This is a genomic window from Pseudomonas sp. P4_D7 (genome assembly GCF_056401755.1).
Map to the genome: position 1 here is coordinate 1 of NZ_JBFUIR010000015.1, position 85,302 is coordinate 85,302.

Consider the following 85,302-nt stretch of genomic DNA (forward strand, 5'->3'; position numbering starts at 1 on the left):
CTGAACTGAAATGCAAAAGGCCCCGGCGTTTGAACTCCGGGGCCTTTTTTTGCCTACAGGTTTTGCGATCGTTCCCACGCAGAGCGTGGGAACGATCAGTTACCTCAGGTGAACTCGAAGGTGTCGGCATCCAGATTCGCCGGAAAGCGCTCGCGATACGCCGCCAGTGACGCCGCCTCCAAAACCACCTTGAACACCCCGTCCGCCTCCCCCGCCGCCAGCAAGGTTTCCCCCTGGAAATCCAGCACCTGACTGTCACCGGTGTAGGCGAAGCCCTTGCCGTCCGTGCCGACGCGATTCACCGCCGCCACATAGCAAAGGTTTTCGATGGCTCGCGCCGGCAACAGGCGATTCCAGTGCAGACGCCGCGCGCCCGGCCAGTTGGCGGTGTACAGCAACAGATCAGTGTCCTGCGCATCGCGGCTCCACACCGGGAAGCGCAGGTCGTAACAAATCAGCGGACGGATGCGCCAGCCCTTGAGTTCGAACTGCACCTGACGTTCGCCGGGGGTGTAGTGATTGTGCTCACCGGCCATACGGAACAGGTGACGCTTGTCGTAATGCAGCACTTCGCCGTCCGGCCGCGCCCACAGCAGGCGATTGCGATGGCTGCCGTCGGCGGCCTGGATAATCACACTGCCGGTAATGACCGCATTGAGCTTCGCCGCCTGAACCCGCAGCCATTTGCTGGTCGGGCCATTCTCGGCTTCGGCAAGGGTTTCGGATTCCATGGAGAATCCGGTAGTGAACATCTCCGGCAGAACGATCAGATCCGCCCCCCGCGCCTGCTCCAGCAACACCGCGAAATGTTCAAGGTTGGCCTGGCGGTCATGCCAGGCCAGGCTGGTCTGGATCAGCGCCAGGTTCAGATCAGGTAACGCACTCAGATCACGCATAGTTTTGCCGCCGCTTCACGCAGCGTCTCCTCGCGTTTGGCAAAACACAGACGCACCAGGCGCTGGCCTTGCGGTGGGTTCTGGTAGAACACCGACACCGGGATACTCGCCACGCCGTGTTCGCGGGTCATCCATATGGCCATCTCGACGTCGTTGAGGTCGGGACGGATCTGCGAGTAATCGACCAGTTGGAAATAGGTGCCGGTGACTCGGGTGAAGGTGAAACGCGACGGCGCCAGCAGATCGCAGAACAGATCGCGCTTGGCTTGGTAGAAGCCCGGCAACTCTTCGACGTGTTCCGGGTGCTCGGCCATGTAATCGGCCAGCGCATATTGCAACGGCGTGACGCCGCAGAAACTGACGTACTGGTGGACCTTGCGCAGTTCGGTGGTCAGCGCTGGCGGCGCGACGACGTAACCGGTTTTCCAGCCAGTGACGTGATAGGTCTTGCCGAACGAGCTGACCACGAATGCGCGCTGATACAGCTCTTCATGGGCCAGCACGCTGACGTGCGGCACGCCGTCGAACACCAAGTGTTCGTAGACTTCATCGCTGATCAGGTAGATGTCGCGACCACGGATCAACTCTGCCAGTTGATCGAGTTCGGCACGACTGATCAGTGCGCCGCTCGGGTTGTGCGGGGTGTTGATGACGATCATTTTCGTGCGCGGACTCAGGGCAGCAGCGAGTTGATCGAAATCGATGGAGAAGTCGTTCGGATTCAGTTGTACATGTACGCAACGACCGCCCGCCAACTCCGTCGCCGGTTCGTAGCTGTCGTAGCACGGATCGAACACGATAACTTCGTCGCCGCTGTGGATAACCGCCTGAATCGCACAGAAGATCGCCTGGGTCGCGCCCGGCGTGACCGTCACTTCACTGTCGGCATTGACTTGCACGCCATAGCTGCGAGCGATTTTCGCCGCAATCTGCTCGCGCAGCGCCAGCAGGCCAGTCATCGGTGAATACTGGTTGTGGCCACTGGCGATGTGCCGACCGACCGCGTCACGCAGGGACTGCGGGCCGTCGAAGTCAGGAAAACCCTGGGACAGATTGATCGCTCCGGTCTGGGCCGCGAGCTGAGACATCTGCGTGAAAATAGTGATGCCGACATTCGGCAGCTTACTCGTGATCATCGGGGGTTCCCTGCTCAACACCCGGCTCTGACGACGGCGCGGGAGAGCCCGAGGATAGCCCATCCGGCGCCCATAAAAAAAGGGCGCCGGATGGCACCCTTCTCTCATGTTGATCGTTCCCGCGCTCTGCGTGGGAACGATCAACGAGCCGCGACCTTATTTCTTGTCGCGGCGCTTCTTGCTGGCTTTCTTGTTGTGCGACATCAAGCGACGCTTCTTGTTGACCTGGCGGTCGGTCAGCGTGTTCTTGTTGCCTTCGTACGGGTTCTCGCCGCCCTTGAACTCGATGCGGATCGGCGTACCGACCAGCTTCAGCACACGGCGGTAAGTGTTCTCCAGATAGCGCACGTACGACTTCGGCACTTTCTCGATCTGGTTACCGTGGATCACGATGATCGGCGGGTTCGCACCACCCAAGTGGGCGTAGCGCAGCTTGATCCGGCGGTTGTTGACCATCGGTGGCGCGTGCTCGCCCACCGCGTCTTCCAGAATCTGGGTCAGACGGTTGGTCGGCCAGCGGGTGACCGCCGACTTGAACGAGTTCTGTACCGACGCGTAGAGGTTACCCACGCCAGTGCCGTGCAGGGCCGAGATGAAGTGGATGTCGGCGTAGTCAACGAAGAACAGGCGACGTTGCAGCTCGACCTTGACGAAGTCGCGCTCGCTCGGCGTCATGCCGTCCCACTTGTTGATCGCGATCACCAGTGCACGACCGGATTCGATGGCGAAGCCCAGCAGGTTGAGGTCGTGATCGACCACGCCTTCGCGGGCGTCCATCACGAAGATCACCACGTTGGCGTCTTTGATCGCCTGCAGGGTTTTCACCACAGAGAATTTTTCGACTTCTTCGTGGATCTTGCCGCGCTTGCGCACGCCGGCGGTGTCGATCAGCGTGTACTTCTCTTCATTCCGTTCGAACGGGATGTAGATACTGTCGCGGGTGGTGCCCGGCTGGTCATAGACGATAACCCGGTCTTCACCGAGCATGCGGTTGACCAGGGTCGACTTGCCGACGTTCGGACGACCGATGATGGCGATCTTGATCCCGTCTTTTTCGCTCGGGCCAGGAATGCGCTTGGCTTCCTCGCCTTCGGCAACGATCTCTTCTTCGCCGTCTTCCGGCTCTTCTTCGTCTTTGGGGAAATCACCCAAGGCGATTTCCAGCATCTGCGTGATGCCACGGCCGTGAGCACCGGCGATCGGGATCGCGTGGCCCATGCCCAGAGGGGCGAATTCAGCGCGGGCCATTTCCGGGTCGATGTTGTCGACCTTGTTGGCGACCACGTAGGAACGCTTGTTACGTTTGCGCAGGTGTTCGGCGATCATCTGGTCGGCGGCGGTAAAACCGGCCTTGGCATCTACCAGGAACAGCACAACATCCGCTTCTTCAATGGCCAGCAGCGACTGCTCGGCCATTTTTTCGTCCATACCGTGCTCGTCACCGGAGATACCACCGGTGTCGACCAGAATGTAGGAACGCCCTTGCCACTTGGCCTCACCGTACTGGCGATCACGGGTCAGACCGGACAAGTCGCCGACGATGGCGTCGCGAGTCCTGGTCAGGCGGTTGAACAAGGTGGACTTGCCGACGTTCGGTCGGCCCACCAGGGCGATTACGGGAACCATGCGGCTCTCCACTTCGTTATTTCAGAAAATACAAAAGCCGCTGCGAGGCAGCGGCTGGTGCTCGGGGCAACGCCTGTTAGCGCTGCAAGCCCCATGAATCCGGGGCCGCCTGGGGGTTTAACCCCAAGCATAGTTGTTACTTGATGGTCAGGGCTTCCAGTTTGCCGCTGTTGCCATAGACATAAATCGTGTCACCCACCACCAGCGGACGGGCACGCAGGCCGTCGCTGTCGATGCGCTCACGGCCGACGAAACGACCGTCAACCTGGCTCAGCAGGTGCAGATAACCTTCCAGGTCACCGACTGCAACATAGCTGGAGAACACTTCCGGAGCCGACAGTTGACGACGAGCCAGCGAATCGTTGCTCCACAATGCTGTGGTGGAACGTTCGTCGACGCCTTCAACGGTGCCCGAGGACAGGCTCACGTAAACGCTGCCGAAACCCTGAGCGATACCGGCGTAGCTCGACGCATCGCGCTGCCAGAGTTGACGACCGCTTTCCAGGTCCAGTGCCGCCACGCGACCCTGATAGCTGGCAACGTACAGCGTACCGCCGGACAACAGCAGACCGCCGTCGATGTCGACCACGCGCTCCAGTTCCGAACGACCTTGTGGAATCGCGATCCGTTGTTCCCACACCGGCACGCCGTTGGAAATATCCAGAGCGACCACTTTACCGGTCGACAGGCCAGCCACCGCGAGACGGTTGGTGACCAGCGGTGCGCTGGTGCCACGCAGGGTCAACACGGCCGGGGTGCTGTCATACACCCAGCGCTGAGTACCGGTGGAAGCATCCAGACCGATCAGACGATCGTCCTGGGTCTGTACCACCACCACGTCGCCGTTGTTGGCCGGCGGCGCGAGGACTTCGCTGTTCACACGAGCGCGCCACTTCTCTTCACCGTTGCTGGTGTCCAGAGCAACGACTTCGCCGCGCAGCGTACCGATCAGAACCAGACCGTAACCCACGCCAACGGCGCCGGAGACAGGCAGGTCAAGATCCTGCTTCCATTTCACGTCGCCATTGCCGCGATCCATGGCCATCACCACGCCGGTTACATCGGCGGCGTAGATGGTGTCACCGTCGATCGCCGGCACCAGCATGTTGTAGGTTTCGCCCTGACCGTCACCGATCGAACGACTCCACTGCTTGTGCAGAACCACTTCTTCTTTGAAGTCGGTCAGTTCAGCCGGTGGCAATTCTTTTTTGCTGTTGCTGCTGCAACCCGCGGCCAGAAGGGCCAGAGCCAGCAATGCTGCATGCTTCCAACGGATCACGTCACGCATCCCCTTTGGCCAGGTCGTCGAGCTTGATTTGAAGGCCACCGACCGCCGCTTCATCCGACAGTGCCGCCTTGGCTTTTTGATACGCCTTGTTCGCGTCATCGGTACGGCCCAGCTGTACCAGCAGGTCGCCCTTGAGTTCTTCGCGAGTGGCCAGGAACGCTTTGTCGGCATCGCCGTCGAGCAGTTTCAGGGCATCTTCAGCCTTGTTCTGCGCGCCGAGTACCTGCGCCAGACGCTGACGGGCGATTTCGCCCAGCGCCGGGTTGGCCGGTTTGTCGACAATGGCTTTCAGTTCGGCCGCAGCGTCATCCAGCTTGCCGCTGTCGACCGCCACTTTGGCCACGAACAGGCTGCCGTACTGCGCGTAGGCGGAACCGCTGAATTCGCTGTTGAGCTTGCCGGCCAGATCCGCAACGCGGGCCGCATCAGGCTTGCCGTCAGGCGTCAGCGTGGTTTCCAGCAGTTGCTGATAGAGCACCGAGGCGCCTTGCGACTGGTTGCTCTGGTATTTGTGATATGCCTGCCAGCCGAACACGATGACCAGCGCCAACAGGCCGCCAGTGACCAGAGGTTTGCCGTTGCGTGTCCACCAGTCCTTCAAATCCGCCAACTGTTCGTCTTCGGTACTCGACACCCCAATACTCCTTAATCGCTAAATCGGCTGTTTGGACAGCTTCAACCCTGCACGACGCAGGTGGCCAGGTGAGCGGCGAGCGCATCCCAGGCAATGCTTTGTTGTTCGCCCTGGCCACGCAGGGGTTTGAAACCTACCACTTGCTGGGCCATTTCGTCGTCACCGAGGATCAGTGCGTACAGCGCACCGCTCTTGTCGGCCTTCTTGAACTGGCTTTTGAAGCTGCCGGCGCCGGCATTGACTTGCAGACGCAGGTTTGGAAGTTGATCACGAACACGTTCAGCCAGAGCCAGACCGGCCAGCTCGGCTTCTTCACCGAAGGCGCACAGATAGACATCGACCTGACGGGAGATTTCTTCCGGGATCTGCTCCAGGGTTTCCAGCATCAGCACCAGACGTTCGATGCCCATGGCGAAACCGACGCCGGTGGTCGGCTTGCCACCCATTTGCTCGACCAGACCGTCGTAACGACCGCCCGCGCAAACAGTGCCCTGGGCGCCGAGTTTGTCGGTGACCCATTCGAATACGGTTTTGCTGTAGTAATCGAGGCCGCGCACCAGTTTCGGGTTGAGCACGTAAGGAATGCCGACGGCATCCAGACGCGCTTTCAAACCTTCAAAGTGCGCACGGGATTCGTCGTCGAGGTAGTCGGCCATTTTCGGCGCATCGACCAGCACCGCTTGAGTGTCGGCATTTTTCGTGTCGAGCACGCGCAGCGGGTTGGTTTTCAGGCGACGCTGGCTGTCTTCGTCGAGTTTGTCGTGGTGCGCCGAGAGGTACTCGACCAGCGCTTCACGATAACGCCCACGGGACTCGCTGGTGCCGAGGCTGTTGAGTTCAAGCTTGACCGCATCACGAATGCCCAGCTCGCCCCACAGGCGCCAGGTCATGGTGATCAGCTCGGCGTCGATGTCCGGGCCGTCGAGGTTGAACACTTCCAGACCGATCTGGTGGAACTGGCGATAACGGCCTTTCTGCGGACGCTCGTGGCGGAACATCGGGCCGATGTACCAGAGTTTCTGCACCTGGCCACCGCCGGTAATGCCGTGCTCGAGTACGGCACGCACGCACGCCGCGGTACCTTCCGGACGCAAGGTCAGGGAGTCGCCGTTGCGGTCTTCGAAGGTGTACATCTCTTTTTCGACGATGTCAGTGACTTCACCAATCGAGCGTTTGAACAGCTCGGTGAATTCAACGATCGGCATGCGGATCTGCTTGTAACCGTAGTTATCCAGCAGACGCGCAACGGTGCCCTCGAAATAACGCCACAACGGGGTCTGCTCGGGCAGGATGTCATTCATGCCACGAATGGCTTGCAGAGACTTGCTCACTTTAAATCCTTAAATTCGTTCGGCGCTTCAATCAGGCTCAGCCGCGCGCAATAACCGCAGCGTCAGCTTCGACCTTTTCGGCCGCTTTCTGGCGGATCAGCTTTTCCAGCTCGTCCACCAGATTGTCATTCGTCAGTTTCTGCGACGGCTTGCCGTCGATGTAAATCAGGTTTGGCGTGCCGCCGGTCAAGCCGATATGGGCTTCCTTGGCTTCGCCGGGGCCGTTGACCACACAACCGATCACCGCGACATCCAGCGGCACCAGCAGGTCTTCAAGGCGCCCTTCCAGCTCGTTCATGGTTTTCACCACATCGAAGTTCTGCCGCGAGCAGCTCGGGCAGGCGATGAAGTTGATGCCACGGGAACGCAGATGCAAAGACTTGAGAATGTCGTAACCGACCTTCACTTCCTCGACCGGGTCGGCCGCCAGCGAGATGCGGATAGTATCGCCAATCCCCTCGGCGAGCAGCATACCTAGGCCCACGGCGGATTTCACTGTGCCCGAACGCAATCCACCGGCTTCGGTGATGCCCAGGTGCAGCGGCTGAACGATTTCTTTCGCCAGCAAGCGGTAGGCTTCGACGGCCATGAACACGTCAGAGGCCTTAACGCTGACTTTGAAGTCCTGAAAATTCAGGCGTTCGAGATGCTCAACGTGACGCAAAGCAGATTCGACCAGCGCAGCAGGGGTCGGCTCGCCGTATTTCTTTTGCAGGTCTTTTTCCAGTGATCCGGCGTTGACGCCGATGCGGATCGGAATGCCGCGATCACGCGCTGCATCGACCACCGCCCGAACACGGTCTTCACGACCGATGTTGCCCGGGTTGATACGCAGGCAGTCCACGCCCAGTTCGGCCACGCGCAGAGCGATCTTATAGTCGAAGTGGATGTCGGCAACCAGCGGCACCTTGACCAGTTGTTTGATCTTGCCGAACGCCTCGGCGGCGTCCATGTCCGGCACCGAGACGCGGACGATGTCGACGCCGGCGGCTTCCAGACGATTGATCTGTGCAACGGTGGCGGCAACGTCATTGGTGTCGCTGTTGGTCATGCTCTGCACCGCGATCGGCGCGTCGCCGCCCACCGGTACGTTGCCGACCCAGATCTTGCGCGAAACGCGACGTTTGATTGGAGATTCGCCGTGCATGACTTATTGACCCAACTTCAGGCGAGCAGTCTCGCCACTGGTGAACGGAGCGATATCGACCGGCTGGCCGTTGTAGCTGACCTGCGCGGCGCGGGCAACGCCCAGACGTACGTTAAGCGGCGGCTTGCCGGAAACGGTGACGCTATCGCCTTTATGCTTCAGACCACTGAAAATCACTTTGCCACGGCCATCGGTCACTTGTGCCCAGCAATCGGCACTGAACTGCAGTTGTACCTGACCATCGCCAGCCACCGGAGCGGTTGCTTCTGCGGTCGCTGCCGGTGTAGCAGGAACGACCGGAGCGGTGACGGTCGGCGCTGGAGTGGTTGGCGCGGGGCTAGCCGGGGTAGCGACAACCGGCGCCGGTGTATGAACCGGGGCGGTCGGCGTTGCAGCCGGTGCTGCTGGAGCAGTTGCCGGAGCAGCGCCTTCTGCACCAGTCGATTCAGCCGTGGTTTCCGACTGAGGCAGCGCCAACGCCGTTGAAGTATCGGCCTGGTTTTCCTCGACAGCCTGGTCCTCCGGCTCGTCGATCGGGTGAATCTGAGTCGTGCCGTCAGCACCTTCGACTTCAACGTGCTCAGGGGCCAGGGACGTCAGGTCCTTGGTGCGCTGGGATGTCTGATCCTGCCACCAGACGAAACCGCCGCCGATGACCGCGATCAGCAACAGCAGGCTGACAATACGCAAAATGGTGTGGGAAACCCGCACCGGCTCTTCGATACGGCCGAGGGCGTGAACATTGCTGCCCTGGGAATCGGTACCGGTGGACTGGTCGAACTGCTGAACCAGAACGGTCTGGTCCATGCCGAGCAATTTGGCATAAGCGCGAATGTAACCGCGAGCGAAGGTATGCCCCGGCAGCTTGTCGAAAGCGCCGGCTTCAAGATTGCTCAGGGAAGTCACGGTGAGGTTGAGCTTGAGGGCCACTTCGGCCAGCGACCAGCCATTGCTTTCGCGGGCCTGGCGCAGGGTCTCACCGGGGTTAACGCGATTCGCTGCTACAACTTCGGGATGCGCCGCTTTCATCATTGCTCCGACAGGTATTGCTGATATTCCGGCGTACCGGGATAGAGTCGTTTTAATTGCAGGCCATAACTGGCGGCCTTGTCGCGATCTTCAAACACTTTTGCCAGCCGAACGCCGAGCAATAGACTACGTGCATTTTGTTCGGTCAACTGGCTGAAACGGTCGTAATAGTCTCGCGCGGGCACATAATGCCTGTCTTCGAAGGACAACTCAGCCATTTCCAGCAACGCGCGTGGTTGTTGACGGTTCAAACGCAGTGCTTTCTCCAGCTGTTGCTGCGCCAGATCACGCTGACCGAGCTTCGCCGCCGTCATGCCGAGGTTCTCGAACACACGCGAACGCTCAGGATACAGGGTATCGGCGGCCGCCTGTTCAAAACGCTCGTAGGCTTCTTTATAACGCTGTTGTTCGTAGAGAAAACTGCCGTAATTGTTGAGGATGCGCGCATCGGCGGGACGGGAGGACAAAGCCTTGCGGAAGTGTTCGTCGGCCAGCTCAGGCTCCATTTCGGACTGAAACACCAACCCGAGGGCAGCGTTGGCGTCAGGATCGGAACCGTTGATTTCCAGCGCCTTCTTCAGCGGCACCTTGGCCCGCTCGGTCATGCCTTGCTGCAAGTATCCCAGCCCCAACTGCACGTAGGCAGCCCGCGCTTCATCGCGGCCCTTGCTGGTCTTCATCGGGTTGTAGTCACCCGACAGGACACAACCAGCACACAGGCTGGCCAACAGCAACAGCAGCGCAAAGCGCAGGGACATAGAGATCCTCTCTTAATTTGTGTTCGCGGCGTTCTGTGCCAGATCGCTGTCGGCGCTCAACTCGCGCACTGCGATGTAACGTTCGCTGCGACGGGTGCGATCCAGCACCTGCCCTACCAATTGACCACATGCAGCGTCGATGTCTTCACCACGAGTGGTGCGGACAGTGACGTTGAAACCGGCCTGATGCAACTGATCCTGGAAACGACGGATCGCGTTGTTGCTTGGCCGCTCGTACCCGGAGTGCGGGAACGGGTTGAACGGAATCAGGTTGATCTTGCACGGAATGTTCTTCAGCAGCTCGATCATCTCGACGGCGTGTTCAACCTTGTCGTTGATGTCCTTGAGCAAGGTGTACTCGATGGTCAGCACACGCTTCTCGCCAAGGGCGGACATGTAGCGCTGGCACGACTCGAGCAGCATCTTAAGCGGATATTTCTTGTTGATCGGCACCAATTGGTTACGCAATGCGTCATTCGGTGCGTGCAGGGACAACGCCAGGGAAACGTCGATGTGCTTGGCCAGCTCATCGATCATCGGCACCACACCCGAGGTGGACAGGGTCACGCGGCGCTTGGAGATCCCGTAGCCGAGGTCATCCATCATCAGATGCATGGCGGCAACGACGTTGTCGAAGTTCAGCAGCGGCTCACCCATGCCCATCATCACCACGTTGGTGATGGCACGGTCGACGGTTGCCGGGACACTGCCGAAAGATTTGTTGGCAATCCACACCTGACCGATGACTTCGGCGGCGGTGAGGTTGCTATTGAAGCCTTGCTTGCCGGTGGAGCAGAAACTGCAATCCAGGGCACAGCCCGCCTGGGACGAAACGCACAGAGTGCCGCGTTTGCCCTGGGGAATGTACACGGTCTCGACGCAGCTGCCGGACGCCACGCGCACCACCCACTTACGGGTGCCGTCGCTGGAGATGTCCTCGCTGACCACTTCCGGACCACGGACCTCAGCAATGGCCTTGAGCTTGTCGCGCAAGGCCTTGCTGACGTTCGTCATGGCGTCGAAATCATCGACGCCAAAGTGGTGAATCCATTTCATTACCTGACCGGCACGGAAACGCTTCTCCCCGATTGAGTCGAAGAATTTTTCCATTTCCTGTTGAGTCAGACCCAGCAGGTTGGTTTTTACAGTCGATGTAGTCATGGATTCACCTTCACTCTTAAGCCAATGCTTAGCGAGTGGTTACTTCAGTAGCTGCGAAGAAGTACGAGATTTCACGAGCAGCTGCGGCTTCGGAGTCCGAACCGTGAACAGCGTTGGCGTCGATGGAATCAGCGAAGTCAGCGCGGATGGTGCCGGCAGCAGCTTCTTTAGGGTTGGTAGCGCCCATCAGCTCACGGTTCAGAGCGATAGCGTTTTCGCCTTCCAGAACCTGAACAACAACAGGACCGGAGATCATGAAAGCAACCAGGTCGCCGAAGAAACCACGAGCGCTGTGCTCAGCGTAGAAGCCTTCAGCTTCAGCTTTGGACAGTTGCTTCAGTTTCGAAGCTACAACGCGCAGGCCGGCTTTTTCGAAACGAGTGGTGATTTCGCCGATGACGTTTTTTGCAACAGCGTCAGGCTTGATGATGGAGAAAGTGCGTTGAACAGCCATGGTGTAACTCCAGAAACGGTAATTTGCGAAAAATTAAACCCGCGAATTATACGCGGGTTCTTGGGTATTGCCTAACCTGCGAGGACGATCAGTCCAATTCTTCAGCCCAGAGCGTCTGAACCGCTTCCAACACCTTCTCGCCTACGCGACCAGAGGTATTGTCAAAATCCGGCAGTTCTTTGATCCATTGCTGCAAGTCGACGAAGTTGACAGAAAACGGATCTACACCCGGCTTGGCCTCGGCCAATTCTTCTGCAATACGTTGAACATCATTCCAACCGTAGCTCATGACAGTCTTACCAGTCAGTGCGGCGCTTCAGCCGCATGGTTAAGCGAATATTTCGGAATTTCGACGGTGATGTCTTCTTCACCGACGATCGCCTGGCAAGCCAGACGCGATTGCGCTTCCAGGCCCCAGGCGCGATCGAGGAAGTCTTCTTCCAGCTCGTCGGCCTCTTCCATCGAGTCGAAACCCTCGCGGATGATGCAGTGGCAGGTGGTGCAAGCACAGACGCCGCCGCAGGCGCTTTCCATCTCGATGTGGTGTTCGTGGGCCAGTTCGAGAATCGATGTGCCGGGCGCAGCCTCGACCACCATGCCTTCAGGGCAGAACTTCTCGTGTGGCAGAAAAATGACCTGCGGCATCAGATATCCTCGATTTCATTCAGATTGCGCCCCGACAGAGCGGCTTTCACCGTCAGATCCATGCGGCGGGCAGCAAAAGCATCGGTCACTTGCGACAGACGCTTGGTCTGCTGCTCGATGGCGTAACCATCCGTACCTTTCATCAGTTCGGCCAGTTCCTGCAACTGCAGATCGATGACCATGCGCTCTTCAGCGTCGAGCAAACGCTCGCCATCCGCCTCCAGAGCGCCCTGCACCGCTTCGATCAGGCGCTGGGCATCGACTTGCTGCTCACGCAGAACGCGGGCGACTTTGTCGTCATTGGCATGCTGGAACGAATCCTTGAGCATTTTGGCGATTTCGCCGTCGGTCAGACCGTAGGACGGTTTGACCTGAATGCTTGCCTCAACGCCTGAACCCAACTCACGGGCGGAAACGCTGAGCAGACCGTCGGCATCGACCTGGAAGGTCACGCGAATCTTCGCAGCGCCGGCGACCATCGCTGGAATGCCGCGCAATTCGAAGCGCGCCAGCGAGCGGCAGTCGCTGATCAGCTCGCGCTCGCCCTGCAATACGTGGATCGCCATGGCCGACTGGCCATCTTTATAAGTAGTGAAATCTTGTGCGCGAGCGACGGGGATGGTGGTGTTGCGCGGAATCACCTTCTCCATCAGACCGCCCATGGTTTCCAGACCCAGGGACAGCGGAATCACGTCGAGCAGCAGCAGTTCGCCACCATCGCGCTTGTTGCCTGCCAATGTATCGGCCTGGATCGCGGCACCGATGGCCACCACTTGATCCGGGTCAATTTCAGTCAGAGGCTGACGACCGAAGGCTTCGGCAACGGCTTCGCGAACGCGCGGCACGCGAGTCGAACCGCCGACCATGACCACAGCGTGCACGTCTTCCAGCTCGATACCGGAATCGCGAACGGCGCGACGGCAGGCTTTCAGGCTGCGAGCGACCATCGGCTCGATCAGCGCATCGAAGGCTTCACGGGTCAGCTGTGCTTTCCAGTCGCCATAGGCCACTTCAACGCTGGCCGCATCGGTCAGGGCTTCTTTGGCCGCGCAAGCGGTTTGCAGCAGATTGCGTTGTGCGCCCGGATCGAGATCGGCAGACAGGCCCGCGCTCTCGATGATCCAGCCGGCAATCGCGTGATCGAAGTCATCGCCACCCAGCGCGCTGTCGCCGCCAGTGGCCAGAACTTCAAAAACACCGCCTGTCAGACGCAGAATCGAAATATCGAAAGTACCGCCGCCCAGGTCATAAATCGCGACCAGGCCTTCAGCGTGTTGATCCAGACCGTACGCCACAGCGGCAGCGGTCGGCTCATTGAGCAGGCGCAACACGTTCAGACCGGCAAGTTTCGCCGCATCCTTGGTGGCTTGGCGCTGAGCATCATCGAAGTAAGCAGGAACGGTGATCACCGCGCCAACCAGTTCGCCACCCAACGTCGCTTCAGCACGCTGACGCAGCACCTTGAGGATATCGGCGGAGACTTCGACCGGGCTTTTCGGGCCTTGCACGGTATCGATGAACGGCATGTGCGATTCGCCACCGACAAAGCGGTATGGCAGTTGCTCGCCCAATTGCTTGACGTCGGACAGACCACGACCCATCAAGCGCTTGACCGACAGCACGGTGTTCAAAGGATCGGACGCAGCGGCCAGTTTGGCCGACTCGCCGACTTCGACGTGATCGGCGTGGTAACGCACAGCGGACGGCAGGATGACCTGCCCGTTTGCGTCGGCCAACGGCTCGGAAAGACCACTGCGCAACGCAGCGACCAGCGAATTGGTAGTGCCCAAGTCGATCCCCACAGCCAGACGACGCTGGTGCGGTTGAGGACTTTGGCCGGGTTCGGCGATCTGCAGTAGGGCCATCGTGATCAGGACTTATCTGTATATCAGGCGTGCGACCGGAGCGGCACTGGGTTAATCGTCGAGGCGCTCTTCTAACTGGCGCACTTCGTAGGTGAGCTTGTCGAGGAACTGCATGCGCCGCATCAGGCGTTCGGCCTGTTCGCGTTGCGCTGCATCATCCCAACAGGCTGCGAAGCTTTCATTGAGTTCTTCCTGAGCCACTTTCAGGCGCCGCTTGAACACCGCGACACCGTCGAGGTCGGCACTGTCCTGGAGGTCTTCGAGCTCTTCGCGCCATTGCATCTGCTGCAGAAGAAACTCGGGATCATGGACCGTGACTTCCATCGGCACTTCATGCCCGCTGATGGTCAGCAGGTAGCGTGCGCGCTGGGCCGGACTCTTGAGCGTCTGATAGGCGTCGTTGAGCCGTGCAGACTGCTCCAGAGCCGACCTTTGCTCACGCTCGGAAGCGTCGGCAAAACGGTCAGGATGAACGCCGCGCGCCAACTCACGATAGCGCGTGGCCAACTGTTCGAGATCCAGACGGAAACCCGGTTGCAGCTCGAATAAAGCGAAATGACAAGGAATACCCACGACAAGCCTCAGATGTTGAAGCTTTCGCCGCAGCCACATTCACCGCGTACGTTGGGGTTGTTGAACTTGAAGCCTTCGTTCAACCCTTCCTTGACGAAATCGAGCTCGGTGCCGTCCAGGTAGGCCAGGCTTTTCGGGTCGATGATCACTTTTTCGCCGTGACTCTCGAACACCTGATCCTCTGCAACCACCTCGTCGACAAACTCCAGCACGTAGGCAAGGCCGGAACAGCCTGTGGTGCGAACACCCAGACGAATCCCTTCACCTTTGCCGCGCCCGTCGAGGGAGCGCCGCACGTGTCGAGCAGCCGCTTCTGTCATGCTGATAGCCATCGGTGACTCCTTACTCGTCGCCAAATCCAGAAAGTCAGATCAAGCCTTTCTTCTGCTTGTAATCGCGAACAGCCGCTTTGATAGCGTCTTCAGCCAGTACCGAGCAGTGAATTTTCACTGGCGGCAGGGCCAGTTCTTCGGCCAGCTGGGTGTTCTTGATGGTTTCGGCTTCGTCCAGGGTCTTGCCCTTCATCCACTCGGTGGCGAGGGAGCTGGAAGCGATGGCCGAACCGCAGCCGTAGGTCTTGAACTTGGCATCTTCGATGATGCCAGCGTCGTTGACCTTGATTTGCAGGCGCATCACGTCGCCGCACGCCGGAGCGCCGACCATGCCGGTGCCGACATCAGGATCTTCCGCGTTCATCTTGCCGACGTTGCGCGGGTTTTCGTAGTGGTCGATGACCTTTTCGCTGTAAGCCATGATTCTCAATCCTCACTCATCAGGGCCGCTCTTGAGACCCTGCAACTGCGCTGCGTAAACCGCCGCGTCGCTACAGTATCTGTATCTGGCGGCTTCTATATTTAGTGTGCCGCCCACTCGATTTTCGAGATATCGACGCCGTCTTTGTACATGTCCCACAGCGGCGACAGAGCGCGCAGCTTGGTAACGGCCTCGCAGACTTTCTGCGCGGCGTAGTCGATTTCTTCTTCGGTGGTGAAACGGCCGAAGGTGAAGCGGATCGAGCTGTGTGCCAGTTCGTCGTTGCGGCCCAGGGCGCGCAGCACGTACGAAGGCTCCAGCGACGCCGAGGTGCAGGCCGAACCAGACGATACCGCCAGATCCTTGAGCGCCATGATCAGCGACTCGCCTTCAACGTAGTTGAAGCTCAGGTTCAGGTTGTGCGGAACGCGGGCGGTCAGGCTGCCGTTGACGTACAGCTCTTCCAGATGCTCGACCTGCTTGTAGAAGCGGTCGCTCAAGGCTTTGATACGGACGTTTTCAGCAGCCATGTCTTCTTTGGCTACGCGGAACGCTTCACCCATACCGACGATCTGGTGGGTCGCCAGGGTGCCGGAACGCATGCCGCGCTCGTGACCGCCGCCATGCATGGTCGCTTCAATGCGCACACGCGGCTTGCGGCTGACGTACAGCGCGCCGATGCCTTTAGGGCCGTAGGTTTTGTGGGCGGAGAACGACATCATGTCGACTTTCAGTTTCTGCAGGTCGATCTCGACTTTGCCAGTGGACTGAGCGGCGTCGACGTGGAACAGAACGCCCTTGGCGCGGAGCATTTCGCCGATCGCGGCGATGTCGTTAACGGTGCCGATTTCGTTATTCACGTGCATTACGGAGACCAAAATGGTGTCTTCGCGCAGTGCAGCTTCAATCATGGCCGGGGTGATCAGACCGTCTTCGGTCGGCTCGAGGTAAGTAACCTCGAAACCTTCACGCTCCAGTTGGCGCATGGTGTCCAGGACAGCCTTGTGCTCGATCTTGGAGGTGATCAGGTGCTTGCCCTTGGAGCCGTAGAAATGTGCCGCGCCCTTGATTGCCAGGTTGTCGGACTCGGTAGCACCGGAAGTCCAGACGATTTCGCGCGGATCAGCGTTGACCAGATCGGCCACCTGACGACGGGCGTTTTCAACGGACTCTTCAGCCTTCCAGCCGAACACATGGGAACGGGACGCCGGGTTACCGAAGTTTCCGTCGACCAGCAGGCATTCACTCATTTTTTGCGCAACACGCGGATCAACCGGGGTGGTCGCAGAGTAATCAAGGTAAATCGGCAATTTCATGGACTATCTCCTAAATCAGGGCTGGCGTGCCGCTAGCTCTCTGGCTGTCATTCGACGGCGGACGCTTCAATCTTGTCCAGGCGTGGCGCCTTGCTGTTGCAACGGCGCTGGTCCTGACGCTGGGCTACTTCTTGCACCTCACGGCGAGTCACAAGATCAGCCAAGCTGATACCACTTAGAAATTCGTGAATCTGCAGGCTCAAATCGCACCACAGATGATGGGTCAGGCAGGTGTCGCCGGAATGGCAATCGCCCTGGCCCTGGCATTTGGTGGCATCGACCGATTCGTTTACTGCATCGATCACCTGGGCGACCTGGATGCCCTGCATCTCGCGGGACAACTGATAGCCACCACCCGGGCCGCGAACACTGGAAACCAGGTTACTGCGGCGCAGCTTGGCGAACAGCTGTTCGAGGTAGGACAGGGAGATGCCTTGGCGCTCGGAGATATCGGCCAGGGACACGGGCCCGTGCTGCGCGTGCAACGCCAGGTCAAGCATGGCGGTCACGGCGTATCGGCCTTTTGTAGTCAGTCGCATGGACAGTTACCACGGAGTTCAGAATGGGGCGAGTATGCAATTCCCGAGTATTTAAGTCAACTTTAAGACCTAGTACTTTAGTCAGGATTACCCGCAAAAGAGCGCGCGCATCATAGCAAAGGCTGGCGGCTTGCAGCCAGCAGTACCGCGTTATCGTTCTTCGCGAGCAGGCTCGCTCCCACACTGGAACGCTATTCCCTGTGGGAGCGAGCCTGCTCGCGAAGGAATCGGCGCGGTTTAGCTGGCCTGACTCTGATCCTTACCCTTCACACAGGCAAAGTCTTCTTCACGCAGCTCAGGCAGATCTTTCGCACAGTAATTGCTACCCAGATCCTTCAGCGCGCCGCACATCCCCTCCAGCCGCCCGTCCACCGCTTGCAGGTGATCGAGCAACTGACCAATGGCACGCGCCACCGGGTCGGGCATGTCTTCGCTGACGCCGTAGGCATCGAAACCGATCTTCTCGGCCATGGCCTTGCGCTTGGCATCCTGCTCTTCATCGGACTTGACGATGATGCGCCCGGGAATACCGACAACCGTGGCGCCCGGCGGTACTTCTTTGGTCACCACGGCGTTGGAACCAACCTTGGCACCAGCGCCGACGGTGAACGGGCCGAGCACCTTGGCGCCCGCGCCCACGACCACACCATCACCCAGCGTCGGGTGGCGTTTGCCCTTATTCCAGCTAGTGCCGCCGAGGGTCACGCCCTGATAAATAGTCACGTCATCGCCAATCTCGGCGGTTTCACCAATGACGATACCCATGCCATGGTCGATAAAGAAACGACGACCGACCTTGGCCCCCGGGTGAATCTCGATCCCGGTCAGCCAGCGACCGAAGTTCGACACCAGCCGCGCCAGCCATTTCAGTTCGTTGCACCACAGCATGCCGGCCAATCGATGGATCCAGATCGCATGCATGCCGGGGTAGCAGGTCAGGACTTCAAAAGCGTTACGCGCCGCCGGGTCTCGATGGAATACGCTCTGGATATCTTCACGCAAACGCTCAAACATCATTTAGTCCTTCCGCTTAAGAAGCTCACCACGGGCCGCTTTCTGGGTTTCCGTGAGGATGCCACGCAAAATGTTCATTTCCGCCCGACTGACCGAGCTGCGTCCGTACAACCGGCGCAGGCGCGCCATCAAGTGCCGCGGCTTTTCCGGATCGAGGAATTCGATGGCGACCAGCGTCTGCTCCAGATGCTCATAAAAGCGCTCCAGCTCATCCATGGTCGCCAGCTCGGCGCTTTTCACCGAAGCCACTTCTTCCTTCTCGATCTTGCTCGGCTGACCTTGGGTGGCCAGCCAGGCCATGCGCACCTCATAGCTCAACACCTGCACCGCCGCGCCGAGGTTCAGCGAGCTGAACGCAGGGTCGGACGGGATGTGCACGTGAAAGTGACATCGCTGCAGCTCTTCGTTGGTCAGACCGGAATCTTCACGACCGAATACCAGAGCGATTTCGGCGCCCTGCCCGGCTTCTTCAACCACTTTGGTGCCGCACTCGCGCGGATCCAGCAGTGGCCAGGGAATCCGGCGGTCACGGGCGCTGGTGCCAAGCACCAGATTGCAGCCGACCAAGGCATCTTCCAAGGTGGCGACGACTTGCGCATTTTCAAGGATGTCACCGGCACCGGAAGCACGAGCATCGGCTTCGTGGTGCGGGAAGACCCGCGGTTCGACCAGCACCAATCGCGACAGACCCATGTTTTTCATGGCGCGCGCGGCCCCGCCGATGTTGCCGGGGTGGCTGGTATTGACCAGGACGACACGAATGTTCTGCAGCAAGGGAGGCGCTCTCGGACACAGGAAAGGGGTGCAAATCTTACAGAACAGCCTACCGTTAAGCTATGAAAGCGAACAGCGTCCTTCACCTGAAGAAAAGTTCTGATAGAATGCGCGGCTTTCTTTAACAACCTTAGGTGACACATCCATGCAGCCCATGCTGAATATCGCGCTGCGCGCCGCCCGCAGCGCCAGTGAACTGATCTTCCGCTCCATCGAGCGCCTGGATACCATCAAGGTCGACGAAAAAGACGCCAAGGATTATGTATCCGAGGTCGATCGCGCCGCTGAACAGAAAATCATCGACGCGCTGCGCAAGGCTTACCCGAATCACTCGATCCAGGGTGAAGAAACCGGCCTGCACGCCGGCACCGGCATCGAAGGCGAAGAGTACCTGTGGATCATCGATCCACTGGACGGCACCACCAACTTCCTGCGCGGCATTCCTCACTTCGCTGTCAGCATTGCCTGTAAGTACCGTGGTCGCCTGGAACACGCAGTGGTTCTGGACCCGGTTCGCCAGGAAGAATTCACCGCCAGCCGTGGTCGCGGCGCCCAACTGAACGGTCGTCGCCTGCGCGTCAGCGGTCGCACCAGCCTTGACGGCGCCCTGCTGGGTACCGGCTTCCCGTTCCGTGATGACCAGATGGATAATCTCGACAACTACCTGGGCATGTTCCGCGCCCTGGTTGGCCAGACTGCCGGCATCCGCCGCGCCGGCTCCGCCAGCCTGGACCTGGCCTATGTCGCCGCTGGTCGCTTCGACGCGTTCTGGGAGTCGGGCCTGTCCGAGTGGGACATGGCTGCAGGCGCCCTGCTGATTCAAGAAGCCGGCGGCCTGGTGAGCGACTTCACCGGCGGTCACGACTTCCTTGAAAAAGGCCACATCGTTGCCGGCAACACCAAATGCTTCAAGGCAGTACTGACGGCGATCCAGCCGCACCTGCCGGCTTCGCTGAAGCGCTAAGCTTCACGCGAAAGGAAAAAAGCACCCTTCGGGGTGCTTTTTTTATGCCTATATTCAGGCCGAAACAAATCCTTGTGGGAGCGAGCTTGCTCGCGAAAGCGGTGGAACAGCCTGCATAGATGCTGAATGCCAGACCGAAATCGCGAGCAAGCTCGCTCCCACAGGGGATCCGGGGCGCGCCAGAAATGGCGGGCACAAAAAAAGCACCCCGCAGGGTGCTTCTTTCTAAACGGTCGGCCTGTTACTGACCTGGCTCATTCTGCGACAGAATCAACTTGCCTTCCTTGTCGACCGGAATCTGGTTGCCCGGATCGCGATCCATCCGCACTTTACCTTCCTTGCCATCGAGCGAGTAACGCACGTCGTAACCGACGACCTTGTCGCTGATGTCGTTGACCGTGTTGCAGCGGGTTTGCGTGGTGGTGTAGGTATCACGCTCTTGCATGCCTTCCTGCACCTTGTTACCCGCATAACCGCCACCGACCGCACCGGCCACCGTGGCAATTTTCTTGCCGGTGCCGCCGCCAATCTGATTACCCAGCAAACCACCTGCCAGCGCACCCACAACGGTACCGGCAATCTGGTGCTGATCTTTTACCGGTGCCTGACGCGTCACTGTCACGTCCTTGCACACTTCACGTGGAGTCTTGATCTGTGTTTTAACCGGCTCGACGGCCAACACTTGCGCATACTCAGGGCCGCTTTTAACCAGGCTGTAGGTGGCAACAGCACCCCCGGCAGTTACACCGACAGCACCCAATACCGCACCAACCAGCAACGACTTGTTCACATGAACCTCCTGACCATCACATGCGGGACACGCCCGCGCTTCTCCCAGCCTTGGAGCATAAAAAAAGGCGCGAGTTCAACTCGCGCCTTTCTTGGGCTGACAGCCGGGAAAACGATGGCCGTTATGGACGGTCGTCGACTTCCTTCTCGGTGTTCGCCGGAGGAATCAGATCCTCAGTGCTCAGGTTCAGCCAGATCAGCACCACGTTAGCGATGTAGATCGACGAGTAAGTACCCGCCAGAACACCGATGAACAGGGCAATCGAGAAACCGAACAGATTGTCGCCACCGAAGAACAGCAGTGCCGCGATCGCCAGCAAGGTGGAGATCGACGTCGCCATGGTCCGCAGCAGGGTCTGGGTGGTCGAGATATTGATGTTCTCGATCAGCGAAGCCTTGCGCAGGACACGGAAGTTCTCACGAACCCGGTCGAATACCACGATGGTGTCGTTCAACGAGTAACCGATGATCGCCAGTACCGCCGCCAGCACCGTCAGGTCGAAGGTGATCTGGAAGAACGACAGGATACCGATGGTCACGATCACGTCGTGGATCAGCGAAACGATGGCGCCGACCGCGAATTTCCACTGAAAGCGGAAAGCCAGGTAGATCAGGATGCCGCCGAGCGCCAGCAGCATGCCGAGGCCGCCCTGGTCACGCAGCTCTTCACCGACCTGCGGGCCAACGAACTCGACGCGCTTGACCGTCGCCGGGTTATCACCGCCGAGCTTCTGCAGCGCTTCCGCGACCTGATGCCCCAACTGCGGATCTTCACCCGGCATACGCACCAGCAGATCGGTGGTTGCACCAAAGCTCTGCACGATGGCCTCGTGGTAACCCGAAGTCACCAGCTCTTCACGCACCTTGGTGACATCGGCCGGACGCTCGTAGGTCAGCTCGATGAGCGTACCGCCGGTGAAGTCCAGGCCCCAGTTCATGCCCTTGGTAGCGACGCTGAAAATAGCCAGCAACGTGAGAAACACTGTGACGCCGAACGCGAAGTTGCGAACGCCCATGAAGTTGATTGTACGTAACATGGCAGCCCCTTAAATCCACAACTTCTTGAAGTCACGTCCGCCAAAGATCAGGTTGACCATTGCGCGGGTCACCATGATGGCCGTGAACATCGAGGTAAAGATCCCGAGGGACATGGTCACTGCGAAACCTTTGACCGGGCCGGTGCCCATGGCAAAGAGAATCCCGCCGACCAGCAACGTGGTCAGGTTGGCGTCGAGAATCGCGGTGAATGCCCGGCCGAAGCCTTCGTTGATTGCACGCTGCACGGTCATGCCGGCGGCGATCTCTTCACGGATCCGCGAGAAGATCAGCACGTTGGCGTCGACCGCCATACCCATGGTCAGCACGATACCGGCGATACCCGGCAGGGTCAGCGTTGCACCCAGCAGCGACATCAAGGCCAGCAGCAGCACCATGTTCACCGCCAGTGCGACGGTGGCGATGATGCCGAAGAAGCGGTAGATGGCGATGATGAACAGCGACACGAACAGCATGCCCCACAGCGACGCATCGATACCTTTGGTGATGTTGTCCGCACCCAGGCTCGGGCCGATGGTGCGTTCTTCAGCGAAGTACATCGGTGCAGCCAGACCACCGGCACGCAGCAACAGCGCGAGTTCAGACGATTCGCCCTGACCGTTCAGGCCAGTGATGCGGAACTGAGCCCCCAGCGGCGACTGAATGGTCGCCAGGCTGATGATCTTCTTCTCTTCTTTAAACGTCTGAACGGCAACGTCTTTCTCGACGCCATCGACCACTTGCTTGGTGTAAGTGGTGACCGGACGCTGTTCGATGAAGATCACCGCCATGCTGCGACCAACGTTCGAACGGGTGGCGCGACTCATCAGCTCACCACCATGACCATCCAGACGGATGTTCACTTCTGGTGTGCCGTGCTCACCAAAACCAGCCTTGGCATCGGTAACCTGGTCACCGGTGATGATCAGACCACGTTCGATCTGTGCTGGCGGACGCTTGCCTTCGCGGAACTCGAAGGTTTCCGAAGTGGCTTTCGAAGCACCCGGCTCTGCAGCCAGACGGAACTCAAGGTTGGCCGTCTTGCCGAGAATACGCTTGGCTTCGGCAGTGTCCTGCACGCCCGGCAGCTCAACCACGATGCGGTTGGCGCCCTGGCGCTGAACGATTGGTTCGGCAACACCCAGCTCGTTGACGCGGTTACGTACCGTGGTCAAGTTCTGCTTGATGGAGTATTCACGGATTTCCGCCAGCTTGGCCGGGGTCATCGCCAGACGCAGCACCGGTTGACCGTTGAGGTCGGCCGGAACAATGTCGAAATCGTTGAAGTTCTTGCGGATCAGTGCACGGGCCTGTTCGCGGGAGTCTTCATCGCTGAAGCCCAACTGAATGGCACCGCCGAGTTGCGGCAGGCTGCGATAGCGCAGCTTCTCTTTGCGCAGCAGGCTCTTGACGTCGCCTTCGTAAACTTTCAGGCGTGCATCGAGGGCTTTATCCATGTCCACTTCCAGCAGGAAGTGCACACCACCGGACAAGTCCAGACCCAGTTTCATCGGGTGCGCGCCCAGGTTGCGCAGCCATTGCGGGGTGGTCTGTGCCAGGTTCAGCGCGACGACGTAGTCGTCACCCAATGCCTTGCGCACAACGTCTTTGGCCGGCAGCTGATCTTCAGCCTTGCTCAGACGGATCAGACCGCCCTTGCCGTTTGCCGCCAGCGTGGCTGCCTTGACGTTGATCCCGGATTCCTTGAGCGCAGTGCTCACACGGTCCAGATCAGCCTGATTGACTTGCAGCGCAGTGCTTGCACCGCTGACCTGAATGGCCGGGTCATCAGGATAAAGATTGGGAGCGGAATAAATCAGACCGACCGCCAGCACCGCCAGGATCAGAATGTATTTCCACAGAGGATATTTGTTCAGCATCACGCCGCCCGTTATGAACGCGGGGCGCCTTGCGCGCCCCGTCGATTGAGTAGAAGTTGTTGCTTCAGATCGCTTTCAGCGTGCCTTTTGGCAGCGTGGCGGCGATGGCGCCTTTCTGGAACTTCATTTCCACGGTGTCGGAAACTTCCAGAACCACGAAGTCATCGGCAACTTTAGTGATCTTGCCGGCGATGCCGCCAGTGGTCACAACTTCGTCACCTTTCTGCAGGCTGCTCAGCAGGTTCTTCTGCTCTTTGGCGCGCTTGGCCTGTGGACGCCAGATCATCAGGTAGAAGATGACCAGGAAGCCGACCAGGAAAATCCACTCGAAACCGCCGCCCATTGGGCCGGCAGCAGCCGGTGCAGCCGCGTCAGCCATGGCGTTAGAGATAAAAAAGCTCATTTAGCACTCCAGTTGCAAATGTTGAATCTTGGGGTCAGAAAACTCAGTCCAAAGGCGGAACGGGGAGCCCGCGTTTGGCGTAGAAGGCATCGACAAAGGCGGCCAATGTACCCTGTTGAATAGCCTCGCGCAAACCAGCCATCAGCACCTGATAATGGCGCAAGTTATGGATGGTATTGAGCATGCTTCCCAGCATTTCGCCGCACTTGTCCAGGTGATGCAGATAAGCGCGGGAGAAGTTCTGGCAGGTATAGCAATCGCAGGTCGGATCCAGCGGCGATTCATCATGGCGATGGAACGCGTTACGGATCTTCAGCACGCCGGTATCAATGAACAGATGCCCATTGCGGGCATTACGGGTTGGCATCACGCAATCGAACATGTCCACACCGCGGCGCACACCCTCAACCAGATCTTCCGGTTTGCCAACGCCCATAAGGTAACGAGGTTTGTCAGCCGGCATCATGCCCGGCAGATAATCCAGGACTTTGATCATCTCGTGCTTCGGCTCGCCCACCGACAGACCGCCGATGGCCAGACCATCGAAGCCGATCTTGTCGAGGCCTTCCAGCGAGCGCATGCGCAGATCCTGGTGCATGCCGCCCTGCACGATGCCGAACAGCGCCGCGGTGTTGTCACCGTGGGCATTTTTCGAACGCTGAGCCCAGCGCAGCGACAGTTCCATCGACACGCGCGCGACGTCTTCGTCAGCCGGGTACGGCGTGCATTCGTCGAAGATCATCACGATGTCGGAGCCGAGATCACGCTGCACCTGCATCGATTCTTCCGGGCCCATGAACACTTTGGCGCCGTCGACCGGGGAGGCGAAGGTCACGCCCTCCTCCTTGATCTTGCGCATCGCGCCGAGGCTGAACACCTGGAAGCCACCGGAGTCGGTGAGGATCGGGCCTTTCCACTGCATGAAATCGTGTAGGTCGCCGTGTTCCTTGATCACTTGGGTGCCAGGGCGCAGCCACAGGTGGAAGGTGTTGCCGAGAATGATTTCTGCGCCAGTGGCAACGATGTCACGCGGCAACATGCCCTTGACCGTGCCGTAGGTGCCCACCGGCATGAACGCTGGGGTCTCGACGGTGCCACGCGGGAAGGTCAGGCGACCACGCCGGGCCTTGCCATCGGTGGCCAGAAGTTCAAAGGACATGCGACATTCGCGACTCATTCTGTTTCCTCTGGGCCGGTTTCTTTAGGGGCAGTAGGTGCGGGATTACGGGTGATGAACATCGCATCACCGTAGCTGAAAAAGCGGTAACCGTTGTCGACGGCGGCCTTGTAGGCGGCCATGGTCTCGGGATAACCGGCAAATGCCGAAACCAGCATCAACAGCGTCGATTCCGGCAAATGGAAATTGGTCACCAAGGCGTCGACCACATGGAACGGCCGGCCCGGGAAGATAAAGATATCGGTGTCGCCACTGAACGGCTTGAGCACGCCATCGCGTGCGGCACTTTCCAGCGAACGCACGCTGGTGGTGCCGACCGCAATCACTCGACCACCGCGCGCACGGCACGCCACGACTGCATCGACCACGTCCTGGCCGACTTCCAGCCACTCGGTGTGCATGTGGTGATCTTCAAGCTTCTCGACGCGCACCGGCTGGAACGTCCCCGCGCCCACGTGCAGCGTGACGAATGCGGTCTCGACGCCCTTGGCGGCAATCGCTTCCATCAGCGACTGATCGAAATGCAGCCCCGCCGTCGGCGCCGCCACCGCACCGAGTTTCTCGGCGTACACGGTCTGATAACGCTCGCGATCCGAGCCTTCGTCCGGGCGGTCTATATAAGGAGGCAACGGCATGTGCCCGACACGATCGAGCAACGGCAACACTTCTTCAGCGAAGCCCAGCTCGAACAACGCATCGTGACGCGCGAGCATTTCGGCTTCGCCACCGCCATCGATAAGGATCTTCGAACCCGGCTTCGGCGACTTGCTGGAACGCACATGGGCCAGCACGCGGTGCGTATCGAGCACCCGCTCAACGAGAATTTCCAGCTTGCCGCCGGACGCTTTCTGCCCGAACAGCCGCGCCGGAATCACCCGGGTATTGTTGAACACCATCAAATCGCCCGGGCGCAAATGCTCAAGCAAATCAGTGAATTGACGGTGTGCGAGGGCGCCGCTAGGCCCGTCAAGGGTCAGCAGGCGACTACCGCGACGCTCGGCCAAAGGGTGGCGGGCGATCAGCGAATCAGGGAGCTCGAAAGTAAAGTCAGCAACGCGCATGATGGGGTTCGTCTAGCAGGGCCGGAAAGTCTAGCGGAAATATCGAAAATTCTCTATGTACCTGATTGACCGACGGTAATCTCATCTCTATACTTCGCCGCCATTGAGCCCTGATGGCGGAATTGGTAGACGCGGCGGATTCAAAATCCGTTTTCGAAAGGAGTGGGAGTTCGAGTCTCCCTCGGGGCACCAAAATTAAGAAAGGTCTTGCTTAGCAAGGCCTTTTTTTTCGTCTGCTCGAAAGTGGCTGCTGTTGTAGGAGCTGCCGCAGGCTGCGATCTTTTGATTCACCGCTACTTGGTTAACCGAAACCCCAAGGACCCACCCATGGAAACGTCACTGGAAACAGTCGCCCTTTTCTCTCTCAAACTCGCTTACGAGGAAGAAGGCCTGAGCCCGATCCTGCGGGACGACATGGTCATGGGTGATTACCAGAAAGACATTTTCGAACTATTGGTGCGGCGCGGGGATGTCGAGACCATTCAGTTCAAGATGAATGAATGCCTGGGGCTGGCGATGGATGCCTTGGGCGGTGTCGAAAAACCGCTGGGGCGCGAGTTGCACAAGTTATCCGCTGACTTCAGCGAGGCGCGTTCGCTGGAGCAGCTGGATCAGCCGCTCCTTGCGCTCAAGGGCTATTTGAAAGACATCTTGTAATGGGCTGAGCCGTTACAGCAGATGCTTCGAGATGTACTTGGAGATCTCCACCATCGAGGTCTTCCCGGTGAATTCGAACTTCACCTTCCCCAGTGACGAGAAGTAAATCTCCAGCTCCGAATCCAGATCGAAGGTGCCCGAGGTTTCCACCGAGTAGGCGACGATGTTCTTGTACGGCAAGGACGTGAAATCCTTCTTGCTGCCGGTAATCCCCTGAACGTTGACCGCGATGATGCGTTTGTTGGTAAACACCACGCCGTCACGCATGGCCTTGTAAGAGTCGATCACTTCTTCGCCATCCAGCAGCAGCGCGCTTACGCGTTCGGCGTACTCATCGTTCTGCTTGAGTTTGAAGAAGCCTTTGTTGTTGAAGTCGATCATCTGTCCATCCTCATCTTCAAGAAAACATCCCGGTATTTCTTTGGTTCAACGACGGACTTTCAGCACGCGGATATCCGTCGGGAAGCCATCGGCGCCGACAAGCTTTTTCCAGCCCAGATACTGAAATTCGCCCTTCTCATCAATGTAATCGCCCTTCTCCACCGATCGGCCGCCAACCACCGCTACGCGTTTCACCTCACCACAACCGCCGTCAGAAGGCCGGACCGTATAGATCACATACGGTTTCACGTATTGCGTGGCGCGGAAGTATTGGCCGCAGATTTCGTCGACGGTGATCAACATGGTTTTCAGGCGTGCTTCACCGTCTGTGTCTTCGTGCAGTTTCAGGAAGGAGATGTCGCCGACGTCGCTGTAGCCGAGGGCGCGGGCGCGTTGGTATTCGGGGGAGTTCTGGTGGGCGATGCGACCTTGCTCCGCAGCACCTTGCATTTTCGCGGCGAACTCGGCTTTGCCTTGGGCAATGATTGATTCAGCCTGGCCCGCAAAGTTTTCGCATTCGGCGAATTCTCGCGAGCCCAAGTGATTGGGCGTCAGGTTGGAGCGGTGTTCATTCATGATCTGCAGGTTGCTTTCCAGGGCAAACATCACATCGTAGGCCGTGGTCCGACCGCTTTGTACGTCGGCCATTTTTTCCAGCACGCGCTGGCAGTTGCCGGCGTAATACTTCCAGCTGTTTTCCGGATGTTCTTGCACAGCGGCGAATGCGGGGGTTATTGCGATGGCAATTGTGATTGCGCAGAACAGGTGCAAAAAATGAGTTCTGACAGGCATAGGTAGTCCATTACAGAGAAGAGCGATGGCGCGAAGCTACTATTTTGCTATCTTGCCGTCCACTGCCAGTAACGAGGTCGCCAGCGCCTCGATGGAGTCAATTTTCAGAGGGAGAAACACCTTGATGGCCGTGTTGTACTTTTTCGTCTGGGCAGCCGTTTGGGCTTGGGTCGTGCAGACTCGTGGTGCCTGGAACCTGATCCTCGCCAACCTGGCGGGTGCCGCCAGCGGCTTCATCGTAGCGATGATTTTTTCGGTGATCTGTTCGGGCCTTTTCCCGGCGCACGTGCCTCCCTCACCCGAAAACCTGGCCAGTAGCGTGCTGCAAGTGATCACAACGTTCGGCGTGTTGGCGGGCGTCTGGATGTGGCTGGTCAGGCGCCCTCGGCCAGAGCATCCGTTGGCTCGCCAACTTTTCGCTGGCATCTGCGGATTGGCTGCGGGTGTGACGACGCTGGCGTTTTTCGCGCTTAATTTTCACTGAGCAGCGCTATCGCCACTGGCATTACACGTCTGTTTTGTTATCTTGCCGCCCATCGTCAGCGTTCACCTTGGGCGTGCGTTGATTTCAGGTTTTGAAGGTTTAAGGAAAGGATCAAATGGAGTTTCTGCGTTTTCTGGCGTTTGTCGCGGTGTGGGGGTTCATGTGGCGCTGGGTGGTCAAGAACCGCGGTAGCTGGAATATTGTCTACGGCAACATCGTCGGCGCAGCGGGCGGCTTCATTGTGGCGATGGTGGTGCTGTCGATCACGTTGTCGTTGTTCCCTTCGTCGCATGACTACGAGCCGGCGCAGGCTGAAAACACGCAAGTCACCGAGCCGACCTCTCTATTGCCTGAAGCCGAGGCAGTCACACCCGCCGCCGAACTGAAAGATGCCCCGGCTTTTGCTGCCATCGAGCCGGACGACACGCCCTCTCCCGCCGACTCCGCATTGCTGCCGAACTACGCCAGCCGGGCGCCGAAATCTATCGGGTTACAGACCGTGCTGGATCAAAGCGACTATGACGGTCGCATGGCCCTGGCAGCGCTGAACAAGAAATTGCGCGGCGACGCCGAGGCCGACAAGTCGATGATCGCGTATGTCATGTGCAGCCCGTTTGTGACCAGTACGTTGCGCTTTCCCGCGTCGGCGCGTTTTGCTGACAGCAAAGCCTTGGTCAGCCACCGCTTCAAGGATCAGGTCTACACCTTCAACAACACCGTCACCGCGCGCAACATGAACGGCGACGATGTCACCTACCGTTTCGATTGCTCGGTGCAAGAGCAGCCGCGAGTTGACGCGCTGCCTGCTCAATGGCGTTTGTTGGCGCTGAAACTGCAAAAAGCCGACTCTTAAGGCTGATTTAAGGGTTCAAGGCGCCGGCTGCGCTATCATCGCCGGCCTGTGCGCCTTGAGTTTTGCCCTCCGATGTCTCCGACACCCGCTGACCTGATCCCGCTGCCTCCCGTCCTGGCCGGCCCGCTGCTGYGACGGCTGGAGCCAACGCGCGTGATCATGTGGCTGGTCGGCACGCGGCCACTGGCGCTGACCTTGCGCCTGCAAGGTGTAGGAGACATTCCTCTTGACGCGGAGAAATGCACGGTCATTCCCGTAGGTCGTCAGGCGTTTGTTCATCTCATTGATGTTTCTCTCGATAACACCCTGCCCTGCGATACGCATATCGCCTATGACCTGCTGATCGACAACGCTGAGGGCATCGCCGACTGGGCGCCGCATCTACTGTACGGCAATGCAACCAGTCCGAACTTCGTTCTGCGCTCACGGATCGATCAACTGCTACACGGCTCCTGCCGCAAACCGCATCACCCGGCGGCGGATGGTTTGCTGTGCGTCGACCAATTGCTGGCGACGGCAACCGACCCGCAACAACGTCCGGCCCTGTTGATGATGAGCGGCGACCAGGTCTACGCCGACGATGTGGCTGGTCCGATGCTGCGGGCGATTCATGCCCTGATCGAAAGGCTCGGCCTGTTCGACGAACACCTCGAAGGCGCGGTAGTCAGCGACAGCGCCAAGCTCTACGAACACCCGGCCAGTTACTACCACCGTGCGGATTTGTTACCGGCGCTGGAGAGCAACGAGACATTGCGCGAGCGATTTTTCGGCGGTGCGCGTAAGCCGATTTTCACCAGCAGCAGCGCTGACAATCACCTGGTGACCTTCGCCGAAGTCATGGCGATGTACTTGCTGGTGTGGTCGCCGACGGCCTGGTCGCTGATCGATCCGCAAGCGCCCGAACTGACGCCCGAACGCCTCAAGCGCTATGACCTCGAACAGACTCGCATCGATGCCTTCAAGGCTGGATTGGACAAGGTCGCCCGCGCGCTCGCGCATCTGCCGAGCCTGATGATTTTCGACGATCACGACATCACCGATGACTGGAACCTGTCCGCGCAATGGGAGGAAACGGCCTACGGCCATCCGTTCTCCAAACGCATCATCGGCAACGCGTTGATCGCCTATATGTTGTGTCAGGGCTGGGGCAACAATCCCGATGCCTTCAAGGATGTCTTGGAGAAAACACTGGGGCTGAGCGCCAGCGGTGATGATCAGTACCTCGACAGCCCGGTGCAGGATGCTCTGATCAATGATTTGTTGCGCTTTCAGCAATGGCATTTCGTCCTGCCGAGCAGTCCGGCGCTGGTAGTCATCGACACCCGTACCCGCCGCTGGCGCAGTGAGATGGCGCTCAAGCAGCCCTCGGGCCTGCTCGATTGGGAGGCGCTGAGCGAACTGCAACAGGAACTGCTCGATCACCCGTCAGCGATCATCGTTTCCCCGGCGCCGATCTTCGGCGTGAAGCTGATTGAAACCGTGCAAAAAGTCTTCAGTTGGTGCGGTTTTCCGCTGCTGGTCGACGCGGAAAACTGGATGGCCCATCGCGGTGCGGCGCAGGTGATCCTGAATATTTTCCGCCACTCGCGCACACCGGGTAACTACGTGGTGCTGTCGGGCGATGTGCATTATTCCTTCGTCTACGAAGTACTTATCCGACACCGCAAGGCCGGGCCGCGAATCTGGCAGATCACCAGCAGCGGGATCAAAAACGAGTTTCCGAAAACCCTGCTGGAATGGTTCGACCGCCTCAACCGCTGGCTCTACTCGCCACGCTCACCGCTGAACTGGCTCACCAAACGCCGACGCATGCGCATCGTGCCGTATACGCCGGAACATGCTGAGGCAGGTGAACGCTTATGGAATTCGGCGGGGATCGGTCAGGTGTTTTTCAATGAACAGGGGCAGCCGCGCGAGATCATTCAGCACAATTCGAATGGCAAGGCGAAGACGCGGATGCTGGCGCCGGATCTGGCGGATTATCCGGACTAGCCATAGTTTTTTCCTACACCGGGAATGCCGAATGCCGACAACGCGGCGGTTTCTCACTGCCCGAGACAGTGGACAAGGATTACAACCTTCTCAGAAACGTCTCCAGCGTTCTCAAGTGATACTGAAGGTGCTCGCAGTAAGCCTTTCTGCGAAACAGCCACTAGTAGGTGTCGCCTTGTCATCCTGTACTCACCTCCATACGTTCTTGGCATCCAGCGAGGATCGAGACCTAACTTCGCAATCCCGACAAGAATCTGAGCCTGTCGTGATGATGCCTCTTAGCGAAAACAGCACACTCGAAGAAACAGCCTACTTGATGAGCTCATCCGCAAACGCCGACCGGTTGATCAAATCGATCGGCGAAATGCGCGCAGGAAAAGCCAAAGTCAGACATTTGATCGAAGAGTGAAAATCGTCACGACTGAACGACACATCCCACACCTCGGACAATCATCTCCACCTCCCGCTCATCAATCGTCAACGGTGGCAGCAGCCGTATCGTTTTGCCCCGCGTGACGTTGATCAACAGCCCGTGATCCCGCGCCGCGATCAGCGTTAGATCACGCACCGGTTGTTTCAGCTCGATCCCGATCATCAAGCCCTGCCCGCGAATCGCCAGCACGTTGGGATTGTCCGCGAGCTCTGCGCGCAGGCGAGTTAATAGCCGTTCCCCCTGAATCCTGGCGTTTTCCAGCAGGCCCTGTTCTTCGATGATGTCCAGCACCGTGCAACCGACCCGGCACGCCAGCGGATTGCCGCCGAAAGTGCTTCCATGGCTCCCGGGCGTAAACAGATCCGCCGCCCAGCCCCGGGCCAGGCACGCGCCGATCGGCACACCGTTGCCCAGTCCTTTGGCCAATGTCATGACATCCGGGACGATGCCTTCATGTTGGAACGCAAACCAGCGGCCGGTGCGGCCGATGCCAGTCTGGATTTCATCAAGCATCAGTAGCCACGCATGGCGATTGCACAGCTCGCGTAACGCTTTCAAGTAACCCGGCGGCGCAAGCTGCACACCGCTTTCGCCCTGGATTGGCTCGACCAGAATCGCCACGATCCGCTCACCGTGTTTTTGCTGCACCTGTTCCAGCGCTGCGAGATCACCGAACGGCACTTTGACGAAATCCCCCGGCAATTCGTTGAAACCCAGGCGCACCGCCGGGCCATCGCTGGCCGACAAGGTGCCAAGTGTGCGGCCGTGGAACGCGTTGGTCATGACCACTACCAGCGGCTGCTCAATGCCTTTGCGCCAGCCGTATAAACGCGCCAGTTTCAGCGCCGTTTCATTAGCCTCGGCGCCAGAGTTATTGAAGAACGCACGCTCCATCCCCGACAGCTCGGTCAGCCGTTTGGCCAGTTGCTGCTGCCAGTCAATGCTGTACAGATTCGACGTGTGCAGCAGCAACCCGGCCTGCTCGCTGATCGCCGAAACGATCCGCGGGTGCGAGTGGCCGACGTTGGTCACCGCCACACCGGCAACCGCATCCAGATACTCGCGACCCGCCTGATCCCACAGGCGAGTGCCCAGGCCTTTAGTGAAACTCAGGGCCAGCGGTTGGTAGGTGTTCATCAGGGCGGCGGTCATGACTTCAAACTCCAGTGCAGGTCGGTGTGCTGGCAGTATGGTTAACCACCGAAACTGGATAAACTCGGCAAAACTTCATTCATTTAAAAGCTGAGCTTGATAATGGACCTGTTCCAGTCGATGAGCGTGTACGTCAAAGTCGTCGAAGCCGGGAGCATGACGGCGGCCGCGTTGCAGTGCGACATGTCGACGACCATGGTTGGCAATCACCTGCGCGCGCTGGAGCAGCGGCTCGGTGTGCAACTGTTGCAGCGCACGACTCGACGCCAGCGTCTTACCGAATTCGGCAGCGTTTACTACCAGCGTTGTCTGGATGTCTTGGGACTGGTGGCTGACTCCGAACGCCTGGCGGAACAAGCACTCGATGAGCCCCGTGGCCTGTTGCGCATTACCGCGCCACTGACCTTTGGCGTAGAACGCCTGGCACCGGCGCTCAGCGATTTTTCCCTGCAATATCCGCAGGTCAAAATGGATGTGGTGCTGACCAACAGTCGTCCAGACTTGCTGGAAAGCGGCCTCGACGTAGCCTTTCGGCTGGGCCATTTCGAAGAATCAAACCTGATCGCCCGTCCTCTGATCGATTACACACTGACTGTCTGTGCCTCCCCGCAATACGTGGCCCGGCGCGGCATGCCGCAAACCCCTGAAGATTTGCAACAACACGACTGCCTGTCGTTCGCCTACCCTGCCGGCGACGATTGGCAATCGGTGGAAAAACGCTGGCGCCTCAGCGGCCCGGAGGGAGAAATTCTCGTCGACGTCAGCGGGCCGATGCTGATGAACACTTCCGCCGGGTTGCACCAGGCCGCACGCACCGGCATGGGCATCGTGATGCTGCCCGATGCGCTGGTGGAACAGGATCTGCGCGACGGCAAACTGGTGACCGTCGTTCCCGACTATCAACCGCCCAGCCGTCCCCTGCATTTGCTTTATGCGCCGGATCGCTATCGCCTGCCAAAGCTGCGCCGCTTCGTCGAATTTGCGATGCAGACGTGGGGCAGATAATGATATCGAGCGACAACCGACAAGGAGTCGAACCGTAGATGAATAACAATCTGACCGTACGCGACCTGCGGCCTGACGAAGTGGAGCCGGTACGACTGTTCCTCGGCCAAAACGGCTGGGCTCACCGAACCGGTTCCAGCGAACATTTCGCGCAACTCATCCAGAACTCTCAACGCACGGTAATTGCCCTGCACGACACCCAGGTCGTCGGCTTCGCCCGAGGCATCAGCGATGGTTTGTGCAACGGCTATCTTTCGATGGTCGTGGTCGATGGCCAGCATCGGCGCGCAGGCATTGGCCGCAGACTGGTTAAACATGTCATGGGCGATAACCCCGACATCACCTGGGTACTGCGTGCCGGGCGAGAAGGAGCCGAGGCTTTTTTTGCCAGCCTGGGTTTCGAGACGTCAGTGATTGCCATGGAGCGACCGAGGCTCAAATAACGAGCCTTGATCAAGACCCGTCCTTCACCAACACCGGTTTTTCCTGATAGCGCTGCGCGAACACCTGCTTCAGATTCGCCACCTTCGGCATGTCGTTGATCACGATGTAGGGATAGCTCGGGTGCTCGGTCAGGAAATCCTGGTGGTAGTCCTCTGCCGGATAGAAACCGTTGAAGCTTTCAAGTTTGGTGACAATGGGTTTGCTGTAGGCGTGAGCTGCATCCAGTTGGGCGATGTAGGCCTGCGCGACCTTCTGCTGCTCGGCGTTGACCGGGAACAGTGCCGAACGATATTGCGTGCCGCTGTCCGGGCCTTGGCGATTGAGTTCTGTCGGGTTATGGGCCACCGAGAAGTAGATCTGCAACAGGCTGCCATAGCTCACCTGAGTCGGGTCGAAGGTGACCTGCACGGATTCTGCGTGGCCGGTATCGCCTTCGCTGACACGCTCATATTCCGCCGTGCCGGCCGCGCCGCCGGCGTAACCCGAGACGGCTTTCTGCACGCCTTTGACATGCTGGAAAACACCCTGCACACCCCAGAAGCAACCACCGGCGAACACTGCGGTTTCGCTGTGCGCCTGGGTCACTTCATCAAGAGTTGGTGGCGGAATCAGCACAGCATCCTCGCCCCCAAAGGAGAACGCCGAAACCTGGCCAATCACTCCGGCCACTGCAACTCCCAACAATACGCGACGCCATGTGATTTTCATTTCAAGGACTCCTGATCAACCGAAGGTAAAGGCGTAAGCCGATACGCCCGGGTCGAGAAATTCGATGGTGAAGGTTCGGTCCTGCACGCCGTCGTTTTGCCGCACCAGTTGATACAAGCGCTGTTCGGTCACATGGCCAGTGCCGTCAGGAGCGACATCGACGCCATGGGCCTTGCCCGGAATCTGGCCATCGATCATCACCTTGAAGCGCACAGGTTTGCCGTCCGCTGCCGGGCCGAGCACCAGATGCAAGTCGCGGGCATGGAAGCGATAAACGATGCGACTGGCCGGCGCACTGGCCGTGGCGCGCTCAGCACCCACCGACCATTGGCCGCCGAGGCTCCAGTCATTCAGGGTCAGTTTGGCTGGCGGGTTATAGGATGCGACCTTGTCAGGCACGAGGCCGGTTTCCGGTACGAAATGTTCCGCACGTTGGTAGCCGACATAGGTTTCCGGTGACTGCACCTCATTCATGTCCGGCGCCAGTTGCACGCCCTTGGCATCTGTGTCGATCAAACCATCGGCCACGGTTTTCGCACCTGCTTCACGCAGCAACTGTTGTATGACGCGTTCCGACTCGGCGTAGTCCCCTTCGCCAAAATGGTGGTAACGAATCCGTCCCTGAGCGTCGGCAAAGTAATGTGCTGGCCAATATTCGTTGTTGAAAGCACGCCAGATCCTGTAGTCATTATCGATGGCGACCGGGTAGTTGATACCCAGTTCTTTCATGGCTTTGGTGACGTTGCCCACATCACGTTCGAAGGCGAACTCCGGTGCGTGTACACCGATTACTACGAGACCTTGATCGCGATATTTCTCAGCCCAGGCTTTGACGTACGGCAAAGTGCGCAGACAGTTGATGCAGGAGTAGGTCCAGAAATCCACCAGTACCACTTTGCCTTTCAATGCCTGAACATCCAGCGGCGGTGAATTGAGCCATTGCACGGCGCCATCAAGCGGCGGCAACTGACCCTCGACCGGTAAAGTCCCCGGCGCCTTCGCGGCCATTTTCATCGCACCGCCAGCAGCCATCATGCTGCCGTTCGCAGCGCCTTCCTCAGCGGGAACCTGCGTCATCATCGTGCCGTTTGCGCGGGCAGAACGGGTCGAAAGCTTGCCGACCAACGCCTGTTCCAGACCTCCGGTAGACGCCGTCGATAACCGTGCCAGAGCCCCGGTATCGAACCCCAGTGCAATGGCCGCGACGCCGGCCAACATCAAGGCGCCGAGACCACGACGAATCCACTCACCGGTACCGATCGAGCGCTTCATCAGCACAAAAACCTTACCGCCGAGCAACAGCGCCGCGGCCAACGAGGTGGCGGCACCCGCCGCGTAGGCGAGCAACAACAGCGTGGTGGCGATGCTTGCCCCTTGCAACGCGGCGCCGGTCAGAATCAGCCCCAGGATCGGCCCGGCGCAAGGTGCCCACAGCAGCCCCGTCGCGACCCCGATCAGAAACGAAGCGCCGGGACGCGGGCGATTGTCCTGCCCGGCGGCCTCCGACAGACGACTGCCGGCCGACACCAGCGGCCGGGTCAGACGCTCGGCTACACGCGGCAGCAGCAAGGTCAGCCCGAACAGGGCAACGAACAGCAACGCGAGCCAGCGCCCGTACTGATTGACTTGCACCACCCAACCGCCGCCCACCGCTGCCAATGAGGCGACGAGCGCAAAGGTCACCGCCATCCCCCCCAGCAGCGGCAAGCCACTTTTGATAAACGGCTGACCGGTGCGAGCGAAGACAAAAGGCAGCACCGGCAGGATGCACGGGCTGACGATCGTCAGCACACCACCGAGATAAGCGAGAACCAAGAGCCACATAAATTCGTCCTGTCTGAAGTGAAGATCGCGAGCGGGTCATGACTCAAGCCGCCACGGCCTGGAAGGTCATCGCCAGGCCGTTCATGCAGTAGCGCAGGCCGGTGGGCTTGGGACCGTCATCGAAAACATGACCCAGATGACCACCGCAGCGGCGACAGTGAACTTCGTCGCGGGACATGCCGAACGAGCGGTCCTGACGTGTCGCCACCGCGTGTTCCAGTGGTGCCCAGAAACTCGGCCAGCCGGTGCGACTGTCGAATTTGGTCGAGGATGAAAACAGCGCCAGATCGCAGCCGGCGCAGGCAAACGTGCCAGTGCGGTGTTCGTTGTTAAGCGCGCTGGTGTAGGCCCGTTCGGTGCCTTCCTCACGCAGGATCTGGTATTGCTCGTCGCTCAGGATCGAGTGCCATTCACTGTCGCTGTGCGTCACTTCGAACGCCTCGTCCGCATGGGCCTCGCTGATCACTGCCGTGGCAGTCGACAATTTTGGCAATACACCCGCGACCAGGGCTGCAACCCCCAGCCCGCCGCCCGCTAACAGAATCTGCCGCCGTGAAAACATGGCCGTCTCCAAAAATTCCAGATGCCCTTCATGGAACACAGCCTAGGCTTGGATTGATCGCCAAATCCTCACGGGGAGTTAACGAATTCGTGATAACTCGCCCGGAGGAAAACCCGCACAATGCGCTTATCGCGCCGAAGGATTGAGCTTCATGGAACAGACCAAACGCATCCTTGTGGTCGAGGATGACCAACACATCGCCGACCTGATTTGCCTGCATCTGCGGGACGAACAATTCGAGGTCACACACAGCGCCGACGGCGACGAGGGCATGCGCCTGCTGCAGCAAGGTCACTGGGATGCACTCATCCTCGACCTGATGCTGCCGGGGGTCGACGGTCTGGAAATCTGCCGCCGTGCCCGGGCGATGGCGCGTTACACACCGATTATCATCACCAGCGCCCGCTCCAGCGAATTGCACCGCATCCTTGGTCTGGAACTGGGCGCCGACGATTACCTTGCCAAGCCGTTTTCGATGCTCGAACTGGTGGCTCGGGTCAAAGCCCTGCTGCGTCGTGTCGATGCCATGGCACGCAATCTGAAGATGGACGCCGGCAGTTTGAGCCTCGATGGCCTGACCATCGATCCGATCACCCGCGAAGTCAGCCTCGACGCTCAGCGTATGGACCTCACGCCACGGGAGTTCGACCTGTTGTATTTCTTCGCCCGCCAACCGGGCAAGGTTTTCTCGCGCATGGACCTGCTCAACGCGGTCTGGGGTTACAGCCACGAAGGTTACGAACACACGGTCAACACCCACATCAATCGCCTGCGGGCGAAGATCGAAAAAGACCCGGCCCAGCCCTCTCGCATCCTCACCGTGTGGGGTCGTGGCTATAAATTCGGTACCGAGCAGCCATGAAACTGACCCTGACGCAGCGCCTGTCCGTGGTATTCGCCGTGCTGCTGTTGGTGTGCTGCGGCACATCGGCATGGCTGCAGGTGCGCTCAAGTCACATGCATGAGCTGGAAGTGGTACAAGGCCTGTCACGAGATCTGGCACAACACATCGCCCACGACACGGTGCTGATGGACAGCAACGGTCTGATGCCCGGTGCCGTGCGCGAACTGTTCAGCCAGTTGATGTTGGTCAACCCGAGTGTCGAGGTGTACCTGCTCGACACCGAGGGACGGATTGTCGGAAGTGCTGCGCCCGAAGGGCGGATACGCCGCCAGCAGATCGATCTGGTGCCGATTCGCCAACTGCTCAATGACGGGCCGTTGCCGATCCTCGGCGATGACCCGCGCAGTGTTGATGGGCGCAAGGTGTTCAGCGCCGCGCCATTGCAGGTCAATGGCAAAGCCGCCGGCTATCTGTACGTAGTCCTGCTGAGCGAAGCTCATGATCGCTATGCCGAGCGAGGCGCCACCAGCGCCGCACTCAACACCGCATTGCTTTCAATCGGACTGGTCGCTTTGTTGTGCCTGATCGCCGGCCTGACAGCATTCAATCTGATCACCCGGCCACTGCGCAGATTGACCGAAACCGTCAGCCGCTTCGACATTGACGGGGCGCCGTCACCTCAGCGCCTCACGACACCTGTGGATAAAACCGCCGATCCGGACGAAATCGCCCTGCTCGATGCAGCGTTCCGGCAAATGCAAAATCGCCTCGGCGAACAATGGCGCTCGCTTACGCGACAGGATCAGGAGCGCCGCGAGTTGGTAGCGAATATTTCCCATGACTTGCGCACTCCGCTGGCTTCGCTGCACGGTTATCTGGAAACCCTGCAATTGAAAGACGCCACGCTGTCGGCCGAAGAACGCCGCCGCTATCTCGGCATCGCTCTGGATCAGAGCCGCAAGGTCGGCGGTCTGGCGCAATCGCTGCTGGAACTGGTGCGACTGGAACACGGCTTTGTACAACCGGTGCTGGAGCGTTTTTCGCTTATCGATCTGGTGCAGGACATCTTCCAGAAATTCGAACTGACGGCGGAAGCGCGGCAGGTCGAACTCAAGGCCCATTTTGTGCCGAACCTGCCAACGGTCTGCGCCGACCTCGGGCTGATCGAACGAGTGCTGACCAATCTGGTGGACAATGCTTTACGGCATACACCTCAGGGCGGCGAGATCGAGTTCGATCTGAAACCACAAGGGGCTTTGGTCGACGTGACGGTCAGTGACACCGGCCCCGGCATCGCTCCCGAGTTGCGCGAAGGCTTGTTCCTGCGCCCGTTCAATATCGGTGGCGCACGGCGTGACGGGGGGCTGGGCCTGCGTATCGTGCACCGCATCCTGCAATTGCATGGGCGAGACATTCAATTGCTGGAGGTCAGCGAGCGCGGCGCGACGTTCCGCTTCTCGCTACCGACGGATCAGCAAACCGCCGAACAGTGGATGATGCGTTCAATGAATTTGAACAGCCCCGGCAAATAGTTGAGACCGCCGGCCCGTTGCTCCGTGACAACGCCGCCGCGCTCCCCTAAATTAGTCGGCCTGAAAAAGCCCTTGGGTTTTCTCATCTCCACTCAAGTTAAAAAGTAGTGAAATTTCAATGTCCGATTTCAACACCGCTGAATCCGTAGTCACCGAATCGTCCAAAGCGGAATACGAAAACTCCATCAATCTTTCACAACACCTGCCACAAGCCAAAATCATCAGCGAGATGGTCCTGGACGCGTTCCAGTCGACCCGCGAAAGCGACCAGATCCGCGAGCTGCGCGCGGCGATTCGTCAGGCTCACGACAGCTTCGATGACGACAAGGCCTACGAGCTGATGGGCGAACTCAAGGCGCTGAAAGATGCCGAAGCGGCCGACCTCGCCGCTCTCGAAGACCTCAGCAGCAAGTTCTCGATCGGCCGCATTCTGTCCAGCTTCAAAGACGATCCGGCGTTCCAGGAAATCGTTTATGGCCTCGCGCTGAAAGTGCTGAACCAGACCCACCAGGCGATCAGCAACCCGAGCGGCGGCAAGAGCAAAGCGGCGAAGAAGAAAGAAGTCGAAATCTTCACCATCAGCAAGGACGGCATCAGCGTGACCCTGCCGCTGCGCACGCCACGCTCGCGTCTGAACGTAGACCGTGCAGCGCTGGAGTTCCTCGGTTTCACTTTCGTCGGTGAAGGCGAAGAAGCGGAGCTGGAAAGCGAAACGTTCCTCGACAACGCCGGCACCGAGCAGGCGGTAAACCGCAAGAACATCATCACCGCGCTCCAACAGCAGACTGCATTTGATGGGTACAGCATCGCCGCGCAGTAATAGCGCGGCCGCTGTACGAAAAAGCCCCGCACTGAGATTCAGTGCGGGGCTTTTTGGTTTTCGGCGGGGATTAGTGGAATGGCGTAAATCCCATCCCCTCATCGGAACGCCGCCCGCCCAGCCCTCTCCCGAGGGAGAGGGAGCCGATTTGTGGGCCTTTCAAAACCTGAGCTCGACTCGGTATTTCACGTCGGCGTATCTCACGCAAACACCACGGTCAGTCCCCTCTCCCTTTGGGAGAGGGTTAGGGTGAGGGGCTTTTGATCTGTTTCAGAATCTGAGCTCGACTCGGTMTTTCACGTCGGCGTACACCTCYCAAACACCWCGGTCAAGTCCCCTCTCCCTTYGGGAGAGGGTTAGGGTGAGGGGCTTTTGATCTGTTTCAGAATCTGAGCTCGACTCGGTCTTTCACGTCGGCGTACACCTCCCAAACACCTCGGTCAGTCCCCTCTCCCTTTGGGAGAGGGTTAGGGTGAGGGGGCTTGTGGAGCTGGCGCGTTTCCTGCAAGTCCCCTGTAAATCGCCATAAAACGAGCGCTCGCGGTCACTCCAGCGGCGCCCGGAGCGGCAAAAGGTTTAGCCAGACGGCCCGCAGCGCTCAACAAAGCCATGCGCAGCCCGGTGAAGAACAAGAGGGGAGACGATGAAGGCAGTTATTTTGGCGGGTGGCCTCGGCACGCGCATCAGTGAAGAGTCGCACCTCAAGCCCAAGCCAATGATCGAGATCGGCGGCAAGCCAATTCTCTGGCACATCATGAAGCAGTATTCCGCCCACGGAATTCACGACTTCGTGATCTGCCTCGGCTACAAGGGCTATGCGATCAAGGACTTCTTCGCCAACTACTTCCTGCACACCTCTGACGTCACCTTCAACATGCGTGAAAACCGCATGGACGTGCACCAGAATTACAGCGAGCCGTGGAGCGTCACGCTCATCGACACCGGTGAGGAAACCATGACCGGTGGTCGTCTGCTGCGTGCCGGCCGTTACCTCAAGGATGAAGAGGCGTTCTGCTTCACTTACGGCGACGGCGTTTCCGATATCAACATTGCTCAACTCGTGGATTTCCACAAAGCCCACGGCCGTCTCGCGACCGTCACTGCCGTGCAACCGCCGGGCCGCTACGGCGCGCTTGAGCGTCAGGGTGATCAAGTGCTGGGCTTCACCGAAAAGCCTCGCGGTGACGGAGGCTGGATCAATGGCGGCTTCTTCGTGCTCTCGCCGAAAGTGCTGCCGTACATCGCCGATGACGCCACCACTTGGGAAGCCGAACCGCTGGCGCGTCTGGCCGCGGACGAACAGTTGAAAGCCTTCGAGCACGAAGGCTTCTGGCATCCGATGGACACCCTGCGCGACAAGAACCATCTCGAAGCGCTGTGGCAGAGCGGGGAGGCCCCATGGAAGCAATGGGCCTGAGTGCGGATTTCTGGCGCGGCAAACGCGTCCTCGTCACCGGACACACCGGTTTCAAAGGCAGCTGGCTGACCCTGTGGCTGCAAAGCCTCGGCGCGCAAGTCAGCGGCTTTTCCCTGGATCCGTCGACTGAGCCGAGCCTGTTTGAACTGGCGCGGGTGCATGAGGGCATCAACGATCAGCGCGGTGATCTGCGGGATCTCGGTGCCTTGCTGGAAATCATCGCCGACACCGAGCCTGAGATCGTTCTGCACCTGGCGGCTCAGCCGTTGGTGCGCGAAGGCTATCGCGATCCGCTCGGCACGTACTCCAGTAACGTCATGGGCACGCTGAACCTGCTCGAAGCGATTCGTCAGGTCGGTTGCGTGCGCGCCTGTGTGCTGGTGACCACCGACAAGGTCTACGCCAACAAGGAATGGCTGTGGCCGTACCGCGAAGACGAAGCCCTCGGTGGCCACGATCCTTACAGCAGCAGCAAGGCTTGCTGTGAATTGCTCGCACAGTCTTATGCCGCGTCGTTTTTCCCGGCGGACAAGTACGCCGAGCACGGTCTGGCCCTGGCCACCGCGCGCGCTGGCAACGTCCTGGGCGGCGGCGATTTTGCCCCTGAGCGCCTGATTCCTGACGTGCTCAAAGCGTGGAGCGCCGACGAACCGGTGACCCTGCGTTATCCGCAAGCCGTGCGCCCGTGGCAGCACGCGTTGGAGCCGCTGGCCGGTTACCTGCAACTGGCCGCAGGTCTCTACGAACAAGGCCCGGAATACGCCGGGGCGTGGAACTTCGGCCCGGGTGAAGCGGACATGTGCAGTGTCGGCGAAGTGGTCGAATTGCTCGCCAGCCGCTGGCCGCAGGCGTGCGGTTTGCGCATCGAAAAAAGCGAACTGCACGAGGCCGGCCTGCTGCGTCTGGACAGCAGCCGCGCACGCCAAGTACTTGGCTGGCATCCGCGCTGGACCTTGCAACAATGTCTGGCCCAGACCCTCGACTGGCATCTGGCGTGGCAGAACGGTGATGACATGCGCAACGTCACCCTCGGTCAACTGAACCTGTACCGAGGCGCGTTGTGAGCGAATTCTCCCTGAAGGCATTGCCGCTGGCCGGACTGTTCAGCGTCCAGCACAAACGCTTCGAAGATCAGCGCGGGCACTTTGCCCGGCTGTTCTGCGAAGGCAGCCTGAGTGCGTTCGGCAGTGAGTTCCATATCCGTCAGATCAACCATTCCTGCACCCGTGAAAAGGGCAGTGTGCGTGGTCTGCATTATCAGAATGCCAATGCCCCGGAAGCCAAACTGATCACTTGCCTGCGCGGTGAAGTGTGGGACGTGGCGGTGGATCTGCGCCCAGACTCCGAGACCTTTCTGCACTGGCACGCCGAGCATCTGAAGGCTGGCGACGGCCGCAGCCTGTTGATTCCGGCCGGGTTCGCCCACGGTTTCCAGACCCTCACCGAAGACGCCGAATTGCTTTACCTGCACAGCGCCGATTACGCGCCGGAGCACGAGGGCGGGCTGTCGGTGAATGATCCACGGCTGGCGATTGCCTGGCCGTTGCCTGTCAATAATTTGTCAGCGCGTGATTCCAGCCATCCCGCGCTCGATCAACACTTTGCTGGAGTGCGTCTATGAACTGCCGTGGGTGCGCCGCACCGCTGAGCCTGCCGCTGATCGACCTCGGCACCTCGCCACCGTCCAACGCCTATGTGCACGCTGATCGTCTTGAACAGGCTGAGCAGTGGGTGCCGCTGAAGGTCGCGGTGTGCCAGCAATGCTGGCTGGTACAGACCGAGGATTACACCAGCGCCGACAGCTTGTTCGACGCCGAGTACGCCTATTTCAGTTCGTTCTCCAGCACCTGGCTGGCCCATGCCGAGCGCTATGTCGCCGAGATGGTCGAGCGTTTCGGCCTGACCGCCGACAGCCGTGTGGTTGAAGTCGCCGCCAACGACGGTTACCTGCTGCAATACGTCGCCGCTCGCGGCATTGCCTGCCTGGGCGTTGAACCGACGCGCAGCACTGCACAAGCGGCACGCGAAAAAGGCCTGGAGATCCGCGAACTGTTCTTCGGTTGCGACACTGCTGCGCAACTGAAAAGCGAAGGTTGGGGCGCTGACCTGATGGCGGCCAACAACGTGCTCGCCCATGTGCCGGACATCAACGATTTCCTCGGTGGCTTCGCGACGCTGCTCAAGCCGACCGGCGTCGCCACCTTCGAATTCCCGCAACTGCTGACGCTGATGGCTGGCGCGCAGTTCGACACGCTGTATCACGAACACTATTCCTACCTGTCGCTGACCGCCGTGCAGACCCTGTGCGAGCGCAACGGTCTGGAAGTGTTTGACGTCAGTCAGTTGACCACCCATGGCGGATCGCTGCGGGTGTTCGTCCAGCGCAAGGATGGCCAACGCCGCGCCGTGCAGCCGGCCGTGCAACAACAGTTGCAGGCCGAGCTCGACGCCGGGGTGAAAACCACCGAGTACTACGCGACGCTGGCGCCCGCCGCCGAGCGCATCAAGCATGACTTGCTGCGCTTCCTGTTACAGGCCAAGGCCGATGGCAAACGTGTGGTCGGCTACGGCGCTGCCGCCAAGGGCAACACCTTGCTCAACTACGCCGGGGTCAAACCGGATCTGCTGGCCTGGGTGGCTGATGCCAACCCGCACAAGCAGGGTAAATTCCTGCCGGGCAGTCGCATTCCGATCGTCGCGCCGGCACAGATCGCTATCGAGCAACCGGACTACGTGCTGGTGCTGCCGTGGAACCTGCTGCACGAAGTCAGTCAGCAACTGGCGCAAGTGCGTCAGTGGGACGGCCGCTTTGTGATCGCCGTGCCCGAGTTGAAAGTGCTGTGAAGGTACTGGTTACCGGCGCTACCGGTTTTGTCGGCCGCCATCTGGTTGCGGCGTTGCTGGCCCGTGGCTGCGAGATCCGCGCCGTGGCGCGCAACGTAGAAATCGCGAAAGGCATGCCGTGGATCAACGACGTCGAGTTTGTGAGCGCGGATATTCACGCCGCCGATCTCGATGTCGCTGCGTTGACCGTTGGTATCGATGCGCTGGCGCATCTGGCCTGGTCGGGCTTGCCGAACTATCAGGCGCTGTTCCATTTCGAGCACAACCTGATGGCCGATTACCGCTTTATCAAAAGCGCGGTCGAGGCGGGCGTGCAGCAGGTGCTGGTCACCGGCACCTGTTTCGAATACGGCATGCAAAGCGGTCCGCTCAGCGAAAGCTCCGCGCCGCAGCCGAGCAACCCTTACGGTCTGGCCAAGCATACGCTGCACCTGTTTTTGCAAAACCTGCAGCAGGAACTGCCGTTCACGTTGCAGTGGGCGCGCTTGTTCTATCTGCATGGCGAAGGGCAGAACCCCAACAGCCTGTTGGCGGCTCTGGACCGGGCGATCGATACCGGTGAGCCGTCGTTCAACATGTCGGCCGGTGAGCAGCTGCGTGATTTTCTGCCGATTGAAAACGCTGCCGGTTACCTCGCCGCGATCCTGCAACGACACGACTTCGACGGCGTGATCAATTGCGCCAGCGGCCAACCGGTGTCGGTGCGTTCATTGGTTGAACAGCGCCTGCGCGAACGTGGCGCGACACTGAATCTGAACCTCGGCCACTACCCGTATCCGACCCACGAGCCCTTGGCGTTCTGGGCGGTGACCGAGCGCTTGCAACAGTTATTGGGAGAGCCGCAATGAGGCACGAGTTGTACCGGGTCACCGACCTGCCGGTGCTGCAGAATCGCACCTTTGCCGATCCCGCGTCGGCGCAGGCCTCGGCCAGTGCCGACATGCTGTTGGTGCAGGACGAGCGCAGCGGTCTGATCTTCAACGCGGCGTTCGACGCCGACAAGCTCAGCTACGACGCCGATTACCAGAACGAGCAGGCGCATTCCGGCCAGTTCCAGAAGCACTTGAGTGACGTCGAAGGCATCATCGCCAAGCACTTCAAGGGCCAGGAGCTGATCGAAGTCGGCTGTGGCAAAGGCTATTTCCTGGAATTGCTCAAGGGCCTCGGCTATTCGATCACCGGCATTGATCCGGCGTACGAAGGCGAGAATGCCGACGTGATCAAGGCACCTTTCACACGGGGCCTGGGTCTGGCAGCGGACGCCATCGTCCTGCGCCATGTGCTGGAGCACATTCAGGATCCGGTCAGTTTCCTCGCGGAAATGGCCAACGCCAATCAGGGCGGACAGATCTACATCGAAGTGCCGTGCTTTGACTGGATCCTCGAGCACAAAGCCTGGTTCGACCTGTTCTACGAACACGTCAATTATTTCCGTCTCGATGACCTGCGCCGGATGTTCGGCACTGTGCACGAGGCCGGTCACCTGTTCGGTGGCCAATACCTGTACATCGTCGCCGACCTGTCGACCTTGCGCCTGACTCCGGATCAACCGGTGCCGCGCCTGAGCCTGCCTGACGGTTTCACCGCCAGCCTCGATCGCGCCGTGCAGATCATTCAGTCCGCCCCCGAGCAGGGTTCGGCGATCTGGGGCGCTTCGTCCAAAGGCGTGATCTATTCGCTGTTCCTGCAACGTGCCGGTGTGGCGGTGGATCGTGTGGTGGATATCAATCCGGCCAAGCAGGGGCGTTATCTGCCGTTGAGCGGCGCGCGGGTGTCCTCGCCGCAAGAGGCCATGGACGCGCTGCCCGAGGGCGCCAACCTGTTTGTGATGAATTCCAATTACCTCGAAGAGATCAAGCGGATGACCGGTGGACGCTACGTCTATCACGCCGTCGACAGCGCTTCGTTTCAGTGACCCTTGAGATTATTAAAATGACCGACAACAGCATCAACCAAGCCTTCGAAGCCGAGTGCCGGGAACAGATTGCCCAGCAGGGTGACGACCAGAAACTGACGGGTCTGGCCCGCGATTTCTTCAACGAATCGGCCAAGCACAAATACAGTTACCACTTCTCGTGGATGGGCCGTCCGATCATCCAGTTGCCACAAGACATGATGGCCATGCAGGAGATCATCTGGCAGGTCAAACCGGATCTGGTCATCGAGTGCGGCATCGCCCACGGCGGTTCGATTATCTACTACGCCTCGTTGCTGGAGTTGCAGGGCCACGGCGAAGTGCTGGGCATCGACCTCGACATTCGCCCGCACAACCGCGAAGCGATCGAAAGCCACCCGATGGCCAAGCGCATCAAGATGATCGAAGGCTCGAGCATCGACGCCGGCATTGCTGCCCAGGTGCAGGCGGCGGCCAAAGGCAAGAAAGTCATTCTGGTTCTGGACTCCAACCACACCCACGATCACGTACTGGAGGAGCTGCGTCTGTACGCACCGCTGGTGTCGGTCGACAGCTACTGCGTGGTCATGGACACCGTGGTTGAAGACATGCCGGCCGATTTCTTCCCGGATCGTCCGTGGGGCCCGGGCGACAACCCGAAAACCGCCGTGTGGAAATACCTGGAAGAGAACCAGGATTTCGAGATCGACCAGCAGTTGCAGAACAAGCTGTTGATCACCGTGGCGCCGGACGGCTATCTGCGTCGCGTCCGTTAATTCGCAACATCACCAAGCGTTGTTTCGGCGAGTCGCCGGTTGTGGAGAGAAGTTATGCAAGGCAAGTACAGTTCTGAACTGGCGGTACCGCTCGAAGAGCTATTGACCGTCGTCCTGATTACTCACAATCGGCCGGCGTTTTTGCGCCGGGCGGTGAAGTATTACAGCAGCTTGCCCTGCAGAATCATGGTGCTCGATTCGACACTCGAACGACCTGAAGGCGACTTTGACGCCGTCGATTACCACCATGTGCCGCAGTTCGCCTACTGGGGCATGCAGGCCAAACTGGCGTATGGCGTGGAGAAACTGACCACGCCATACATGGTGCTGGCGGCCGACGACGATTTCATCCTGCATGATTCGCTGGCAGAATCCGTCGGTTTCCTGCATGCCAACCCTGATTACGGGATGTGCCACGGCTATTGCCTGATGTACCTGTCATTGGCTCATGGCGTGAACTACTATCGCCGCGACAAGAAAGTCCAGGAAGACTATGCGTCCGAGCGGGCGCAGGAGCGCGTCCTCGATTACATGAACCAGTACATCCCGCCGTTCTACGCGGTGACCCGTACTGATCTGATGAAAAACTGGCACTCGGCGTTGCCGCCGGGGACCAATTTCCAGTGGCAGGAAATCGGCCACGTCTACTACCTGCTGGCCAGTGCCAAGGCCCGCATCCTGCCGATTCCGTACGTAGTGCGCGAGATCAACTACGGTGTCTCCGAGCACAATACCGATGTGTATCACTCGCTGACCTACGTCGACGCCAAATCGGTCGCCGAACGAGAGGCGTTTGCCGAGTTTCTCGTCTCGCTGCCTACCGCTATCGAAGGGCTGGATGCCGGGCAGGCCAAGGCCTTTGCCCTGGAGAGTTTCGAGGCAATGGCCGACAGCCTGAAGTCCGGGCGGGCGCTGACTGCCGAGCTGATTATCGAATCGACCTGGAACCAGGAACTGAAGGCGCCGGATCGTCGTTTTGGCCCGCTGCAGTACGTTGAAATGCCGTTCTACAACCAGGCATTCTTTGAGCGTCTGGAGCAGTTCGAATTCATGTTGCACACCCTGCCGGCCGGTCGCATGCAACTGGAAGGACTGGAAGGCGTGTGGGCCCGGCAAGCGCACCTGTTGCAGGCGCGCAATAACGACACGGCGGAAAGTGTGGTTGACCGGTTATGGCAGGCCCATGATCTGAATGCGTTCAACCTGACCGTGGTCAAACGTCTGGCGACCCAACTGGACATCGTCGGCGACGAAAACGCTGCGCAAGCCATGCGCGAGTGGATCGCCCGTCTCGAAGCGCTATTGGTCGAAGATCATCAGCCAGTGTTCGGCAAAATGAAGTCCGGTCGCCTGTTGCAGTGGCTGGCGGCTCGCGCGCCGGCGATCGAACAACTCGAGTCGATAGGCCAACATCTGGCGACTGAGGGCGGTGGCCCGCAATTCGGCATTTTCCTGCTCGATCTGGACAACGACATCGACAAGTTGCAGGTGTCGCTCGACAGCCTGCTGGAAGGTCACTGCAAAGCGTTCAGGATTGTCGTGTTCACCACCGGCGAAGCACCGGCGGCGACGACGGCACAAAACACCCTGCACTTTGTTCGTGTCACCCAAAGCAACTTTGTCGACAAGCTCAACCAGAGCGCTCAGCAGTCGCCAAGCGATTGGTTGCTGCTGGGTGAGGCGGGTGACCAGTTCACCGCCAGCGGCCTGTTGCGCGCCAGTCTGGAGCTGATGTCGGCCGAAGGTGTGCGTGCGGTGGCCACCGATGAAATCCAGCGCAAGGACAATGGCGCGCTGGTTGACGTGTTCCGCCCTGGTTTCAATCTGGACCTGCTGCAAAGCGTGCCGGCACTGATGGCGCGCCATTGGTTGATCCGCCGCGAAGTGTTGCTTGAAGCCGGCGGATATCAGGCTGACTTTAGCAAAGCGCTGGAATTCGACCTGCTGTTGCGCATCATCGAGCAGGGTGGCCTCGACGGTCTGGCGCATCTCGACGAGCCGTTGCTGATCACTCAGGCGGCAGAGCTTGAAGAAAACGCCCACGAACGTCAGGCGTTGCTGCGTCATCTGGGCAATCGCGGCTACAAGGCCAAGGTCACGTCGACGGCGCCGGGCACCTGGCAAATCGATTACCGCCACACCGAGCAGCCACTGGTTTCGATCATTGTGCCGGTCATCGATGATCTGCCAGTGCTGCGCCGTTGCCTGGAAGGCGTGTTGCTCAGAACCCGTTACAGTCGTTATGAAGTGTTGCTGGCGGCAAACGCCAATCAGTCGGCAGCGGTCAACGACTGGCTGGGCACGCTGCGCCACGCCAAAGTCAATGTGTTACGTGCCGATCAGCCGCTGAGCGAAGTCGCACTGTACAACGCCGCCAGCGAGCAGGCTCAAGGTGAGTATCTGGTGCTGTTGGCCGCAGACAGTGAAGTCGTCAACCCGAACTGGATCGATTCGCTGCTCAACCACGCCCAGCGTCCGGAAGTGGGCATCGTCGGTGCGAAATTGGTCGACCGTGACGGCAAGGTGGCCCAGGCCGGCTTGATTCTTGGCCTGAACGACGGCGTGGGTTCGGCCTTCATCGGCGAAAGTCACGCAGCAGACGGCTACATGCATCGCTTGGCCGTCGAGCAGAATTACTCGGCCGTGTCGAAGGTCTGCCTGATGGTGCGCAAAGAGCTGTTCAACGCGCTTGGCGGGCTGGATGAAGTGACGTTCGTCGAGGGTTATGCCGATGTCGATCTGTGCCTCAAGGCGAGTCAGGCCGGCTACCTCACCGTGTGGACGCCGTTGGTGCAGGTGCTGCATACCGGCGAGTTGCCGCAGGCGCCAGAAGCACTGGCGGCACTGCGTGAGAAATGGAGCGCCGCGTTCGCGCAGGATCCGGCTTACAACGCCAACCTGGCGCTGAGCGGCAAAGGTTTCACCCTGGGTGAAAATGCCTCGGTCAACTGGGCACAGTTGCTCGCTTAAGCGCGCCGGACAGGAATCAGCATATGTTCAACGGTAAATCGATTTTCATCTCCGGCGGCACAGGTTCGTTCGGGCGCAAATTCATCACGCGCCTGCTCGAGCAATACCAGCCCAAGCGCGTGGTGGTGTTTTCCCGTGACGAGTTGAAGCAGTACGAAATGCAGCAGACGTTCAACGCGCCGTGCATGCGTTATTTCATTGGTGACGTGCGTGACGCTGACCGTCTGCGTCAGGCCATGCGCGGCATCGACTACGTGGTGCATGCCGCGGCGTTGAAGCAAGTGCCAGCGGCGGAATACAACCCCACCGAATGCATCCGCACCAACGTCAATGGCGCGGAAAACATCATTGCCGCCGCCATCGACAACGGGGTGAAAAAAGTTGTCGCGCTGTCGACCGACAAAGCCGCCAGCCCGATCAACCTGTACGGCGCGACCAAGTTGCTCTCGGACAAATTGTTCGTCGCCGCCAACAACATTGCCGGCGAGCAGGAAACCCGCTTTGCCGTGGTGCGCTACGGCAATGTTGCCGGTTCCCGTGGTTCGGTGGTGCCGTTCTTCAGCAAACTGATCGCCGATGGCGCACAGGAACTGCCAATCACTGACGAGCGCATGACGCGGTTCTGGATCACCCTCGACCACGGCGTGCAATTCGTCCTCGACAGCTTTGCGCGGATGCACGGCGGTGAAGTGTTTGTGCCGAAGATTCCATCGATCCGCATTGTCGATCTGGCGCGCGGCATGGCTGAACACCTGCCGCACAAGAACGTCGGCATTCGTCCCGGCGAGAAGCTCCATGAATTGATGGTGCCGCTGGACGATGCGCGGATGACCCTGGAGTTTGCGGATCACTACACCATCCAGCCGTCGATTCGCTTTACCAGCGTTGATGTTGATTTTGCCGTCGACAAACTCGGCGAGCAGGGGCGTGCCGTGAGCGAGGATTTCGAGTACCGCTCCGACACCAATCCGCATTTCCTTTCGGTCGGGCAGATCGCTGATCTGCACGCGAAGCTCTCGGCATGATTCCCTACGGTCGGCAGAGCCTCGATCAGGCAGATATCGATGCCGTCGTCGAAGTGCTGCAGTCGGACTGGCTGACCCAAGGGCCGAGCATCGAGCGTTTCGAGCAGGCAATGGCCGAGCGTTGCCAGGCTGACTTCGCCGTCGCGGTGTGCAACGCCACGGCGGCGTTGCACATTGCCTGTCTGGCCGCTGGGCTGGGGCCGGGTGATCGTTTGTGGACGACGCCCAATACCTTTCTCGCCTCGGCCAACTGTGGACGTTATTGCTCTGCCGAGGTTGATTTCGTCGACATTGATCCGCTGACCTGGAACCTTGATGCGTTCGCCCTCGAAGCGAAACTCGATCAGGCCGAGCAGGACGGCACTTTGCCCAAAGTGCTAGTAGCGGTGGCGTTCTCCGGGCAGAGCTGTGACATGCGCAAGATTGCCGAACTGGCCGAGCGCTACAACTTCACCGTGATCGAAGATGCGTCTCACGCGGTCGGTGCCTCCTACGCCGGGCGGCCGGTCGGCTGCGGTGAGTTCGCAGCGATGACGGTGTTCAGCTTTCATCCGGTGAAAATCATTACCAGCGCCGAGGGCGGCATGGTGCTGACCAATCGGCCGCAACTGGCTGAGCGCTTGCAGCGTTTGCGCAGCCACGGCATGACCCGCGATGCGCAGCAGATGAGCGAACCGAGCCACGGCCCTTGGTACTACCAGCAGATCGAGCTGGGTTTCAATTACCGCATGACCGATCTGCAAGCCGCGCTGGGTTTGTCGCAACTGAGCAAACTCGACGACTTCATCGCCCGACGTCGTGAACTCGCGGCGCGATACGATCGCTTGCTGGCGTATCTGCCGGTGACGTTGCCCAGCTCTCAGCCCGAGGCGGAATCGGCTTGGCACCTGTATGTGATTCGGCTGCAGACCGACCGCATCGGCCTCAGTCATCGTCAGGTGTTTGAAGGCTTGCGTGCTGCCGGTGTTGGCGTGAATCTGCACTACATTCCTGTGCACCTGCAGCCGTACTATCGCGACCTGGGTTTCGCCGAGGGCGATTTCCCCGAGGCCGAGCGTTATTACGCCGAGGCGATCAGCCTGCCGCTGTTTCCGCTGTTGAGCGATGCGCAACAGGATTACGTGGTCGAGCAATTGCGTCGGCTGACCGAATAATTGCCGCTGAGGCAAAGGATGAGTATCTGCAATGCGTCATTTGAGTGAGCAGGAAAAGTTCTGGCAGGGCGACTTCGGCAACCAGTACGTCGCGCGCAATGTCGGTCAGCCGCTAGTGGCGGCGAACCTGGCGTTGTTTGCCAAAGCGCTGAGCCGGGCTGCAGGTATCGAGAGTCTGGTTGAGCTGGGCACCAATGCCGGCAACAATTTGCAGGCGTTGCATCAACTGCTGCCGCGCTGTGAACTGTTCGGCGTCGAGATCAATGAAAGCGCCTGTGCTCAAGCTCAGGCGTTGGACATTGCCCAGATCTGGCAAGGCTCGCTGTTCGATTTCCCGCGCGAGCGCCGCTACGACCTGACCCTGAGTAAAGGCGTGCTGATTCACTTGGCCCCGGAGCTGTTGCCGACCGCTTATGCGCAGTTGTACGCGTTGAGCCAGCGCTACATCCTGATCGCCGAGTATTACAATCCGGCGCCGGTAGAAGTGTCTTATCGTGGCAACAGCGGCAAACTGTTCAAGCGCGATTTTGCCGGTGAGATGCTCGATCGCTATGCCGATTTGCACTTGCTGGATTATGGTTTCGTCTATCACCGCGATCCGCAGTTTCCTGTGGACGACATCACCTGGTTCCTGTTGGAAAAACGTCCTTGAGCAACGTCGCAATCATCCCGGCCCGTGGCGGTAGCAAACGCATCCCGCGCAAGAACCTTTTGCCGTTCGACGGCGTGCCGATGATTGTCCGTTCGATCCGCACCGCGCTGGAATCGGGCTTGTTCGATCAGGTCGTGGTCAGCACCGACGATGCCGAAATTGCCGATGTGGCGCGAGTCCATGGCGCGCAGGTGCCATTTCTGCGCCCGGTAGACCTGGCCGATGATTTCACCGGCACGGCGGCAGTGATCGTGCATGCGCTGGAGCAACTGCCATCCTTCGATTTCGCTTGCTGCATTTACGCTACGGCACCGCTGTTGCAGGTGCGTTATCTACGTGAAGGCCTGGAGTTGCTGGAACGGCATGCAGACAAGTCGTTTGCGTTCTCCGTTTGCGATTTCGGCTTTCCGGTGCAACGGGCATTGACGCTGGACGAGCAGGGCGCCTTGCGCGCGTTGTATCCCGAGTTCCGCAACACCCGCTCGCAGGACCTGCCCAAAGCTTTTCAGGATGCCGGTCAGTTTTATTGGGGCCGTTGTGAGGCGTGGTTGCGCGGCGAGGTGCTCTATTCGCCAGCCAGCCTGCCGGTGATTCTGCCCCGGCATCTGGTCCAGGACATCGATACCGCCGAAGACTGGAAACGCGCCGAATACCTTTACGCCGCGCTCAAGGCTGGTGGAGAACTGCAATGAGAGTGCTGATTCGCGCGGACGCCTCGCCGACCATCGGCAGCGGCCACATCGCCCGCTGCCTGCCGCTGGCGCGAGTGCTGCGCGCGCAGGGCAGTCATGTCGCCTTCGCCTGTCGACGGTTGCCGGGACATCGTCTGGAGGCATTGAGCGCCGAGGGATTCGAAACGTTTGCGCTGCCTGAGCGCTACGCCAATGAAGATCCACAGCAAGCCATCGAATCGATGCTGCCGTGGCAGGCCGACATTGATGCGCTGGGCTCGCAGCTTGAAGGTCAGGCCGAGTTTGACTGGATCATCGTCGACCACTACGGTCTCGATCATCATTGGCAAACCGCTGCACGGCGCTGGGCGCATCGAATTGCAGCGGTGGATGATCTTGCCACCCGGCGCTACAGCGTCGATTTGTTGCTCAATCAGAATCTTTCCGGCCTCAGTGAAAACTATGCGCCGTTGCTGCCCGAAGGTTGTCGCACGTTGCTCGGGCCGCGTTATGCGCTGTTGCGCGAAGAATTCAACTGCCCTGCCATCGAGATCAAGCCCAAGGCGCACCGGGTACTGGTGAACTTCGGCGGATTCGATGCCGCAATGCAAACCCACCACGCGATGCTGGCCCTGGCGGATTTCACCGAGCTGCAGGTGGACTTCGTCGCTGGCGCCGATAATCCGGCGTGGGCGCAGATGCAGGCATTGGCCGAGACACGGCCGAACTGGCGTCTGCACAGTTTTGTCAGCGATTTCTACCAGCGCATGAGCGAAGCCGACCTGTTTGTCGGCGCCGGTGGCGGCACCAGTTGGGAGCGCGCGGCGTTGGGCTTGCCGACAATTTGCATTGCCGTGTCGAACAACCAGCAGGCCAACGGCGAAGTCATGGCTGTTACGGGGGCACATGTTTTCATGGGCGCCCGTGAGCAGGTCAGTGTCGAGCAGTTGCGCGACGCCGTCGGCTTCGTCGCCGACAATTATTATTTGCGACAGGGCCTGGCCGAACGCTCGCGGCAACTGGTCGATGGACGCGGAGCGCTGCGCGTTGCTGCCGCTCTGGCCGGCGCAGTACTCGCCATCCGTCCCGCCACGTTAGAGGATGCACGGCTGTTGTTCGATGGCCGCAATGCCGAACCGGTGCGGCGTTGGTCGCTGGCGAGCGCTGAAATCGACTGGTCGCAGCACGTCAACTGGCTGACCGCCAGTCTGCGTAATCCGCAGCGTTTACTGTTGATCGCCGAAGCCGATGACGGCCCGGTCGGTGTGCTGCGTTATGACCTGCGCGGGTTTGCTGCCGAAGTATCGATCTATCTGCTTGAGGGACGTTTCGGCCAGGGTTGGGGCAAGGCGCTGCTGACGCGGGGCGAAGCGTTCGTCACCCGCCACTGGTCGCAATTGACCGCCATTACCGCTCAGGTACTGCCGGGCAATCGTGCCTCGCTGAATGTGTTTCGTGACGCCGGGTTCACTCAGAGTGCCTGTACGTTCACCCGTGTTTTGAAGGATCACCCGCATGACTAGTTTCAAGATCGGCAACCGCTTGATCGGTGCCGATGCGCCGCCCTTCATCATTGCCGAGATGAGTGGCAACCATAACCAGACGCTGGACGTGGCCCTGCAAATCGTCGAGGCAGCGGCCAAGGCCGGGGCGCATGCCTTGAAACTGCAAACCTACACCGCCGAAACCATGACGCTGGATTTGTCTGAAGGTGAGTTCTTCATCAAGGATCCGGGCAGTCTGTGGGCCGGCACTTCGCTCTACGATTTGTATGAAAAAGCCCATACACCGTGGGAATGGCATGCGCCGATTTTTGCTCGTGCCAAGGAACTGGGGATGCTCGCGTTCTCGACACCGTTCGATGACAGCGCCGTGGACTTTCTCGAAAGCCTTGATGTGCCGGCCTACAAGATCGCCAGTTTCGAAAACACTGACTTGCCGTTGATCCGCCGTGTGGCGGCCACTGGCAAACCGCTGATCATCTCCACCGGCATGGCCAGCATCGCTGAGCTGGATGAAGCCGTGCGCGCCGCGCGTGAAGCCGGCTGCAAGGATCTGGTCTTGCTCAAATGCACCAGCACCTACCCGGCGACACCGCTCAACAGCAACGTGCGCACGATCCCGCATCTGCGGGAACTGTTCGGTTGCGAGGTCGGGCTGTCCGACCACTCGATGGGCGTAGGCGTATCGGTGGCTGCGGTGGCGCTGGGGGCGACGGTGGTGGAAAAACACTTCACCCTCGACCGTTCAGCAGGTGGCGTCGATGCCAGTTTCTCCCTGGAACCGGCGGAAATGGCCAGCCTGGTGGTGGAAACCGAGCGCGCCTGGCAAGCCATGGGCCAGGTGCATTACGGCGTTACCGAGGCCGAGCGCAAGTCGCTGGTCTATCGCCGCTCGCTGTACGTCACTGCCGACATGGCCGCCGGTGACACCTTTAGCGGGGACAATCTGCGCGCCATTCGCCCCGGTCTTGGTTTGCCGCCCAAGCACGCCGAAGCCGTCCTCGGTCGTCGCGCGCGCGCGCCAATCAAGCGCGGCACGCCGCTGGACTGGTCGTTGGTCGAATAAGCCGATCTGCACCGATTCGGCAAAATAGCGTGACCTGCGAGTCATAACGCGCATCTTCACTGTATTGTATTGATCGGGGAGATGGCGCCTGGCTCGTTTTCGATTCCAGTGATAGCCCTTTGCGCTCCCCGTGGCTGCCCGTTGTGGCGGCCGTTTTCTGTTTGTCGGCGCCCCTCGAAATCCTTGCGAGCGGTGGTCTTGGGCTGTTTTTTATTGGGAAGCCGTAATGATTGGCATAAAAAGCATTGCGAGCTACGTTCCTGTAGCCGGCGTGGACAATTACGCACAAGGTGCAAAATTCGAGAAGGATGAAGAATTCATCCTTGGCAAGATCGGTTCGGCATTCCTGCCGCGCAAAGACGCTGAACAAGAAACCTCCGACCTGTGCGTGGAAGCGGCCAATGCGCTGTTTGCCAGCAACCCGGATCTGAAACGTGAATCGATCGACGCATTGATCGTCGTCACCCAGAACGGTGACGAAGAAGGCCTGCCGCACACCGCCGCCATCGTGCAGGACAAACTCGGTCTGCCGACCAACGTTGCGGCGTTCGACATTTCCCTGGGCTGCTCCGGTTATGTCTACGGCATCTACGCGATCAAGGGCTTCATGGAAGCTGCCGGCCTGAAGAACGGCCTGCTGATTACCGCTGACCCGTACTCGAAAATCGTCGATCCGGAAGACCGCAACACCACCATGCTGTTCGGCGATGCCGCAACCGCTACGTGGATGGGTGAAGATCCGACCTGGGCGCTGGGCAAGGCCAAGTTTGGCACCGACGGCTCCGGTGCACCGCACTTGAAAGTCACCGATGGCGTGTTCTTCATGAACGGTCGTCAGGTCTTCAACTTTGCGCTGCTCAAAGTCCCGGCACACTTGCACGAACTGCTCGACGATTCCGGTCTGAAGGCCGATGACATCGATGCCTTCTGCATTCACCAAGGCAGTGCGGCGATTGTCGATGCCGTGGCGCGGCGCTTCGAAGGCGAGCCGGAGAAGTTCATCAAGGACATGGTCGAGACCGGGAATACCGTGTCGTCGAGCATTCCGTTACTGCTGGAAAAACACGTCATCGATTCCGATTGGCAGCGTATTGCGCTGAGCGGTTTTGGTGTCGGTCTGTCATGGGGCTCGGCGATCATCTATCGCCCTTGAGTCCGAGCAAAAACGGCGGATACAAAAATAGCGTTCAAGGTTAACCTTGAACGCTATTTTTTTGCCTGGAAGGGAGCGCGAGGCGCCATGAGCGAGTTTTTTCAAGCCAATGCCGAGGTGTTGCAACGGCGCTGGCCGGCGCTGTTCGAACGACTGATGGCGCAAGACAGTACGGCCATTGCGGCTCAATTGGTTGAGGGGCTAGGCTCGACGCTGAGCATCAACGGCATCCAGCTCACCAGTCGTCACGATCGCCTCCATGAAGCGCAGATTCAGGCGGCCAGCCTGCCGGACAAGGCGCAACTGCACGTCTATGGCACCGGTCTCGGTGATTTGCCCGGTGTGCTGCTTGAGCGGACGGGATTGCAACGCTTGTACGTGCACATCCTCAATGGCGCGCTGTTTGCGCTGGTGGTGCAACTGCTCGATCAGCGTCAGTGGCTGGAGGACCCGCGGGTCGAGTTGTTTTACGCTGCCGATCATCCGGACTTGTTCACGCCGTTTTTTGCCCTGCCTGCCGAGATGTTGCTGGCCGATGACTACAACGCGAAGATTCGCGATCGGCTGGTCAATGAAGTCCATCTGAGTTTTAACAATCGCGAATTCGACGCGCAGTCGCCGTTCATTCAACAGCGCTTGCAGGACTGCTTGCCGGTGCTGCTGGGTGATGACGATGTGGCGCAGTTGTTTGGTACCTGCACCGATCGCGAGATCTACGTGATCGCTACCGGGCCGACTCTGGAAGGGCACTTTGAACGATTGGCAGCGCTCCGGAATCAGGCTCAGCGCCCGCTGTTCATCTGTGTCGACACGGCGTATCGGCCGTTGATTGAGCACGGGATCGTTCCGGATCTGGTGGTGACCATTGATCAGCGTATCAGCTTCCGTCATTTGCCGTTCGAGGCGTCTGACGGTATCCCGCTGGTGTATTTGCCCATGAGCGATCCCGAAGTTCTGCGGGCCTGGAAGGGCAAGCGCTATGGCGGTTACTCGGCAAGTCCGGTGTACGCCGGGTTGCGTGAACAGCATCCGCGCGCGCTGCTGCACGTCGGCGGCAGCGTGATCCATCCGGCGGTCGATCTGGCGGTGCAAATGGGCGCGTCTCGCATCACGCTATTTGGCGCTGATTTCGCCTTTCCGATGAACAAGACTCACGCGGGCTGGAGCGATGGCGATCTGGGGCCGGGTGTGAATCAGGCGCGGCACTGGGTGCGCGATGGGCAGGGTCAGCGAGTCAGTACCCAGCTCAACTTCCGCGGTTACCTGTGTGTGCTGGAACGTTACATCGCTGCGCATCCGCACGTTGAGTTCTTCAACAGCAGCAAGGCGGGTGCGCTGATCGCCGGGACGCAATTCAATCAGGAGTTTGTGCAATGACGGCGATGAAAAAGTGCATCGGTGAATGCCGTCAGTGTGCCGGTCTGTTTCGGCTGGGGCGGGATGTCGAGGCAGCGCTGGGCATGGTTGATATTTTCGAAGATGCACAGCAGTTGCTGCTCTCGGGGTCTGCGGATGTCCAGCAAATGTGGGCGCAGGTGCTCGCGCAAATGCTCGATTGTCAGGAGCGCCAGGACTGGTTGGGGCTGGCTGATTATATGGAGTACGAATTGATCGAGTTGCTGGAAAGTGTTCCGGTCTGAGCAGGCCGACAGCACTGGCCCGCAGCTTTGCGCGGCAGTCGGTTTTATGACGTCATTTTTTCGCGGCTGACGTACTGCTAAGTCTTTGTTTTCTCGGGGGTGGCAGGGTGATGGCAAATTTTTTTCAAAAAGCCCTCAAGCAACCTGCAAACCCGACGATAACTATTACGAAGGTTCTCTAGGCCATACCCGGCGGTTGCCAGGGCCGGAAGCCGCAGTACCCAACCAACGAGGAATTCGTCATGGCTTTAACAGTAAACACCAACACCACGTCGTTGAACGTTCAGAAAAACCTGAACCGCGCTTCCGACGCTCTGTCGACTTCGATGCAGCGCCTGTCTTCCGGCCTGAAAATCAACAGCGCTAAAGACGACGCCGCTGGCCTGCAGATCTCGAACCGTATGTCCTCGCAGATCCGTGGTAACACCCAAGCCATCCAGAACGCCAACGACGGTATCTCCGTTGCCCAGACCGCTGAAGGCGCTCTGCAAGCTACTACCGACATCCTGCAGCGTATGCGTGAACTGGCTGTTAAAGCACGTAACGGTACCAACGGCACTGCTGACCAGACCGCTACCAACGCTGAATTCGCTCAGATGTCCGACGAGATCACCCGTATCTCGGCTTCGACCAACCTGAACGGCAAAAACCTGCTGGACGGTTCGGCTGGTACTGTGACCCTGCAAGTGGGCGCAAACACCGGTTCGGCTAACCACATCGACCTGGTACTGAGCTCCAAGTTCGACGCAGTAAGCCTGTCGGTAGGTAGCGGTACTCTGTCCCTGACCGGTGCTACCGTAACTGGCGCTTCGCAGAACATCGACAACGCGATCACCGCGATCGACGCTGCAATCGCTGCCATCGGTGCAACTCGTGCCAGCCTGGGTGCTTCGCAAAACCGTCTGACCAGCACCATCCAGAACTTGCAGAACATCACCGAGAACACCACTGCTGCACAAGGTCGCGTACAAGATACCGACTTCGCCGCAGAGACTGCTAACCTGACCAAGCAGCAAACCCTGCAACAGGCTTCGACCTCTGTTCTGGCTCAAGCCAACCAACTGCCTTCCGCTGTACTGAAGCTGCTTCAGTAATTTCGGAATGAGTTTGAGCGGGGGAGTGCGCTGGTCGCGCTCTCTCGCTTTTTTCGTTAGGAGGTGATGGGCATGGACATGAGCGTAAAGCTTAACGTGTCTTATCCGGCTCCCAAGCCAGCGACACCTGTTGCTGACAAGCCGTCAGAGACGCCAAAAGTTGCCAAGGTCGAAGCGCCGGTCGCTGACAGGAAAAGTCAGGGCACGGATGACGCCAAGCTGAAACTGGCAGTGCAGGAGATCGAGAAGTTCGTCCAATCGATCAAGCGCAATCTGGAGTTCTCGATCGATGAGCATTCCGGGAAGGTCATCGTCAAGGTGATCGCAAGCGAGACGGGTGAGGTCGTACGACAGATTCCCTCCGCAGAAGCCCTCAAGCTGGCAGACAGCCTCGCCAATGCGAGTCACGTATTGTTTGACGYCAAAGTCTGATAGCTGGCATGAATTATGTTTGTCCGTTCTCAAGATGCGTGTAACGGTCAAAAGAATGGCAACAATCTGAAGGGAGATGCACATGGCAAGTCCAATTCTACCGGGTTCCGGACTGGGTTCCGGCCTGGACATCGGCGCGATCGTGACCGCGCTGGTAAACGCCGACAAGTCGCCGAAGCAGACGCAGATCGATTCTGCGACCAAAACCAACACCCTGAAGATTTCCGGTGTCGGTGCGCTGAAAAACGCATTGGCGGCCTACCAGAAGGCAATGACCGATCTGGGCAGTAAGACCAACCCTGCGTTTGCCGGTTACGCGGCGACCTCGGCTACCCCGACAACGCTGACCGCGACTTCCGATAACACGGCTGTTTCGGGCACATACAGTGTCGTGGTAAATAACTTGGCCACCGGCTCGAAAGTAGCCAGTGCATCCTTTGCCGGCGGCGCGGCCAGTGCCATTCCGAGTGGTACCCTGAAAATCAGTCAGAATGGCACTGATTACAATGTCGATATTCCGGCCAATGCCACCTTGCAGACTACCCGTGATGCCATCAACAAGGCGCAGGGTGTCAACGGTGTTTCCGCCAACATCGTGACCGACAGCTCGGGCGCTTCGCGTCTGGTGATCAGCTCCAACAAGACGGGCGCGGGCTCCGACCTGACGGTCAGTGGTATTGCCGGTCTGGAAATCGATGGCACCAAGGTCATGTCTGCGACCCCGGCCGCTGGTGACTCAGGGGCTGTGGGCGATATTGCCAAGGATGCGAAGCTGACCATTGATGGTCTTGCCGTTACCAGCAAGAGCAACACAGTGAGCGGCGCCATCAGTGGCTTGACCATGAACCTGGTGGAAGCCAGCCCCACTGCGGTCAAGGTCTCTGTCGATACCAACACCAAGGGCTTGCAGGCTTCGGTTCAGCAATTCGTCGACGCTTTCAACACGCTCAAGACCACTATCGATAGCCTGTCCAAGGCAACGCCGGACGAAGATGGCAAGTTGACGGTGCAGGCCGCGTTTACCGGTGATTCTCTGCCGCGGACGTTGATTGCGGACATTCGTGCCCAATTGACCACTTCGTCGCCTGGCGAGCTGGGTGTGCTGTCGCAGATCGGCGTCATGACCGATCGCGACACCGGTAAGCTGACGCTGGACGCGACGGCTTTCAACAAGGCCATGTCTCAGCCAGGCATGACTGGCCAGGTGCAGCAGCTGTTCTCCGGTACCGACGACAAAAACGGTCTGTTGGCGCGAATGAGCAAAGCGGTCGATCCGTACCTCAAAGCTTCTGCTGATGGTAAAACCACCAGCGGTCTGCTTGATCAGCGTATGACCATTCTGAACAACAACACCCGCAGCCTCACGTCGCAGCAGTTGGCGCTGGATCTGCGTGTCGCCAACCTGACCAAGACGTTGACTGCCAAGTACAACGCCATGGACTTGCTGGTAGGGCAGATGAAGGCTACGGCGAGCAACATTACGTCGTTCTTCAGCTCGCTGAACGCTCAGCAGTCCGCGAAGTAAAAGGCGGGCACGACAAAAACCCGGCTACGCTTCATCGGCGTGCGCCGGGTTTTTGTCTTTTGATCTAAAGTTCTGTGATTCGTTGGCGATACACTGGTTATACGAGTCATTGTGGCAATGAGGTAGAACATGAATCCGATGTTAGCCCTTCGGCAGTATCAGAAAGTCGGCGCACACGCTCAGACATCCGAAGCGAGCCCGCACCGTCTGGTGCAAATGTTGATGGAAGGTGGTCTGGCCCGTATCGCTCAGGCCAAAGGCGCCATCGAGCGCAAGGACATTCCTGGCAAATGCACTTCGATCAGCAAGGCGATTGGCATTGTCAGCGGTCTGCGTGAAGGCCTTGATCTGGAAAACAGCGCAGATACCCTGGCTGATCTGGATGGGCTGTATATCTACATGATGAAGCGCCTCGCCGAGGCGAACATCAGCAGCGACCTGCGCATTCTTGATGAGGTTGCCGGCTTGCTGAGCACGGTCAAGGAAGGCTGGGATGCTATTGCCCCTGTGCCTGCTCCGCAGTTTTAAAGGAGATCGTCATGAGTCTTGTATTGCAGCGAATCGCCGATACCCGAGAAGCGTTGGTTACTGCCCTCGCTGAACGCAATTGGGAAGCCATTGGTGAACTGGATCTGGCTTGCCGTTCCTGCATGGAAGACGTCATGGCTGAGGCTGCGCTGGACGAGGTCGCGTTGCGCGACAACCTTGAGGAGTTGCTCCACGTCTACAAGGAGCTTCTCGAGGTGGCCATGGGTGAGCGGCAGGCGATAGCTAACGAGATGTCGCAGATCACCCAAGCGCAAAAGGCGGCAAAGGTTTACCATCTGTTTGGTTAATTAACCCCCAGTTAATCCAGACATGTGCGCCATAAATTTGACTGTGCACGGTTTTTTGACTTAACTAGTGGCTGTTTTCAGATTTCAGGCGTCTACAGGCACATGGTGTCCTGCAAGCGTCTCGCTTGCCCCTTATTTTGGGCATTGAGTTGACTAGGGAAGTTGCTATTGCATGTGGCGTGAAACCAAAATTCTGCTGATCGATGACGATAGCGTCCGCCGCCGCGACCTGGCGGTGATTCTAAATTTTCTTGGCGAAGAAAATTTACCCTGCGGCAGCCATGACTGGCAGCAGGCAGTCGGCTCTTTGTCGTCTAGTCGTGAGGTCATTTGCGTACTGATCGGGACGGTTAATGCTCCTGGTGCGCTTTTGGGCTTGCTAAAGACACTCTCAACCTGGGATGAGTTCCTTCCGGTTTTGTTGATGGGCGATAATTCTTCCGTTGACTTGCCTGAAGACCAGCGTCGCCGAGTGCTTTCGACCCTCGAAATGCCTCCCAGCTACAGCAAATTGCTCGACTCCCTGCACCGTGCCCAGGTCTATCGCGAGATGTACGACCAGGCACGCGAGCGCGGTCGTCATCGCGAACCCAATCTGTTCCGCAGCCTTGTCGGCACCAGCCGTGCGATTCAGCACGTGCGCCAGATGATGCAGCAAGTCGCCGACACCGATGCCAGCGTACTGATCCTCGGTGAGTCCGGCACTGGCAAGGAAGTGGTTGCGCGCAACCTGCATTACCATTCCAAGCGCCGCGACGCACCATTCGTGCCGGTCAACTGCGGGGCGATCCCGGCAGAGCTGCTCGAAAGCGAATTGTTCGGTCACGAGAAGGGCGCCTTTACCGGCGCGATCACCAGCCGTGCCGGCCGCTTCGAATTGGCCAATGGCGGGACCCTGTTCCTCGACGAAATCGGCGACATGCCACTGCCGATGCAGGTCAAGCTGCTGCGCGTCCTGCAGGAGCGCACCTTCGAGCGCGTGGGCAGCAACAAGACCCAGAGCGTCGATGTGCGCATCATCGCCGCGACCCACAAGAATCTCGAAAGCATGATCGAGATCGGCACCTTCCGCGAAGACCTTTACTATCGCCTGAACGTGTTCCCGATCGAGATGGCGCCGCTGCGTGAGCGCGTCGAAGATATTCCTTTGCTGATGAACGAACTGATCTCGCGCATGGAACACGAGAAGCGCGGTTCGATCCGCTTCAACTCGGCAGCGATCATGTCGCTGTGCCGTCACGGCTGGCCGGGCAACGTCCGCGAGCTGGCCAACCTGGTGGAGCGCATGGCGATCATGCATCCGTACGGGGTGATCGGCGTGGTCGAGCTGCCGAAGAAATTCCGCTACGTCGACGACGAAGACGAGCAAATGGTCGACAGCCTGCGCAGCGATCTCGAAGAGCGCGTGGCGATCAACGGTCATACGCCGGACTTCACCGCCAACGCCATGCTGCCGCCGGAAGGCCTGGACCTGAAAGACTACCTCGGTGGTCTGGAGCAAGGCCTGATTCAGCAGGCGTTGGACGATGCCAATGGCATTGTGGCGCGTGCGGCTGAGCGCCTGCGTATCCGTCGCACCACCCTGGTGGAGAAGATGCGCAAGTACGGCATGAGCCGGCGCGATGGAGATGAACAGGCGGAGGATTGACGCCTGTTTTTCAACTGCTTCATTTATAAGCAGTTTTTTTTAGGCACGGGTATTGCTACAGCCCTCGCAACGTTCCGTTTAACTGACGGTCAGCCAAGCGAGAAAGCACAATGCCCCACGCCCAGATGTCTACTGCCTCCAGTCCCGAGGGGCAGCCGTCCTCCGTAGAGCAGGCAAGCCGACAGGGCCTGGAGCAGGCATTCGAGCTGTTCAGCCAGATGTCCAGCCAGCTGACGGACTCCTACAGCATGCTTGAGGCACGGGTAACCGAGCTCAAGGGTGAGCTCGCAGTCGTCAGTGCCCAGCGCATGCAGGAGCTGGCGGAAAAAGAACGCTTGGCCAACCGCCTGCAAAACCTCCTTGATCTGTTGCCCGGTGGCGTCATCGTCATCGACGGTCACGGCATGGTGCGCGAATCTAATCCTGCCGCTATCGAACTGCTCGGCTTGCCGCTTGAGGGCGAGCTGTGGCGCCATGTGATTGCGCGTTGCTTTGCCCCGCGTGAAGACGACGGTCATGAAGTTTCCTTGAAAAATGGTCGACGCCTGTCTATCGCCACCCGTTCGCTGGATGCCGAGCCGGGGCAACTGGTGCTGCTCAATGACCTGACAGAAACCCGTCATCTGCAAGATCAACTGGCACGCCACGAGCGCTTGTCCTCGCTGGGGCGTATGGTCGCCTCGCTGGCCCATCAGATCCGCACTCCGCTATCCGCTGCATTGCTCTATGCCAGTCATTTGACTGAGCAGCAATTGCCGGTCGCTACCCAGCAGCGTTTCGCCGGGCGCCTGAAAGAGCGCCTGCACGAACTCGAGCACCAAGTGCGCGACATGCTGGTCTTCGCTCGCGGTGAGTTGCCGCTGACCGATCGCCTGACCCCGAATAGCTTGATGCAGGCACTGCAAGCGGCGGCGCTGACGCATGTCCAGGATCTGCCCATCCGCTGGCAGTGCGACAGTCATGCCGGTGAGCTGCTGTGCAACCGCGACACGCTGGTCGGAGCGCTGCTGAACCTGATCGAAAACGCCATTCAGGCCAGTGTCGGCGACGTCCGCCTGAAAGTGCATTGCTACACCCGTGACAACAACCTGCATCTGAGTATCAGCGACAGTGGCAGCGGCATCGAGCCTGCGGTTCTGGCGCGGCTCGGCGAGCCATTTTTTACCACCAAAGTCACCGGCACCGGCCTCGGCCTGACCGTGGTCAAGGCTGTGGCCCGTGCGCATCAGGGAGAATTGCTGCTGCGTTCGCGGGTCGGGCGCGGCACGTGCGCGCAGGTGATCCTGCCGCTGTTTTCTGCTGTACACGGAGCTGAGTAAAAGACATGGGCATCAAGGTTTTGCTGGTCGAGGATGACCGCTCATTGCGCGAGGCGCTGGCCGATACGTTGTTGCTGGCCGGGCACGATTACCATGCGGTCGGCTGCGCTGAAGACGCGCTGACGGCGGTGGCGCGTGAGGCGTTCAATCTGGTGGTCAGCGACGTCAACATGCCGGGCATGGACGGTCACCAGTTACTCTCGCTGTTGCGGGCCCGCCAACCGCAATTGCCGGTGTTGCTGATGACGGCGCACGGCGCGGTCGAGCGTGCGGTCGATGCGATGCGCCAGGGCGCGGCCGACTATCTGGTCAAGCCGTTTGAACCCAAGGCCTTGCTGGATCTGGTGGCACGGCATGCGCTAGGCAGTATTGGCACAAGCGACGGCGACGGTCCGGTGGCCGTCGAGCCGGCCAGTGCGCAGTTGCTGGAGCTGGCAGCGCGGGTGGCGCGCAGCGATTCGACAGTGCTGATCTCCGGCGAATCCGGCACCGGTAAAGAAGTGTTGGCGCGCTACATTCACCAGCAATCCCATCGCGCCAGCCAGCCGTTCATTGCGATCAACTGTGCGGCGATCCCGGACAACATGCTCGAAGCCACGTTGTTCGGCCACGAGAAGGGTTCGTTCACCGGCGCCATCGCGGCGCAGGCCGGCAAGTTCGAACAAGCCGACGGCGGCACGCTGTTGCTCGACGAAATCTCCGAAATGCCCCTCGGCCTGCAAGCCAAACTCCTGCGCGTGTTGCAGGAGCGCGAGGTCGAGCGCGTCGGGGCGCGTAAACCGATTGCCCTGGATATTCGCGTGGTCGCCACCACCAACCGTGATCTGGCGGGCGAAGTGGCGGCGGGGCGTTTCCGTGAAGACCTTTTTTACCGTCTGTCGGTTTTCCCCTTGGCCTGGCGTCCACTTCGCGAGCGCACTGCCGATATCCTGCCGCTGGCCGAAAGGTTGCTGGCCAAACACGTCAATAAAATGAAGCACGCGGCGGCGAAACTCTCACCTGAAGCGCAAGCTTGCCTGACCGCTTACCCGTGGCCGGGCAATGTGCGTGAGCTGGATAACGCCATTCAGCGTGCGCTGATCTTGCAGCAGGGCGGTTTGATTCAGCCGCAGGATTTCTGTCTGGCCGGTCCCGTGACGTACACCGCGATGCCCGTCGTCGCGCCGGTGTCAGCGGTGCTTCGCGAGGTGGAAATCGAAGCGGATTCCGCCGGTGCACTGGGCGATGACCTGCGGCGCCGGGAGTTTCAGATGATCATCGACACCCTGCGCGCCGAGCGCGGCCGACGAAAGGAAGCGGCGGAAAAGCTCGGTATCAGCCCGCGCACCCTGCGCTACAAGCTGGCGCAAATGCGCGATGCCGGGATGGACGTCGAAGGTTATCTGTTCGCCACCTGACGTCTGGCGCAACGATTTGAAAACGCTTTTCTGAAAGGGGTGCCCATGAGCTGGCACCCTTGTTGCTAATACCTGTGTACCCGCCGAGTGAGTGTCAAAAAATTGCGGGCCGCCCAAGAGAGTAGACCATGAGCCAAGGTATTGAATTTAATCGGTTGATGACAGACATGAAGGCCATGAAGCTGGATGCCATGTCTGCGCCGAAATCGACGACCGCTGTCCCTGAGTTGGGAGGCAGCAGCTTTTCCGACATGCTCGGTCAGGCGATCAACAAGGTCAGCGATACCCAGACCGCGTCGACTCAGTTGGCCAACGCATTCGAAGTGGGCAAGAGCGGCGTCGATCTGACGGACGTGATGATCGCTTCGCAAAAAGCCAGCGTGTCGTTCCAGGCTCTGACCCAGGTGCGCAACAAGCTGGTTCAGGCTTATCAAGACATCATGCAGATGCCGGTTTAAGGACGAGATTGAGTCATGGCAGAAGCAGTCGCCGATAACGTTCCGGCCAAGGCCACCCCGATAGACGGCAAACCGCCGCTGTTCGGCCTGTCCTTCCTGGAAAACCTCTCCGAGATGACCATGCTGCGTCAGGTGGGCCTGTTGGTCGGCCTGGMTGCGAGCGTGGCGATTGGCTTTGCCGTGGTGCTGTGGTCGCAGCAGCCGGATTACCGTCCGTTGTACGGCAGTCTTGCCGGCATGGACGCCAAGCAGGTCATGGACACCCTGGCCTCTGCTGACATTCCTTACACCGTCGAACCGAACTCCGGCGCCTTGCTGGTCAAGGCCGATGACCTGTCCCGTGCGCGGATGAAACTCGCCGCTGCTGGTGTCACTCCCAGCGACGGCAACATCGGTTTTGAAATCCTCGACAAGGAACAGGGGCTGGGCACCAGTCAGTTCATGGAAGCGACGCGCTACCGTCGTGGCCTCGAAGGTGAACTGGCGCGGACCATCTCCAGCTTGAACAACGTCAAGGGTGCCCGCGTGCACCTGGCGATTCCGAAGAGTTCGGTGTTCGTGCGTGATGAACGCAAGCCAAGTGCTTCGATTCTGGTCGAGTTGTATTCCGGTCGTTCGCTGGAGCCGGGTCAGGTGGTGGCGATCATCAACCTGGTGGCCACCTCCGTTCCTGAATTGAGCAAGTCGCAGATCACCGTCGTCGACCAGAAGGGCAACCTGCTCTCTGATCAGGCGGAGAACTCCGAAATGACCATGGCCGGCAAGCAGTTCGATTACAGCCGCCGCATGGAAAGCATGCTCACCCAGCGCGTGCACAACATTCTGCAGCCGGTATTGGGCAATGATCGCTACAAGGCTGAGGTCTCGGCCGACATCGATTTCAATGCCGTCGAGTCGACTGCCGAGCAGTTCAACCCGGATCAACCGGCGTTGCGCAGCGAGCAGTCGGTCAACGAACAACGCACCGCCAGCAATGGCCCGCAAGGTGTGCCGGGTGCCCTGAGCAACCAGCCGCCGTCGCCAGCCTCGGCGCCGCAAACCACCGGTGGCGCCGCCGCGCCGGCCGCTATGGTGCAGCCAGGCCAGCCATTGGTTGACGCCAACGGTCAGCAGATCATGGACCCGGCCACCGGCCAGCCGATGCTCGCACCATACCCGGCAGACAAGCGTCAACAATCGACCAAGAACTTCGAACTCGACCGTTCCATCAGCCACACCAAACAGCAGCAGGGTCGCCTGAATCGCCTGTCGGTGTCGGTGGTGGTCGACGATCAGGTCAAGGTCAACGCGGCCAACGGCGAAACCACACGCGCGCCGTGGAGCGCCGACGAATTGGCGCGTTTCACTCGTCTGGTCCAGGACGCCGTCGGTTTCGACGCCAGTCGTGGCGACAGCGTCAGCGTGATCAACATGCCGTTCTCCGCCGAGCGCGGCGAAGTGATTGCCGATATTCCGTTCTACTCCCAGCCATGGTTCTGGGACATCGTCAAACAAGTGCTGGGTGTGTTGTTCATCCTGGTGCTGGTGTTTGGTGTGCTGCGTCCGGTGCTCAACAACATTACCGGCGGCGGCAAAGGCAAGGAGCTGGCCGGTCTGGGCAGCGACGTGGAACTCGGTGGGATGGGCGGCCTGGACGGCGACCTGGCCAACGACCGCGTAAGCCTCGGTGGTCCGCAGAGCATTCTGTTGCCGAGCCCAAGTGAGGGTTATGACGCGCAACTGAATGCAATCAAGAGTCTGGTGGCCGAGGATCCGGGTCGCGTGGCTCAGGTCGTGAAAGAGTGGATTAACGCAGATGAGTGATAACCGAGCCGCTACCGTCAAACTGACCAAGGTCGACAAAGCCGCGATTCTGCTGCTGTCCCTGGGTTCGACCGACGCCGCACAAGTGCTGCGCCACATGGGCCCGAAAGAGGTTCAGCGTGTCGGCGTGGCCATGGCCCAGATGGGCAACGTCCATCGCGAGCAGGTCGAGCAGGTCATGAGCGAGTTCGTCGATATCGTCGGCGACCAGACCAGCCTCGGCGTCGGTTCCGACGACTACGTGCGCAAAATGCTCACTCAGGCCCTGGGTGAAGACAAGGCCAACGGCCTGATCGACCGCATCCTGCTCGGTGGCAACACCAGTGGCCTCGACAGCCTGAAATGGATGGAGCCGCGCGCCGTTGCCGACGTGATCCGTTACGAGCACCCGCAAATTCAAGCGATCGTGGTGGCGTACCTCGACCCGGATCAGGCCGGTGAAGTGCTCGGCAACTTCGACCACAAGGTGCGTCTGGACATCATCCTGCGCGTCTCGTCGTTGAACACCGTACAGCCAGCAGCACTGAAAGAACTCAACCAGATTCTCGAGAAGCAGTTCTCCGGCAACTCGAATGCCTCGCGCACCACCCTGGGTGGTATCAAGCGTGCGGCCGACATCATGAACTTCCTCGACAGCTCGATCGAAGGCCAGCTCATGGATTCGATCCGCGAAGTCGACGAAGACCTGTCCGGTCAGATCGAGGACCTCATGTTCGTGTTCAACAACCTCGCCGATGTCGACGACCGTGGCATTCAGGCGTTGCTGCGCGAAGTGTCCTCGGACGTGCTGGTGCTGGCCCTCAAGGGTTCGGACGAAGGTGTCAAAGAGAAGATCTTCAAGAACATGTCCAAACGTGCTGCCGAACTGTTGCGCGACGACCTCGAGGCCAAAGGCCCGGTGCGCGTCAGCGATGTCGAAACCGCGCAGAAAGAAATCCTCACCATTGCCCGTCGTATGGCCGAAGCCGGCGAGATCGTACTCGGTGGCAAAGGTGGCGAGGAAATGATCTAAGCCCATGGACAAGCACGACGACGATGTGACGGATCTGATCCGTGCCCGCGATGTCCGTGGTTTCGAATCCTGGGCCATGCCCAGCTTCGATCCGCCGAAACCGGAACCCGAGCCAGAGCCGGAACCCGAACCGCCGGAAATGGAAGAGGTGCCGCTGGAAGAAGTCCAGCCACTGACCCTGGAAGAACTCGAAAGCATCCGTCAGGAGGCTTACAACGAAGGCTTCGGCATCGGCGAGAAAGAAGGCTTTCACAGCGCCACGCTCAAGGTTCGTCAGGAAGCTGAAGTGGCGCTGGCGGCAAAACTTGCCAGCCTTGAGCAGTTGATGGCGAACCTGTTCGAACCCATCGCTGAGCAAGACACGCAGATCGAAAAATCGCTGGTCGACCTCGTGCAGCACATCACCAAACAGGTGATCAAGCGCGAACTGGCCATTGATTCCAGCCAGATCGAACACGTCATGCGCGATGCGCTCAAGCTGTTGCCGCTGGGTGTGGAAAACGTGCGTCTGTACGTCAATCCGCAGGACTTCGAACAGGCCAAGGCCTTGCGCGAACGTCATGATGAAACCTGGCGCATCGTCGAAGATGAATCGCTGTTGCCGGGTGGCTGCCGGGTTGAAACCGAGCACAGCCGCATCGATGCCAGCATCGAAACCCGTGTCGCTCAGGTCATGGCCAAACTGTTCGATCAGTTGCACGAGCAGGCGTTGCACCCGGCCGAGGCGGATCTGAGTCTGGATATTCCAGAAGACGTAAAACCGGGGGCCACACCTGACGAGCCGCTCGCGGACGAACCCGATGCGCCTTGAACGCACCAGTTTCGCCAAGCGCCTGAGCACTTACGCTGAGGCCACCGAGATTGCCGGCGCGCCGATTCTTGAAGGTCGCCTGCTGCGCATGGTCGGCCTCACCCTCGAAGCCGAAGGCCTGCGCGCCGCCATGGGCACGCGCTGCCTGGTGATCAATGACGACAGCTATCACCCGTCCCAGGTCGAAGCGGAAGTCATGGGGTTTTCCGGCAGCAAAGTTTTTCTGATGCCGGTCGGCAGCGTTGCCGGCATCGCCCCGGGCGCCCGTGTGGTACCACTGGCTGATACCGGTCGCTTGCCGATGGGCATGAGCATGCTCGGGCGCGTCCTCGACGGCGCCGGTCGTGCGCTGGACGGCAAGGGCGGGATGAAGGCCGAAGACTGGGTGCCAATGGACGGCCCGACGATCAACCCGCTCAACCGTGACCCGATCAGCGTACCGCTGGACGTTGGTATCCGTTGCATCAACGGTTTGCTGACGGTCGGTCGCGGCCAGCGTCTGGGTCTGTTCGCCGGTACCGGTGTCGGTAAATCGGTGTTGCTGGGCATGATGACCCGCTTCACCGAGGCCGACATCATCGTCGTTGGCCTGATCGGTGAGCGGGGTCGAGAAGTTAAGGAATTCATCGAGCACATCCTCGGTGAAGAAGGTCTCAAGCGTTCCGTGGTCGTCGCATCCCCTGCGGACGATGCGCCGCTGATGCGCCTGCGCGCCGCCATGTATTGCACGCGAATTGCCGAGTATTTCCGCGACAAGGGCAAGAACGTCCTGCTGCTGATGGATTCGCTGACCCGTTTCGCCCAGGCGCAGCGGGAAATCGCCTTGGCCATCGGCGAACCGCCGGCAACCAAGGGGTATCCGCCGTCAGTGTTCGCCAAATTGCCGAAACTGGTTGAGCGTGCCGGTAATGCGGAGAAGGGCGGTGGTTCGATTACCGCGTTCTATACGGTGTTGTCCGAAGGCGATGACCAGCAGGATCCGATTGCCGACTCGGCTCGAGGCGTACTTGATGGTCACATCGTGCTGTCCCGGCGTCTGGCCGAGGAAGGGCACTATCCGGCCATCGACATTGAAGCGTCGATCAGCCGGGTAATGCCGGCGGTGGTTTCGCCGGAACACATGCAGCGCGCGCAGTACTTCAAACAGTTGTGGTCGCGTTATCAGCAGAGCCGCGATCTGATCAGCGTCGGCGCCTACGTTGCCGGCGGCGACCGCGAGACCGATCTGGCGATTTCCCTGCAACCGCAGTTGGTGCGCTACCAGCGTCAGGGCCTCAACGACAAAATCAACATGGGTGAAAGCCAGGCCTATCTCGAGACCTTGTTCGCCCCTGCGGCGGGCGGGTAACCGGCCATGGCCGTCAGCCGCGCTGCGCGCCTGGCTCCGGTGGTGGACATGGCCGAACAGGCCGAGAAAACCGCCGTGCAACGGCTGGGCTATTTTCAGGGTCAGGTTAAAGTCGCAGAAAGCAAACTCGCCGACCTCAATGCCTTTCGTCTGGATTACTCGCAGCAATGGATCGTGCGCGGCAGTACCGGCGTGAGCGGGCAGTGGCTGCTGGGTTTTCAGGGCTTTCTGGCGCAACTCGACACCGCCGTCGACCAGCAGCGCCAGAGTCTGGTCTGGCACCAGAACAAGCTCGACAAGGCGCGTGAGGAATGGCAACAGGCGTTCGCCAAGGTCGAAGGTTTGCGCAAACTGGTGCAGCGTTATCGCGAAGAGGCGCAACGTCTCGAAGACAAGCGCGAGCAGAAGTTGCTCGATGAATTGTCACAGCGTTTGCCGCGACAGAATCCCTTCTAAATTGCACCGCGAAACCCTGTGGGAGCGAGCCTGCTCGCGAATGCAATCGGTCAGTTGACTCAATTGTTGACTGGCACGATGCCTTCGCGAGCAGGCTCGCTCCCACATTTGATCCGGTGTTGCACCTTGCCCATGGGTCTACCAAGTGCTAAACCTTGTACAGGTTCGTCAATGACAAGGAAGCCAGTCAATGTCAGTCGTTACAGAAGTCTCTCCGGATGGTCAAAAGCTGACGATTTCCGTCAAGGGTCGATTTGATTTTGGTCGCCATCAGGAATTTCGCGATTCCTATGAGCGGCTCGACACCAAGCCTGAATCCATTGTGGTCGACCTGAAAGAAGCCACCTACCTCGACAGCTCCGCACTGGGCATGCTGCTCCTGCTGCGCGATCACGCCGGCGGCGATAACTCGGACGTGCGAGTCGTCAACAGCAGCTCCGATGTGAAGAAGATCCTCGCCATCTCCAATTTCGACAAACTATTCGACATCACTTGACGACCATGCAGGCGCAAGAGCCGCTGACCATACTGATCGCCGAAGACAGCGCCGCCGATCGCCTGTTGCTGTCGACCATCGTCCGTCGTCAGGGCCATAACGTCTTGACGGCGGCCAACGGTGCCGAAGCGGTCGATCTGTTTCGCCGGCAGCAACCCGATCTGGTGCTGATGGACGCGATGATGCCGGTCATGGACGGCTTCGAAGCCGCGCGGCAGATCAAGGCGCTGGCGGGCGAGACGCTGGTGCCGATCATCTTCCTCACCTCGCTGACTGAAAGCGAAGCGCTGGCCCGTTGTCTGGAGGCCGGTGGCGACGACTTTCTGGCGAAGCCTTACAACCAGGTGATCCTCGCCGCCAAAATCAAGGCGATGGATCGCTTGCGCCGCTTGCAGGCAACCGTGCTGCAGCAGCGCGACCTGATCGCCAAACACCATGATTACCTGCTCAACGAACAGCGTGTGGCCAAAGCCGTTTTCGACAAAGTGGCGCATTCCGGTTGCCTGAGTGCGCCGAACATCCGCTACCTGCAATCGCCCTATGCCTTGTTCAACGGTGACCTGCTGCTGGCGGCCTACACGCCGGCAGGGGACATGCATGTGCTGTTAGGCGATTTCACTGGCCATGGCCTGCCGGCAGCCGTCGGGGCGATGCCCCTGGCCGAGGTGTTCTATGGCATGACCGCCAAGGGCTATGGCCTGGCCGAAACCCTGCGCGAGATGAATGCCAAGCTCAAGCGCATCCTGCCGGTGGACATGTTCTGTTGTGCCACGTTGCTGTGCCTGAGTTTTCAGCGGCGTTCGGTCGAAGTGTGGAACGGTGGCATGCCTGACGGTTATCTGCATCGGATTGCCACTGGCGAGCGTGTGCCGCTGGCCGCGCGGCACTTGCCGTTGGGGGTGCTGAGTGCACAGGCGTTCGATGACCGTACGGAAGTGCATCCGATGGCCGTCGGTGATCGGGTGTTTCTGTTGTCCGACGGGGTGATCGACACCAGTGACGCCAGTGATCAACTGTTCGGCGTCGAGCGTTTGCAGCAGGTGTTCGCCGCCAACCGCGAGCCGGATCGCTTGTTCGAGGATATCGAGCAGGCGCTGCGGGATTTTCGTGGCGAGGCGCGCGACGATGTCAGCATGGTCGAGGTCAGCCTGCTGGAGCCGGCGCAGGTCAAGCCGTCGGCGCCGGTGTATTCCGACAGCGGCCAGTCGTGCCCGCTCGACTGGTCGGTGAGCTTCGAGTTTTGTGGCGCCACGCTCAAGCGCTTCAATCCGTTGCCGTACCTGTTGCAGTTGCTGCTTGAGGTGCATGGGTTGCGGGCGCAGAGTGGTGCTTTGTACAGCGTGCTGGCCGAGTTGTATTCCAATGCACTGGAACATGGCGTGCTGGGGCTGGACTCCAGCCTCAAGCGCGATGCGGCGGGTTTTGCTCGCTATTATCAGCAGCGCAACGATCGGCTGGAGGCGCTGCAGGATGGCTTTGTCCGTGTGCATCTGCAGGTGCAGCCACAAGGCGAGGGCGGCCGGCTGGTGATTCGCGTTGAGGACAGCGGCAAGGGTTTTGATGTGGCGCGAGTCATGGAAAGGCCGCTGGACGGTATCCGTTTGTCGGGGCGCGGCGTCAGTCTGGTCCGGCAATTGGGGCATAACGCCAGTTGGTCGGACGAAGGTCGTAGTGCCTGCGTGGAGTTTTCCTGGGAGGTTGAGGCATAATTCGCGCAATTCTTGATCAAGGAGTGAACAAGTGACTGACACACATATTGATCGCGAGGCGCTGAGAGTACTGCGCGATGTGATGGAGGAGGGTTATCCAGAACTGCTGGATACCTTTCTGACGGATTCCGAAAGTCGCTTGGTTGATCTGCGAAAAGCGGTGGATGCCAAGGTCTTGTCGGAAGTTGCCCACAGCTTCAAGGGCAGCGCCAGCAATATGGGGGCTGTCCGTTTGGCGGCGCTCTGCCAGGAGCTGGAGTCGGAAGCCAAAAATAAGAGCCCGGCGGAAATAGTCAAACTGGTCGCTCAGATCAGTGGCGAATTTGCTGAAGTTCGCCCGGTTTATGAAAGCGAAAAACATCCTGCTCACACGCACTGATCCCGCCGTCCGGCGCTTTTTACGAGCGCCGGGCAAAACTGGCCCGGCACTTGCAGTTATCTCCGCAACTGTACCTACGATCCCAGTGCAGCGGAGACCGTTTCATGCCTGCGACCCCCAACATCCTTCTTCAGAATGCCGCTCAGGCCAAGGCGCAAGCTGCCTCGGCCAAATCGTCGGCTATGGCCGTAGACACCGGGGATAAAGCCTCAAGCTTCGCTAAAGTGTTCGCCGATCAGGGGTCGAGCAAGCCTGTCGCCACCGCTGACAATTCGCCGAAGTCGGCGCGCGACAAGGTCGCTGACAACAGCGGCAAAAAGGACATCGGCAAAGATCAGTCTGCCGCTGCACAGCCGGCGGTTGCCGATAGCGGCAACGACTTGCCTGCCGACAAAACCGCAGCGACCGATGACAGCACCGCCAGCAGCGACGACAACACAGACACCGCCCAGACGCCAGTGGTAGACGCGGCGCCGGTTGATCCGACGCTCGATCCGGCATTGGCAACCGCTGTGCAGCCGGTAGTCACGGCGCCAGTTGTGCAGACTCCGGCGGTCGTCGCGAGTGCCCAGCCTGAAGCCGAAACGCCTGCGCTTGCCGCACTGCCGGGTACGGTCAAAGATCCGGCACCGGCACCGGCCACCGACAGCGATTTCGACCCCTCGGCCGATCCGCTCGACTCGATGCCAGCCGTGCGCATGGCGATGGAGCAGGGCGGGCACATTTCCGCCGCCAGCCAGGCGCAACCGAAAGCGTCGCCGGCTCAGGCTCAGGCCGACGGTGAATTGACTTCCGCGCAAACCTTCGCCGCCGGCATGGCCAGTATGCTCGACGTGCAAGCCGACAAGGACAGCACCAGCCAGGGTGGTGACAAAGCGTTCAGCGGCTTGATCGACGATGGCCTCAAAGATCTCAAGACTGCGACCAGCGATACCCGCGTCGATGACTTCGCCAACCGTCTGGCGGCACTGACGCAGGCGGCCACGCCGAAGACAGCGAACGCGGTACCGGTGAATCAGCCGATCGCCATGCACCAGAGCGGCTGGACTGAAGAAGTGGTCAATCGCGTCATGTATCTGTCGAGTGCCAATCTGAAGGCGGCGGACATTCAGCTGCAGCCGGCTGAACTGGGGCGATTGGATATTCGCGTCAACATGGTTCCGGACCAGCAGACCCAAGTGACCTTTATGAGCGCGCATCCAAGCGTGCGAGAAGCGCTGGACGGCCAGATGCATCGCCTGCGCGAAATGTTCAACCAGCAGGGCATGGGTCAGGTCGACGTCAATGTCTCCGACCAGAACCGTGGCTGGCAGGGGCAACAAGGTCAGGAACAGGCGCAGCAGGGCCAGAGTGGTCGCACCAGCGCGGCCGGCGGACGCCTCGATTCGGCGGATGACGAATTGGCGCCTGCCGCTATTGCTGAAGTTGCTGCTCAAACCACCAGCGTGATTGGCAGCAGCGCGGTCGACTATTACGCCTGATCAAAATCAAGAGCCCCTCATCGGAACGCCGCCCGCCTAGCCCTCTCCCGGAGGGAGAGGGGACTGATTGGGGGATGCTCTTGAAGTGCGCCGACCKGATACTGCTGCTGTGAATCCATAATCGACTTGGTCTTTCAGGTCGATGTTTGACGTCCGACATCTCGGTCGGCCCCCTGAAAACCCTCACCCTAGCCCTCTCCCAGAGGGAGAGGGGACTGATTGGGGGATGCTCTTGAAGTACGCCGACCTGATACTTCTGCTGTGAATCTCCAATCGACTCGGTCTTTCAGGTCGATGTTTGGCGTCTGACATCTCGGTCGGCCCCTTGAAAACCCTCACCCTAGCCCTTCCCAGAGGGAGAGGGGACCGATTGGGGGATGCTCTTGAAGTACGCCGACCGGATACTCCTGTTGTGAATCCATAATCGACTTGGTCTTGCAGGTCGGTGTTTGACGTCTTGCACCTCGGTCGGCCCCCTGAAAACCCTCACCCTAGCCCTCTCCCGGAGGGATAGGGGACTGATTGGGGGATGCTCTTGAAGTACGCCGACCTGATACTCCTGTTGTGAATCCGTAATCGACTTGGTCTTTCAGGTCGGTGTTTGACGTCTTGCACTTCGGTCGGCCACCTGAAAACCCTCACCCTAGCCCTCTCCCGGAGGGAGAGGGGACTGATTGGGGGATGCTCTTGAAGTACGCCGGTCTGATACTTCTGCTGTRAATCTCTAATCGACTGGGTCTTTCACGTCGATGTTTAACGCAAGACACCTCGGTCGGCCCCCTCTCCCTCCGGGAGAGGGCTGGGGTGAGGGTGCCTTTGACTTTAGCGTTGTCTGCGCTACGGCCGACACTTCTGGCATAACACTTGCTCTTGCCTTGCCGTGCGACTGTGAAAACCCGATTAGTGACGGATTATTGGCATGGCGAAGAGCGAAACAGCAGCAGTGAAAGACCCCGCAACCAAAGGCAAACTCAAGCTGATCATTGTGATCGTGCTGGCGTTGCTGCTGGCCATTGGCGCGTCCGTGGGGGCGACCTGGTTCTTCATGCACAGCGCTCAGAGCAAGCCTGCCGAAGCCGCTGATGCAGCGCCTGTCGGCAAGCAGCCGGCGATTTTCGAGCCGATGGCGCCGGCCTTTGTCGCCAACTACAACCAGAACGGCCGTCAGCGCTACATGCAGGTGAGCATCACCATGCTGGCGCGTAATCAGGCTGATCTGGAAGCGCTCAAAGTGCACATGCCGGTGATCCGCAACAACCTGGTGATGCTCTTCTCCGGTCAGGATTTCGCCACCTTGGCGACCCCGGTCGGCCAGGAGATGTTGCGCCAGAAGGCCACCGCCAGCGTCCAGGAAGTGGCGCAGAAAGAGCTGGGCAAAGTGGTGATCGAACAGTTGCTTTTCACTAATTTCGTACTGCAGTAGGAACACGACATGGCCGTGCAGGATCTGCTGTCCCAGGATGAAATCGACGCGCTGTTGCATGGCGTCGACGATGGTCTGGTACAGACCGATAATGCTGCCGAACCCGGCAGTGTCAAAAGCTACGACCTGACCAGTCAGGACCGCATCGTCCGTGGACGCATGCCGACTCTGGAAATGATCAACGAGCGTTTTGCCCGCTATACCCGCATCAGCATGTTCAACATGCTGCGCCGCTCGGCGGACGTTGCCGTCGGTGGCGTGCAGGTGATGAAGTTCGGCGAATACGTGCATTCGTTGTACGTACCGACCAGCCTCAACCTGGTCAAGATCAAACCATTACGCGGCACCGCGCTGTTCATTCTTGACGCCAAACTGGTGTTCAAACTGGTGGACAACTTCTTCGGCGGCGACGGCCGTCACGCCAAGATCGAAGGGCGTGAATTCACCCCGACCGAACTGCGTGTGGTGCGCATGGTGCTGGAGCAGGCTTTCGTCGATTTGAAAGAAGCCTGGCAGGCGATCATGGAAGTCAATTTCGAGTACATCAACTCGGAAGTGAACCCGGCCATGGCCAACATCGTCGGCCCGAGCGAAGCGATCGTGGTCTCCACGTTCCACATCGAACTCGATGGCGGCGGCGGCGACCTGCACGTGACCATGCCGTACTCGATGATCGAGCCGGTGCGCGAAATGCTCGACGCCGGTTTCCAGTCCGACCTCGACGATCAGGACGAGCGCTGGGTCAACGCGCTGCGTCAGGACGTCCTCGATGTCGACGTACCCATCGGCGCTACCGTGGCGCGCCGCCAGTTGAAACTGCGCGACATCCTGCACATGCAGCCGGGTGACGTGATCCCGGTCGAAATGCCGGAAGACATGATCATGCGCGCCAACGGCGTGCCGGCCTTCAAGGTCAAGATGGGCTCGCACAAAGGCAACCTCGCGTTGCAAGTGATCGAGCCGATCGAGCGTCGCTGAAACGGCGCTCCTACCCCAAGCATTTAACTGAATTTTTGCCCGCCGAGGACAAATGATGAACGACGATATGAACGCCCAGGACGACCAGGCACTGGCTGACGAATGGGCTGCGGCCCTGGAAGAAACCGGTGATGGTCAAGCTGACATCGACGCGCTGCTGGCGGCTGACGCATCCAGCGGCTCGCGCCTGCCGATGGAAGAGTTCGGCAGCGTGCCGAAGAACAACGACCCGGTGACCCTCGACGGCCCGAACCTGGACGTGATCCTCGACATCCCGGTGTCGATTTCGATGGAAGTCGGCAGCACCGACATCAACATCCGCAACCTGCTGCAACTCAACCAGGGTTCGGTAATCGAGCTTGATCGTCTGGCCGGTGAGCCGCTGGACGTGCTGGTTAACGGCACGCTGATTGCGCACGGTGAAGTGGTGGTGGTCAACGAGAAGTTCGGCATCCGTCTGACTGACGTGATCAGCCCAAGCGAACGCATCAAGAAGCTGCGCTGAGTGAAACGGTTTCTCTGGGCTTTGCTGGCATTGCCATTGAGCGTGCTGGCCGCCGAGCCTTCAACGGCGACCACAGTGCCAGCCGCCACCGCGCCGATGGTCAACAGCGGCGTGGCTGGGCAACTGACGCAACTGGTGTTCGGCCTGTTGCTGGTGCTGGGGTTGATCTTCTTCCTCGCCTGGCTGTTGCGCCGGGTGCAGCAGGCAGGTCCGGCAGGCAAGGGCCAGGTGATCGAGCTGATCGGTTCGCGCGCGCTCGGCCCGCGTGACCGTTTGCTGCTGGTGCAGGTCGGCAACGAGCAGATTCTGCTCGGCCTCAGCCCCGGCACCATCACCGCGCTGYACGTGCTCAAAGAGCCGGTCGAGGTGCCGAACACCAGCGAGAAAGCGACCCCGGAATTTGCCCAGCATCTGCTGAAGATTCTCGGCAAGGATCAGAAGGATAAGAAGTAATGGGTGCGTTACGCATCGTCTTGACGCTGGCCCTGATGCTGGCCGCGCCGCTGGCATTCGCCGCCGATCCGTTGTCGATCCCGGCGATCACGCTAGGCACCAACGCCGATGGCGCGCAGGAGTATTCGGTCAGTCTGCAGATCCTCTTGATCATGACCGCCCTGAGCTTCATTCCGGCGGCCGTTATTCTGATGACCAGTTTCACCCGGATCATCATCGTCTTCTCGATCCTGCGTCAGGCCCTCGGCCTGCAACAGACGCCGTCGAACCAGATCCTCACCGGCATGGCGCTGTTCCTCACCATGTTCATCATGGCCCCGGTGTTCGACCGGGTGAACAACGATGCGCTGCAACCGTATCTGGCGGAAAAGCTCACCGCCCAGCAAGCGGTCGAAAAAGCTCAGGTGCCGATCAAGGACTTCATGCTCGCGCAGACCCGCACCAGCGATCTGGAGCTGTTCATGCGCCTGTCCAAGCGCACCGACATCGCCACGCCGGATCAGGCGCCGCTGACCATTCTGGTGCCGGCATTCGTCACCTCCGAGCTTAAAACCGCGTTCCAGATCGGCTTCATGATCTTCATTCCGTTCCTGATCATCGACCTGGTCGTGGCCAGTGTGCTGATGGCGATGGGTATGATGATGCTCTCGCCGCTGATCATCTCGCTGCCGTTCAAAATCATGCTGTTCGTGCTGGTCGATGGCTGGGCGCTGATCATCGGCACCCTGGCCAGCAGTTTCGGAGGTGTCTCGCCATGACGCCGGAAGTTGCGGTCGATATCTTTCGTGAAGCGTTGTGGCTGACCACCCTGATGGTCGCGATTCTGGTAGTGCCGAGCCTGTTGGTCGGCTTGCTGGTGGCGATGTTCCAGGCCGCGACCCAGATCAACGAACAGACCCTGAGCTTCCTCCCGCGTCTGCTGGTGATGCTGGTCACGTTGATCATCGGTGGTCCGTGGATCGTGCAGACCTTCATGGAATACATCATTCAGTTGTACAAAAACATCCCGATGGTCATCGGCTAAGCCATGCAATCGCTGCTTCAGCTGACCGACACCCAGATCAGTACCTGGGTGGCGTCGTTCATGTTGCCGCTATTTCGCGTCGCCTCGATGCTGATGGTCATGCCGGTGTTCGGCACGACGTTGGTGTCGCGCCGGGTGCGCCTGTATTTCGCCGTGGCCATCACCGTGTGTATTGCGCCGAGCCTGCCGCCGATGCCGGCGGTCAGCCCGCTGGATCTCAGTGGCTTGCTGCTGATAGCCGAGCAGATTCTGGTCGGTGCGGTGCTGGGGTTTTCCCTGCAACTGTTTTTCCAGGCCTTTGCCGTCGCCGGGCAGATTGTCGCGATTCAGATGGGCATGGGCTTCGCCTCGATGGTCGACCCGGCCAACGGTGTGTCGGTGGCGGTGATCGGGCAGTTCTTCACCATGCTGGTGACTTTGCTGTTCCTGTCGATGAACGGCCATCTGGTGGTCTTCGAAGTCCTCACTGAAAGCTTCACCACGCTACCGGTCGGCAGCGGTCTGATGACCGCGCATTACTGGGAACTGGCCGGCAAACTCGGCTGGGTGCTGGGCGCCGCATTGTTGCTGGTGTTGCCGGCGGTGACGGCGTTGCTGGTGGTCAACATCGCGTTTGGCGTGATGACCCGCGCGGCGCCGCAACTGAACATTTTCTCCATCGGTTTCCCGCTGACCCTGGTGCTCGGTCTGTTTATCGTCTGGGTCGGTCTGGCGGACATTCTCAATCAGTATCAGCCACTGGCCAGCGAGGCCTTGCAGCTGTTACGCGAACTGGCACGGGCGCGCTGAGTCATGGCAGAGAGCGAAAGCGGTCAGGACAAAACAGAAGACCCCACGGACAAACGCAAAAAGGATTCCCGTGAGAAGGGTGAGATTGCCCGCTCCAAAGAACTCAACACCCTGGCCGTGACCATGGCCGGTGCTGGTGCGCTGCTGGTGTTTGGCGGCATGCTGGCCGAGGACCTGATGGAGCTGATGCGCCTGAACTTCACGCTGTCGCGCGAAGTGATCATGGATCAGGGTTCCATGGGCGCGTTTCTGTTGCAGTCAGGCCAGATGGCGCTGCTGGCGATCCAGCCGATCATGATCACCCTGTTGCTGGCGGCGCTGATCGGGCCGATTTCCCTCGGCGGCTGGCTGTTCGCGGCCGGCTCCATGGCGCCCAAGTTCAGCCGGATGAACCCGGCGGCAGGCCTGAAGCGGATGTTCTCGTTCAAGGCTGTGGTCGAACTGCTCAAGGCCCTGGCCAAGTTCCTCATCACACTGGGCGTGGCGTTGGCAGTGTTGTCGGCGGACGTCGATGACTTTTTGCGGATCGCCCACGAGCCACTTGAAATGGCGATCATCCACAGCGTCACGCTGGTCGGCTGGAGCACATTGTGGCTGGCCTGCGGCCTGATCATCATCGCGGCTGTCGATGTGCCGGTGCAGCTCTGGGAAGCCCACAAGAAACTGCTGATGACCAAGCAGGAAGTGCGCGACGAGCACAAGGATCAGGAGGGTCGCCCGGAGGTCAAACAGCGCATCCGCCAGACCCAGCGCGAAATGTCTCAACGGCGCATGATGGCGGCGATTCCCGACGCCGACGTGGTCATCACCAACCCGACCCACTACGCCGTCGCGCTCAAGTACGACTCGGAGAAGGGCGGCGCACCCGTGCTGCTGGCCAAGGGCAGCGACTTCCTCGCCCTGAAAATCCGCGAAATCGCCGTAGCCAACAACGTCATGCTCCTCGAATCGCCGGGGCTGGCGCGTTCGATCTACTACTCCACCGAACTCGAGCAGGAAATTCCTGGTGGTCTGTATCTCGCGGTCGCGCAGGTCCTGGCCTACGTCTACCAGATCCGCCAGTACCGCGCCGGCAAGGGCAAGCGCCCGGATCCGCTCAAGGACGACTTGCCGATTCCGCCGGATCTGCGTCGCGACTCATGACGTTGCTGTGCAGCCATTGGTCTGAGATCTCCCTTTACTGTCAACTCTGACAGGTGCGCTTCCCGTGATTTTGCAGTTTGATGCAAGGTGGCGCCGCGAACCTGGCGCGGTCAGGCGAGCGAGTGCAAGGGAGCAAGGCAATGAAAGGTATTTTCAGCAGCTACGATGAAAAAACCGGGAGAGGCACCATCACGCCGAAGCAATCGGGACGATCCCTTTCCTTTGCCGAAGCCACGGGTTTTTTTCTCACCGCCAAAGAATACCGATTCAGCATTCCATTGCCCGATGCCCGGCAGGCGAATATCAAAGTGGGCGGCGAGGTCGAGTTCGAATTGCCCAGGAGCAAGAATGGAAAAGTGAAAATCCTTCGGTATTGAGCAAYCGWTTGCAAARCCGYTGAACGGGGCGGCGGTTTTTTATGATCGTTCCCACGCTCTGCGTGGGAATGCAGCCCGGGACGCTCCGCRTCCCTTCCAAAGCCGAACGCRGAGCGTCCGTTGAGGCATTCCCACGCAGGAGCGTGGGAACGATCAGTACCCGAACTAGTTCGGCAACTCCAGATTATCCATCACCCGATTCACCGCCAGCTCTCCCAGCATGATCAGTTGCGCAATCCCCAACAGCGTCCTGCGCTGCGACGCGGGTACGAGATGGGCAAAGTCATGGGCGATGGTTCTGGCGGAGGCGAGTGTTTCGCTGGCATCGGCCAGCAGTTCCTCGTTTTTGAAGTCGGCGGTGACGGCGTACATCCGGCGGGTCTTACGCGGTGGGGGCGTGGAGCCGGGTGGGCAGAGGTAGTGATCGAGGGCGCGTTCGGCGGCGTCGTTGAGCTTTTTTGAATCGAGGGATTCGTAGGGGGAGGCGAGATCGATTTCGGGTGGGTTGGGTGTTGGTTTGATCATGGTGAAGCTCCTTTGAAGTGGAGCCGCTACAACCTGTCGCTAAACAGGAGGGTGGCGGCTGTACGCAGGTTAGCGAACCGGTCAAAGGCACCCGGCAGACCCGAAGGTCTCCCGCATACAGCCACCATGACGAAATCGCGAAAAAACAGATCCGCAACGAAGCCTGGAACGCCGATGCACCTTTGACTTGAATTCGAGTCGCTAAACCCGATCGCTGATTCGTCAGCGACCGACCCACAATAGAACCCGCCCCCAAAGCGCACAAGCCGGCGGATTCTGGCGTAGCTGTAGGCAATGGCGCAAGAATTTGTAGCCTGGAAGGCGTGTCCTGAAGTGTCTTTTAAACACCAGAGTTTAAGAGGCGCGTTGCGCTGACTTCACTGGCC

88 protein-coding genes and 1 tRNA gene are annotated in these 85,302 nt (G+C 59.5%); 55 read left to right on the forward strand and 34 right to left on the reverse strand.

What is annotated here, in order from left to right:
* Positions 1-104 precede the first annotated feature (104 nt).
* The 21 genes from AC1DVF_RS12145 to trmJ form a co-directional block, all read right to left on the reverse strand.
* On the reverse strand, positions 105-896 hold the full coding sequence (locus AC1DVF_RS12145) for an amidohydrolase (RefSeq protein WP_099757099.1): 792 nt from the start codon (positions 894-896) through the stop codon (positions 105-107).
* A complete protein-coding gene (locus AC1DVF_RS12150) occupies positions 884-2,032 on the reverse strand; it encodes a pyridoxal phosphate-dependent aminotransferase (protein WP_460092191.1) in 1,149 nt (382 codons plus the stop codon). Before AC1DVF_RS12150 ends, AC1DVF_RS12145 begins: the two co-directional genes overlap by 13 nt.
* A gap of 156 nt (positions 2,033-2,188) precedes the next feature.
* On the reverse strand, positions 2,189-3,658 hold the full coding sequence (gene der / locus AC1DVF_RS12155) for a ribosome biogenesis GTPase Der (RefSeq protein ID WP_093430647.1): 1,470 nt from the start codon (positions 3,656-3,658) through the stop codon (positions 2,189-2,191).
* A 136-nt stretch (positions 3,659-3,794) separates the two neighbouring features.
* Positions 3,795-4,946, reverse strand: coding sequence for an outer membrane protein assembly factor BamB (gene bamB / locus AC1DVF_RS12160; protein WP_034156262.1), 1,152 nt, complete (start codon positions 4,944-4,946; stop codon positions 3,795-3,797).
* Positions 4,939-5,580, reverse strand: a complete 642-nt coding sequence (locus tag AC1DVF_RS12165) for a YfgM family protein (protein WP_093430648.1) — start codon at positions 5,578-5,580, stop codon at positions 4,939-4,941. The genes bamB and AC1DVF_RS12165 overlap by 8 nt, the downstream gene beginning before the upstream one ends.
* Positions 5,581-5,621: 41 nt before the next feature.
* A complete protein-coding gene (gene hisS, locus AC1DVF_RS12170) occupies positions 5,622-6,911 on the reverse strand; it encodes a histidine--tRNA ligase (protein WP_016984369.1) in 1,290 nt (429 codons plus the stop codon).
* Positions 6,912-6,948: 37 nt separating this feature from the next.
* Positions 6,949-8,058 (reverse strand): flavodoxin-dependent (E)-4-hydroxy-3-methylbut-2-enyl-diphosphate synthase, encoded by a 1,110-nt coding sequence (ispG, locus tag AC1DVF_RS12175; protein ID WP_003227888.1) that lies wholly within the window; start codon positions 8,056-8,058, stop codon positions 6,949-6,951.
* A gap of 3 nt (positions 8,059-8,061) precedes the next feature.
* Entirely contained in the window at positions 8,062-9,087 is a 1,026-nt protein-coding gene (locus AC1DVF_RS12180; RefSeq protein ID WP_093430649.1) for a RodZ domain-containing protein, read from the reverse strand.
* A complete protein-coding gene (gene pilW / locus AC1DVF_RS12185; protein WP_116255149.1) occupies positions 9,087-9,845 on the reverse strand; it encodes a type IV pilus biogenesis/stability protein PilW in 759 nt (252 codons plus the stop codon). The genes AC1DVF_RS12180 and pilW overlap by 1 nt, the downstream gene beginning before the upstream one ends.
* Positions 9,846-9,857: 12 nt before the next feature.
* Positions 9,858-11,006, reverse strand: coding sequence for a dual-specificity RNA methyltransferase RlmN (gene rlmN, locus AC1DVF_RS12190; RefSeq protein ID WP_016984373.1), 1,149 nt, complete (start codon positions 11,004-11,006; stop codon positions 9,858-9,860).
* Positions 11,007-11,034: 28 nt separating this feature from the next.
* Complete coding sequence (gene ndk, locus AC1DVF_RS12195; RefSeq protein ID WP_007916882.1) at positions 11,035-11,460, reverse strand: nucleoside-diphosphate kinase; 426 nt, start codon at positions 11,458-11,460, stop codon at positions 11,035-11,037.
* An 88-nt stretch (positions 11,461-11,548) separates the two neighbouring features.
* Positions 11,549-11,749, reverse strand: a complete 201-nt coding sequence (gene iscX, locus AC1DVF_RS12200) for a Fe-S cluster assembly protein IscX (RefSeq protein WP_008084655.1) — start codon at positions 11,747-11,749, stop codon at positions 11,549-11,551.
* 14 nt (positions 11,750-11,763) lie between these two features.
* Positions 11,764-12,105: an ISC system 2Fe-2S type ferredoxin gene (gene fdx / locus AC1DVF_RS12205; protein ID WP_007916885.1), complete on the reverse strand. Its 342-nt coding sequence runs from the start codon at positions 12,103-12,105 to the stop codon at positions 11,764-11,766.
* A complete protein-coding gene (hscA, locus tag AC1DVF_RS12210) occupies positions 12,105-13,970 on the reverse strand; it encodes a Fe-S protein assembly chaperone HscA (RefSeq protein ID WP_093430652.1) in 1,866 nt (621 codons plus the stop codon). Before hscA ends, fdx begins: the two co-directional genes overlap by 1 nt.
* A gap of 51 nt (positions 13,971-14,021) precedes the next feature.
* Positions 14,022-14,543 (reverse strand): co-chaperone HscB, encoded by a 522-nt coding sequence (hscB, locus tag AC1DVF_RS12215; RefSeq protein WP_007916889.1) that lies wholly within the window; start codon positions 14,541-14,543, stop codon positions 14,022-14,024.
* A gap of 8 nt (positions 14,544-14,551) precedes the next feature.
* The gene (iscA, locus tag AC1DVF_RS12220) at positions 14,552-14,875 is read right to left on the reverse strand and encodes an iron-sulfur cluster assembly protein IscA (protein WP_003227904.1); all 324 of its coding nucleotides are present in this window, start codon (positions 14,873-14,875) and stop codon (positions 14,552-14,554) included.
* 34 nt (positions 14,876-14,909) lie between these two features.
* On the reverse strand, positions 14,910-15,296 hold the full coding sequence (gene iscU, locus AC1DVF_RS12225) for a Fe-S cluster assembly scaffold IscU (protein ID WP_007916892.1): 387 nt from the start codon (positions 15,294-15,296) through the stop codon (positions 14,910-14,912).
* A 101-nt stretch (positions 15,297-15,397) separates the two neighbouring features.
* Positions 15,398-16,612 carry an IscS subfamily cysteine desulfurase gene (locus AC1DVF_RS12230; RefSeq protein WP_007916899.1) on the reverse strand — a complete coding sequence of 405 codons (1,215 nt, stop codon included), beginning with the start codon at positions 16,610-16,612 and terminating at the stop codon, positions 15,398-15,400.
* 47 nt (positions 16,613-16,659) lie between these two features.
* Entirely contained in the window at positions 16,660-17,151 is a 492-nt protein-coding gene (gene iscR, locus AC1DVF_RS12235) for a Fe-S cluster assembly transcriptional regulator IscR (protein ID WP_038362955.1), read from the reverse strand.
* A 237-nt stretch (positions 17,152-17,388) separates the two neighbouring features.
* On the reverse strand, positions 17,389-18,165 hold the full coding sequence (gene cysE / locus AC1DVF_RS12240; protein ID WP_477782504.1) for a serine O-acetyltransferase: 777 nt from the start codon (positions 18,163-18,165) through the stop codon (positions 17,389-17,391).
* A gap of 3 nt (positions 18,166-18,168) precedes the next feature.
* Entirely contained in the window at positions 18,169-18,939 is a 771-nt protein-coding gene (gene trmJ / locus AC1DVF_RS12245) for a tRNA (cytosine(32)/uridine(32)-2'-O)-methyltransferase TrmJ (protein WP_477782505.1), read from the reverse strand.
* A gap of 145 nt (positions 18,940-19,084) precedes the next feature.
* Between trmJ and suhB the strand changes: the two genes are divergently transcribed.
* On the forward strand, positions 19,085-19,903 hold the full coding sequence (gene suhB, locus AC1DVF_RS12250) for a type III secretion system regulator SuhB (protein WP_016773320.1): 819 nt from the start codon (positions 19,085-19,087) through the stop codon (positions 19,901-19,903).
* Positions 19,904-20,144: 241 nt separating this feature from the next.
* Here the strand turns inward: suhB and AC1DVF_RS12255 are convergent, their stop codons facing one another.
* The 6 genes from AC1DVF_RS12255 to queA all read right to left on the reverse strand — a co-directional run bounded on the left by AC1DVF_RS12255 (position 20,145) and on the right by queA (position 26,248).
* On the reverse strand, positions 20,145-20,693 hold the full coding sequence (locus AC1DVF_RS12255; RefSeq protein WP_007956693.1) for a glycine zipper 2TM domain-containing protein: 549 nt from the start codon (positions 20,691-20,693) through the stop codon (positions 20,145-20,147).
* A gap of 121 nt (positions 20,694-20,814) precedes the next feature.
* Positions 20,815-21,729, reverse strand: coding sequence for a protein translocase subunit SecF (gene secF, locus AC1DVF_RS12260; protein WP_186624502.1), 915 nt, complete (start codon positions 21,727-21,729; stop codon positions 20,815-20,817).
* A 9-nt stretch (positions 21,730-21,738) separates the two neighbouring features.
* Positions 21,739-23,607 (reverse strand): protein translocase subunit SecD, encoded by a 1,869-nt coding sequence (gene secD / locus AC1DVF_RS12265; RefSeq protein ID WP_099757103.1) that lies wholly within the window; start codon positions 23,605-23,607, stop codon positions 21,739-21,741.
* Positions 23,608-23,671: 64 nt separating this feature from the next.
* The gene (yajC, locus tag AC1DVF_RS12270; RefSeq protein ID WP_007916913.1) at positions 23,672-24,010 is read right to left on the reverse strand and encodes a preprotein translocase subunit YajC; all 339 of its coding nucleotides are present in this window, start codon (positions 24,008-24,010) and stop codon (positions 23,672-23,674) included.
* Positions 24,011-24,053: 43 nt separating this feature from the next.
* Positions 24,054-25,169, reverse strand: coding sequence for a tRNA guanosine(34) transglycosylase Tgt (tgt, locus tag AC1DVF_RS12275; RefSeq protein WP_162130185.1), 1,116 nt, complete (start codon positions 25,167-25,169; stop codon positions 24,054-24,056).
* A gap of 14 nt (positions 25,170-25,183) precedes the next feature.
* On the reverse strand, positions 25,184-26,248 hold the full coding sequence (queA, locus tag AC1DVF_RS12280) for a tRNA preQ1(34) S-adenosylmethionine ribosyltransferase-isomerase QueA (RefSeq protein WP_460088949.1): 1,065 nt from the start codon (positions 26,246-26,248) through the stop codon (positions 25,184-25,186).
* Between the two features lie 107 nt (positions 26,249-26,355).
* On the opposite strand from queA, the gene AC1DVF_RS12285 reads away from it, so the two are divergent.
* Together AC1DVF_RS12285 and AC1DVF_RS12290 are read left to right on the forward strand one after the other, a co-directional pair.
* Positions 26,356-26,440 (forward strand) — tRNA-Leu (locus AC1DVF_RS12285).
* Positions 26,441-26,575: 135 nt separating this feature from the next.
* A complete protein-coding gene (locus AC1DVF_RS12290) occupies positions 26,576-26,905 on the forward strand; it encodes a hypothetical protein (protein WP_150652694.1) in 330 nt (109 codons plus the stop codon).
* 12 nt (positions 26,906-26,917) lie between these two features.
* Here the strand turns inward: AC1DVF_RS12290 and AC1DVF_RS12295 are convergent, their stop codons facing one another.
* Together AC1DVF_RS12295 and AC1DVF_RS12300 are read right to left on the reverse strand one after the other, a co-directional pair.
* Positions 26,918-27,286 carry a PH domain-containing protein gene (locus AC1DVF_RS12295; protein ID WP_034156100.1) on the reverse strand — a complete coding sequence of 123 codons (369 nt, stop codon included), beginning with the start codon at positions 27,284-27,286 and terminating at the stop codon, positions 26,918-26,920.
* A 45-nt stretch (positions 27,287-27,331) separates the two neighbouring features.
* Complete coding sequence (locus tag AC1DVF_RS12300) at positions 27,332-28,078, reverse strand: hypothetical protein (RefSeq protein ID WP_477782506.1); 747 nt, start codon at positions 28,076-28,078, stop codon at positions 27,332-27,334.
* A gap of 25 nt (positions 28,079-28,103) precedes the next feature.
* Between AC1DVF_RS12300 and AC1DVF_RS12305 the strand changes: the two genes are divergently transcribed.
* From AC1DVF_RS12305 to AC1DVF_RS12315, 3 genes are all read left to right on the forward strand, one after another.
* Positions 28,104-28,562, forward strand: a complete 459-nt coding sequence (locus AC1DVF_RS12305; RefSeq protein ID WP_477782507.1) for a hypothetical protein — start codon at positions 28,104-28,106, stop codon at positions 28,560-28,562.
* Positions 28,563-28,677: 115 nt separating this feature from the next.
* Positions 28,678-29,415, forward strand: coding sequence for a hypothetical protein (locus AC1DVF_RS12310; protein WP_477782508.1), 738 nt, complete (start codon positions 28,678-28,680; stop codon positions 29,413-29,415).
* 72 nt (positions 29,416-29,487) lie between these two features.
* Positions 29,488-31,407, forward strand: coding sequence for an alkaline phosphatase D family protein (locus AC1DVF_RS12315; protein ID WP_477782509.1), 1,920 nt, complete (start codon positions 29,488-29,490; stop codon positions 31,405-31,407).
* 415 nt (positions 31,408-31,822) lie between these two features.
* Here the strand turns inward: AC1DVF_RS12315 and AC1DVF_RS12320 are convergent, their stop codons facing one another.
* Positions 31,823-32,992: an acetylornithine/succinylornithine family transaminase gene (locus AC1DVF_RS12320; protein ID WP_477782510.1), complete on the reverse strand. Its 1,170-nt coding sequence runs from the start codon at positions 32,990-32,992 to the stop codon at positions 31,823-31,825.
* Positions 32,993-33,094: 102 nt separating this feature from the next.
* Here AC1DVF_RS12320 and AC1DVF_RS12325 point away from each other — a divergent pair, with 102 nt between their 5' ends.
* Positions 33,095-33,997, forward strand: a complete 903-nt coding sequence (locus AC1DVF_RS12325; protein WP_093430664.1) for a LysR family transcriptional regulator — start codon at positions 33,095-33,097, stop codon at positions 33,995-33,997.
* A gap of 38 nt (positions 33,998-34,035) precedes the next feature.
* Entirely contained in the window at positions 34,036-34,440 is a 405-nt protein-coding gene (locus tag AC1DVF_RS12330) for a GNAT family N-acetyltransferase (RefSeq protein ID WP_116255156.1), read from the forward strand.
* A gap of 10 nt (positions 34,441-34,450) precedes the next feature.
* Here the strand turns inward: AC1DVF_RS12330 and msrA are convergent, their stop codons facing one another.
* From msrA to msrB, 3 genes are read right to left on the reverse strand one after another with little or no spacing between them, the layout of a single operon-like run.
* On the reverse strand, positions 34,451-35,149 hold the full coding sequence (gene msrA / locus AC1DVF_RS12335) for a peptide-methionine (S)-S-oxide reductase MsrA (protein ID WP_477782511.1): 699 nt from the start codon (positions 35,147-35,149) through the stop codon (positions 34,451-34,453).
* A 15-nt stretch (positions 35,150-35,164) separates the two neighbouring features.
* Complete coding sequence (locus AC1DVF_RS12340) at positions 35,165-36,973, reverse strand: cytochrome c biogenesis protein DipZ (RefSeq protein ID WP_477782512.1); 1,809 nt, start codon at positions 36,971-36,973, stop codon at positions 35,165-35,167.
* 43 nt (positions 36,974-37,016) lie between these two features.
* A complete protein-coding gene (gene msrB, locus AC1DVF_RS12345) occupies positions 37,017-37,535 on the reverse strand; it encodes a peptide-methionine (R)-S-oxide reductase MsrB (RefSeq protein ID WP_186624478.1) in 519 nt (172 codons plus the stop codon).
* A gap of 151 nt (positions 37,536-37,686) precedes the next feature.
* On the opposite strand from msrB, the gene AC1DVF_RS12350 reads away from it, so the two are divergent.
* The 47 genes from AC1DVF_RS12350 (at position 37,687) to AC1DVF_RS12580 (ending at position 84,391) form a co-directional block, all read left to right on the forward strand.
* On the forward strand, positions 37,687-38,397 hold the full coding sequence (locus AC1DVF_RS12350; protein ID WP_093430669.1) for a response regulator transcription factor: 711 nt from the start codon (positions 37,687-37,689) through the stop codon (positions 38,395-38,397).
* The gene (locus AC1DVF_RS12355; RefSeq protein ID WP_477782513.1) at positions 38,394-39,911 is read left to right on the forward strand and encodes a sensor histidine kinase; all 1,518 of its coding nucleotides are present in this window, start codon (positions 38,394-38,396) and stop codon (positions 39,909-39,911) included. The genes AC1DVF_RS12350 and AC1DVF_RS12355 overlap by 4 nt, the downstream gene beginning before the upstream one ends.
* Positions 39,912-40,029: 118 nt before the next feature.
* Entirely contained in the window at positions 40,030-40,731 is a 702-nt protein-coding gene (locus tag AC1DVF_RS12360) for a hypothetical protein (protein ID WP_110721302.1), read from the forward strand.
* A gap of 643 nt (positions 40,732-41,374) precedes the next feature.
* On the forward strand, positions 41,375-42,148 hold the full coding sequence (rfbF, locus tag AC1DVF_RS12365; protein ID WP_186624419.1) for a glucose-1-phosphate cytidylyltransferase: 774 nt from the start codon (positions 41,375-41,377) through the stop codon (positions 42,146-42,148).
* Entirely contained in the window at positions 42,130-43,212 is a 1,083-nt protein-coding gene (rfbG, locus tag AC1DVF_RS12370; RefSeq protein WP_095050161.1) for a CDP-glucose 4,6-dehydratase, read from the forward strand. The genes rfbF and rfbG overlap by 19 nt, the downstream gene beginning before the upstream one ends.
* Complete coding sequence (locus AC1DVF_RS12375; RefSeq protein ID WP_093439614.1) at positions 43,209-43,769, forward strand: dTDP-4-dehydrorhamnose 3,5-epimerase family protein; 561 nt, start codon at positions 43,209-43,211, stop codon at positions 43,767-43,769. Before rfbG ends, AC1DVF_RS12375 begins: the two co-directional genes overlap by 4 nt.
* A complete protein-coding gene (locus AC1DVF_RS12380; protein ID WP_477782514.1) occupies positions 43,766-44,992 on the forward strand; it encodes a methyltransferase domain-containing protein in 1,227 nt (408 codons plus the stop codon). Before AC1DVF_RS12375 ends, AC1DVF_RS12380 begins: the two co-directional genes overlap by 4 nt.
* A complete protein-coding gene (locus AC1DVF_RS12385) occupies positions 44,989-45,840 on the forward strand; it encodes an NAD-dependent epimerase/dehydratase family protein (protein ID WP_477782515.1) in 852 nt (283 codons plus the stop codon). The genes AC1DVF_RS12380 and AC1DVF_RS12385 overlap by 4 nt, the downstream gene beginning before the upstream one ends.
* Positions 45,837-46,907, forward strand: a complete 1,071-nt coding sequence (locus tag AC1DVF_RS12390) for a class I SAM-dependent methyltransferase (protein WP_093439628.1) — start codon at positions 45,837-45,839, stop codon at positions 46,905-46,907. Before AC1DVF_RS12385 ends, AC1DVF_RS12390 begins: the two co-directional genes overlap by 4 nt.
* A gap of 17 nt (positions 46,908-46,924) precedes the next feature.
* A complete protein-coding gene (locus AC1DVF_RS12395) occupies positions 46,925-47,662 on the forward strand; it encodes a cephalosporin hydroxylase family protein (protein ID WP_093439633.1) in 738 nt (245 codons plus the stop codon).
* A gap of 54 nt (positions 47,663-47,716) precedes the next feature.
* Positions 47,717-50,632, forward strand: coding sequence for a TIGR00180 family glycosyltransferase (locus AC1DVF_RS12400; RefSeq protein ID WP_477782516.1), 2,916 nt, complete (start codon positions 47,717-47,719; stop codon positions 50,630-50,632).
* 23 nt (positions 50,633-50,655) lie between these two features.
* Positions 50,656-51,657 (forward strand): UDP-N-acetylglucosamine 4,6-dehydratase (inverting), encoded by a 1,002-nt coding sequence (pseB, locus tag AC1DVF_RS12405; RefSeq protein WP_093439643.1) that lies wholly within the window; start codon positions 50,656-50,658, stop codon positions 51,655-51,657.
* The gene (gene pseC / locus AC1DVF_RS12410) at positions 51,654-52,811 is read left to right on the forward strand and encodes a UDP-4-amino-4,6-dideoxy-N-acetyl-beta-L-altrosamine transaminase (protein ID WP_477782517.1); all 1,158 of its coding nucleotides are present in this window, start codon (positions 51,654-51,656) and stop codon (positions 52,809-52,811) included. Before pseB ends, pseC begins: the two co-directional genes overlap by 4 nt.
* Positions 52,812-52,842: 31 nt before the next feature.
* Entirely contained in the window at positions 52,843-53,463 is a 621-nt protein-coding gene (locus AC1DVF_RS12415) for a pseudaminic acid biosynthesis-associated methylase (RefSeq protein ID WP_477782518.1), read from the forward strand.
* Entirely contained in the window at positions 53,460-54,155 is a 696-nt protein-coding gene (gene pseF / locus AC1DVF_RS12420; protein WP_477782519.1) for a pseudaminic acid cytidylyltransferase, read from the forward strand. The genes AC1DVF_RS12415 and pseF overlap by 4 nt, the downstream gene beginning before the upstream one ends.
* Positions 54,152-55,657, forward strand: coding sequence for a UDP-2,4-diacetamido-2,4,6-trideoxy-beta-L-altropyranose hydrolase (gene pseG / locus AC1DVF_RS12425; protein ID WP_477782520.1), 1,506 nt, complete (start codon positions 54,152-54,154; stop codon positions 55,655-55,657). Before pseF ends, pseG begins: the two co-directional genes overlap by 4 nt.
* Complete coding sequence (gene pseI, locus AC1DVF_RS12430) at positions 55,650-56,702, forward strand: pseudaminic acid synthase (RefSeq protein WP_477782521.1); 1,053 nt, start codon at positions 55,650-55,652, stop codon at positions 56,700-56,702. Before pseG ends, pseI begins: the two co-directional genes overlap by 8 nt.
* 226 nt (positions 56,703-56,928) lie before the next feature.
* A complete protein-coding gene (locus AC1DVF_RS12435; protein ID WP_007920064.1) occupies positions 56,929-57,855 on the forward strand; it encodes a ketoacyl-ACP synthase III in 927 nt (308 codons plus the stop codon).
* A gap of 87 nt (positions 57,856-57,942) precedes the next feature.
* Positions 57,943-59,232, forward strand: a complete 1,290-nt coding sequence (locus tag AC1DVF_RS12440; RefSeq protein WP_477782522.1) for a motility associated factor glycosyltransferase family protein — start codon at positions 57,943-57,945, stop codon at positions 59,230-59,232.
* Entirely contained in the window at positions 59,229-59,495 is a 267-nt protein-coding gene (locus tag AC1DVF_RS12445; RefSeq protein ID WP_116254416.1) for a hypothetical protein, read from the forward strand. Before AC1DVF_RS12440 ends, AC1DVF_RS12445 begins: the two co-directional genes overlap by 4 nt.
* Before the next feature lie 242 nt (positions 59,496-59,737).
* Positions 59,738-60,589 carry a flagellin domain-containing protein gene (locus tag AC1DVF_RS12450; protein ID WP_007920059.1) on the forward strand — a complete coding sequence of 284 codons (852 nt, stop codon included), beginning with the start codon at positions 59,738-59,740 and terminating at the stop codon, positions 60,587-60,589.
* A 72-nt stretch (positions 60,590-60,661) separates the two neighbouring features.
* Positions 60,662-61,021, forward strand: a complete 360-nt coding sequence (locus AC1DVF_RS12455; protein ID WP_477782523.1) for a flagellar protein FlaG — start codon at positions 60,662-60,664, stop codon at positions 61,019-61,021.
* A gap of 82 nt (positions 61,022-61,103) precedes the next feature.
* Positions 61,104-62,546, forward strand: coding sequence for a flagellar filament capping protein FliD (fliD, locus tag AC1DVF_RS12460; RefSeq protein ID WP_007920056.1), 1,443 nt, complete (start codon positions 61,104-61,106; stop codon positions 62,544-62,546).
* 129 nt (positions 62,547-62,675) lie between these two features.
* The gene (gene fliS / locus AC1DVF_RS12465) at positions 62,676-63,074 is read left to right on the forward strand and encodes a flagellar export chaperone FliS (RefSeq protein WP_093439698.1); all 399 of its coding nucleotides are present in this window, start codon (positions 62,676-62,678) and stop codon (positions 63,072-63,074) included.
* 11 nt (positions 63,075-63,085) lie between these two features.
* On the forward strand, positions 63,086-63,382 hold the full coding sequence (gene fliT / locus AC1DVF_RS12470) for a flagellar protein FliT (protein ID WP_016984299.1): 297 nt from the start codon (positions 63,086-63,088) through the stop codon (positions 63,380-63,382).
* A 172-nt stretch (positions 63,383-63,554) separates the two neighbouring features.
* A complete protein-coding gene (locus AC1DVF_RS12475; RefSeq protein WP_007920053.1) occupies positions 63,555-65,030 on the forward strand; it encodes a sigma-54 dependent transcriptional regulator in 1,476 nt (491 codons plus the stop codon).
* 125 nt (positions 65,031-65,155) lie between these two features.
* Positions 65,156-66,349, forward strand: a complete 1,194-nt coding sequence (locus AC1DVF_RS12480) for a sensor histidine kinase (protein ID WP_177413071.1) — start codon at positions 65,156-65,158, stop codon at positions 66,347-66,349.
* Between the two features lie 5 nt (positions 66,350-66,354).
* The gene (locus AC1DVF_RS12485) at positions 66,355-67,746 is read left to right on the forward strand and encodes a sigma-54-dependent transcriptional regulator (protein WP_093439706.1); all 1,392 of its coding nucleotides are present in this window, start codon (positions 66,355-66,357) and stop codon (positions 67,744-67,746) included.
* Positions 67,747-67,874: 128 nt separating this feature from the next.
* Positions 67,875-68,204, forward strand: a complete 330-nt coding sequence (gene fliE, locus AC1DVF_RS12490; protein WP_007920044.1) for a flagellar hook-basal body complex protein FliE — start codon at positions 67,875-67,877, stop codon at positions 68,202-68,204.
* Positions 68,205-68,219: 15 nt separating this feature from the next.
* Positions 68,220-70,007 carry a flagellar basal-body MS-ring/collar protein FliF gene (gene fliF, locus AC1DVF_RS12495; protein WP_477782524.1) on the forward strand — a complete coding sequence of 596 codons (1,788 nt, stop codon included), beginning with the start codon at positions 68,220-68,222 and terminating at the stop codon, positions 70,005-70,007.
* Entirely contained in the window at positions 70,000-71,019 is a 1,020-nt protein-coding gene (gene fliG, locus AC1DVF_RS12500) for a flagellar motor switch protein FliG (protein ID WP_016771079.1), read from the forward strand. Before fliF ends, fliG begins: the two co-directional genes overlap by 8 nt.
* 4 nt (positions 71,020-71,023) lie before the next feature.
* Positions 71,024-71,830, forward strand: a complete 807-nt coding sequence (gene fliH / locus AC1DVF_RS12505; protein ID WP_477782525.1) for a flagellar assembly protein FliH — start codon at positions 71,024-71,026, stop codon at positions 71,828-71,830.
* The gene (gene fliI / locus AC1DVF_RS12510) at positions 71,820-73,178 is read left to right on the forward strand and encodes a flagellar protein export ATPase FliI (protein ID WP_093439720.1); all 1,359 of its coding nucleotides are present in this window, start codon (positions 71,820-71,822) and stop codon (positions 73,176-73,178) included. Before fliH ends, fliI begins: the two co-directional genes overlap by 11 nt.
* A gap of 6 nt (positions 73,179-73,184) precedes the next feature.
* Positions 73,185-73,634 carry a flagellar export protein FliJ gene (gene fliJ, locus AC1DVF_RS12515; RefSeq protein ID WP_093439724.1) on the forward strand — a complete coding sequence of 150 codons (450 nt, stop codon included), beginning with the start codon at positions 73,185-73,187 and terminating at the stop codon, positions 73,632-73,634.
* Positions 73,635-73,824: 190 nt separating this feature from the next.
* The gene (locus AC1DVF_RS12520; protein ID WP_093439728.1) at positions 73,825-74,130 is read left to right on the forward strand and encodes an STAS domain-containing protein; all 306 of its coding nucleotides are present in this window, start codon (positions 73,825-73,827) and stop codon (positions 74,128-74,130) included.
* A 5-nt stretch (positions 74,131-74,135) separates the two neighbouring features.
* Positions 74,136-75,839, forward strand: a complete 1,704-nt coding sequence (locus AC1DVF_RS12525) for an ATP-binding SpoIIE family protein phosphatase (RefSeq protein ID WP_477782530.1) — start codon at positions 74,136-74,138, stop codon at positions 75,837-75,839.
* A gap of 31 nt (positions 75,840-75,870) precedes the next feature.
* Positions 75,871-76,218 carry an Hpt domain-containing protein gene (locus tag AC1DVF_RS12530; RefSeq protein WP_186624404.1) on the forward strand — a complete coding sequence of 116 codons (348 nt, stop codon included), beginning with the start codon at positions 75,871-75,873 and terminating at the stop codon, positions 76,216-76,218.
* Positions 76,219-76,322: 104 nt separating this feature from the next.
* On the forward strand, positions 76,323-77,699 hold the full coding sequence (locus AC1DVF_RS12535) for a flagellar hook-length control protein FliK (RefSeq protein ID WP_477782526.1): 1,377 nt from the start codon (positions 76,323-76,325) through the stop codon (positions 77,697-77,699).
* 919 nt (positions 77,700-78,618) lie between these two features.
* Positions 78,619-79,122, forward strand: coding sequence for a flagellar basal body-associated protein FliL (gene fliL, locus AC1DVF_RS12540; protein WP_007920033.1), 504 nt, complete (start codon positions 78,619-78,621; stop codon positions 79,120-79,122).
* A gap of 9 nt (positions 79,123-79,131) precedes the next feature.
* The gene (gene fliM, locus AC1DVF_RS12545) at positions 79,132-80,100 is read left to right on the forward strand and encodes a flagellar motor switch protein FliM (protein WP_003222890.1); all 969 of its coding nucleotides are present in this window, start codon (positions 79,132-79,134) and stop codon (positions 80,098-80,100) included.
* Between the two features lie 55 nt (positions 80,101-80,155).
* Positions 80,156-80,605 (forward strand): flagellar motor switch protein FliN, encoded by a 450-nt coding sequence (gene fliN / locus AC1DVF_RS12550; protein WP_008077656.1) that lies wholly within the window; start codon positions 80,156-80,158, stop codon positions 80,603-80,605.
* Positions 80,606-81,058: a flagellar biosynthetic protein FliO gene (gene fliO, locus AC1DVF_RS12555; protein ID WP_477782527.1), complete on the forward strand. Its 453-nt coding sequence runs from the start codon at positions 80,606-80,608 to the stop codon at positions 81,056-81,058.
* Complete coding sequence (fliP, locus tag AC1DVF_RS12560; RefSeq protein ID WP_003222895.1) at positions 81,058-81,816, forward strand: flagellar type III secretion system pore protein FliP; 759 nt, start codon at positions 81,058-81,060, stop codon at positions 81,814-81,816. Before fliO ends, fliP begins: the two co-directional genes overlap by 1 nt.
* A complete protein-coding gene (fliQ, locus tag AC1DVF_RS12565) occupies positions 81,813-82,082 on the forward strand; it encodes a flagellar biosynthesis protein FliQ (RefSeq protein WP_038363854.1) in 270 nt (89 codons plus the stop codon). Before fliP ends, fliQ begins: the two co-directional genes overlap by 4 nt.
* A gap of 3 nt (positions 82,083-82,085) precedes the next feature.
* Positions 82,086-82,871: a flagellar biosynthetic protein FliR gene (gene fliR / locus AC1DVF_RS12570; protein WP_477782528.1), complete on the forward strand. Its 786-nt coding sequence runs from the start codon at positions 82,086-82,088 to the stop codon at positions 82,869-82,871.
* Positions 82,872-82,874: 3 nt separating this feature from the next.
* Entirely contained in the window at positions 82,875-84,014 is a 1,140-nt protein-coding gene (gene flhB / locus AC1DVF_RS12575; RefSeq protein WP_460090190.1) for a flagellar biosynthesis protein FlhB, read from the forward strand.
* 140 nt (positions 84,015-84,154) lie between these two features.
* Complete coding sequence (locus AC1DVF_RS12580) at positions 84,155-84,391, forward strand: hypothetical protein (RefSeq protein WP_477782529.1); 237 nt, start codon at positions 84,155-84,157, stop codon at positions 84,389-84,391.
* A gap of 165 nt (positions 84,392-84,556) precedes the next feature.
* Here the strand turns inward: AC1DVF_RS12580 and AC1DVF_RS12585 are convergent, their stop codons facing one another.
* Complete coding sequence (locus tag AC1DVF_RS12585; RefSeq protein WP_460090191.1) at positions 84,557-84,916, reverse strand: DUF6124 family protein; 360 nt, start codon at positions 84,914-84,916, stop codon at positions 84,557-84,559.
* Between the last annotated feature and the right edge of the window lie 386 nt (positions 84,917-85,302).

Coding starts and splice junctions, on each gene's coding strand:
- AC1DVF_RS12145 (WP_099757099.1), bottom strand. CDS start 896: ATGCGTGATCTGAGTGCGTTACCTGATCTGAACCTGGCGCTGATCCAG.
- AC1DVF_RS12150 (WP_460092191.1), bottom strand. CDS start 2,032: ATGATCACGAGTAAGCTGCCGAATGTCGGCATCACTATTTTCACGCAG.
- der (WP_093430647.1), bottom strand. CDS start 3,658: ATGGTTCCCGTAATCGCCCTGGTGGGCCGACCGAACGTCGGCAAGTCC.
- bamB (WP_034156262.1), bottom strand. CDS start 4,946: ATGCGTGACGTGATCCGTTGGAAGCATGCAGCATTGCTGGCTCTGGCC.
- ispG (WP_003227888.1), bottom strand. CDS start 8,058: ATGCACGGCGAATCTCCAATCAAACGTCGCGTTTCGCGCAAGATCTGG.
- AC1DVF_RS12180 (WP_093430649.1), bottom strand. CDS start 9,087: ATGAAAGCGGCGCATCCCGAAGTTGTAGCAGCGAATCGCGTTAACCCC.
- pilW (WP_116255149.1), bottom strand. CDS start 9,845: ATGTCCCTGCGCTTTGCGCTGCTGTTGCTGTTGGCCAGCCTGTGTGCT.
- rlmN (WP_016984373.1), bottom strand. CDS start 11,006: ATGACTACATCGACTGTAAAAACCAACCTGCTGGGTCTGACTCAACAG.
- ndk (WP_007916882.1), bottom strand. CDS start 11,460: ATGGCTGTTCAACGCACTTTCTCCATCATCAAGCCTGACGCTGTTGCA.
- iscX (WP_008084655.1), bottom strand. CDS start 11,749: ATGAGCTACGGTTGGAATGATGTTCAACGTATTGCAGAAGAATTGGCC.
- fdx (WP_007916885.1), bottom strand. CDS start 12,105: ATGCCGCAGGTCATTTTTCTGCCACACGAGAAGTTCTGCCCTGAAGGC.
- hscA (WP_093430652.1), bottom strand. CDS start 13,970: ATGGCCCTACTGCAGATCGCCGAACCCGGCCAAAGTCCTCAACCGCAC.
- iscA (WP_003227904.1), bottom strand. CDS start 14,875: ATGGCTATCAGCATGACAGAAGCGGCTGCTCGACACGTGCGGCGCTCC.
- iscU (WP_007916892.1), bottom strand. CDS start 15,296: ATGGCTTACAGCGAAAAGGTCATCGACCACTACGAAAACCCGCGCAAC.
- AC1DVF_RS12230 (WP_007916899.1), bottom strand. CDS start 16,612: ATGAAATTGCCGATTTACCTTGATTACTCTGCGACCACCCCGGTTGAT.
- iscR (WP_038362955.1), bottom strand. CDS start 17,151: ATGCGACTGACTACAAAAGGCCGATACGCCGTGACCGCCATGCTTGAC.
- cysE (WP_477782504.1), bottom strand. CDS start 18,165: ATGTTTGAGCGTTTGCGTGAAGATATCCAGAGCGTATTCCATCGAGAC.
- suhB (WP_016773320.1), top strand. CDS start 19,085: ATGCAGCCCATGCTGAATATCGCGCTGCGCGCCGCCCGCAGCGCCAGT.
- secF (WP_186624502.1), bottom strand. CDS start 21,729: ATGTTACGTACAATCAACTTCATGGGCGTTCGCAACTTCGCGTTCGGC.
- secD (WP_099757103.1), bottom strand. CDS start 23,607: ATGCTGAACAAATATCCTCTGTGGAAATACATTCTGATCCTGGCGGTG.
- yajC (WP_007916913.1), bottom strand. CDS start 24,010: ATGAGCTTTTTTATCTCTAACGCCATGGCTGACGCGGCTGCACCGGCT.
- tgt (WP_162130185.1), bottom strand. CDS start 25,169: ATGTCCTTTGAACTTCTGGCCACCGATGGCAAGGCCCGGCGTGGTCGC.
- queA (WP_460088949.1), bottom strand. CDS start 26,248: ATGCGCGTTGCTGACTTTACTTTCGAGCTCCCTGATTCGCTGATCGCC.
- AC1DVF_RS12290 (WP_150652694.1), top strand. CDS start 26,576: ATGGAAACGTCACTGGAAACAGTCGCCCTTTTCTCTCTCAAACTCGCT.
- AC1DVF_RS12295 (WP_034156100.1), bottom strand. CDS start 27,286: ATGATCGACTTCAACAACAAAGGCTTCTTCAAACTCAAGCAGAACGAT.
- AC1DVF_RS12300 (WP_477782506.1), bottom strand. CDS start 28,078: ATGCCTGTCAGAACTCATTTTTTGCACCTGTTCTGCGCAATCACAATT.
- AC1DVF_RS12305 (WP_477782507.1), top strand. CDS start 28,104: ATGGCGCGAAGCTACTATTTTGCTATCTTGCCGTCCACTGCCAGTAAC.
- AC1DVF_RS12310 (WP_477782508.1), top strand. CDS start 28,678: ATGGAGTTTCTGCGTTTTCTGGCGTTTGTCGCGGTGTGGGGGTTCATG.
- AC1DVF_RS12320 (WP_477782510.1), bottom strand. CDS start 32,992: ATGACCGCCGCCCTGATGAACACCTACCAACCGCTGGCCCTGAGTTTC.
- AC1DVF_RS12325 (WP_093430664.1), top strand. CDS start 33,095: ATGGACCTGTTCCAGTCGATGAGCGTGTACGTCAAAGTCGTCGAAGCC.
- AC1DVF_RS12330 (WP_116255156.1), top strand. CDS start 34,036: ATGAATAACAATCTGACCGTACGCGACCTGCGGCCTGACGAAGTGGAG.
- msrA (WP_477782511.1), bottom strand. CDS start 35,149: ATGAAAATCACATGGCGTCGCGTATTGTTGGGAGTTGCAGTGGCCGGA.
- AC1DVF_RS12340 (WP_477782512.1), bottom strand. CDS start 36,973: ATGTGGCTCTTGGTTCTCGCTTATCTCGGTGGTGTGCTGACGATCGTC.
- msrB (WP_186624478.1), bottom strand. CDS start 37,535: ATGTTTTCACGGCGGCAGATTCTGTTAGCGGGCGGCGGGCTGGGGGTT.
- AC1DVF_RS12350 (WP_093430669.1), top strand. CDS start 37,687: ATGGAACAGACCAAACGCATCCTTGTGGTCGAGGATGACCAACACATC.
- AC1DVF_RS12355 (WP_477782513.1), top strand. CDS start 38,394: ATGAAACTGACCCTGACGCAGCGCCTGTCCGTGGTATTCGCCGTGCTG.
- AC1DVF_RS12360 (WP_110721302.1), top strand. CDS start 40,030: ATGTCCGATTTCAACACCGCTGAATCCGTAGTCACCGAATCGTCCAAA.
- rfbF (WP_186624419.1), top strand. CDS start 41,375: ATGAAGGCAGTTATTTTGGCGGGTGGCCTCGGCACGCGCATCAGTGAA.
- rfbG (WP_095050161.1), top strand. CDS start 42,130: ATGGAAGCAATGGGCCTGAGTGCGGATTTCTGGCGCGGCAAACGCGTC.
- AC1DVF_RS12380 (WP_477782514.1), top strand. CDS start 43,766: ATGAACTGCCGTGGGTGCGCCGCACCGCTGAGCCTGCCGCTGATCGAC.
- AC1DVF_RS12390 (WP_093439628.1), top strand. CDS start 45,837: ATGAGGCACGAGTTGTACCGGGTCACCGACCTGCCGGTGCTGCAGAAT.
- AC1DVF_RS12395 (WP_093439633.1), top strand. CDS start 46,925: ATGACCGACAACAGCATCAACCAAGCCTTCGAAGCCGAGTGCCGGGAA.
- AC1DVF_RS12400 (WP_477782516.1), top strand. CDS start 47,717: ATGCAAGGCAAGTACAGTTCTGAACTGGCGGTACCGCTCGAAGAGCTA.
- pseB (WP_093439643.1), top strand. CDS start 50,656: ATGTTCAACGGTAAATCGATTTTCATCTCCGGCGGCACAGGTTCGTTC.
- pseC (WP_477782517.1), top strand. CDS start 51,654: ATGATTCCCTACGGTCGGCAGAGCCTCGATCAGGCAGATATCGATGCC.
- AC1DVF_RS12415 (WP_477782518.1), top strand. CDS start 52,843: ATGCGTCATTTGAGTGAGCAGGAAAAGTTCTGGCAGGGCGACTTCGGC.
- pseG (WP_477782520.1), top strand. CDS start 54,152: ATGAGAGTGCTGATTCGCGCGGACGCCTCGCCGACCATCGGCAGCGGC.
- pseI (WP_477782521.1), top strand. CDS start 55,650: ATGACTAGTTTCAAGATCGGCAACCGCTTGATCGGTGCCGATGCGCCG.
- AC1DVF_RS12435 (WP_007920064.1), top strand. CDS start 56,929: ATGATTGGCATAAAAAGCATTGCGAGCTACGTTCCTGTAGCCGGCGTG.
- AC1DVF_RS12440 (WP_477782522.1), top strand. CDS start 57,943: ATGAGCGAGTTTTTTCAAGCCAATGCCGAGGTGTTGCAACGGCGCTGG.
- AC1DVF_RS12445 (WP_116254416.1), top strand. CDS start 59,229: ATGACGGCGATGAAAAAGTGCATCGGTGAATGCCGTCAGTGTGCCGGT.
- AC1DVF_RS12450 (WP_007920059.1), top strand. CDS start 59,738: ATGGCTTTAACAGTAAACACCAACACCACGTCGTTGAACGTTCAGAAA.
- fliD (WP_007920056.1), top strand. CDS start 61,104: ATGGCAAGTCCAATTCTACCGGGTTCCGGACTGGGTTCCGGCCTGGAC.
- fliS (WP_093439698.1), top strand. CDS start 62,676: ATGAATCCGATGTTAGCCCTTCGGCAGTATCAGAAAGTCGGCGCACAC.
- fliT (WP_016984299.1), top strand. CDS start 63,086: ATGAGTCTTGTATTGCAGCGAATCGCCGATACCCGAGAAGCGTTGGTT.
- AC1DVF_RS12475 (WP_007920053.1), top strand. CDS start 63,555: ATGTGGCGTGAAACCAAAATTCTGCTGATCGATGACGATAGCGTCCGC.
- AC1DVF_RS12480 (WP_177413071.1), top strand. CDS start 65,156: ATGTCTACTGCCTCCAGTCCCGAGGGGCAGCCGTCCTCCGTAGAGCAG.
- AC1DVF_RS12485 (WP_093439706.1), top strand. CDS start 66,355: ATGGGCATCAAGGTTTTGCTGGTCGAGGATGACCGCTCATTGCGCGAG.
- fliE (WP_007920044.1), top strand. CDS start 67,875: ATGAGCCAAGGTATTGAATTTAATCGGTTGATGACAGACATGAAGGCC.
- fliG (WP_016771079.1), top strand. CDS start 70,000: ATGAGTGATAACCGAGCCGCTACCGTCAAACTGACCAAGGTCGACAAA.
- fliH (WP_477782525.1), top strand. CDS start 71,024: ATGGACAAGCACGACGACGATGTGACGGATCTGATCCGTGCCCGCGAT.
- fliI (WP_093439720.1), top strand. CDS start 71,820: ATGCGCCTTGAACGCACCAGTTTCGCCAAGCGCCTGAGCACTTACGCT.
- fliJ (WP_093439724.1), top strand. CDS start 73,185: ATGGCCGTCAGCCGCGCTGCGCGCCTGGCTCCGGTGGTGGACATGGCC.
- AC1DVF_RS12520 (WP_093439728.1), top strand. CDS start 73,825: ATGTCAGTCGTTACAGAAGTCTCTCCGGATGGTCAAAAGCTGACGATT.
- AC1DVF_RS12525 (WP_477782530.1), top strand. CDS start 74,136: ATGCAGGCGCAAGAGCCGCTGACCATACTGATCGCCGAAGACAGCGCC.
- AC1DVF_RS12535 (WP_477782526.1), top strand. CDS start 76,323: ATGCCTGCGACCCCCAACATCCTTCTTCAGAATGCCGCTCAGGCCAAG.
- fliL (WP_007920033.1), top strand. CDS start 78,619: ATGGCGAAGAGCGAAACAGCAGCAGTGAAAGACCCCGCAACCAAAGGC.
- fliM (WP_003222890.1), top strand. CDS start 79,132: ATGGCCGTGCAGGATCTGCTGTCCCAGGATGAAATCGACGCGCTGTTG.
- fliN (WP_008077656.1), top strand. CDS start 80,156: ATGAACGACGATATGAACGCCCAGGACGACCAGGCACTGGCTGACGAA.
- fliP (WP_003222895.1), top strand. CDS start 81,058: ATGGGTGCGTTACGCATCGTCTTGACGCTGGCCCTGATGCTGGCCGCG.
- fliQ (WP_038363854.1), top strand. CDS start 81,813: ATGACGCCGGAAGTTGCGGTCGATATCTTTCGTGAAGCGTTGTGGCTG.
- fliR (WP_477782528.1), top strand. CDS start 82,086: ATGCAATCGCTGCTTCAGCTGACCGACACCCAGATCAGTACCTGGGTG.
- flhB (WP_460090190.1), top strand. CDS start 82,875: ATGGCAGAGAGCGAAAGCGGTCAGGACAAAACAGAAGACCCCACGGAC.
- AC1DVF_RS12580 (WP_477782529.1), top strand. CDS start 84,155: ATGAAAGGTATTTTCAGCAGCTACGATGAAAAAACCGGGAGAGGCACC.
- AC1DVF_RS12585 (WP_460090191.1), bottom strand. CDS start 84,916: ATGATCAAACCAACACCCAACCCACCCGAAATCGATCTCGCCTCCCCC.